The sequence below is a fragment of the Allobosea sp. P4_C6 genome (genome assembly GCF_056402015.1).
The window spans coordinates 114,533-195,542 of record NZ_JBFUIF010000017.1; the positions used below are offsets into that span (position 1 = coordinate 114,533).

Annotated in this window: 70 protein-coding genes (1 of these 70 only partly in view); 34 read left to right on the plus strand and 36 right to left on the minus strand. The window is 66.2% G+C overall.

What is annotated here, in order from left to right; all coding sequences use genetic code 11:
- Nucleotides 1-209, minus strand: the 5' portion of a protein-coding gene (locus AC1DVA_RS14365; protein ID WP_476806328.1) for a glutathione S-transferase family protein. Its footprint begins 436 nt before the window's first position; only the first 209 of its 645 coding nucleotides appear in the window; its start codon is at nt 207-209; its stop codon lies beyond the left edge, outside the window.
- Nucleotides 210-232: 23 nt separating this feature from the next.
- A complete protein-coding gene (locus AC1DVA_RS14370) occupies nt 233-1,420 on the minus strand; it encodes a diaminopropionate ammonia-lyase (RefSeq protein ID WP_476806271.1) in 1,188 nt (395 codons plus the stop codon).
- A gap of 102 nt (nt 1,421-1,522) precedes the next feature.
- On the opposite strand from AC1DVA_RS14370, the gene AC1DVA_RS14375 reads away from it, so the two are divergent.
- Together AC1DVA_RS14375 and AC1DVA_RS14380 are read left to right on the plus strand one after the other, a co-directional pair.
- Nucleotides 1,523-2,002, plus strand: coding sequence for an Lrp/AsnC family transcriptional regulator (locus AC1DVA_RS14375; RefSeq protein ID WP_476806272.1), 480 nt, complete (start codon nt 1,523-1,525; stop codon nt 2,000-2,002).
- A gap of 106 nt (nt 2,003-2,108) precedes the next feature.
- On the plus strand, nt 2,109-3,908 hold the full coding sequence (locus AC1DVA_RS14380; protein ID WP_476806273.1) for a chloride channel protein: 1,800 nt from the start codon (nt 2,109-2,111) through the stop codon (nt 3,906-3,908).
- Between the two features lie 163 nt (nt 3,909-4,071).
- Here AC1DVA_RS14380 and AC1DVA_RS14385 read toward each other — a convergent pair whose 3' ends face one another.
- On the minus strand, nt 4,072-4,800 hold the full coding sequence (locus AC1DVA_RS14385; protein ID WP_476806274.1) for a 2'-5' RNA ligase family protein: 729 nt from the start codon (nt 4,798-4,800) through the stop codon (nt 4,072-4,074).
- Between AC1DVA_RS14385 and AC1DVA_RS14390 the strand changes: the two genes are divergently transcribed.
- From AC1DVA_RS14390 to AC1DVA_RS14405, 4 genes are all read left to right on the plus strand, one after another.
- The gene (locus AC1DVA_RS14390) at nt 4,708-5,823 is read left to right on the plus strand and encodes an ABC transporter ATP-binding protein (protein ID WP_476806275.1); all 1,116 of its coding nucleotides are present in this window, start codon (nt 4,708-4,710) and stop codon (nt 5,821-5,823) included. The two genes, AC1DVA_RS14385 and AC1DVA_RS14390, sit on opposite strands and share 93 nt — an antisense overlap.
- Before the next feature lie 15 nt (nt 5,824-5,838).
- Nucleotides 5,839-6,969, plus strand: coding sequence for an ABC transporter substrate-binding protein (locus AC1DVA_RS14395; protein WP_476806276.1), 1,131 nt, complete (start codon nt 5,839-5,841; stop codon nt 6,967-6,969).
- Between the two features lie 171 nt (nt 6,970-7,140).
- Nucleotides 7,141-7,977, plus strand: a complete 837-nt coding sequence (locus tag AC1DVA_RS14400) for an ABC transporter permease (RefSeq protein WP_476806277.1) — start codon at nt 7,141-7,143, stop codon at nt 7,975-7,977.
- Nucleotides 7,977-8,789: an ABC transporter permease gene (locus AC1DVA_RS14405; RefSeq protein ID WP_476806329.1), complete on the plus strand. Its 813-nt coding sequence runs from the start codon at nt 7,977-7,979 to the stop codon at nt 8,787-8,789. The genes AC1DVA_RS14400 and AC1DVA_RS14405 overlap by 1 nt, the downstream gene beginning before the upstream one ends.
- A 325-nt stretch (nt 8,790-9,114) precedes the next feature.
- On the opposite strand, the gene AC1DVA_RS14410 is transcribed toward AC1DVA_RS14405, so the two are convergent.
- The 11 genes from AC1DVA_RS14410 to AC1DVA_RS14460 form a co-directional block, all read right to left on the minus strand.
- Nucleotides 9,115-10,389: a M20/M25/M40 family metallo-hydrolase gene (locus AC1DVA_RS14410; RefSeq protein ID WP_476806278.1), complete on the minus strand. Its 1,275-nt coding sequence runs from the start codon at nt 10,387-10,389 to the stop codon at nt 9,115-9,117.
- A gap of 48 nt (nt 10,390-10,437) precedes the next feature.
- Nucleotides 10,438-11,370, minus strand: coding sequence for an acetamidase/formamidase family protein (locus AC1DVA_RS14415; RefSeq protein WP_476806279.1), 933 nt, complete (start codon nt 11,368-11,370; stop codon nt 10,438-10,440).
- 364 nt (nt 11,371-11,734) lie between these two features.
- Entirely contained in the window at nt 11,735-13,033 is a 1,299-nt protein-coding gene (locus AC1DVA_RS14420; protein ID WP_476806280.1) for an FtsX-like permease family protein, read from the minus strand.
- A complete protein-coding gene (locus AC1DVA_RS14425; protein ID WP_476806281.1) occupies nt 13,030-13,731 on the minus strand; it encodes an ABC transporter ATP-binding protein in 702 nt (233 codons plus the stop codon). Before AC1DVA_RS14425 ends, AC1DVA_RS14420 begins: the two co-directional genes overlap by 4 nt.
- Complete coding sequence (locus tag AC1DVA_RS14430) at nt 13,709-14,170, minus strand: hypothetical protein (protein ID WP_476806282.1); 462 nt, start codon at nt 14,168-14,170, stop codon at nt 13,709-13,711. Before AC1DVA_RS14430 ends, AC1DVA_RS14425 begins: the two co-directional genes overlap by 23 nt.
- A 133-nt stretch (nt 14,171-14,303) precedes the next feature.
- On the minus strand, nt 14,304-16,046 hold the full coding sequence (locus tag AC1DVA_RS14435; RefSeq protein WP_476806283.1) for an alkaline phosphatase: 1,743 nt from the start codon (nt 16,044-16,046) through the stop codon (nt 14,304-14,306).
- A 366-nt stretch (nt 16,047-16,412) separates the two neighbouring features.
- On the minus strand, nt 16,413-17,339 hold the full coding sequence (locus AC1DVA_RS14440) for a 2-hydroxyacid dehydrogenase (RefSeq protein ID WP_476806284.1): 927 nt from the start codon (nt 17,337-17,339) through the stop codon (nt 16,413-16,415).
- Nucleotides 17,340-17,350: 11 nt separating this feature from the next.
- Complete coding sequence (locus AC1DVA_RS14445; protein WP_265051711.1) at nt 17,351-18,679, minus strand: NAD(P)/FAD-dependent oxidoreductase; 1,329 nt, start codon at nt 18,677-18,679, stop codon at nt 17,351-17,353.
- 55 nt (nt 18,680-18,734) lie between these two features.
- Nucleotides 18,735-19,622: an ABC transporter permease gene (locus AC1DVA_RS14450; RefSeq protein WP_265051712.1), complete on the minus strand. Its 888-nt coding sequence runs from the start codon at nt 19,620-19,622 to the stop codon at nt 18,735-18,737.
- 4 nt (nt 19,623-19,626) lie between these two features.
- Entirely contained in the window at nt 19,627-20,547 is a 921-nt protein-coding gene (locus AC1DVA_RS14455) for an ABC transporter permease (RefSeq protein ID WP_476806285.1), read from the minus strand.
- Nucleotides 20,548-20,569: 22 nt separating this feature from the next.
- Nucleotides 20,570-22,222, minus strand: a complete 1,653-nt coding sequence (locus AC1DVA_RS14460) for a peptide ABC transporter substrate-binding protein (protein WP_442864888.1) — start codon at nt 22,220-22,222, stop codon at nt 20,570-20,572.
- A 211-nt stretch (nt 22,223-22,433) separates the two neighbouring features.
- Between AC1DVA_RS14460 and AC1DVA_RS14465 the strand changes: the two genes are divergently transcribed.
- Nucleotides 22,434-23,078: a cupin domain-containing protein gene (locus AC1DVA_RS14465; protein ID WP_476806286.1), complete on the plus strand. Its 645-nt coding sequence runs from the start codon at nt 22,434-22,436 to the stop codon at nt 23,076-23,078.
- 15 nt (nt 23,079-23,093) lie between these two features.
- Here AC1DVA_RS14465 and AC1DVA_RS14470 read toward each other — a convergent pair whose 3' ends face one another.
- The 6 genes from AC1DVA_RS14470 to AC1DVA_RS14495 all read right to left on the minus strand — a co-directional run bounded on the left by AC1DVA_RS14470 (nt 23,094) and on the right by AC1DVA_RS14495 (nt 28,726).
- Nucleotides 23,094-24,149 (minus strand): NAD(P)H-dependent flavin oxidoreductase, encoded by a 1,056-nt coding sequence (locus AC1DVA_RS14470; protein ID WP_476806287.1) that lies wholly within the window; start codon nt 24,147-24,149, stop codon nt 23,094-23,096.
- 58 nt (nt 24,150-24,207) lie between these two features.
- On the minus strand, nt 24,208-25,404 hold the full coding sequence (locus AC1DVA_RS14475) for a YbfB/YjiJ family MFS transporter (RefSeq protein ID WP_476806288.1): 1,197 nt from the start codon (nt 25,402-25,404) through the stop codon (nt 24,208-24,210).
- A gap of 84 nt (nt 25,405-25,488) precedes the next feature.
- Nucleotides 25,489-25,740, minus strand: a complete 252-nt coding sequence (locus tag AC1DVA_RS14480; RefSeq protein ID WP_476806289.1) for a tautomerase family protein — start codon at nt 25,738-25,740, stop codon at nt 25,489-25,491.
- Between the two features lie 11 nt (nt 25,741-25,751).
- A complete protein-coding gene (locus AC1DVA_RS14485) occupies nt 25,752-26,462 on the minus strand; it encodes an SDR family NAD(P)-dependent oxidoreductase (protein ID WP_476806290.1) in 711 nt (236 codons plus the stop codon).
- A 145-nt stretch (nt 26,463-26,607) separates the two neighbouring features.
- Nucleotides 26,608-27,543 carry a LysR family transcriptional regulator gene (locus tag AC1DVA_RS14490; RefSeq protein WP_476806291.1) on the minus strand — a complete coding sequence of 312 codons (936 nt, stop codon included), beginning with the start codon at nt 27,541-27,543 and terminating at the stop codon, nt 26,608-26,610.
- Nucleotides 27,544-27,802: 259 nt separating this feature from the next.
- Entirely contained in the window at nt 27,803-28,726 is a 924-nt protein-coding gene (locus tag AC1DVA_RS14495) for a LysR substrate-binding domain-containing protein (RefSeq protein ID WP_476806292.1), read from the minus strand.
- A gap of 109 nt (nt 28,727-28,835) precedes the next feature.
- On the opposite strand from AC1DVA_RS14495, the gene psrA reads away from it, so the two are divergent.
- The 4 genes from psrA (at nt 28,836) to phnE (ending at nt 32,548) form a co-directional block, all read left to right on the plus strand.
- On the plus strand, nt 28,836-29,927 hold the full coding sequence (psrA, locus tag AC1DVA_RS14500; protein WP_265051721.1) for an iron-containing alcohol dehydrogenase PsrA: 1,092 nt from the start codon (nt 28,836-28,838) through the stop codon (nt 29,925-29,927).
- A 77-nt stretch (nt 29,928-30,004) separates the two neighbouring features.
- On the plus strand, nt 30,005-30,883 hold the full coding sequence (gene phnD / locus AC1DVA_RS14505) for a phosphonate ABC transporter substrate-binding protein (protein WP_265051722.1): 879 nt from the start codon (nt 30,005-30,007) through the stop codon (nt 30,881-30,883).
- 30 nt (nt 30,884-30,913) lie between these two features.
- Nucleotides 30,914-31,726 (plus strand): phosphonate ABC transporter ATP-binding protein, encoded by an 813-nt coding sequence (gene phnC / locus AC1DVA_RS14510; RefSeq protein ID WP_265051723.1) that lies wholly within the window; start codon nt 30,914-30,916, stop codon nt 31,724-31,726.
- A gap of 18 nt (nt 31,727-31,744) precedes the next feature.
- Nucleotides 31,745-32,548, plus strand: a complete 804-nt coding sequence (phnE, locus tag AC1DVA_RS14515) for a phosphonate ABC transporter, permease protein PhnE (RefSeq protein WP_265051724.1) — start codon at nt 31,745-31,747, stop codon at nt 32,546-32,548.
- 177 nt (nt 32,549-32,725) lie between these two features.
- Here phnE and AC1DVA_RS14520 read toward each other — a convergent pair whose 3' ends face one another.
- Nucleotides 32,726-33,604: a LysR substrate-binding domain-containing protein gene (locus AC1DVA_RS14520; protein ID WP_476806293.1), complete on the minus strand. Its 879-nt coding sequence runs from the start codon at nt 33,602-33,604 to the stop codon at nt 32,726-32,728.
- Between the two features lie 108 nt (nt 33,605-33,712).
- On the opposite strand from AC1DVA_RS14520, the gene AC1DVA_RS14525 reads away from it, so the two are divergent.
- The 7 genes from AC1DVA_RS14525 (at nt 33,713) to AC1DVA_RS14555 (ending at nt 42,451) form a co-directional block, all read left to right on the plus strand.
- On the plus strand, nt 33,713-34,858 hold the full coding sequence (locus tag AC1DVA_RS14525; RefSeq protein ID WP_476806294.1) for a 2-aminoethylphosphonate--pyruvate transaminase: 1,146 nt from the start codon (nt 33,713-33,715) through the stop codon (nt 34,856-34,858).
- Between the two features lie 11 nt (nt 34,859-34,869).
- Complete coding sequence (phnA, locus tag AC1DVA_RS14530; RefSeq protein WP_476806295.1) at nt 34,870-36,123, plus strand: phosphonoacetate hydrolase; 1,254 nt, start codon at nt 34,870-34,872, stop codon at nt 36,121-36,123.
- 1 nt (nt 36,124) lies between these two features.
- Entirely contained in the window at nt 36,125-37,576 is a 1,452-nt protein-coding gene (gene phnY, locus AC1DVA_RS14535; protein WP_476806296.1) for a phosphonoacetaldehyde dehydrogenase, read from the plus strand.
- A 109-nt stretch (nt 37,577-37,685) separates the two neighbouring features.
- Nucleotides 37,686-38,705: a putative 2-aminoethylphosphonate ABC transporter substrate-binding protein gene (locus tag AC1DVA_RS14540; RefSeq protein ID WP_265051729.1), complete on the plus strand. Its 1,020-nt coding sequence runs from the start codon at nt 37,686-37,688 to the stop codon at nt 38,703-38,705.
- Between the two features lie 131 nt (nt 38,706-38,836).
- Nucleotides 38,837-39,928: a putative 2-aminoethylphosphonate ABC transporter ATP-binding protein gene (locus AC1DVA_RS14545; protein ID WP_476806297.1), complete on the plus strand. Its 1,092-nt coding sequence runs from the start codon at nt 38,837-38,839 to the stop codon at nt 39,926-39,928.
- A complete protein-coding gene (locus AC1DVA_RS14550; RefSeq protein WP_476806298.1) occupies nt 39,925-41,640 on the plus strand; it encodes a putative 2-aminoethylphosphonate ABC transporter permease subunit in 1,716 nt (571 codons plus the stop codon). The genes AC1DVA_RS14545 and AC1DVA_RS14550 overlap by 4 nt, the downstream gene beginning before the upstream one ends.
- A gap of 73 nt (nt 41,641-41,713) precedes the next feature.
- Complete coding sequence (locus AC1DVA_RS14555; protein ID WP_476806299.1) at nt 41,714-42,451, plus strand: metallophosphoesterase family protein; 738 nt, start codon at nt 41,714-41,716, stop codon at nt 42,449-42,451.
- A gap of 16 nt (nt 42,452-42,467) precedes the next feature.
- Here AC1DVA_RS14555 and AC1DVA_RS14560 read toward each other — a convergent pair whose 3' ends face one another.
- Nucleotides 42,468-43,337 carry a LysR substrate-binding domain-containing protein gene (locus tag AC1DVA_RS14560; RefSeq protein WP_265051733.1) on the minus strand — a complete coding sequence of 290 codons (870 nt, stop codon included), beginning with the start codon at nt 43,335-43,337 and terminating at the stop codon, nt 42,468-42,470.
- A 129-nt stretch (nt 43,338-43,466) separates the two neighbouring features.
- On the opposite strand from AC1DVA_RS14560, the gene pbfA reads away from it, so the two are divergent.
- Both pbfA and AC1DVA_RS14570 read left to right on the plus strand, forming a co-directional pair.
- Nucleotides 43,467-44,828: a (R)-1-hydroxy-2-aminoethylphosphonate ammonia-lyase gene (gene pbfA / locus AC1DVA_RS14565; protein ID WP_265051734.1), complete on the plus strand. Its 1,362-nt coding sequence runs from the start codon at nt 43,467-43,469 to the stop codon at nt 44,826-44,828.
- Between the two features lie 11 nt (nt 44,829-44,839).
- The gene (locus AC1DVA_RS14570) at nt 44,840-45,850 is read left to right on the plus strand and encodes a 2-hydroxyacid dehydrogenase (protein ID WP_476806300.1); all 1,011 of its coding nucleotides are present in this window, start codon (nt 44,840-44,842) and stop codon (nt 45,848-45,850) included.
- Here the strand turns inward: AC1DVA_RS14570 and AC1DVA_RS14575 are convergent.
- The 10 genes from AC1DVA_RS14575 to AC1DVA_RS14620 all read right to left on the minus strand — a co-directional run bounded on the left by AC1DVA_RS14575 (nt 45,800) and on the right by AC1DVA_RS14620 (nt 59,139).
- Entirely contained in the window at nt 45,800-46,744 is a 945-nt protein-coding gene (locus AC1DVA_RS14575) for a bifunctional 5,10-methylenetetrahydrofolate dehydrogenase/5,10-methenyltetrahydrofolate cyclohydrolase (RefSeq protein WP_476806301.1), read from the minus strand. The genes AC1DVA_RS14570 and AC1DVA_RS14575 overlap by 51 nt on opposite strands.
- A gap of 67 nt (nt 46,745-46,811) precedes the next feature.
- On the minus strand, nt 46,812-47,684 hold the full coding sequence (purU, locus tag AC1DVA_RS14580; RefSeq protein ID WP_476806330.1) for a formyltetrahydrofolate deformylase: 873 nt from the start codon (nt 47,682-47,684) through the stop codon (nt 46,812-46,814).
- A 26-nt stretch (nt 47,685-47,710) separates the two neighbouring features.
- Nucleotides 47,711-50,146 carry a GcvT family protein gene (locus tag AC1DVA_RS14585; protein ID WP_476806302.1) on the minus strand — a complete coding sequence of 812 codons (2,436 nt, stop codon included), beginning with the start codon at nt 50,144-50,146 and terminating at the stop codon, nt 47,711-47,713.
- Nucleotides 50,147-50,219: 73 nt separating this feature from the next.
- Nucleotides 50,220-50,990, minus strand: a complete 771-nt coding sequence (locus AC1DVA_RS14590; protein WP_265051738.1) for a DeoR/GlpR family DNA-binding transcription regulator — start codon at nt 50,988-50,990, stop codon at nt 50,220-50,222.
- A 336-nt stretch (nt 50,991-51,326) separates the two neighbouring features.
- Nucleotides 51,327-52,295, minus strand: a complete 969-nt coding sequence (locus tag AC1DVA_RS14595) for a M14 family metallopeptidase (protein WP_265051739.1) — start codon at nt 52,293-52,295, stop codon at nt 51,327-51,329.
- A gap of 76 nt (nt 52,296-52,371) precedes the next feature.
- Nucleotides 52,372-53,577 (minus strand): NAD(P)/FAD-dependent oxidoreductase, encoded by a 1,206-nt coding sequence (locus AC1DVA_RS14600; RefSeq protein ID WP_265051740.1) that lies wholly within the window; start codon nt 53,575-53,577, stop codon nt 52,372-52,374.
- Between the two features lie 19 nt (nt 53,578-53,596).
- The gene (locus AC1DVA_RS14605) at nt 53,597-54,694 is read right to left on the minus strand and encodes an ABC transporter ATP-binding protein (RefSeq protein WP_265051741.1); all 1,098 of its coding nucleotides are present in this window, start codon (nt 54,692-54,694) and stop codon (nt 53,597-53,599) included.
- Complete coding sequence (locus tag AC1DVA_RS14610; protein WP_476806303.1) at nt 54,691-56,661, minus strand: dipeptide/oligopeptide/nickel ABC transporter permease/ATP-binding protein; 1,971 nt, start codon at nt 56,659-56,661, stop codon at nt 54,691-54,693. The genes AC1DVA_RS14605 and AC1DVA_RS14610 overlap by 4 nt, the downstream gene beginning before the upstream one ends.
- Complete coding sequence (locus AC1DVA_RS14615) at nt 56,658-57,584, minus strand: ABC transporter permease (protein ID WP_476806304.1); 927 nt, start codon at nt 57,582-57,584, stop codon at nt 56,658-56,660. The genes AC1DVA_RS14610 and AC1DVA_RS14615 overlap by 4 nt, the downstream gene beginning before the upstream one ends.
- 22 nt (nt 57,585-57,606) lie before the next feature.
- Nucleotides 57,607-59,139, minus strand: coding sequence for an ABC transporter substrate-binding protein (locus AC1DVA_RS14620; RefSeq protein WP_476806305.1), 1,533 nt, complete (start codon nt 59,137-59,139; stop codon nt 57,607-57,609).
- A gap of 227 nt (nt 59,140-59,366) precedes the next feature.
- On the opposite strand from AC1DVA_RS14620, the gene AC1DVA_RS14625 reads away from it, so the two are divergent.
- The 14 genes from AC1DVA_RS14625 (at nt 59,367) to AC1DVA_RS14690 (ending at nt 75,271) form a co-directional block, all read left to right on the plus strand.
- Nucleotides 59,367-60,263 carry a LysR family transcriptional regulator gene (locus tag AC1DVA_RS14625; RefSeq protein ID WP_476806306.1) on the plus strand — a complete coding sequence of 299 codons (897 nt, stop codon included), beginning with the start codon at nt 59,367-59,369 and terminating at the stop codon, nt 60,261-60,263.
- A 96-nt stretch (nt 60,264-60,359) separates the two neighbouring features.
- A complete protein-coding gene (locus tag AC1DVA_RS14630; protein WP_476806307.1) occupies nt 60,360-61,265 on the plus strand; it encodes a LysR substrate-binding domain-containing protein in 906 nt (301 codons plus the stop codon).
- A gap of 255 nt (nt 61,266-61,520) precedes the next feature.
- Complete coding sequence (locus AC1DVA_RS14635; RefSeq protein WP_476806308.1) at nt 61,521-62,438, plus strand: ABC transporter permease; 918 nt, start codon at nt 61,521-61,523, stop codon at nt 62,436-62,438.
- A 5-nt stretch (nt 62,439-62,443) separates the two neighbouring features.
- Nucleotides 62,444-63,388, plus strand: a complete 945-nt coding sequence (locus AC1DVA_RS14640; protein WP_476806309.1) for an ABC transporter permease — start codon at nt 62,444-62,446, stop codon at nt 63,386-63,388.
- On the plus strand, nt 63,388-64,470 hold the full coding sequence (locus AC1DVA_RS14645; RefSeq protein ID WP_476806310.1) for an ABC transporter ATP-binding protein: 1,083 nt from the start codon (nt 63,388-63,390) through the stop codon (nt 64,468-64,470). The genes AC1DVA_RS14640 and AC1DVA_RS14645 overlap by 1 nt, the downstream gene beginning before the upstream one ends.
- A 16-nt stretch (nt 64,471-64,486) precedes the next feature.
- Nucleotides 64,487-65,497, plus strand: coding sequence for an ABC transporter ATP-binding protein (locus AC1DVA_RS14650; RefSeq protein WP_476806311.1), 1,011 nt, complete (start codon nt 64,487-64,489; stop codon nt 65,495-65,497).
- 25 nt (nt 65,498-65,522) lie between these two features.
- Nucleotides 65,523-66,635, plus strand: a complete 1,113-nt coding sequence (locus AC1DVA_RS14655; RefSeq protein ID WP_476806312.1) for an NAD(P)/FAD-dependent oxidoreductase — start codon at nt 65,523-65,525, stop codon at nt 66,633-66,635.
- A 47-nt stretch (nt 66,636-66,682) separates the two neighbouring features.
- Entirely contained in the window at nt 66,683-68,425 is a 1,743-nt protein-coding gene (locus tag AC1DVA_RS14660) for an ABC transporter substrate-binding protein (RefSeq protein ID WP_265051752.1), read from the plus strand.
- 82 nt (nt 68,426-68,507) lie between these two features.
- On the plus strand, nt 68,508-69,596 hold the full coding sequence (locus AC1DVA_RS14665) for an NAD/NADP octopine/nopaline dehydrogenase family protein (RefSeq protein WP_476806313.1): 1,089 nt from the start codon (nt 68,508-68,510) through the stop codon (nt 69,594-69,596).
- A 35-nt stretch (nt 69,597-69,631) separates the two neighbouring features.
- Complete coding sequence (locus AC1DVA_RS14670; protein WP_476806314.1) at nt 69,632-70,735, plus strand: NAD(P)/FAD-dependent oxidoreductase; 1,104 nt, start codon at nt 69,632-69,634, stop codon at nt 70,733-70,735.
- Nucleotides 70,736-71,300: 565 nt separating this feature from the next.
- The gene (locus AC1DVA_RS14675) at nt 71,301-73,109 is read left to right on the plus strand and encodes a coiled-coil domain-containing protein (protein WP_476806315.1); all 1,809 of its coding nucleotides are present in this window, start codon (nt 71,301-71,303) and stop codon (nt 73,107-73,109) included.
- 65 nt (nt 73,110-73,174) lie between these two features.
- A complete protein-coding gene (locus tag AC1DVA_RS14680) occupies nt 73,175-74,215 on the plus strand; it encodes a TAXI family TRAP transporter solute-binding subunit (RefSeq protein WP_265051756.1) in 1,041 nt (346 codons plus the stop codon).
- On the plus strand, nt 74,212-74,739 hold the full coding sequence (locus AC1DVA_RS14685) for a hypothetical protein (protein ID WP_476806316.1): 528 nt from the start codon (nt 74,212-74,214) through the stop codon (nt 74,737-74,739). Before AC1DVA_RS14680 ends, AC1DVA_RS14685 begins: the two co-directional genes overlap by 4 nt.
- A 25-nt stretch (nt 74,740-74,764) precedes the next feature.
- Complete coding sequence (locus tag AC1DVA_RS14690; RefSeq protein WP_476806317.1) at nt 74,765-75,271, plus strand: DsrE family protein; 507 nt, start codon at nt 74,765-74,767, stop codon at nt 75,269-75,271.
- Between the two features lie 121 nt (nt 75,272-75,392).
- Here the strand turns inward: AC1DVA_RS14690 and AC1DVA_RS14695 are convergent, their stop codons facing one another.
- From AC1DVA_RS14695 to AC1DVA_RS14710, 4 genes are read right to left on the minus strand one after another with little or no spacing between them, the layout of a single operon-like run.
- A complete protein-coding gene (locus AC1DVA_RS14695) occupies nt 75,393-77,042 on the minus strand; it encodes a dipeptide ABC transporter ATP-binding protein (RefSeq protein ID WP_476806318.1) in 1,650 nt (549 codons plus the stop codon).
- Between the two features lie 26 nt (nt 77,043-77,068).
- Entirely contained in the window at nt 77,069-77,935 is an 867-nt protein-coding gene (locus tag AC1DVA_RS14700) for an ABC transporter permease (RefSeq protein WP_476806319.1), read from the minus strand.
- Nucleotides 77,932-78,882, minus strand: a complete 951-nt coding sequence (locus AC1DVA_RS14705; RefSeq protein ID WP_476806320.1) for an ABC transporter permease — start codon at nt 78,880-78,882, stop codon at nt 77,932-77,934. Before AC1DVA_RS14705 ends, AC1DVA_RS14700 begins: the two co-directional genes overlap by 4 nt.
- Entirely contained in the window at nt 78,863-80,419 is a 1,557-nt protein-coding gene (locus tag AC1DVA_RS14710) for an ABC transporter substrate-binding protein (protein ID WP_476806331.1), read from the minus strand. Before AC1DVA_RS14710 ends, AC1DVA_RS14705 begins: the two co-directional genes overlap by 20 nt.
- Nucleotides 80,420-81,010: the final 591 nt, after the last annotated feature.

Sequence of the window (81,010 nt, forward strand, 5' to 3'; positions counted from 1 at the left end):
ATCACCAAAGAATCGAAGATCGCGCCGGCTTCGGGCGTCATCAGCACCGGCACCTTGCCCAGCGGATTGACCGCGAACACCTCGGGATTGCGGTTGGTCGGGCTGGTCTCGTGATCGACGACGGCGATACGGTCAGCAAGCCCGGCCTCATGCGCGAAGACGATGGTCTTGCGCGCATAGGGCGAATGGCTCTGCGAATAGAGCGTCAGCCGTTCGGCGCCTGTCGCACCGGTCATCGCGTGACTTCGCCCGGCTTGAGGCCGACGAGTTCGGCATAGCGCTGCGGGTCGGTCGCGCCCTCCGTGTTGACGAGGAAGACGCGGGACGCGCCATCGAGCTTAAGCGCGGCGCGCGCCTGCGGGTTGCGCAAGGCCGCGAGCAGCCCGGCGAGGCCGGCACCGCCGCTCTCGCCGGCGACGATTGCCGGATCGCCGGCTGCGGGGCGGGCGAGACGGTTCATCGCCTCGACGGCGTCCGCATCCTCCGCAGTCAGGAAGGCGTCGGCGGCGCGATAGAGCACGCGCAACGCCAGCGGTGAGGGCTCGTAGCATTCGAGCATCGCCATCACCGTCGGTTCGCCATGGGCGATCTTCACCGGCCGGCCCTGTCGGGCGGCCTCGAAGATGCAGGCTGCCCGCGACGGCTCGACCACGGCGAAGAACGGCCTGTCCCCGCCGAAGGCGCTCAGCATCTGCGCGGCGAGCGCGGCGGCGATGCCGCCGACGCCGGCCTGCACGAAGACATGGGTCGGCCGCGCCGGCATCTCAGCCAGCGCCTCGCGGGCGATCGCCGTATAGCCCTGCATCACCAAGCCGGGGATACGCTCATAGCCGTCCCAGGAGGTGTCGGAGACGATGGTCCAGCCGCGTTCCGTCGCGACGCGGGCCGCCTCGACCACGGAATCGTCATAGGTGCCGGCGACGCGCACCATCTCGGCGCCGAAGCGGGCAATGGCGGCGACGCGCTCGTCGCTGACGCCGCCATGCACGAAGATCACCGCCTTCGCGCCGAGCAGCTGTGCCCCCTGCGCCACCGAGCGGCCGTGATTGCCGTCGGTCGCGCAGGCGAAGGTCATCTGCGAAGCGACGGCGCGAACGGCGGGGTCGTTCATATCCGCGTCGTTCAACGGGCGGCCGAGTTGTTCGGACGCCGCTTCCAGAGCCAGCCGGATCACCGCATAGGCGCCGCCGAGCGCCTTGAAGCTGCCGAGGCCGAGCCGCTGGCCTTCGTCCTTGATGAACAGCGCCCCGATCCCGAGCGCGGCAGCGAGGCCGGGCAGGTCATGGAGCGGTGTCGGCACATGGTTCGGGCGTTCGGCCAGATGCGCCTCGATTGCGTCCGCCCCGGCCGGACCCAGCGTCTCGACATCCTTCGGATGAAGCGCGGAACGGTAATCGGGATGGCGGTTGAGCAGGAACATGTCGGCCTCGCTGGAGCGGATCGTGAATGAATATTGCAATCCAGGCGAAAAAGGCGCTGGAATTATAGTCCTCGGACGCAAGTTTGTTTCTCGGGACGTTCAATGCCAGCGCCGGCCGCTTATGATCTCGACGCCTTCGACCGGGCGATCCTCGTCATCCTGCAGCAGGACAACACCACGCCGCAGCGCGTGATCGGCGAGCGTATCAACCTCTCTGCGCCGGCCGTGCAGCGCCGCATCCGCCGGATGGAGGCGAGCGGCGTCATCCGCGCCAATGTCGCGGTCGTCGATCCCGTGGCGCTCGGTCATCCCATCACGCTCTTCGTCGAGATCGAACTCGTGAGCGAGACGGCGGTGGACATCGACGCTGCCAAGAGCGCCTTCATCGCCGCGCCCGAGGTGCAGCAATGTTACTACGTCACCGGCGAGGTCGACTTCATGCTGGTGGTGCTGGTGCCGAGCATGGCGGCCTATGAGGCGCTGACGCGCCGGCTCTTCTTCGCCAACCCCAACATCCGCAAGTTCCGCAGCTTCGTCGCCATGGACCGGGTCAAGACGGGGCTGGCCGTGCCAATCCCGTAGCGGCTCCGCGGCGGGCGCAGGCGCGGTATCGCCATGGCGTCTTGTTCTGGCCTCTCCGATATGCGACCGCGAGCGGACGTGACGAACGAGCCTGACGGGCCTTGCCGTGATCACCGTGAAAGCCTCCGAAGCCGCAGCCGGGGCGGGCGATGCGCCGCAGGGCTGGCGCGCGCTCATCCGATCGAGCGAGATCGGCATCGTCGTGCTGGCCTCCGTCGTCGGCGTCTTCGCCGGGCTGATCGTGCTGGCGATGTCCTTCACGACGCAACTCCTGCATGAGCTGATCTTCGGGCTGGCCGCAGGGCAGCGCCTTTCGATCACCACGACGATACCGCCTTGGCGCGCAATCGTCGGCCCCGTGCTCGGCGGCTTCGCCATCGGCCTGGCGTCCTGGCTGTTCTTCCGCCGTCGCAAGCAGCCGATCGACCCGATCGAGGCCAATGCGCTGCATGGCGGGCGGATGTCGCTGCGCGACAGCGCCTTCGTCGCGCTCCAGACCATGGGCTCCAGCGGCGCCGGCGCCTCGGTCGGGCTCGAAGCCGGCTATACCCAGGCGGCGAGCGGGCTGGCCTCCCATATCGGCCGCCGCTTCCGCCTGCGCCGGGCGGATATGCGCCTGATGGTCGGCTGTGCCGCGGGCGGCGCCATCGGCGCGGCCTTCGATGCGCCGCTGACCGGCGCCTTCTACGCCTTCGAACTGATCCTCGGCAGCTATTCGATCGCGGCCTTCGTGCCGGTAATGGCCGCGACCTTCATGGCGACGGTGACGCATAGCCTGCTCGCCCCGTCGCTGCTCGCGGTCGAGGTGCCGCCGATCGGTTCGATCCTGGTGTCAGACCTGCCCCTCGTCGTCCTGCTCGGTGCCGCCTGCGGCCTCGTCGGCATCGTCGTCATGCGGGCCGCCGCCTTCGTCGAGGCAGGATTCCGGCGCTCGCGCATCCCGACCTGGCTGCGGCCGGCCTTCGGCGGGCTCGTCGTCGGGGCGCTGGCGATCTGGAACCCCTCGGTGTTCTCGGCCGGCCACGGCGCCATCAACCTCTACCTCGGCATCGATGCGAGCCTGCTGCTGCTGGCGCTCGTGCTCGTCGCCAAGGCGCTGGCCTCCTCGGTGTCGATCGGCTCCGGCTTCCGCGGCGGCCTGTTCTTCGCGTCGCTGCTGCTCGGCGTGCTGACGGGGCGTCTCTTCATCGGCGTGCTGACGCTCGGCTTTCCGAACCTCGCAGGGCACGAGACGCTGTTCGCGCTGGTCGGAATGAGCTCGCTTGCGGTCTCGATCGTCGGCGGCCCCATGACAATGACCCTGCTCGCGCTCGAGATGACCGGCGATCTCAAGCTGACGCTCGCCGTCGTCGGCGCGGCCGGCGCGGCTTCGCTGGTCACGCGCCGCCTGTTCGGCTTTTCCTTCGCGACCTGGCGCTTCCATCTGCGAGGCGAGAGTATCCGCGGCGCCCATGACGTCGGCTGGATGCGCGAGTTGACCGCCGGCAGCATGATGCGCATCGAGGTGCCGAAGATCGCCGCCGATGCCACCATCGCCGAAGCCCGGCTGAAATATCCGCCGGGCTCGACCAATTATCTCGTCGCGGTCGGCCCGGGCGACGCCTATGCCGGCATGGTGCCGCCCGGCGCCCTCTACGAGCCCGATCCGGGGCTGGACGAGGAGGCGGCGGCCGAGCCCGCTCCGCGCACGGTGCGGCACCTCCTGCGCAATCCCGACAGGATGCTGCTGGCCGACATGTCGGTGCGCGATACGCTGAAGCTCTTCGACGAAGCCGAGAGCGAAGCCCTCCCGGTCGTCGCCGACCGCGAGAAGCGCCGCCTCGTCGGCATCCTCAGCGAGGCGCATGCGATCAAGCGCTACAGCGACGAGATCAGCCGCCGCAACCGCGAGCTGACGGGCGAGTAGCGGTCTCTTACCGGGCGGCTTCCGAGCTTTCGGAAACACGCGGTCATCCCGGGCTTGACCCTGGATCGGTGCCGGAGCGCTGCCGGTGAAGGTTCAGGCACGCGTCCCGGATCAGCGCTTCGCTCCGTCCGGGATGACACGGAGTGTTGTAGCGTCGTGGAATCTACGAGCGTAGTTCCACGCTCGTAACGACCCGCCAGTCGGCAATGGCCACGTCCTGTCCCGAGGTCACGATGCCGATGCGGTCGAAGTGGATCATGCGTCCCGCGAGTCGCGCCTGTACCTCCGCGATCGCCGCTGCCTTGGCTGGCGCCTCGACCGGCCCGTAGAGCAGCGAGACATGCGGCATGAAGCTGTCGAGACCCTCGGGGTCGAGCGCGCGCTTCAGCTTCGCCAGCGGCGGCGAGACGGCAAAGCGCGCATAGAAGGAGCGGAAGAAGGCCTCGCTTCCCTCGACCAGCGCGACGGCTTCCGAGAAGGCCGGGACCGTCTCCGCTGCCGCTGCTGCCGCGCGTTCCAGCGCGGCGGGCGGCGTTTCCGTGTCCCCTTGCAGTGTCAGATGCGGCGCGAAGCGCGGGGTCCCAAAGCGCCCCGACAATTCGCCGACGAGCCCCGTCAGCATGGCCTCGTCGGACGGGGATGGCATGAGCCAGAGAGAATGTATCCGCGCTGTCATCCAAGTTTCACAAAGCTCTTGCACATAGTGCGCCCCGTACGTAATGTTTATTTCAATTGGGTCGGTCAATGGAAGAAAAATTCCATTATCCGGCAACAAAAAACGAAGTGGGGAGTAGGCGCCTTGCAGCCGGTAACGCAAGCCAGAACGGGCAGTGGCGCGGCCATCGGCGTGCGCGGTCTCAAGGTCGCCTATGGCGGCACGCGCGTGCTCCATGGCATCGATCTGGACTTCACGCCCGGCAGCTTCACGGCGCTCCTCGGCTCCTCCGGCTGCGGCAAGACCACACTGCTGCGCTCGCTCTCCGGCTTCGTCCCGGTCGAGTCCGGCTCGATCATCGTGGGCGGCAAGGATGTCGCCGGCCAGCCGCCGGAAAAGCGCGGCATGGCGATGGTCTTCCAGTCCTATGCGCTCTGGCCGCACATGACCGTGCTGCAGAACATCGGCTACGGCCTCAAGCTGCGCGGCAAGTCGAAGGCCGAGATCGCCGCGAAGGTCGGCGAGATGCTGAATTTCCTCGGGCTCGCCGGCTATGAGGACCGCAAGGTGACGGCGCTCTCCGGCGGCCAGCGCCAGCGTGTTGCCCTCGGCCGCGCGCTCGCCATCGATCCCGGCATCCTGCTGCTCGACGAGCCGCTCTCCAATCTCGACGCCAAGATCCGCATGACGATGCGCCACGAGATCCGCTCCATCCAGCAGCGTCTCGGGCTGACGGCGGTCCATGTCACCCATGACCGCGAGGAGGCCATGACCATGGCCGACCGGCTCGTCATCATGCAGGCCGGCCACATCGCCCAGGTCGGCACGCCGGAAGAGGTCTATGATCGCCCGGCCAGCGCCTTCGTCGCGAATTTCATGGGCGCTGAGAATGTGCTGCCGCTGCGTGTCGAACGTGGCGACGGCCATGCCGCCGTCGCGGCCGGCGATGCGCGCACGACGCTTGCCGGCGAAGCCGCGGCCGCGCTGCCGGCCGGCGACGCGCTCGCCTATTTCCGCGACGACGTCGCGAGCCTCGACGCGCTCGATGCGCCGGCTGCGGGAGGCGATCTCGTCGTGCCCGGCACCATCGCCGCACGCGCCTATCCCGGTGGCATCTACCGCTACAAGGTGGAAGCCGCCGGCCGCCAGATCACGGTCGACGATCTCGGCCGTCACGAACTCGGAACGAAGGTTGGGCTGCGCATTCCGCTGCAGCGCCTTCACATCTTCCCGGCGACCGAGGCCGGGATTGCCGCCTGACAGGGAGTCAGACACATGCGCATCATCACGCTTGCCTGCTCGCTCGCTGCGCTGATCGTGGCTTCGCCGCTATCCGCGCAGACCCTCAACGTCGCCTCCGCGGGCGACCAGAACATGGTCGATTACGTCAAGGACTATCTCGGGCCGATGTTCGAGAAGGCCCATCCCGGCGTGAAGGTCGTCTCGGTCGGCACCGGCCCGGGCGATTCCGGCTCGCAGAAGATCTACGAGAAGCTCGATGCCCAGAAGGGCGCGGGCGCGACCGATTTCGACGTGCTCGTCATTCACCAGAAGGCCGCCGGCCAGATGGTCAAGGAAGGGCTGCTGAACAAGTACACGGCCAATGTCGAGACGGCCAAGCTCGCCACCGGCGACGCCGCCAAGAACGCGCTCGGCACCGATGTGAGCGGCTTCGTCATCCCGATGTTCCAGTCGCAGACCGCGCTCGCCTACAATGCCGACATGGTCAAGACGCCGCCGGCGACCTTCGCCGAGCTCGCCGACTGGGCCAAGAAGAACCCGAAGCAGTTCGGCTATAACGGCATCAAGGGCGGCATGTCCGGCGTCTCCTTCGTCGCCGGCTGGGTCTATGCATTCGGCGGCGATGCCGACAAGCTGATCAAGGGTCCCTATGACGCCAACACCAAGGCGGGCTGGGACAAGGCCTTCGGCGAGCTGAAGGAGTTCAACAAGAACGCCGTCATCACCCCCGGCAACGCCGGCACGCTCGACATGCTGAACCGCGGCGAGATCGCGATCGGCCCGGTCTGGGTCGACATGTTCTATTCCTGGCAGGCCGACGGCAAGCTGCCGCCGAACATGAAGCTGAAGCTCGTCTCGCCCGGCATGCCCGGCCAGCCGATGTATTACGCGGTTCCCGAGAAGTCGGCCCAGAAGAAGCTGGCCGAGGCCTTCATCGCGCTCGCCACCAGCCCGCAGGTCCAGGCCGACGGCATCGTCAAGAAGTTCAACTGGTATCCGGGCATCGATGCCAAGAACCTCGAAGGCAAGCTCGACAAGGCCGCCTGGGACAAGCTCTTCACCGACGTCACGCCGGCCGAGCTCGCCAAGAACGGCAAGCCCTTCCCGATCGCGCCCTACTTCAACGATATCCTCGAGGGCTACGAGAAGAAGGTCGCGAACTGAGGTTCGCCTTGCGGGATGGCGCGTGGAAACACCGCGTCATCCCGGACGTAGCGAAGCGGAGATCCGGGATCCATCCTGGAACTCCGCAGCCCCCCGATGGATCCCGGATCGGCGCCGCTCGCGCGGCTTGTCCGGGATGACGGCGCAGAGCTTCAGGAGCGGTCGCGCAGAATGTCCCTTTCCCAACGCAATCTTGCCCTGCTGCTGATCGCGCCGGGGCTCGCCCTCGTCGCGGCGCTGTTCCTCTGTCCGCTCTGCTTCTCGCTGATCTCGGCCTTCACCGGCCCCCAGGGCGGCTTCTCGCTGCAGGCCTTCGCCAAGGCCTATGAGCTCTACTCCGGCGATATCGTCTTCACCGTCATCATCGTGCTCGCCTCCTGCGTGCTGACGGCGCTGGCCGCCATCGTCATCGCCGGCACGCTGACGCTGGGCGAGAACCGCATCATCGTCGGCACGTTGAAAGCGCTCTATCGCTGGCCGCTCTTCATCCCCTTCATCGTCGCGGCGCAGTGCATGCGCACCTTCCTCGCCAAGAACGGGCTGATGAACAACACCTTCGTCTCGCTTGGGCTGATGGAGCCGCTGCAGGCGGTGAGCTTCCTCGACTGGCGCGGCATCATCGCGACCTTCGTCTGGAAGCAGACGCCCTTCGTCGCCCTGCTGCTGGCCGGCGCGCTCGCTTCGCTCGACCGCGCGACGCTGGAGGCCGGCCGCAATCTCGGCGCCTCGCGCATGCGCGTCCTCATCGAGCTCGCCTTGCCGCAGGTGATGCCGCAGCTCCTCGTCGCGCTCGTCCTCTCCTTCGTGACGATGCTCTCGGTGCTCTCGGTGCCGATGATGGTGTCGGGTTCGCAGCCGACCATGCTGACCGTCGACATGGCCTTCCGCATCAACGCCTATGGCGACTACGCCACGGCGAATGCGCTCGGCGTCATCACCTATCTGATCTCGGCCGGCGCGGCGATCATCTACCTCAAGCGCGGCATGGCCAAGGAGGGCACGCCATGATGCGCCTCGCCTCGACCGCGCGGGCGACGCTCGCCGCCTTCCTGCTCATCGCCTTCGCCTTCGTCCTGATCGGCCCGCTGGCCAATCTCGCGCTCTGGTCGGTCGCCGAGCGCTGGTACACGCCCTACAAGCTGCCGGTCGTCTACGGCACGCGCTACTGGGAGCAGGTCTTCCGCCCGACCGGCGACGCCATGGCCTCGCTCGGCACCTCGGTCTGGATCGCGGTGCTGACGGTGATCGTCGCACTCGCGCTCTCGATCCCGGCTGGTTATGCGCTGGCGCGGCTGAAGCTGCCGGCGCGCGCCTTCTTCATGGTGCTCTTCCTGCTGCCGCAGGCCTTCCCCTCGGTCGCGATCTACATCAACGTCGCGCGCGTCTTCTATCAGCTCGGCATCAACGGCACGGTCTTCGCCGTCGTGCTCGTCCACGCCGCGCACGGCCTCGTCTATTCCGTCTGGATCGCGGCAGCGGCTTTCGCGGCGGTCGACCGGGACCTCGAGCTCGCGGCCCGCAATATCGGCGCCTCGCCGCTCAAGGCCTTCTTCTCGGTGACGCTGCCGCTTGCCGCGCCCGGCATCATCGCCAGCGGCATCTTCGTCTTCCTTGAATCGCTCGACGAGTTCACCGGCACCTTCTTCGTCGGCGTGCCGCAGGTCACCACCTTGCCGCTGCTGCTCTACAACGCGGCGATGGGCGGCAATTATCAGGTCGCCTCGATCACGGCGCTGATCCTGCTGGTGCCCTCGGTGCTGTTCATGCTGTTCATCGAGCGCTTCCTGCGCGCCGACGTGCTCGCCAAGGTCGGCGCCTGAGCGAAGGCGGACGCAAGTGCCGCCCTCGCATGTCGTGAAGCTCTGAGCGGCTAGGACCGGAACCACGGCGTCATTCCGGGGCGGGCCGCAGGCCCGAGCCCGGAACCCATGAACGCGACATCGCTCCAGTTCGTCATGCTCGCCCTTGTGGCGAGCATCCCCGTCTTGAACACGACGCTCGATCGGCGAAGACGTGGATGGTCGGGAAAAGCCCGACCATGACGGCAGACCCGTGTTCATGGGTTCCGGGCTCTTCGCTGACGCGAAGCCCCGGAATGACGGCGTGTTTCCGTCAAAGCCCAGCAAGCTATAGGTTCGGCGGCGTTTACTTCCCCGCCGGCCCGGTCGAGCCGAGATAATCGACCGCGCAGCCGACGTGCAGCTTCATCACCGCGATCGCCTCGTCGATGGTGACGTGCTCCTCGTCGGTGCCCATGCTGATCGGCGAGGGGCCGCAGATCAGGGCGGGGACGCCGCGCCAGCGCCAGTAGCGCGTATCGGTGCCGCCCAGGCTCGACACCGGCGGCGCGTCATGCCCGAGCAGCTCGCGGATATTGCCGCGCAGGATGTTGGCCATCTCGCCGAACGGGTCGGTCAGGCTCGCCGGATAGCTGTGGTCCTCGTTGACGACCATCTCGCAATCGGCCTCGCGGGCGAGCGCTTCGAGATCGGCGCGGATCGCGTCGCGGTCGGAGCCGATCGGAATGCGCATGTCGAGATGGGCGATGCAATGCGTCGGGATCTGCGTCGCCTTCTGGCCGCCTTGGAGGATGCCGACATTGACGGTGATGCGCCGGGCGACATCGCCCGCGCCCTTGCCGAGGTTGAGGTCGGCCGCTGCGATCGTCTCGGGCGAGGTCAGAACCGCATCGATCTCCGGCGGCAGCGTCGCGAGCTTCAGGTGATAGCGGTCGTAGATCACGGTCACGAGCCGGCTGACGTCGGCAATCGGATTGCGCGCCCTGTGGGCGTAGCCGCCATGCCCGCCGATGCTCTTGGCCGAGAGCGAGAAACGCAGCGTGCCCTTCTCGGTGAAGCGCAGATTGGCGAGGCCGCTCGGCTCGCCGTTGAGGCAGCAATCTGCCTCCATCTCTTCGCCGAATTCATCGAAGAGGAACTTGGTGCCGTAGCGCCCGCCCGACTGCTCGTCCGAGACCACGGTCAGCGACAGCGCGCCGTTGAGCTTTTCGCGGTGAGGGTAGAGCTGGCAATAGGCCAGGATCGAGGCGAGCGTGCCGGTCTTCATGTCGGACGCGCCGCGGCCCATGATCTTGCCGTCGACGATCCCGGCTTCCCAGAGCTTCTCGTTGGTGACCGGGAAGATGTCCATATGGCCGTTGAGGATGAGATGGCGGCCGGGATTGCCCGTTTCCCAGCGGCCGATGATGTTAGGCATCTCCGGCACGAAGGCCTCGGTGCGATGCGGCACGCGGGCGGCATCGAGCAGTTCGCGAACGAAGTCCGCGGCCTCGCGGGTGTCGCCGGGCGGGTTGACGCTCTTGATGCGCAGGAAGCGGCGCAGCAACTCGACGATTTCGTCGCGACGGTCGTCGATCGCCTGAAGCAGCTCGGCCTTCAGGGCGGCGGTATCCTTGGACATGACTCGATCTTCTTCGTAGCGGAGCAATAGCGGGGAGGGGGATGAGGTTCAGGCGCGGGCGAGCAGCGACATCGGGCGCGTCAACTCCGTCTTCTCCAGCCGGGCGGCGACGCAATAGGCCGGGTTGAAGACGTTGGCGATGTCGTAGCGCACGGCCTGCCCGAGCAGATGGCTCGCCTCGACCGGATCGACACCGAGATCCTCGCCGACCCAGCGCAGCATCTCCGTGGTGGCGAATTGCAAGGGCTGGTCGAGCGGGCGCCCGCTCGCGATCACCAACAGGTCGGTTTCGGTTTCGCAGCGCGGCCAGCGCAGCCCGAGCTTCTTCACGAGCTTCACCGAGAACTCGACCTCGAAGCTGGTCTCGACGCCGGTGCCGGCGATCTCGCCATCGCCCTGGCAGGCATGGCCGTCGCCGAGGAAAAACAGCGCGCCGGCCTCGAAGACCGGGAAGGCGATGGTCGCCCCTGGGCCGAACAGCCGGTAGTCCATATTGCCGCCATAGGCGCCGCTGGTCGCCGTCGAGATCGCCTGGCCGCGCTCCGGCGCCACGCCGAAGCAACCGAGCATCGACGCCAGCGGAAAGCTCCAATCCTTGATGCGCGCGGAGGGCTCCAGCAGCTTCACCGTGCCGGCAGCAGCGTCGATTGCCCATTCATGGCGCTCGCGCTTAGGCAGCTCGGCCAGGATCGACGGGTCGAGCACGGCCGGGGCCAGCGGCGAATAGGTCCAGCCGGTCTTCCGGTTCGGCGTCATGCTCTCGATGGTGACGAGCAGCGCATCGCCGGGCTCGGCCCCGGTGACGAAGAACGGGCCGGTCATCGGGTTGCCGCGCGGCGCATGCTGCACGCCGTCGCCGCCGAAGCCGGCGGCATCGAGCGTTGTGGTGACGACGCTGTCGCCGCTGGCTATCTCCAGCACCGGCGGCAGCGTGCCGATCACGTTCGAATAGCTTGTCGGAACGAAGTGATGGCGCGCCATGAAAGCCTTCCAGAGCCGGGGTCTTGCCGATGCGGAGCGAGGCGATGCAGGTCCGCTCGGGCATCGGACCGTAGGGGCTCGCCCCTCGCGTGAGAAGCGCTGGCCGGCGAGGGGGCGCTCTGCATCAGGCTCGCGCCCTGTCGATCAGCGCGATTGCGGGGCAGGTCGAGTCGCCAGCAGGATCACCTGCCGGAATTCAGGGTAAACTGGACGATCAGCACGCTCAGGATGTTCGGCAGGATGTGGCGCAGATAGACATGAGGCGGGCGCCCCAGCCGATCACGTGGTGTCAGGACCGTCACGCGCCCGCTCCATATGTGACCACAAACGAGAAGCCCGGGCCGAAACGGGGCCTCCGGGCGTCTCAGTCTCTCAGGCCTTGGATGATCGGGCTGCGGTAGGAAATCAGCGCGGGCAGCAGCGCCAGCAGACTTCCGACGAGACAGAGCAGGCCCGCCTGAGCCAGCTCGCCCGCTCCGATGGCGGGGGAGAGCGAAAGCCCGGTGCGGGCCGAGACGATGCCGGAGATCGCATGGGTCGCGATCACACCCAGCAGCAGCCCGGCGAGGCAGCCGGTGGCGATCAGGACGATCGTGCCGATCCAGGTCACTAGCAGCACATAGGATCGCGGCGCGCCGAGCGCTCTCAGCGTCGCGTAGCGCCGACGGCGCAGCCCGTTCACGGCGATCAGCAGGAGCACCACGCTCGCCAGGATCAGCACGGCGTTGGAGGCCGAGGCGACGACGAGGATGTCCCGCATGTCCCCGAGCGCCCCGTAGAGCGAGACGAGAACCTCGGCCGGGAAAAAGGCCATGGTTCCGCCCTGCCGGTAATGCGCGCGCAGCGCATAGGCGCCGGCGACGCTCTTGGGCTTCACCACGATCGCCGGCACGCCCGGCACGCGCTTGCCGTCGAAGGGCGGGCCGATCCGTGCTTCCTCGGGGCGGCGGCTGTCGCCCACGCTCGATCCCGTACGCCAGAACGGAGAATCGCTGCGCGCTTCTTCGGCATGGCCGTTGCCGAGGCCGTGGATGTCCCAGACGCTCTCGATCGGCACGAGAATGGCGCGATCCCAAGGCGAGCCGAGGCGCGGCAGCCGGCCCACGGCCGTGTAGCCATGGCCTTCATGCTTATGGCCGAGCTCTTCCTCATCGACCTGGCCGGGCTTGGGCGCATGGCCCGCGACGCCATGGGACGGCACGATCGTATCGCCCAGCCGGTAAACGACGTCGGCGCCGAGCACGGCTTCGCCCTCTGCCGCGAAGAGCCGACCCTCGCTTGGCTGGACCCGGCCCCAGCGGCCGGCGAAACCGGCCGTCGTGCCGATGACCGGATAGCCGCGGCTGACATCGCCGAAGGCGACCGGCGCGAAATTCCCGACCCGTTCATCCTGCGCGAGAGCCTTGAGGACCCGGCCATCGACCAGCGGCAGCGCCTCGAGCTGCAGATAGACCGCGGATATCAGGAGTTGCGTCTGGCTGCCCGGCGCGCCGATGAGCAGATCGAAATCGTCGGCGGCCCTGGCCGAGCTCTGCCGCAGCGCCCGCTCCTGCGCGCCGATCGCGATCCCGGTGGCAATCGCGAGAGCGACGAGCAGCACGATCGCCGGCGCCGTCCAGCGCAGCGCCCGCAGATCGGCCCGCACCATCGGCCAGGGGTTCATGCCGCATGCCCCGCGCTGAGATCGAGCCGGCGCGTCATCCGTGCGAGCAGGCGCGGTTCGTGCGAAGCGCAGATGAGGGTGGCGCCCGTTTGTTCGGCCGCCTCGACGAGCAGTTCGGAGACGCCATCGGCATGATCGGCGTCGAGGCTGGCCGTCGGCTCGTCGGCCAGGATCAGGCGCGGCTGATTGAAGAGAGCGCGCGCGATCGCGACGCGCTGCTGCTCGCCGCGTGACAGAACCGCCGCCCTGCGATGGGGATCCTTCAGTCCTACGCGGGACGCCAGTGCGAGGGCGCGGTCGCGGCCGGAGGAACTGAGCCGCCAGGAGGAGAAGCTCGCCGGCAAGGCGATATTGCCGGCGACATCGAGCTCCGGCACCAGATGGAAATCCTGGAAGACGAAGCCGAGGTTCTGCCGGCGCCAGTGGTCGCGCCGGGCCTCGGGCAGGGCGGAGATTTCGGTTTCGCCCCAGCGGATCGAACCGGCGCTCGGCCGCAGGAGGCCGGCGATCAGATGGAGTAGAGTGCTCTTGCCGCAGCCGGAGGGCCCGCTGACGCCAAGCGCTGTGCCGTGCTCCAGGACCAGCGTGGGAATGTCGAGAGCGCGGAAGACCCGCCCATCGCCGTCGCGATGGTCGAGCGCGATATCGCTGAGAACGAGCCGCCGCCCGCTCGCCTCAGGCGACGGAGAAGCCGGCATCGGCAATCCTGATCTGGCTGACGAAGCCGGTATCGGCATCGGTCGCGGAGCCGATCTCGAGCCGACCGGCCACCACCACCTTGCGGCCGGCGCTGACCATCGCCGTCTCGTTCTTCATGAACACGACGACGATGTCGACCGGCCAGTCGGCATCGGACTGGCAGAAGGGGCAGATGGCGAGCGGCTCGCGCGTCAGCACGAAGAAACGGCTTTCCGGCTTCAGCGGCGGCGCCATGTAGCCGACCATGCGCACGGGCTTGCCGCGCAGCACCGTCACCCTGTCGGAGAATTCGAAGCCGAGCACGCCGAAGGATTTGTAGAGGCTGTCGAAGGCGATCGTCTCGACATCGGCCGCGGCGGCGCGGTCGAAAAGGCTCGCCGCCGCGAGGCCGAGCACGGCTCCGCGGCGGGTGATGGTCGCCAGAGCATTTTCAAGCAAAGTGGATGCCGGTTCGCGTGAAGAAAATGCGGGGAGGCAAGAAGTTGGAGGATTTTCGCGCTTCGAAGAAACGCTGAAATCCTCCACGGGGGCCTGTCGGCGCATCGATGCCTCCGTTGCCCCGATCATCGGCTCACTTGCCGCCGAGCGCCAGCGCTTCGGTCATGACGCGGAACACGAAGGTGTTCGGCTTGTGGCCGCGGAAGCGCTCGGCGCCGGGGCCCATCGCTGTCAGGATGACGTCGTCGGCCGCATGGACGCCGTTATTGGCATCGAACGGAAGGTTGCCGACCTTGCGCGCCACCAGCGGGCCCGTGCAGTCCTTCTCGTTGGCGATGTTGGTCTTGCCGTCGGGGCCCTTCACGGCCGGAACGCGCTCGCCGCCCATGTTGGGGCGGCCGGTGTCGCAGGTGTCGGGATAGGAGCCGTAGACGACGGCGAGACGGCGCGAGGTGTCGACCTTGGTGGGGTAGCCCTCGGCGTCGACCGGGCCGTAATTCGGCGGGGTCGACTCGTTGTAGACGCCGAGCTTGTCGCGCAGCAGCTGGCCCGGACGATCGTCGTCATAGGTGCCGATGATCGACATCGGATGGGCGTGGTCGGGGACGACAATGATCAGCGTGTCGTTGCGGTCGCCGGCGAAGTCCTTCGCGACCTTGACCGCGTTGTCGAGCATGATCGTGTCGAACACCGAGCGCTCCCAGTCGAGCGAGTGGCTGTACTTGTCGATGCGGGCGGACTCGACCATCAGCAGGAAGCCCTCGGGATTGCCCTTGAGCATGTCGAGCGCGGCCCTGGTCTGCTCGACGACATCCGGCTGGTCCGGGAACTTGGAGATCGAGCCCTTCTTGGCGAGACGCAGGTCGAAGGCGCCGTCGATGTTGCCGGTGTTGTAGAGGCCGAGCAGCTTCTTCGAGCCGGCGGCGACCGCCGCGTTCATCTCGGTCTTCGTGGTGGCGAGCGTGTAGCCGGCCTCCTTGAACTTGGCGATGAAGTCCTGCTCGTCCGTGCGCTTCGAGCCGGGGGTGGCCTTGCTCAGGAAGTTCGGCGAGCCGCCACCCATAATCACGTCCGGCTTCACCGCATAGAACATCTCGACGATGTCGTTGAAGTCCGAGCGGCGGCGGGTGTGGGCGACCATCGAGGCCGGGGTCGCATCCTCGATCTCGGAGTTGGTGACGACGCCGACAGCCATGCCGGTCTTGCGCTTCACCAGCTCGGCGATGGTCTCGACCTTCGGATGGTCGAGGGTCAGCGCGTTCTTGGCGCAGTAGACGCCGAGCGCGTTCACGCAGGATTTGTGGCCGGTGGTGTAGGCATGCGCCGCATTGGCGCTGTCGGTGACGATCGAGTCCGTGCCGGAGGTCGAGATCAGCGCCATGTTGGACATGTCGTCCATGGCGAGCTCGCCGTCATATTTGCCTTCTTTCCAGCCCTTGGAGAGGATGCGGGCCGCCGTGCGGTTGGCGACCGTCATGCCGTCGCCGATGAAGAGGATGACGTTCTTGGCGCGGCGCGGCGTCGCCGTCGCGAAGACGTCCCAGTTCACGGTCGACTTGTTGCCGCCTTGGGTGGCTTCCACCACGTAGCGGCCGGCCGGGAGCGAAGCGCCGCGCAGCCACAGCGCCGAATGCTTCTGGCCTTCCTCGCTCTGGATGAAGTTCGTCGGCCGTCCGAAGGCCTCGGCGGCGGGCTTGCCGTTGATGGTGACGTTCACGTCGCCCGAGGTCGGCGCATTCGGGAACTCGACCTTGAAGTCGAACCGCGAGCCTTCGAGGATCTCGGCACGGTCGATCGGATAGATCGTCTGTGCGGTGGCGGATCCCCCCGCCACGCCTGCCGCCAGGACCGCCGCCAACCAGTGATATGCGCGCATTGTCGTTCTCCGCCGGAAAGGGCTCGTGCCGGTGGCCTTCGCCTAAGACCGGAACATGACAGTTTCATCAAACCCGTCCGGACCCGGCGCGACTTCGGGACCTTGGAACGGATCGTCAGACATGCCGAAGGGCCGCCTCTCGGCGGCGCTTCGCGAGTTGCTGTCTATGAAGAAGAGACGACCGGCTAGCGGAGAATGGCCGGCGCGGCTCGGAGATGCCTTGCAACGACGAGCAGCCGGTCCGGTCGCGTTTCCTGCCGCCGGCTCGCCAAGTGGAGCCTTCTCCCTTTCATCGACAATCGAAGGATGAAAGGGGATGCGTGAAGCGCGCCCTGAGCGGCTCGGCAGGCGGCGCCGCCGTCGCGGTCAGTATTCCCGACCGCGCGGGACGAGCCCCTCGATGGGGAGCCCTTTGCGGTGGCGCTCGATCGTCTCGAGCACAAAGGCGGCGCCGCTTTCCGGGCGCGTCATGCTGGCGATGTGAGGTGTCATCACGATGCGCGGGTGGTTCCAGAACGGATGATCCGGCGCCGGGGGCTCGCTTTCGAGCACATCGATCATCGCGCCCGAAAGCTGTCCTGTATCCAATGCGTCCAGCAGGTCGGTTTCGACGAGATGCCCGCCTCGCCCGACATTGATCAGGCCCGGCCCGCGCGGCAGCTGCGAGAACAACCGTGCATCGAGGATGCCTTGCGTGGCCTCGGTCAGCGGCAGCAGGCAGATCAGGATATCCGTCTGCGCCAGGAAGGCGGGGAGTTCTGCTGCGCCGGTAAAGCAGGTGACACCCTCGATCTGCCGCGGTGAGCGGTTCCAGCCCGACAAGGGAAAACCGAAGGAACGCAGCTTCGCCAGGCTCGCCTGGCCGAGCTGTCCCAGCCCCAGAATGCCGACACGCCGACCTGCGGGGGGACGGACCTGGATCTCTCGCCAATGCCGCTGGCGCTGCTGGTCGATGAAATCGACCATGTTGCGGTGAAGCATCAGCGTGGCCATGCAAACGAATTCGGCCATGCTTTCGGCGATGCCTGGCTCAAGCATGCGCACGACCGGCAATTCGGGCGGCAATTTGCTGAAATCGAGCTGATCGATGCCGGCACCTACCGAGAAGACCATCTTGAGGTTCGGGAAGGTCTCGGCGATCCGCTCCGGCGGCTGCCAGAGCAGGAGGTATTCGATGGCCAGCGGATCGCCGATATCCGGCCAGATCCGGAAGGGCGTCTCGGGCGCCTGTCGGGCGAAGGCCGCGGCCCATTGGTCCGCCCGCTCGGCGCTCGCCTTGTAGAGGATGGTCACGGCGGCGCTCCCTAGAACAGCCCGACCGGCGCCAGCGGCCGCCCGTCGACCAGCCGCTCGTAGCTATAGGCGGCGGGATCGACGAAGGACGGGTCACCGCGCACGACATCGGCTGCGAGCTTGCCGGCGGCCGGGCCGATGCCGAAGCCATGGCCCGAGAAGCCGGTGGCGAGGAAGAAGCCCTTCAGGCTGGCGACCGGCGAGATCACCGGCACGGTATCGGGCGTGGAATCGATCGTCCCGCCCCAGGCCTCGGCGATGCGGATGTCCTTGAGCGCGGGGTTGCCGGCGATCAGCGCGGCCAGCGCCGAATTGACCAGCTCCATGTCGGGCGCGGGGTCCTGCACGCGCACTGCCTCGAACGGGGAGGGCTGATCGAACTGCCAGTTGGCGCTGCCGAAAAGCTGCTTGAAGAAATCCGCTCCCAGCCGCAGCTTCAGCCCGGCCCGGCGTTGCTTGAAGGTCGGCCAGAACATCTTGGCGTAGCGCAGGATGTCGGGTGTCAGGTTGACCGTGCCGCGCCCGCGCAGCGCCAGCGTGAAGCCGCCGTCGAGCCGGCGGCGGACGCAATATTCGGTGGTGCCCAGCGCCCCGGCGGTGATCTCGGGCGCCGGCGTGGTGCGGCAGGCGGTGGCGTCGACCAGTCCGATCGGCAGGTCGATTCCGTGGCGCCGGCAGAACAGCGAGGACCAGGCGCCGCCCGCCAGCAGCACGGCCTGGGTGCGGATCGTGCCCTTCTCGGTCACGACTGCGCTGACGGCACCGGCCGTCGTCTCTAGGCCGCGCGCTGCGCAGCCCTGATGGATGGTGACGCCCCGCTTGCGTGCTGCCAGGGCGAGCGCCGGCACGGCCATCGAAGGCTCCGCCCGCCCGTCGCTCGGCGTATGCAGGCCGGCCACCCACTTCTGCGAATTGCCGGGCAGCCTCTCTGCGACCTCGGCCGGGCTCAGCAAGGTGGAGTGGACCTGAAGCTCGCGCGCGATCACGGCCCAGCGTTCCCAATCGGCGGCTTCCTTGGGGTCCTTGGTCAGGAAGAGCACGCCGGTGCGCCGAAAGCCGGTATCGGCCCCGGCCTCTTCCTGCAGCTCTTCCCAGAGGCGCAGAGCTTCGCGCGCAAGCGGAATCTCGGCCCGGGCGCGGCCCTGCTGGCGGCACCAGCCCCAGTTGCGGCTCGACTGCTCGCCCGCGACATGCCCTTTCTCGACCAGCGCGACCGACAAACCCTTGCGGGCGAGATGATAGGCGCTGGATACGCCGATCACGCCGCCCCCGATGACCACCACGTCGACGGCCTCCGGCAGGCGCTCGTCGCTGGGAATGCGGTTGACCGGCGGGGACATGGACGGTGCTCCTGAGGAATGGAGTGGGTAGCCGAGGCGGCGGGAAGGGGTGGCGTCAGTTGATGTCCATGCGCGGATCGAGCGCATCGCGCAGGCCGTCGCCGATGAAGTTGAAGCTGGTCACCGCGAGCGTGATCGCGATGCCGGGGAGGAGCGCAAGCCAGGGCGCGCTCGTCAGGTAGATCTGGGCGTTGTTGAGCATGTTGCCCCAGCTCGAGGCCGGCGGCTGGATGCCATAGCCGAGGAAGCTGATGTAGGATTCGAGCAGGATCGCCTTCGCGACGTTGAGCGTAGCCGCCACCACGATCGGCGCCATCGCGTTGGGCAAAAGGCTCCGGAACATGATGTAGAAATCGCTGGCTCCCACGGCGCGGGCCGCGGCTGCGAAGTCGCGCTCGCGCAGGGAGCGGATCTGCGCCTCGACGATGCGCGCGACATTCATCCAGGACGTCGCGGCGATCAGCAGCGTGGTGGCCAGAATGCCGGGTTCGGTAAGTGCGGCCAGCGCCAGCAGCAGGAAGATCGCCGGGAAGCACAGAACCGCATCGACGAAGCGCATCAGCACCGCGCCGAGCCAGCCGCCGTAGAAGCCCGCGATCACGCCGACCGCGATGCCGATCGCCATCGCCACGGCCATGGCGAGGAAGCCGATCGCCAGCGAGATGCGCCCGCCCATCATCAGCCGGGCGAGGATATCGCGGCCGAGCTCGTCCGTTCCCAGCACATGGACGCCGGAGAACGGCGGCGCGAAGCGCTGCATGATGTCGATATAGGTGTCGTCGAATGGCAGGAGATAGGGCCCGACGACGGAGCCAAGCGCCAGGATGAGGATCGTCACGGAGCCGGCCATGGCGAGCCGATGCCGGCGGAAGCGGCGCCAGGCGGTGTTTCCGGTCGAGGCGGCCACGGGTTCGAGCGAGACGGATGCGGCTTGTGCGCTCATGGCCTCACTCCATCCTGATCCGTGGATCGACCAGCGCGTAGAGCAGGTCGGCGAGCAGCGAGCCGAGCATCACCATCGCGGCCGAGAGCATCAGGATGCCCATCACGACGGGATAGTCGCGATAGGCGATGGAATCGAGGAAGAGCCGGCCCATGCCGGGCCAGGTGAATACGGTTTCCGCGACCAGCGCGCCGCCGAGCAGGGTCGGGAATTGCAGGCCGGCGACGGTGATCATCGGCAGCAGCGCGTTGCGCAGCGCGTGCCGCGACAGCACGTTCCACTCCGGCAGGCCCTTGGCCCGCGCCGTGCGGATGTAGTCCTGGCCGATCACGTCGAGCATGGAGGAGCGCATGAAGCGCGCCCAGATCGCCATCTCGACGAGAGCCAGAACCAGCGCCGGCGCGATCAGGTGATGCAGCAGGTCGAGCACGGAGTCGTCGCCGACCGTGTGGCGGTTGCCGGCCGGCAGCCAGCCGAGCGTGACCGAGAAGACGTAGATCGTGACCAGCCCGAACCAGAAGGTGGGTATCGAGAGCGCGATCATCGCGCCGACGGTCGCGAGCGTGTCGAACAGCGAATAGCGGCGGATCGCACCGAGGATGCCGATCCAGCAGCCGAGCAGGCAGGCGATCAGCGTTGCCGTCGCCATCAGCTCGAAGGTGGCCCGCAGATGCGAGCCTATGGTGACAAGCACGGCCCCGCCGTCGCGATAGGACGTGCCCCAATCTCCCTGCAGCATGCGCCAGAGCCAGTCGGCGTACTGGACCGGCCCTTGCCCGATGTCCTCGGGCGACATCTGCGACGACAGCGCGAACTGCGACAGCGGGCCGCCCGGCGCCAGATGCAGGATGGCGAAGCCGAGCATCGAGACGATGAGCAGGAGCACCAGCGCCTGCCCCAGCCGGCGAATGAGATAGGGAACCATCGCAGCGCGACCCGTCCGGCGCTCAGGCCCAGTACCACTCCCGCATGTTCCAGCAATTGGACGAGGTGTTGATGTTGGGCGCGAAGCCCTGCAGCCCGTCCTTGGTGCCTTCGGCGATCACCGACTGGAACAGCGGCAGGATGGCGAGATCGTCGCGGATCAGTTTCTGCAGCGCGCCATAGGTCGCCTTGCGCTCGGCGAGGTCGAACTGCGCCGCGCCTTGGGCCAGCAGCCGGTCGGCCTCCTTGTTCTGGTACTGGTAGGTGTTGTAGCCGCGCCCGCCCTTGGCCGGGATCGCGCTGGAGCCGAAGCGCGGCGTCACGTCGGGGTCGCTGCCCAGCATGAAGTTGACGCCGACGATGACCGACTGGAATTTCGACTGCTGCCAGAAGTCGCCCCAGATCACGGCGGCCGGCATGTTGTTGATGCGCAGCGAGGCACCGATCGCCTTCCAGTCCTGCATCAGGAGCTGCTGCGTCTGCTCGCGCACGGCGTTGCCGCTGGTGGTCGAGTTGGCGAATTCCAGCCGGACGCCGCTCTTCTCGCGGATGCCGCCGGAGCCGCGCTTCCAGCCGGCGGCATCGAGGATGGCGTTGGCCTTGGCGGGATCATAGGCATGGGCCGGCAGGTCCTTGGTGAAGGACCAGGCCTGTTGCGGCACGAAGGATTCCGTCGGCATCGGCAGCCCGTAGTTGAGCGCGTCGATCAACCCCTTCTTGTTGATGCCGAGATAAAGCGCCTCCCGCACCGCCCGGTCGGCGAGCGGGCCGAATTCGAGATTGGGCGCGATATGCTCGATCGATGCCATCGGCGAGACCGTGATCTTGCGGCCCGGCAGGGTCTTCGCCTCCTTGACGAAGTTCGGCAGCACGCCCTGGATGCCGGTGTAGTCGATCTGGCCGGTGCGGAACTGGGTGTAGAGCACGGTCAGATCGGGGACGTATTTGAAGACGATCCGCTCCAGGAACGGGCCGCGCCCGTGATAGCTCTTGTTGGCGAGGAGCTGGATGTGATCGCCCGGCACCCTCTCGCCCCAGCGGAACGGGCCGGTCCCGATCGGCGCATTGTTGAAGGGCGAGGCATTGGGGTCGGACGCCTTCTCCAGCGCGTGCCTGGGCACGATGAAGAACAGCGACAGGATCGACATATAGGGCGAATAGGCGCTCTCCATGCGCCAGTGGATCTCGTCGGGAGCCACCACCTTGATGTCGTGGACGAGGCTGTGCCCGACCCGGTTGCGGGCGCGGAAGGCGGTGTTGTTGACGAGGTCGATGCTGAACTTGACGTCCTCGGCCGTGAAGGGCGTGCCGTCATGCCATTTGGCGTCGTTGCGCAGCTTGACCTTCCAGGTCAGGCCGTCGGCGGAAAGCCCGCCATTCTCGACGGTGGGAACCTCCTTGGCGAGGTCGGCCTGGAAGCGGCCTTCAGGGTCGATGTACCAGAGCGTGCTGAAAAGCTGCCACCAGACGCCCTGATCGACCTCGATGCCGGGCATCAGCGGATGGAAGACCGTCGGCTCCTGCGACAGGCCGGCGACGACCTGGCCCTTCGGCTCGGACGGTGGTTGCGCGGCTCGCAGCGGCAAGGGCACGCTGATGCCCGCCGCCAGCCCCATGCCCATCGCCAGAGCGCCGCGGCGCGTCGGGGCCGTGACTCCAGAATATCCGTCAGACATGATGTGCCTCCTCCTGCGAACCCGGTTCCCGCACTTCGCAACGTGTTTGACACGTTTCCTGCGAACGGAATTTCAATCCCTCTAACTTTTGTTATGCTGACTTCAACATGGCTGAAAAAACCTGTCAATCTTGCCAACGCACTCCGTCGCCGTCATCTCGGGATCGAGCGGCTGTGCTAGGCGTTTCAGGAAACATGCTGAGAGGCGATCGATGAGCAGGCATGATGCTGGACCGGATTCCCTGGACAAGGTGACCAACGAGCCGATCGTCGTTCCCGAGGACGCGGAGCACCGGCTCGGCGAGACGGTCCGGCTTTTGCGCCAGCGCGCCGGCTTGTCGATTCAGGAGGTCTCGCAGCGCACGGGCCTGTCCACCGGCATGATCAGCCAGCTCGAGCGTGCGCTGGCCTCACCCTCGATCAGGAGCCTGCGGCTGCTGAGCATCGCATTGGGCGTGCCGATCTCCTATTTCTTCGAGCCGCATGCCCCCGACCCGTCGTCGCGATACGTCGTGCGCCGGAACGACCGACGCCTCCTCCGCCTCACGGCGAGCGGCGTGCTCAAGGAATCGCTGACGCCGGCCCAGGGCGGCGCGCTCGAGATCTACGAGCTGACGCTCAATCCCGGCGCGTCGTCGGGTGCCGATTTCGTCCCGCATGTCGGAGAGAAGGCGGTCTACGTTCTCGCAGGCCGTATCCGGATCTGGCTCGACCATGAACCCCATGTGCTGGATGCGGGCGACAGCGTCTGCTTCCCCAGCACGGTTCCCCACATGTTCGACAACCCCGAACAGACCGTGGCCCGCGCGATCTGGGTCACGACCTTGCATTCCGGCACGCCGTCGCGGGGCAGCTAAGATCGCAGGCGGATATCAACCGCTCTCGCCCATCAGCATCCTCGTCAAGACGGAAGCCAGCATGGGCTGCGCCAGGGGGAAGGACTGGCCGGCCCAGATCGGGCTGAAATCATCGCTGCCGGCCTTCTCGGCCGCGCTGCGCAGCGGGCCGATCGCACCGCCCGCGGTCGGAAAAGCCGGGGCGTCCTTCGACAACGGCCCGAGCTCGGACAGCAGGCGGTTGACGATGCCGCGCGCCGGCCGGCCCGTGAACAGATTCGTGACGGCTGTCGGCCGGTCGGGCGAGCCGAGCGCCCGCCGATGGACGTCGGATATGCTGGCCTCGGGCGTCACCAGATAGGCTGTGCCGACCTGCACGCCCGCCGCCCCCAGCGCGAATGCGGCCTCGACGCCGCGCCGGTCGGAAATGCCGCCCGCAGCGATCACCGGCACCGAGACGGCATCGACGATCTGGGGGACCAGCGCAAAGGTTCCGATCTGTTCGGACATCCTGTCGGTCAGGAAGCTGCCCCGATGGCCACCCGCTTCCGCGCCCATCGCGATGACGGCGCCGACCCCGCGCTCGACGAGCCAGCGCGCCTCGGCCACCGTGGTGGCGGAGGCGATCACTACGGCACCGGTGCGCTTCACCCTGTCGAGCAGATCTGCCGGCGGCAGGCCGAAATGAAAGCTGACCACCTCAGGCCGATAATCCTCCACGACGGTCGCACTCGTTGCGTCGAACGGTGTTCTCCCGCTCGGCGCTTTCGGCATGTCCGGATCGAGGCCGGCTTCGGCATAGTAGCCGGTGAGCTGCGAGAGCCAGGCGGCCTGACGCGCAGGGTCGTCGGCGGGGTTGGTGTGGCAGAAGAAGTTCAGGTTGATCGGGCGCGACGTGCCTGCCCGGACCCGGTCCAAGGCCGCCCGCAGGCCGCGCTCGTCATATTGCGCGCTCGGCAGCGAGCCCAGCCCACCCGCCTCGCTGACGGCGATGACCATCTCCGGCGTCGTCGCACCCGCCATCGGCGCCTGGATGATCGGCAGCTCGACGCCGAGAAGTGCAGTCAGCCTGGACTGATATGATGTGGTCATCGTCGTTCCTTTCGCGGTTCCGGCCAATTGTCGGGCCTGTTCGGACACATCCATGATCTCAGGCGGGGCTCGATGTCGCCCGCATCGCCGCCTCCCGAGCGGTCGTCTCAGTCAGATCAACCCGTCGAGGCTCCATCTTGGGCAGGCTCAGTGCAGCCGCAGTCAACAGGACGAGGCCGGCCAGGAGAAGCGAAGCGTCGAAGGAACCGCTCGAAAGATAGAGTGCATTCGCAACGAAGGGGCCGGCGACCTGCCCCGCGCCATAGGCGAGCGTCATCACGGCGATCATGTCGAACCGGACGAGCGCTGCGACCTTGCGGGCCGCCGGCAGCGCGATGGTGACGGTGCCAACGAAGGTTCCGCCGACGATGAGGGCGCTGGCGACATAGGCCACGGGATGATGCAGCACCGGCAGGACAACGCCGACAGCCTGCACGCCCAGGTTCGCCGCGAGGCTGACGTTGCTGCCCCAGCGCCGATGCAACGCGTGCCAGAGGAAGCAGGACGGCACGGCGCCCAAACCAAAGAGCGCCCAGATATGCGCGGGATCGACCGAACTCAACGCGTTCCGCACGAGCAGTGGCAGATAGGTTGCGGTGATGATGTAGCCGAAGCCCGCCAGGCCATAGACGATGGTCAAACGGTAGGGTCCGAGCAGGCCGCCGATCGCGGTCGCATCGGAGGTCGGCGGCCGCTCGTCCCGTTCCGCCCGGGACTGAAGCCACAAGGCGACCGATCCTAGAACAAGCGACACCCCGCCCAGCAGAAGCCAGAGCGATCGGCTCGGCAGCGCCGCGGCGTGCCCGGCTGCGATGATCTCCGCGGAGAGCAGGATGCCGATTCCGACGCCTGCGAACAGTGTTGCCACTTCATGGGAAAGGCCGCGATCGTGAAGGAGCCACTGCGCCGCCGCGACCATGGCGATTGCGCTCGACACGCCTGCCAGGCCGCGAACCAGGATAACGAGCGGGGGAGACAAGGGCAGGCCGAGCAGGCCGAGCAAGGCGGCCGTCGTCAGCACCGCCAGCGCACACATCGCCCGGCTTGAGCGGGTCGGCCACAGGCTCAGCAGCAAGGCGCCGATCAGATAGCCGGCGTAGTTGGCCGAGGCGGCATATGAGCCTGCCTCGACGCTGATCTGCTGCTCGGCGACCATCAGGGGATAGAGGCCAGTGAATGCAAAGCGCCCGAAACCCATGCCGATCGCCAGCACCAGCGCACCGGCCAGGGCGGTTGTCCGGTCATTGCGAGACATCGATACTCTCCGTGATGGTCAGCTCCGCAAGTCGCCGCCCGGCGGCTCGGCCGTTCGATGCCGAGCCGCGCGGGTAGGGGGTGTTCAAGCCCCGGCAGGGCGAATTTGGCTCGCTGCGCGCCGCTTGCGGTATTCCGGGACAGGCAAGCCGCCCCAGCCCCAGTTGGCGAGCTCGACCTCCTCGATCACGACGAAGGTCGAGTCGAGCGGCTTGTTCAGTACGTCGAGCAGAAGCTGGCTGACGCCGGCGATGAGCTGCGCCTTCTCCTCGGCCGTGACAGAGGCGCGGCCGGGGCCGGAGCCTTCCTGCGTGACCTGTATGGTGACGATCGGCATGGCCGTCTCCCTCAGTGCCCGGCGCTCTGGCCGCCATCGACATGCAGGATCTCGCCTGTGACGAAGCCGGCGCCCTCCAGGAACAGCACGGCCTCGACGACGTCCCGAATGTCGCCCATCCGCTTCACTGGATGGAGGTTGGCCAGAAATTCATACGTCTGCGGCGCGTGCATCGGCGTCTTGATCACGCCCGGCGAAACCGCGTTCACGCGGATGCCCCTGCCGGCGTATTCGATCGCCAGCGCCTTCGTCGCCGCGTTGATCCCGCCCTTGGTCAGGTTGGCGAGCACGGTCGGGACGCCGGCGATCGCATGGTCGGTGAGGCTGGTGGTGATGCTGACGATATGGCCCGAGCCCTGCTTCAGCATGATGCCCGCGGCTTGCTGCGTGATGTGAAAGAAGCCGGCGAGATTGGTCGCGATCTTGCTGTCGAAATCCGCGAGCGTGTAGTCGGTGAAGGGCTTGGCGATGAAGAGGCCGGCATTGTTGACCAGCGTGTCGACGCGCCCGAAGCGGGCCAGCGCCTCGCGGATCACGGCCTCGGCCGTCGCGGAATCGGCGATATCTCCGGGGATGGCCAGGATATCCTCGTCGCCGCTTTGCTTGATCGAGCGCGACGTTGCGACGACGCGATAGTTGCGGTCACGAAATGCCTTGACCAGCCCGGCGCCGATGCCCTGCGAAGCACCGGTGACGATGGCGACTTTCCGTTCGTTGCTCATGATGATCCTCTGCTCTCCGCCTGTGAAGGAGATGGCTGGTGCCCAGCCCATCTCGTTCGGTGAGGATCATTTTGGAGCTTTCGCGGATCGTTTGAATGGCCGATGTTCGGCAGGCATTCTTCCCTGAAGTGGAAGAATGTCCGGGTCAGTCGTCCAGCGCGACCGCTTCTGCCGTGAGCCGGGCAAAATCCGCCCGCAGTCGCGGTACCGCGAAATCCAGGAACGCCCGGACTTTGGGAACCGTCGAGCGCCCCTGCGGGAGCAACAGGTTCACGGGTCTGGCTGGTGGTTCGGTCCCCCGCAGCAGGAGCTGCAACGAGCCGTCCTGAACGCGTTCGGCGACCTGATAGGTGAGGAGACGGGTGACACCCAGCCCGCCGACGGCGGCGCCGAGAGCCGCCCGCACGCTGTTGACGATCAAGCGTGGCTTGAACTGAACGGAACGCGCTATGGATCCGCCCTTGGGCGGCGAGAAGACCCAGCTATCTCGCCCGAAATCGGTGCAGGCGATGATGCTGTGCCGGGTCAGGTCACCCGGCTCGTCGATGCGGGGATGCTGACTCAGATAGCGCGGAGCGGCCACGATCACCGGCCTCACCTCACCGCCGATGCGGATGGCCGTCATCGAGGAATCCGGCAGTTCCAGCACGCGCAAGGCGATGTCGATGCCCTCCTCGATCAGGTTCGCGCTGCGCGCGAACAGGACGAGATTGACCGATACGGCCGGGTAAGCCTCGATATAGGCGTCGATCATCGGGCGCAGGATCTCCTCGCCGCTGACCGTAGGCGCCGTGATCGTCAAGGTTCCGCGCGGCGCGGCCCGTTCGCCRGCCCCTATGGCCTCGGCCTCCTGCAGATCGACGAGGATGCGGCGGCAGGCGGCGGCGTAGCGCTCGCCGATCTCGCTGAGCTTGATGGCGCGCGTGGTGCGGTGGAGCAGCGTCGCTCCCACCTGCCRCTCCAGAAAGGCGATCGCCCGGCTCACAGCCGCCGGCGACCTGCCGAGCTGACGCCCCGCACCGGCGAGGCTTCCCTCATCCAGGGCGGCAACGAAGACCTTCATCGCCTCTATGCGATCCATGCGGTGTCAGAAGCCTCGTGAGATCAAGCCGAGTCAATTTAGGCGATCGAAGACGCGCTGGGTATGAGCTCTGCTGCAGCCATCGGCAGCAAAGGCGGTGCAACTCCGAGGCGATGAGGAAGGCACGGTCGCCAGCAGCGCGTTGAGGCCTGCGAAACGCTGCCCGAGATCCACTCCACATCGATGTGCACCGGCTCCCCCAACGACCGTTGCAAAGGACCGCGATGGCCATCGCTGGAGCGCGCGGTCGCCTGAGCGATCATGGCAGCCGATCGGCGCGTGATTCCTGTCGACTGATGCGCGCGGCGGCGTCGAACATCTCTCTCATTCCGCGGACAACGGTGAGGAAGGCGGTAATGACCCGGCTGGCTTCCCGCTGCTTCAGCACGACGACATGCGCATAGGTGTAGACTTCGGCCCCCTCGATCGGGATCAGCCGCAAGTTCTCGTCGGGCACGAACTCCGCTTCCGAGACGTAGCTGATGCCAAGCCCGCGAATGACCGCCTCCCTCACCGCCTCGCGGCTGCCGATCTCCATCACGAGTCGTGGTTTCGTGTTCGTCCTGGCAAGGGCGTTCTCGAAGGCGCGGCGGGTCGTCGAACCCAGTTCCCGGACGATCATCGGCTCACTTTCCAGCTCCGTCAGTCGGATACTGCTGCGGTCGGCAAAGCGATGATCGCGCCTGACGAAGAGCGCCACCGGATGGCGCCGATACGGAATGGTCAGCAGCCGGTCGTCCTCGTCGATATAGGCGAGGACCGCGACGTCGCATCGGTAGCTGGCGAGGTCATCCAGGACTTCGGTCGAATTGCCGATCTTTACCGCAAGCTCGATGCCCGGATAGGCCTGATTGAAGGCGGCCAGCATCTCCGTGACGTGAAACGGGCCGACGGCGCTGATCGAGAGACGGCCCGTCCGGAGTTCGCGCGTTTCCGACAGGAAGGCGAGCGCCTCGGCCTCCTCGGCGAAGAGGCGGGTGGTGATGGCGAGAAGCTGGCGGCCGGTGTCGCTGAGTTCCCGCCGTCGGCCGCGCTTGACGAAGAGCTCGACGCCGAACTCATCCTCCAGCGCGCCGACCTGCGCGGTCAGGGTCGGCTGGCTGATGTTGAACGTCTCGGCTGCTGCATTGAAGCCTCCGGCGTTCGCGACATTGTGGAAGGAGCGCAGCTGGGTATAACGCATAGCAAATTTCTATCTATAGAGATCAAAAAATCAATTTGTTATGATGGATGAGCTCTGTGAGCATCCTCGAAACGGTGTCGGCAAGGCACCTGTAGCGAGGGCGGAAGGCATGAGCTGGGCGTACTGGAATCCCGTGAAGATCCGGTTCGGGTCTGGCCTCTTCGATGAGGTCGCGAAGCTTGTCGGCACCCGGCGCTGGGCGCTCGTTACCTATGACCAGCCGATCTTCCACGAATTGTCCGCCCGCCTCGCGAAGGCTGCCGGCGCTCCGGTGGTCACGATCAGCAACATCGAGACCAACCCGGACTGCGCGGATCTGGTCGAATCCTGCCGGCAATTCGGCGCGGCTTCGCAGGTGCCCGAGGTCATCGTCGCGCTCGGCGGCGGCTCGATGATCGATGCGGCCAAGGTGCTGGCCGCCAGCGGCGGCGACTTCGAAACGGTGCGGCGCCATCTCGTCGACAAGGTGCCCCTCGACGCCGACACGATCGTCCCGATCATCGCCGTGCCGACGACGGCGGGAACCGGAAGCGAGGTCACCTCCTGGGCGACCGTTTGGGATTCGGCCAACGGCAGCAAGTACTCGCTCGCCCATCCGCGGCTCTACCCCGAGACGGCGGTGCTCGATCCGGTCCTGACTGTCGGCGCACCCCGCGGCCTGACGCTGGCGACCGGGCTCGACGCCCTGTCGCATGCGCTCGAAAGCATCTGGAACGTCAACGGCAATCCGGTTTCAGCCAACTACGCGGTCGAGGCCGCGCGCGAGATCATCGATACCCTGCCGCGCCTGCTGGAGCGGCTCGACGACGTCGAGCTCAGGGCGCGACAGATGCGTGCCAGCCTGCTGGCGGGCCTCGCCTTCTCGAACACCAAGACGGCGCTCGCCCACAACATCTCCTACGACATTACGCTGAAGAGCGGCACGATCCACGGCATCGCCTGCTCCTTCTCGCTGCCGATCGTGATGCGCTGGGCGACCGGCGTGCAGCCGCAATGCGATGCGGCGCTGCGCCGTGTCTTCGGGGCCGATCTGGAGCAGGGCGCCGAGCGGCTCGATGCTTTCCTGCAAGGTCTGGGCGTCAGGACGGACCCCGCCGCCTACGGTGTCTCGCCGGCCGAATGGGACCGTCTGGTCGACAAGGCCATGCAAGGCGAGCGCGGGCGCAACTTCATCGGGAAACTGGCCGCCAAAGCAGCCTGACATTTCGCGGATCCGGGCAATCGCGCCCTTCGTTCACCGGCAAGGTCAAAGACCACCGGCTCATCTGGGAGGATGACATGAACATATCGCGTCGGAAGATCATCACGAGCGCTCTCGCCGGAGCAGGCGCTGCGCTGGCCATGCCGAACATCGGCCGTGCCCAGACGAAACTGATCAAGGTCGGCCTGATTCCCTCCGAGGATTCGCGCGCCATGCTCGAATCCAGCCAGCAGCTTCTGGACGCGCTGGAGAAGAATCTCGGCATCAAGGTCCAGGGCTTCGTCGCCTCGGACTATAACGGCGTCATCGAGGCGATGCGCTCGAGCCATGTCGACGTCGCCTATCTCGGACCGTTCTCCTATGTGCTCGGCACGACGGTGGCGCCGATCGAGGCTTTCGCCACGGCGGAAACGGCGAAATCCGGGCGGACCTTCTACCACAGCCAGATCATCACCCGGAAAGACAGCGGCATCAAAGAGGTCAAGGACCTGAAGGGCCGCACCTTCGCCTTCGTCGATCCGTCCTCGACCTCGGGGCACCTCTTCCCCAAGGCCGGGCTGATGAAGATCGGCTTCGATCCCGAGAAGGATTTCGGGCGCGTGCTCTTCACCGGTTCGCATGATGCGAATGCGCTCGCCGTCGCGAACAAGCGGGTCGACGCCGCGACGATCGCGGACCGCATCTTCGATGCGGCCGTACAGAAGAAGCTGGTCGATCCTGCCGACATCCACGTCGTCTGGCGTTCCGATCCGATTCCGGAGTCGCCGACCTGCTGGCGCAAGAACCTGCCCGATGATCTGAAGCAGCAGATCAAGGGCGCCTTCCTGAACATCCGGGACATCACCTGGGCCGATCAGGGCAAGCTCAACCGCTTCGTCGAGACCAACGACCAAGCCTACGACATCATTCGAGACACGGCCAAGGTGCTGAAGCTCGACCTGGTCAAGATGAAGTAGTCGCCCAGCGCGACCGGCGGAGGATCTCGGATGATCAAGATCGAAGGCCTGAAGAAGTCGTATGCCGGGCGCCCCGTTCTGCAGGGTATCGACCTCACCGTGAAGGCCGGGGAATTCCTCGTCGTTCTCGGCCCGAGCGGCGCCGGCAAATCGACGCTGCTGCGCTGTATCAACGGCCTCGCGCAGCCCGATGCGGGGCGAACCGTGATCGACGGCATGGTGTTCGATGCGAAGCGCCGCGCACGGGGCTCGCGCCCCGTCGCGATGATCTTTCAGCACCATAATCTGGTGAAGCGCCTGTCCGTGCTGAAGAACGTGCTGGTCGGCCGCATGGCCGGCCTGTCGTCCATCCTCACCATGCTGCAGCTCTTCCCCAAACGGGACGTCGAGATCGCGATGGAGGCGCTGGCGCGCGTCGAGCTGCCGCATAAGGCGAATTCGCGCGGCGACCAGCTCTCGGGCGGCGAGCAACAGCGCGTCGGCATCGCCCGCGCGCTGGCGCAGCAGCCGGCGGTGATCCTCTGCGACGAGCCCGTCGCCAGCCTCGATCCGAAGACCTCCCGCGTCGTCCTCGGTTACCTCAAGGCGATCTGCAAGGAGGAGGGCATCGCGGTGATCTGCAACCTCCATCAGGTCGATTACGCCGTCGAATTCGGCGAACGCATCGTCGGCCTGAGCGGCGGCAAGGTGATCTTCGACGACACGCCGGACCAGCTGACGACGGAGATCGTGCACAAGATCTACCCCGGGCTGGAGGATCCCGGCATCAGCCGCGTGCTGAAGCCGCGGCCCGCACCGCAGCCCGCCGTCATCACCCCCATGGTCGCCGTCGCGACGGCTTGAACGAGACAGGATCCGGCCATGTCATTCGGTAGCTTGCAACTCGTCATGCGTCCGCCCCAAGGCCGTTTCGGCTGGTGGGGCGTCGCGCTCGCATCCCTCGCGATCGTCGCCTTCCTCTGGTGGGCGGCGATCGGTTCGCAGATCAACGCGACCAATCTCTGGAACGGAATCCCCTATATGTGGGACTTCCTGGTCCGGATGACGCCGCCCAATCCCGAGTTCCTCGAACGGCTCTGGAAACCGGCCCTCGAAAGCCTGCAGGTCGCCGTCTGGGGCACCCTGCTCGGGGTCGTCCTGGCGCTGCCGATCTGCTTCTTCGCAGCGCGCAACCTGACCCCGAGCCCGGCCGTCTTCCATGCGACGCGGCAATTGCTCAACTGCATGCGCGGCATCAACGAGATCATCCTGGCGCTGATCTTCGTGGCGGCTATCGGATTGGGCCCCTTCGCCGGCGTGCTCGCGCTCGCCATCCACGGTGCCGGCATGCTCGGCAAGTTCTTCGCCGAGGCGATGGAGGATATCGACGAAGGGCCGCTGGAGGCCTTCCGCTCGGCCGGAGTCGGCCCGTTCCAGACCTTCTTCTTCGGCGTGTTGCCGCAGGTCCTGCCGACCTGGCTCGGCACCATCTTCTACCGGCTGGAGACCAATGTCCGGCAGTCGACGGTGCTCGGCATGGTCGGCGCCGGCGGCATCGGCTTCGAGCTGGTATCCTCGATGAAGCTCTTCAAGTACCAGGACACCGCCACCTGCATCCTCGTCATCCTCGCGATGGTGCTGGTGGCCGACCTGGTCTCGTCTCGCGTCCGGGCGCTGATCCGCTGACCGGCGCGGCAGGGATTTCGATCTGAGCCTGCATCCGAGGGTTGGGCGCAAGCGGGCGGACTTATGCCCGTCCGCAGTGCGACGGCCAGCCGCTGCTCGGGCCTCGTGATCGGAATGAGCGGCAGCTTGCCGATCATGGCGCAAACCCGCTGCCGCCGCAGCGGGTTTGAACGTCGCCTAGACCCCATCGATGATTTGCGGGACCGTCTCGAAGAAGCTCCGGACCAGCGGGAGCCGCCGCCGCTCCGCCCGGCAGGCGACATACTCCCCGACGCTGAAATCGGCGCCCGTCAGGATCAGCCGCTTCAGATTCGGCTCGGGCCTGAACTCGGCTTCGAAGACGACGCCGATGCCGAAGCCGGCGGCGACGGCCTCCCGGACGGCTTCGCGGGACTGCACTTCGAGCAGGTTCATCGGCTTGACCCCGGCCATCGAAAGCCGGTTCTCGAAAACCTCCCGGGTGATGGATCCCCGCTCGCGCAGGACGATATCCTGGCCGGCAAAGGCCTCGATCGGGATGCTGTCGTGCCGCGCCAGCTCGTTATCCGCCGCGATGAACGCGACCAGATGATCCGATCGCAGCTTGATGCTGTAGATGCGCGGGTCGGAGTTCGGGCGGGCCGTTATGGCGACATCGGCCGCGAAATCCATGATCTGGTCGACCACTTCGGACGAGTTGCCGATGGTGAGGGAAAAGGTCAGGCCGGGGTAATTCGCGCGCATCCTGGCCAGGGCCGGCATGACATGCGTCGCGCTATCGGCCGCGATGCGCAGGTGACCGCGCTGCAGGGTTCGCGTGCCCGCCAGGAGCGCCTGCGCCTCGTCCTGCGCGGTGAACAGCCGTGCGGTAATCACGAAGAGGCTTTGGCCGAGCGGCGTCAGCCTGACGTGCCGCCCCATCCGGTCGAAAAGGCGCACGCCATACGCATCCTCGAGCGCCTTCACCTGCGCCGACAGCGTCGGCTGGCTGAGATTGCGGGCCTTTGCCGCGCCGGTGAAGCTCTCGGCTTCGGCCACGGCATGGAACGCGGCAAGGCCGGAATAACTGACGATCATTGCTATAGATCCTGTCTATAGATGACATGCAAACGATGTATTGGACCTATGTCAAGGCGGCGTTCTAGCGTGGGCCATCCGCTGAAGAAACAAGAGCGAGACCGCGCCATGGCCCAAGTCCGACGCCCCGCAACCTCCGAGACCGGCGATCCGCTGCTCCTGACGCCGGGGCCGCTGACGACCAGCAAGGCCATCAAGGAGACGATGGTTCATGACTGGGGCTCCCGCGACGCCACATTCGTCGGAATCAACAAGGCGGTCATGGACGAGCTGCCCAAGGTCATCCACGGCGAAGCGGATTTCGTCACCGTGCCGATGCAGGGTTCGGGCACCTTCGCCGTCGAGGCGATGCTGACCACTTTCGTGCCCCGTGACGGCAAGATCCTGGTCCTGATCAACGGCGCCTATGGCCAGCGCGCCAAGCGCATCCTGGAGATCGCGGGTCGCTCGGTGGTCGCTCATGAGACGGCCGAGGACACGCCGCCGGATCTGGCGGAGATCGACCGCATGCTGGTCACCGATACCGGCATCACCCATCTCTTCGCGGTTCACTGCGAGACGACGAGCGGCATCCGAAACCCGATCGAGGCCATCGCGGCGCTGGCCAAGCGCCATGGCCGCCGGCTGCTGGTCGACTCGATGAGCGCCTTCGGAGCCCTGCCGCTCGACAGCCGCGAGATATATTTCGACGCGGTCGCGGCGTCGTCGAACAAGTGCATTCAGGGCGTGCCCGGGCTCGGCTTCGTCATCGCCCGCAAGAACGCCCTCGCCGAGACCCAGGGCAACGCCACCACGCTCGTGCTCGATCTTCACGACCAGCATGCCGGTTTCGAGCGCACCGGCCAGTACCGCTTCACCCCGCCGATCCACGTCATCGTCGCCTTCCACGCGGCGCTGCAGGAGTTCTGGGCCGAGGGCGGCGTTGCCGGGCGCGGCGAGCGCTATGCCGAGAACGCCCGCATCCTGATCGAAGGCATGGAGGGGCTCGGTTTCCGCACGCTGCTGCCGGCCGCGCGGCAGGCGCCGATCATCGTCACCTTCCACATGCCGGAGGACAAGCGCTTCGTCTTCCAGCGCTTCTACGACGCGCTGAAGGACGCCGGCTACGTGATCTATCCCGGCAAGCTCACTGTGGCCGACAGCTTCCGTATCGGCTGCATCGGGGCGCTCGGCGCTCAGGACATGCGGGCCTTCGTCGCCACCGTGTCGGATGTGCTCGCCGAGATGGGCGTCGGCCTGAAGTCGGCCGCTTGAGGGAGGTGATGATGAACATGCATTCGAAGGTCGGATCGGATGTCGTCGCGAACGGCCGGGGCTATGCCCGCCCGCAGCGTCCGACAGTGGTGATCTGCATGGACGGCTCGGAGCCGGCCTATATAGAGGCTGCCAGCGCGAAGGGGCTGACGCCCAACCTCGACCGGATCATGCGGACGGGCGCGAGCACGCATGCCTATTCGGTGATCCCGAGCTTCACCAACCCGAACAACCTCTCGATCATCACCGGCCGTCCGCCGGCGGTCCACGGCATCGCCGGCAACTTCTTCTACGACCGCGAGGCGAAGGAAGAGGTGATGATGAACGATGCCCGCTTCCTGCGCGCGCCGACCATCCTCGCCGAGTTCCAGAAGTCTGGCCTCAAGGTCGCGATGGTCACCGCCAAGGACAAGTTGCGCACCTTGCTCGGCAAGGGCCTCGACTTCACGACCGGCACCGCCATCGCCTTCTCCTCGGAGAAGGCCGACAAGGCCAACAAGGCCGAGAACGGCATCGAGAGCGTGCTCGACTTCGTCGGCATGCCCGTGCCGTCGGTCTATTCGGCCGATCTTTCCGAGTTCGTCTTCGCCGCCGGCGTCAAGCTGCTGGAGAGCTTCAAGCCGGACCTGATGTACCTCTCGACCACCGACTATGTGCAGCACAAGGCGGCGCCCGGTTCGGAGATGGCCGACAGCTTCTACGCCATGTTCGACGGTTATGTCGGCAGGCTCGACGCGCTCGGCTGCACTCTGGTCATCACCGCCGACCACGGCATGAACGACAAGCACCTCGCCAATGGCGAGCCAGATGTCGTCTATCTCCAGAGCCTGATGGATGAATGGTACGGCAAGGGCACGATGCGCGTGATCCTGCCGATCACCGATCCTTACGTGGTCCATCACGGCGCGCTCGGCTCCTTCGCCACGGTCTATCTGCCTGATGGCGCCGACCAGGTGGAGGTCGCAGCCCGCATCTCCGGCCTCGACGGCATCGCGCTGGCGGTCACTGCCGCCGAGGCTTGCGAGCGCTTCGAACTGCCGGCCGACCGGATCGGCGATGTCGTGGTCGTCTCGACGCGACAGAAGGTCATCGGCACCTCGCCCGACCGGCACGATCTCTCCGGCCTGACCGAGCCGCTGCGCTCGCATGGCGGCATCACCGAGCAGCGCGTGCCGATGATCGCCAACCGGCCGATCACCGTCCCCGAAGGACGGGTCCTGCGCAATTTCGACGTCTTCGACGTCGCCCTGAACCTGGTGAACTGAGATGAACGCGACGGTGAGGCCGCCGGTGCGGCGCGAGGCGATGCGCATCGCCGGCAAGCTGGTCACGACCGACGACATGCTCGAGGTCAAGAACCCCTATGACGACAGCGTGGTCGGGCTGATCCCGGCCGCCCGTCCCGAGCATGTGCGCGAGGCCTTCGCCCAGGCGAAGGCGTTCAAGCCGAAGCTGACCCGCTACGAGCGCCAGCAGATCCTGCAGAAGACGGCCGAACTGCTGCGCGACCGCAAGGAGCTGTTCGCGAAGCTGATCACGGCGGAAGCCGGCCTGTGCTGGAAGGATTCGCTCTATGAAGCGAGCCGCGCCTATGACGTCTGGTCCTTCGCGGCACAGCTCACCATCAAGGACGATGGCGAGATGTTCTCCTGCGACATCTCGCCGAACGGCAAGGCGCGCAAGATCTTCACCACGCGCCAGCCGCTGCTCGGCGTGATCTCGGCGATCACCCCGTTCAACCATCCGCTCAACATGGTCAGCCACAAGCTGGCCCCGGCGATCGCGACCAATAACCGGCTCGTCCTGAAGCCGACGGAGCTGACGCCGCTGACCGCACTGGCGCTGGCCGACGTGCTCTACGAGGCCGGGCTGCCGCCGGAGATGCTCTCGGTCGTCACCGGCAATCCCTCGACCATGGGCGATGCCATGATCACCGATCCCGACGCTGATCTGGTGACCTTCACCGGCTCGGTCAGGGTCGGCAAGCACATCGCCGCCCATGCCGGCTACAAGCGCATCGTGCTGGAACTTGGCGGCAACGATCCGCTGATCGTCATGGAGGATGCCGACCTCGACAAGGCGGCGGAGCTCGCCGTCACCGGCGCGACCAAGAACTCGGGCCAGCGCTGCACCGCGGTGAAGCGCATCCTCGTCGTCGAGAGCGTCGCCGACGCCTTCTCCAAGCTGGTGGTCGAGAAGGCCAGGAAGCTGAAATGCGGCGACCCGATGGACCCGGAGACCGATGTCGGCTGCGTCATCAACGCCCGCTCGGCCACGCTTTTCCAGGCTCGCGTCGACGATGCGGTGAGCAAGGGTGCCGAGGTGCTCCACGGCGAGCGGGCCCAGGGTGCGCTGTTCCATCCGACGGTGGTCGACCACATCCCTTATGACTGCGAGCTTGTGCACGAGGAGACCTTCGGCCCGGTGATCCCGATCGTCCGGGTGCCCGACGACATCGCTGAAGTCATCCGGATCTCGAACTCGACCGCCTACGGCCTGTCCTCCGGCGTCTGCACCAACCGCTTCGACTACATCCAGCGCTTCATCGCCGAGCTCGAGGTCGGCACGGTCAATATCTGGGAGGTGCCGGGCTACCGGATCGAGATGTCCCCCTTCGGCGGCATCAAGGATTCCGGCCTCGGCTACAAGGAAGGCGTCGTCGAAGCCATGAAGAGCTTCACCAACGTCAAGACCTGGTCCCAGCCCTGGACCGCCTGAAGGCGAAGAACGACCGAAGCCGGCGGCTCGACCCGCCGGCTTTTCCAAATCCAGGGGAATGAAGCGCCGGAAGAGTGCCCAAACTGAACGTAACGAGGGGATGAGAACAATGAAGAGCTGGCTTGCTTCCTGTGTTATCGGCGCTTTCGCACTCGCACTTCCGGGCGCTGCGCAGGCACAAAAGACGAAGGTGACGATCTACACCGCGCTGGAGAACGACCAGCTCGGGCCGTTCAAGGCTTCCATCGAGAAGGCCGTGCCCGACGCGGAAGTGGTCTGGGTCCGCGATTCCACCGGCGTGATCACGGCCCGTTTCCTGGCCGAGAAGGACAATCCGCGTTCCGACATGGTGATGGGCCTCGCCGCGTCGAGCCTGCTGATGTTCGAGAAGGCCGGCCTGCTCGAAACCTACAAGCCTGCCGGCGCCGATGCGCTGAAGCCGGTCTTCCGGGACGGCAACGCTCCCTACACGTGGACCGGCATGGACGCCTATCTCGGCGTCGTCTGCTACAACACCGCCGAAGCCAAGGGCGTCGCGGTACCGAGCTCGTGGAAGGACCTGCTCAACCCGGCATTCAAGGGCAAGATCGTGATGCCCCATCCGGCGTCCTCCGGCACCGGCTATCTGATGGTCGCGGGCTGGCTGCAGAGCATGGGCGAGGCCGAGGGCTGGAAGTTCATGGACGGGCTGCACGAGAACATCGCGGCCTATCTGCATTCGGGTTCGGCGCCCTGCGTCCAGGCGGCGCGCGGCGAGCGCACCATCGGCCTGGCTCTCGACATGCGCGGCGCCGCCGAGAAGACCAAGGGCGCGCCGATCGAGGTCGTGATCCCGAAAGAGGGCGTAGGCTGGGAGATGGAAGCGAGCGCCATCGTCAAGGGCTCGAAGAACCTCGCCGTCGCGAAGAAGATCGCCGACTGGTCGACGACCAAGCAAGCGAACGAGCTCTACTCGAAGACCTATGCCATCGTGGCTGCGCCGGGCGTCGAGAACAAGCCGACGAACTACCCCGCCAACGCCGAAGCCGGGATGATCAAGAACGACCTGTCCTGGATGGCGGATAATCGTGAGCGTGTGCTCGCCGAATGGTCCAAGCGCTACGAATCCAAGGCCGCGCCAAAGAACTGAAGGCTGCCAAACCGCCCCGACCCGCTGAAGCGGGCGGGGCGGTACGGCTTATGCAAGCGCGGGGGTGACGGACTCAAGCCCTTGCTGGCCCTCCAGGCATAGTGCCGGGCGTTCAGAGGAAGGTCTTTACGATGACCACGAACACGAACCCTTTTCTCTCGATCCGCAAGGTCGCGAAGAGCTTCGGCGCCTTCCAGGCCCTGCGCAGCATCGATCTCGACATTCGTCGTGGCGAATTCGTCTGCTTCCTCGGCCCTTCCGGCTGCGGCAAGACGACCCTGTTGCGGGCGATTGCCGGCCTCGATCTTCAGGACAGCGGCAGCATCCATATGGGCGGGCGCGATGTGTCCCGCGCGAGCCCGGCGGAACGCGATTTCGGGATCGTCTTCCAGTCCTACGCGCTGTTTCCCAATCTGACGGTCACGGACAATGTCGGCTACGGCCTCGTCAACCGCCGCCGTCCTGCGCGTGATATCGCCCGCCGCGTCGACGAGCTTCTGGAACTGGTCGGCCTCACGGATCAGGGGAAGAAATATCCCATCCAGCTTTCGGGCGGGCAGCAGCAGCGCGTGGCCCTCGCCCGCGCGCTCGCGACCTCGCCGGAGATTCTCCTGCTCGACGAGCCGCTCTCGGCGCTCGACGCCAAGGTCAGGGTGAGGCTCCGCGACGAGATGCGTTCGCTGCAGCAGCGTCTCGGCGTGACCACGATCATGGTCACGCACGACCAGGAGGAAGCGCTCGCTATGGCCGACCGCATTGTCGTGATGAGCAACGGCGCCGTCGAGCAGGTGGGCACCCCGGAGGAAATCTACCGCCGTCCGGCGACGCCCTTCGTCGCGGACTTCGTCGGCCACATGACCTTCCTCGATGCGATCGTTACCGGCCCGGGCCGTGTGCGTGTCGATGAGCTCGATCTTCTCGTCGCCAATGCCGCGCCCTTCGCGGTGGGCACGCCGGTGCGGCTCGCCATGCGCCCCGAGGAGGTCCGCACCCGCAGCATCACCGCCGACACGCCCAACAGCTTCGAGGCGCGCATTGGCGATCTCGCCTTCCTCGGTTCCTATTGCCGGGCGCATCTGGAACCGACCGGCTCCCGCACGACCCGCATCGCGGCCGATTTCTCGACCAATGCGATGCGCGATCTCGGCATCTCGCCCGGACAGGTGCGCGCGGTCGCCTTCCCGCCGGAAGCCCTGCACGTCTTTGCGGGGAGCGGACGATGAGCGACGCCGCTCGTCCGCTCGCCATGACCGCGCCGGCCGTGAAGGTGTCGCCGCCTCGCATCAGCGAGCGTCAGGTCGCCGGGGCGCTGATCCTGGCGCTCTGTGCCGTGCTCGTCCTCATCATCGCCCTGCCGCTCTGGGCGCTGCTCTCCAAGAGCCTCGAGGATGTCGACGGCCGCTTCGTCGGGCTGGCGAACTTCGTCAGCTATGCGACGACGCCGACGCTGCTCTCCTCGCTCACCAACAGCCTGTTCGTTGCTAGCATAACCACGGCGATCGTGGTCCCCGTCGCCTTCCTCTATGCCTATGCCCTGCGCCGGAGCTGCATCCCGGGCAAGGGCCTGTTCTATGCCGCGGCGATGATCCCGGTCTTCGCGCCCTCGCTGCTGTCGGGCCTGGCGCTGATCTACATCTTCGGCAACCAGGGCATCCTCAAATCCTGGATGATGGGCGCCTCGCTCTACGGACCCGTCGGCATCATCGCCGCGGAAGCGCTCTACAGCTTTCCCCACGCCATGCTGATCCTGGTCACGGCGCTCGCACTGTCCGACGGGCGTTTGCGCGAGGCGGCCGAGGCGATGGGCACCACGCGCTGGCGGATCTTCCGCACGATCACCCTGCCGGGTGCGCGCTACGGCGTGATCAGCGCCGCGTTCGTGGTGTTCACCCTCGTCATCACCGATTTCGGCATTCCCAAGGTGATCGGCGGGCAGTTCGGCGTGCTCGCGACGGACGCCTATCGGCAGGTCGTCGGCCAGCAGAACTTCCCGATGGGCGCCGTTGTCGGCATCATCCTGCTGGTCCCGGCCGTGCTCGCCTTCTTCGCAGACCGCGTGGTCCAGCGGCGGCAGAGCGCAATGCTCTCGGCCCGGGCCGTGCCCTATGCGCCGCGCCCGGACCGGCGCCGGGACCTCACCTTGCTCGGTTTCGTCGCGGTGATGGCGCTCGCCATCGTCGGGCCCTATGCGATCGCGTTCTGGGGCTCCTTCGTCAAATACTGGCCCTACAACCTCTCGCTGACGCTGGGCAATTACGACTTCGCGGCGGTGGAGCCCGACGGCTGGGCCACCTATGGCAACTCGCTGCTGCTCGCCTCGCTGACGGCGGTGATCGGCACGGCGCTGATCTTCACCGGCGCCTATCTGATCGAGAAGGTGAAGCTGTTTCCGCAATTGCGCGCCTTCGCCCAGTTCCTGGCGATGCTGCCGATGGCGGTGCCCGGCCTCGTGCTCGGCCTGGGCTATGTCTTCTTCTTCAACGCGAACTGGAACCCGCTCGGCTTCCTCTATGGGACGCTGACGATCCTCGTGATCAACACCGTCGCGCATTTCTACACGGTCGGGCACATCACGGCGCTGACGAGCCTGAAGCAGCTCGACGGCGAGTTCGAGTCGGTCTCCGCCTCGCTGAAGGTGCCGTTCTGGTCGACCTTTCGGCGGGTGACCGCGCCGATTTGCCTGCCGGCGATCCTCGACATCGCGGTCTATGTCTTCGTCAACGCCCTGACCACGGTCTCCGCCGTGATCTTCCTCTATGGCGCGGATACCAAGCTCGCCTCGATAGCGATCGTGCATATGGACGAAGCCGGGGCGATGGCCTCCGCCGCTGGCATGGCGAGCGTCATCATGCTCACCGCCATCGCCGTCAAGCTCGCCCATGCCGGCCTCGACCGGCTTGTCTTCGGCCGCCTGCAGCGCTGGCGCGACCGCTAGCGGTGCCGGCGTGACAGGGCGGACGGCGAGATAGATCCTTCGTTGTCTCGACTGTCCAGCTGAGGATCCAGACATGCGCCTTGGCGTCATCGCCGACATTCACGGAAACCTGCTGGCGCTTGAGGCCGTCCTTGCGAAGCTGGATGATCTCGGCGTCGACCGGATCGTCAATCTCGGCGACTGCGCCTCCGGCCCGCTCTGGCCTGCCGAGACCGTGGCGCTGCTCCGGTCGCGCGGGATGAGCCATGTCCGCGGCAATCATGATCGTGCCCTCGGTGCTCCATCGCCGGAGGGGCTCGGAGCGTCCGACGGTTTCGCATGGCGCGCGCTCGACGCCGATGCGCGCAGCTGGCTTGCTGGGCTGCCGGTCGAGCTCAGGCTCGGAGAGGCATTCTGCTTCCATGCCAGCCCGGGCTGCGACGACACCTATCTGATGGAGGAGGTCCGGGACGGCCGCCTCCTGCCGGCCCCGATCGCCACCATTGAGGAACGGCTGGCAGGGCAGGCGGCGCCCCTGATGCTCTGCGCCCACAGCCATCTCGCCCGCGCCGCGCGGCTGGGCTCGGGAACCATCGTCCTCAACCCCGGCAGCGTCGGAAACCCGGCCTACCACTCGCTGGGGCCGGCCCATGTCGCCGAGAGCGGCTTGCCCCACGCCCGCTGCGCCGTGGTCACGACCGGAGCCGGCATCGCGGCGGAACTGTATCTCGTCGACTATGATTGGGAGAGGGCGGCGCGCGAAGCGGAGGCGAACGGCCGCCGGGACTGGGCCTACGCCCTGCGGACGGGCCAGGCGCTGCCTGGGGGCTGAAACCGGCGCGGCGCCGTCAGGTCCGCGTCGCACGCGCCATGTCGAAGAACGCCTTGATGGTCTTGCTGTTGCGGCGCTCGTGCAGGCAGATCAACTTCTCCTGCATCGCGAGCGGAGGGCCGTCGAGCGGGAGCCGGACCAGCGCAGGATCGTCGTCGCCGAACTCGGCAGCCGACACGAAGCCTATGCCTCCACCCGCCGCGACGATCGCCCGCACGGCCTCCCGCCCTTCCGCTTCGACGGCGCAGTGCAATGCGACTCCGCGCTCCGCCGCGCGCTGCTCAAGCAGTTGGCGTGTGCGCGAGCCCGGCTCGCGCAGCACCAGCGGCCAGGCTTCGAGCTCTTCGAGCGAAAGGCTTTTCCGGCCGGCGGCCGGATGGCTGCGGGCGGCGAAGGCGATGATCGGCGAGACGTTGAGCGGCAGCACCTCGAACGGCCTGTCATCGGCCAGCTCTCCGAGGACGCCGACCTCGGCATCGTAGCCGATCAGCGTATCGACGACGCTGCCGGTATTGCCGCGCGAGATGCTGATCTGGATGCCCGGATGGCGCTCGCGGAACGCCGTCAGCACGTCGAGCACGTGATGGACGGAGTCGGCGACGATGCGCAGCGCGCCGGACCGCAGCGAGCGCTCTTCCTGCAACATGTCGAGCGCCTCGGCTTCCGCTCCGAACAGCCGGTGCGTCAGGGCCAGCAATCGCCGGCCGGCCGCCGTGAGCACGACCTGCCGGTGACTCCTGCTGAACAAGGCGACGTCGTACTCCTCCTCCAGCCGCCTGACCTGGTCGGAGATTGCCGGCTGCGTGAGGTGCAGGGCTTGCGCCGCCTTCGAGAAGCCGCCGGCCATCGCGACATGATGGAAGGCGCGGAGCTGGACGTAGCGCATGGAAAATGTCCGGAAGCGATGTATCGTCAAAATTTATAATAGCATCTGAATTAACGATTTTTCAGATCGAAGGGAAATCGGCCATCTTCACCCTCGACCGGCCGCGAGAGCCGCGACAAGGGACACGTCATGCAGGCCGGAACCGCCACGATCATCCATACCGAAGGCGAGTCGAATACCTCTGTTGCGCGCAGCGGCTGGACGGCGGCCATCACCGATACCGGAACGCGGGACCTGCTGGCGCGGGACGCGAACGCCTTCCTGCATCAGAGCCTGTCGAGCCCCTGCCTGACCGCCATCGCGAAGGCGGAGGGCATCTGGATCGAGGATACCAATGGCCGCCGCTACATGGATTTTCACGGCAACAGCGTCCACCATATCGGCTACGGGCATCCGCGCCTGAAAGAGGCGATCAAGGCGCAGCTCGATGCGCTGAGCTTCGCGCCGCGGCGCTTCACCTGCGAGCCGGCAGTCGAGCTCGCCGAGACGCTCGGGCGGCTGGCGCCGGGCAGTCTCGGCAAGGTGCTCTTCACCACCGGCGGCTCGGACGCGATCGAGGTGGCGCTGCGGCTCGCCCGCGCCGCGACCGGCCGGTTCAAGACGCTGTCCTTCTGGGATGCGTTCCACGGCGCCGGCTTCGGAGCTTCCAGCGTCGGTGGCGAGGCGACCTTCCGCTCCGGCATCGCCGGCCCCCTCCTGCCGGGCGCCGAGCATGTCGCGCCCTGGGGCAGCCGCAACTGCGCCTATGGTCATGACAGCCTGGAGGAATCGGCCCGCGCCTGCGCCCGGATGATCTCCTATGTGCTGGCAAAGGAGGGCGATATTGCCGCGGTCGTCGCCGAGCCGATGCGCGCCACGCCGTCGCCGCCGGCACCCGGCTTCTGGAAAAGCGTGCGCGAGGCCTGCGACCGGCACGGCACGCTGCTGATCTTCGACGAAATCCCCACCGGGCTCGGCAAGACCGGGCGCTTCTTCGCCCATGAACATGACGAGGCCGAGCCCGACATGGTCGTCCTCGGCAAGGCGCTGGGCGGCGGCATCCTGCCGATTGCCGCCGTCATCGCCCGGCGCGAGCTCGATGTCGCCGGAGGCTACGCCATCGGCCACTACACCCATGAGAAGAACCCGGTCACCACCCGCGCGGCCCTGACGACGATCAACATCATCCGTGAGGAGGGGCTGACGGAGCGGGCCGCGGAACTCGGCGCATATGCAATGGCGCGGCTGCGGGCTTTCGGTGAAGGCTGCCCGGCCGTCGGCGACGTTCGCGGGCGCGGGCTGCTGTTCGGCGTGGAACTCGTCTCCGACCGTAACGACTTCACGCCGGACAATGGCCTGGCCGAGCGCGCCTATTATCGCTGCCTCGAAGCCGGCCTGAGCTTCAAGATCAGCCAGGGCAACGTGCTGACCCTGTCCCCGCCGATGGTGATTACCCGCGCCGAGCTCGACTGGGCGCTCGGCATCGTCGAGCAGGCTATCCTGGCGGGCTGAGGAGCATGGCGATGAAGGCGGTCCGCACCGACCGGGAACTCGAATGCCCTGAGATCGACGAGGGCCTGCGCGCCCGCGGCGTCGAGCTCGTGACGCTGCCCGACGGCATATCCGAGGAGGCGTTGATCGCGGCGGTTGCCGACGCCGACCTGCTGCTGATGTGCTACACGCCGGTCACGGCCAGGGTGATCGCCGCGGCGAAGCGGCTGAAGGGAATCGTCAAATACGGCGTCGGCATCGACGCGATCGATATCCCCGCCGCGATCGCGCGGGGCATCCCCGTCGTCAACGTACCCGAATATGCCGAGGAGACGGTGGCCGAGGGCGCTTTCGCCCTGATGATCGCGCTGGCGAAGCGGATGCCGGCGATCAGCCGCGCCGTGCAGGAGGATGGCTGGGTCTGGCCGTCCGGGCGTTGGCTCGGCTGCGATCTCAGCGGCAAGACGCTTGGCATCGTAGGCGCAGGCAAGATCGGCAGCAGCATGGCCCGCATGGCGGGGCTGGGCTTCCGCGCCCGGGTACTCGGCTACGACCCGCACGTCGATGCGGCGGCCATGGCCATGCGGGGCATGGCGAAGGTCGACGATCTCCACACGATGCTGAGGCAATGCGATGTCGTTTCGCTGCATTGCGTCCTCAACGACGCGACGCGCCATCTTCTCGGCCGCGAAGAACTCGCCTGCCTCAGGCCCGGAGCTATTCTCGTCAATGTCTCGCGCGGCGGGCTGATCGACGAAGCCGCTCTGGTCGAAACCGTCCTCGCCGGCCGTCTCGGCGGGGTCGGGCTCGACGTCTACGGCCAGGAGCCGCTCGCCCGGGAGGGGCATCCGCTCAGCCCGCTGTTCGGGCGCGACGACGTGATCCTGTTCCCGCACCTGACCTTCTTCACCGCCGAGGCAATGCAGCGATTGACGGAAGATACGCTCGCGCGCTGCTTCGAGATTCTCGATGGGCGCACGGTGCGGGTCCGCTCACGCGATCCGCGCCTGCTGGCTCAGGCGGGCAATATTGTCTTTGCCTGAACCGTCGGCTGGCCGTCCGGGCATCGGGCGCGCAGCCGCGCTTGCTGCGATCCGCTCTGCCGCCGAGACCGTGTTGACCAGCAGCATGGTCACCGTCATCGGGCCGACGCCGCCGGGAACGGGCGTGATGTAGGACGCCTTGGCTCTGACGGCGTCGAAGTCGACATCGCCCTGCAGCTTGCCCTGCGGGTCGCGGTTGATGCCGACATCGATCACGACGGCTCCGGTGCGGACCATCTGCGCTCCGATCAGCCCGGCGACGCCGGCCGCCACGACCAATATGTCTGCCAGGATAGTGTACTGAGCGAGATCGCGCGTCTTGGCGTGGCACACCGAGACGGTAGCGTCGCGCGCCATCATCATCAGCGCCATCGGCTTGCCGACGATGTTGCTGGCTCCGACGATCGTGACGTTGCGGCCCTCGACCGGAATCGCAGCGTGATCGAGCATGCGCATCACGCCATAGGGCGTGCAGGGCGAGAAGACCGTCCTGCCGACGACGAGGCCGCCGACATTGTAGAGATGGAAGCCGTCCACATCCTTGTCGACCGAGATCGCCCGCAGCACGGCGTGGATATCGTGATGGGGTGGCAGAGGGAGCTGGACGAGGATGCCGTGAACATCGGCGGCAGCGTTCAGGCGCTCGATCTCGGCAATGAGCTCGTCGGCCGAAATTCCCGCATCGAATGCGACGAGCGTGGATTGGATGCCGATTTCGGCGCAGGCGCGGATCTTGTTCGCCACATAGACGCGCGAGGCGGCATTGTCGCCGACGAGGATCACCACCAGATGCGGGACGACGCCGGCTCTGGCGGCGAGCGCGGAGACCCGCGCGGCGGTTTCGGCACGGATGTCGCGCGCGATCTCGCGGCCGTCGAGGATCCTGGCGCTCAAGTGAACCTCCGATGGTGGATGGCACTGCGCTGCGGTCGGCGGCGAATTTCACCGGCACGCGCGGCTCCTAGCGGAAGATGACCGTGCGTCGGCCGGCCAGCATCACCCGCCGTTCGATGTGCAGGCGTAGCGCACGCGCTAGGACCACTGCCTCGATGTCACGCCCGACGCTGACGAGATCGTCAGGCGCGAGCGAATGATCGGCGCGGGCGACGTCCTGGTCGATGATCGGGCCTTCGTCGAGATCGGGCGTCACGTAATGCGCCGTCGCCCCGATCAGCTTCACGCCGCGCTCATAAGCCTGATGGTAGGGCTTGGCGCCCTTAAAGCTCGGCAGGAACGAATGGTGGATGTTGATCGCCCGCCCGTCGAGCGCGCGGCAGAGGTCGTTGGACAGCACCTGCATGTAGCGGGCGAGCACGACCAGCGACGCCTCGGTCTGCGCGACGATCTGCAGCAGCTTTGCCTCCTGCTCCGCCTTGGTCGCCGCCGTGACGGGCAGGTGGTGGAACGGGATGCCGTAGTTCTTCGCCAATGGCTCGAAATCGCGGTGGTTCGAGACGATCGCCGGAATCGTGATGTTGAGGTTCCCCGTCGCCTGGCGGAAGAGCAGGTCGTTCAGGCAATGGCCGAAGCGCGAGACCATCAGGACGACCCGCTGCGGGCGCGTTGCGTCGATGGCGTCCCAATTCATGCGGAAGGTGCCGGCGACGCCGTCGAATTCGCGCCGGAAGGCGGCCTCGTCGAAGCGCTCGCCCGCAGCAAAGGCGACGCGCATGAAGAAGCGGCCGTCGCGCGGATCGCTGAACTGCGCGCTCTCCAGGATGTTGCAGCCGTGCCGGTAGAGCACCCCGCTGACGGCGTGCACGATGCCGGGCCGGTCCTCGCAGGACAGGGTTAGGATACGGGCTGGCTTCTGCACGACGATGTCCCGGGGCATGGCGGGCGAGAGCGGCGTGAGATCGGTCATGCCCGCGCTCCGCGTGCCGGCTTGCGATCGAGCGGCGCCGCAAGACTGGCGGTGACGGGTATTGCCGTGCCCGCGAGGTCGATCGCCCATTTGCGCGCGTTGAGCCAGGCCTGGTCGATCGGCCCATCGCTCTCGGCCCAGCCGAGCGCAACGATACCGTCGAGGGTCGCGCCGAACGCCGCCGAGGTGATCTCGCCGACCGGCTTGCCATCGGCCAGGATCGCCTCGCCGCCCCAGGCCATCTGGCCGTCCGGACGAGGGCCGACGAGTGCAATCAGCCGCTTGGTACGCGGCGCGGCGCGGGCGGCGACGAGAGCATCGCGGCCAAGGAAATCGCCCTTGTCCAGCTTCACGGCGAAGCCGAGACCGGCCTCGTAGGGATTGACGTCCGGCGTCAGCTCGCGGCCCCAGGCACGGAAGCCCTTCTCGATGCGCAGCGAGTCGACGGCATAGTATCCGACATCGACCAGGCCGAGATCGGCGCCGGCCTCGTGCAGCGCATCGTAGATGGCGGGCGCGAATTCGATGGGAACATAAAGTTCGAAGCCATCCCCCAGATAGGAGCGGCGGCAGGCCCAGCTTGTGGCATAGCCGATCGTGATCTGCCGGATCGCGTTGGCCGGGAAATCGGCGAGGTCGAAGGAGGCCGGCGAGACGCGGCGGAGTATCTCCCCGACCTTGGGGCCGGCGAGCGACAGCACGGCATAGGCCGAGGTCACATCCGTCAGCGTCACGCCCTCCGGGAGCTGGCGCCTGATCCAGTGCGCGTCGCGGGTCGCCTGGGCCGTGCCGGTCAGAAGGAGATAGGTGTCGGGCCCGATGCGGGCGGCGGTGAGATCGCTCTCGAAGGTGCCGCGCGCGTTGAGCAGGGCGGTGTAGACCGAGGTGCCCACCGGCACGGCGACATCGTTGGCCGCCAGCCGCTGCAGCGCAGCTTCGGCCTGCGGCCCCTGCAGCAGGAACTTGGCGAAGCTGCTCATGTCGACGAGCCCGGCCGCCTCGCGGCAGGCGCGATGCTCGGCCGCGACCGTATCAAACCAGTTCTGCTGCCCGAAGGAATAGCGGATCGTGCGCTCGTCCTCGTCGCGGGCAAAATAGTTCGCGCGTTCCCAGCCCATCTTGGATCCGAAGACGGCCCGCTTGGCCGCGAGGCGCTCATAGAGCGGCGAGCGCCGGAAGGGCCGGGCGGTATCGAGCTCGCGGTTCGGCCAGGGCATGGCGTAGTGGAGGCCGAGCGTCTCCTTGATCCGGTCCTTCAGCCAGGCCGGGTTGTTGTTGAAATCGGCGAAGCGGCGGATGTCGACGGGCCAGAGATCGCTTGTCGCTTCGCCCTCGACGATCCATTCGGCGAGCGCCTTCCCGGCACCGCCGGCCGAGGCGATGCCCATCGAGTTGAAGCCGGCGCCGACATAGATGCCGGCGACCTCAGGGGCCTCGCCAAGAAGGAAGTTGTTGTCGGGCGTGAAGCTCTCGGGGCCGTTGAGGAACGTCTTGATCTCCGCCGTCTCCAGCGCCGGCACCCGCTGCAGCGCGTTCTCCATCAGGATCGAGAACTGGTCCCAGTCATCCGGCAGGAGCTGGAATTCGAACGGATAGGGAATGCCGTCCATGCCCCAGGGCTTCGCATCCGGCTCGAAGCCGCCCATGACGAGGCCGCCGACCTCCTCCTTGTAGTAGGTGTAGCCGTCGGGATCGCGCATCACCGGCAGGTCCGGCGTCACGCCCTCGATCTTGCCGGTGACGATGTACATGTGCTCGGCCGAGTGCAGCGGCACCGACACGCCGCACATCTGCCCGACCGCACGCGACCATTGCCCGGCGCAGATGGCGAGGACCTCGCATTCGACCCGGCCCTGGTCGGTGAGAACCGCCTTGACCCGCCCCTTCTCGGTCTCGACGCCAAGGACGCGCACGCCCTCCCGCACGATCGCGCCGCCTTTGCGCGCGCCGCGCGCCAGCGCCTGGGTGATGTCGGCCGGGTTCGCCTTGCCGTCGCCGGGGAGCCAGACGCCGCCGACGAGATCGTCGGTGCGCATCACAGGCCATTTGTCGCCGGCCTCCTTCGGGCTGAGCTCCTCGATGTCGACACCCTGCGCGCGCGCCGCCGAGATCGTCCGGCGCAATTGCGTCATGCGCTCGGGCGTGCGGGCGACGGAGACCGAGCCGCAGCGCTTCCAGCCGGTGGCGAGTTCGGTCTCCTGCTCCAGCGAGGCGTAGAGCTCGGTCGAGTAGCGGATCAGCCGCGTCATGCTCGACTGGCTGCGCAACTGCCCGACAAGACCGGCCGCATGCCAGGTGGTGCCCGAGGACAGGCGCCCCTGCTCGAGCAGCAGCACGTCGCGCCAGCCGAGCTTGGTCAGGTGATAGGCGACCGAACAGCCGATGATGCCGCCGCCGATGATGACGACGCGAGATTGGGTGGGAATGGACATGAGGGCCTCCACGATAGAGGCACGCTAATGCATCGAGTCACATAAAACAACAAAAACCACAAAAACGGGCAAATTATCCAGCGAGCACGCGGACCCCGTTTTCGGCGAGCTTCGCGGCGATGGAATCGGGCGGAAGCCGGTCGACCAGCAACCCCGCGCAAGCCTCCTCGCCGGCGATCCGGCTGGGCAGGACAAGCCCGAACTTGCTGCTGTCGGCCATCAGGAAGCCCTGTTCGGCGGCGTTCAGCAGGGCGCTTCGGGTAGCGGCTCCGGCGCGGGTGTAGTCGGTGAGCCGCCCTTCCGCATCGACGCCGCCGACGCTGACGAAAGAGAGATCGGCCGAGAGGCGGGCGATCGCGCGCAGGGCCTCGGCGCCCGAGGTTGCATCCTCGTTGCGGTCGAACTCGCCGCCGATCAGGAAGACCCGGGCGTCCGGCAAGCGGCTGATAAGGCGCGCATTCTCGAGCGACGTCGTGTGGACGATCAGCCGCTTGTGGTCCGAGCGCGCCAGCGCGCGCGCCACCGCTTCGGTCGTGGTGCCGGAATCGAGCAGGATCGTCATGCCGTCGCCCAGCATCGAGACCGCCACACTGGCGATCCGCTCCTTGCCCTCGCGGTTCACCGACCGGCGGCTGGCGAAGGATGCTTCCGAACGCTCGTTTCGAATGGCCCCGCCATGGACGACCGACAGCAGACCGTCCGCCGACAAGACCTTGAGGTCGCGCCGGATGGTCTCTCGCGAGACGTCGAGGGCCCGGGCCAGCTCCTCGACGGTGACGGATTCCAGCCTGTCGAGATTGTCGAGGATGGCGCGATGCCGTCGCGCTGCGATGTCGCGTGTCATGGAAACGAGACCAGGGATCTTAGCCGACGGGGGAAACCCCGACTGCCTTATGTCGTTGGCGGGCCCTTGGCAATCGAACGACCATGGCGGGTGCAACACTGGTCTGGCGTGCGAAACCCGCTTCGGCTTTCAAAAGCCGCTCGCATCCGGAAGATCGGATATTCGGAAACAAGATGCTGATGTTGGAGGCCGATGCGTCGCCCGTCCATCGAACGCACCGCCGGTTGCGCTGCGTTCGAGGATCGGTTGCGCGATGAAATGCGCCCGGCCACCTGTCCTTAGGCAGGACGCCGGACGACCCAATAGTGCGTCGCAGTCATCGTGAAGGATAGTGGCTCAGCCCTGTAGGAGACTTCCGATATTCCCTACCAGCTGGCCCTTGGCAGCGAATGCGTGTTCGGTCTGACGCAAAATATAACCTGACGCCGGAGCTGCGATCTCCACTGCAACTGCCGATTGCCCCGCGGTCCGGTGCAATCGAGCGACGCATTGGCCCTTCTCGACCCGGTCCCCGAGCGCCACGCAATGCTCCACAAGGGCGGCAAACGGCGCCAGATACTGCCCTTCGGCGCCCGCAGTGAAATGCACCCCGGTAAACGCGGTCGGCTCCAGCTGCGGCTTGATCGCGCCGAAATCGGCCAGAGCGCGCAAGAGCCCTTCCTCCATGATCGCCAATTCCGCGGACTTCATCCGCCCGCCGCCACCCTCGACCTCGATCGAGGCGAGGCCGGCGAGCTTGGCAGCGCCGCAAGCCGTCTCGTCGATGCCGTCGACATGCTGGACGAAACGATAGCCCCAGGCCTCCATCAGCCGATTGAGCCGGGCATCGTCGACCACGCTTTTATCCGTCGCGAACCCGAACACCATCGGCACAACCGAGACGTCGCCACCTCCGGCATGGACATCGATCAGCAGGTCGACGGCCGGAAAGAGGCGCTTCGTCACGAACGCGCAGAGCCGTTCCGTCGGCGTGCCGTCCTCCTTGCCGGGGAAGTAGCGGTTCATGTTCTGGCCGTCGAAGGGAGAGAGGCGCTTGCCCTTCTGCGCCGCCGGGAAGTTGAGCGAGGGAATGATGATGACGCGTCCGGTGACGTCGGCCGGCTCCAGACGCTCGGCCAGCCGGCGCAGCACGATCTGGGCCTCGTATTCATCGCCATGGATGCCGCCGAGAAGCAGGACCGAAGGCCCTTCGCCATTGTTGATGCAGCAGAGGATTTCACCCTCGATCCCATCCAACGAACCCGCGACCGGGCCGAGATCGTAAACGGATTTGCCGGGGCGGGCGGCGTCGAAGTCGGTGAGCATGAAGTCCAATTCCTGTCCTGCGGGAGATGCGGACAGCGCCGCATCTCCCGGTCTGACGTTGACGATGTGGGAAAGTTCAGGCCGCGGCGCGGCCGAGTGCGGCGGCCTTGAGCAGTTCGGCCGGCTTGTGGAAGCGCAACGGCGAGAACGGCTCAAGCGCTTCCGGCTTCTCGCCCGTCTTGATCCAATCGGCGAACAGCTTGGTGAAGCCGAGCGAGATCGCGAAACCATGGCCCGACCAGCCATAGCCATAGATCAGATTCGACACCGCCTCCGCCTGCCCGATCAGCGGAATCTGATCGACGGCGACGGTCTCCACCCGCGATGCATCGACACTCAGGAAACTGGAATTGTCGATGAAGGGCAGCGTGTGAAGCGCGTCGGTGACGTTCTGCGTCATCGAGCTCAGCGAGCCCTTCCACAGCCCTTCCGGCGTGTAGCCGACATGCGCTCCGCCCGAGAGCATGATCACGCCGTCGGGAAGCTGCTTCACGGCGAGCCGGCGATGCGCGTGGGAGAGCAGATGGTTGACCGTCTTGTTCAGCGGGTTCGAAACGAAATGCATCTGCGGCATGAGGTTCCAGACCGGGCCGAGTTCATGCGGCTTCAGAACCGGCTTCAGCAGGGCCTCGGCACCGGCATTGGCGACCACGACCAGCCGCGAGCCGACGGGAATCGTCTCCCCACTCGCGAGCTTCACGGCCGTTGCGATGCCGCGCGTCTGCACGATCTCGGCGACCTTGGCGCCCGTGCGGATGACGGCACCAGCCTTGGCGGCCTCCTTGGCGAACTGGCGCGTGGCAACGGTGTGGTCGCCGACGCCGTCATGGGGGCACCAGATCGCGCCCAGGATGCCGGGCGCGAGCTCTGGCTCGCGCGCCAGCGTCTCATCGCGCGAAAGAACTTCGGATGGCGAGCCCAGGCTCGACTGGGCAGCCGCCGTCGCCTCCATGCGCCCGCGCACCTCGTGCTCGCGATGGCCGTAGGACACGTCATAGATCTTGAGACCGCCGACGCGCCGATAGCCGACTCCGCCCTCGAACTTCGCCTGATAATCCGCCCAGAGCTGCTGGGCGATGGCGCAGACCGGCAACTCGCGCAGATCGCGACCATTGGCGCGCACGCCGCGCTCGCCAGGGCCGCCCGAGGCGCCACCGGCGATCTCGCCAGCCTCGAGCAGGGTGACGCTGCGGCCGGATTTCGCGAGCTGGTAGGCCAGGCTCGTCCCGTAGATGCCGCCGCCGACGATGACGACCTCGGAGGCGCTATGATGATCGGACATCGATCCTATCCTTCGTCTTTCAGCTATCTTGGATATGAGGGCGTTGATCCGCGAAATGGCAGCTCGCGGCACTGCGGCCCCCGGGCGCAGGGTGGAGGGCAGGGGTGTCTTCTACGCAGATGCGTGGCAGGAGTCCGTCCGGAGTAGCCACGCTCGGCAGCCCCTCGGCGGCACGCTGCCTGGCGAGCGGGCAGCGCGTGTGGAAACTGCAGCCGCTCGGGATGGCGAGTGGACTCGGGATCGAGCCTTCCAGCATGGCGAGCGATTGGCCCCGACCCGACGGCGTTGCGGGCGCGGCGATTGCCATGAGGCTGCGCGTGTAGGGATGACGCGGCGCGCCGCAGACCTCCTCGACATCGCCCTGTTCGACGAAGCGGCCGAGATACATGACCCCGACCGCATCGGCCATGTGGGCAACCAGGGCGAGGTCGTGAGTGATGACGATGTAGGTCAGGGCGAGCCGCGCCTGGAGCTCTGCGAGCAGGTTGATGATCTGCGCCTGGACCGAGACGTCGAGCGCGCTCACCGGTTCGTCCAGGACGAGGATGTCAGGCTCGCAGATGATGGCGCGGGCGATGGCGACGCGCTGACGCTGACCACCAGACAATTCATGCGGATAGCGGGCGAGATGCGCCGCATTCAGCCCCACCATCGCGATGACGGCGTTGATGCGTTCGGACCGGGCGACACGTTCGCGGTGCAGGCCATGCACGGTCAACGCCTCCGCAAGCGTGTCGGACACGGTCATCCGGGGATCGAGCGACGCGCGCGGGTCCTGCAGCACCAGTTGAACCTTGCGCCGAAGCGCGCGCAGGCCCGGCTTGTCGAGGCTCGAGAGACGCGTGCCATCGACGACGACCTCACCGGCGGTCGGCCTCAGCAATCCGACGATCAACCGAGCGAGCGAACTCTTGCCGGAACCCGATTCCCCCACGATGGCGAAACAGCTTCCCCGTCGGACGCTGAAAGACACGCCGTCGACAGCGCGCACCACCGGCGCCGCGACACGGCTCAGAATCGCCTTCCGGCCACCAAAATGCCGGCTGACGCCGTCGACAACGACGACGTCGTCGACCTCGGCGGCCGGGCGGCGCGGCGGGCGGACAGCCGCGTTCATTGCAGGCCCTCCTCGGCGAAAGCGCAAGCGACGATCCGGCCCGCCAATGGACGCGGCTCCGGCTCCTGGCCCGCGCATGCGGGCCGCCCCTGTGTGCGCGGGCAGCGCGGACGGAAGGTGCAGCCATCGGGAAAGCGGCCGACCAGCGGCGGCTCGCCGGGAATGCTGCGCAGGGGTTGGCCACGGCTCTCGCCGCTGCCCGGAGCAGAGGTGCGCAGCGCCACTGTGTAAGGGTGCAGCGGCCGCTCCAGCACGGTTGCGACTTCGCCGCTCTCGACGATGCGGCCGGCGTACATCACGGCCACGTCGTCGGCGAAGCGAGCGACGAGGCCAAGATCGTGCGTGACCAGCAGCACGGCCATCCCGCGTTGCGCCTGGATCTCGCGCAGCAGGACGAGAATCTGCTGCTGGATCGTGACGTCCAGCGCACTGGTGGGCTCGTCGGCGAGCAGAACCTGCGGGTCCTGGGCAAGCGCGATCGCGATAACGATGCGTTGCTTCATGCCGCCCGAGAACTGATGCGGGTACATGTCGAGACGCCGCTCGGGATCGGCGATCTTGACGTCCTTCAACAGCGCGATGCAGCGCTGCCTGACGGTTTGCTCATCGAGACGCGTTCCCGTGCGCACCGCTTCGGCGAGCTGGTCCCCGATCGTCAGCACCGGGTTCAGCGCGCTCGCCGCGTCCTGGAAGACGACACCGATCTTGAGTCGTCGCAATTCGCGCAACGCCTTGGCGGAAAGTCCGAGCGTCGGCTCGCCACCGAGGCTGATGCTGCCTTGGGTGATCGCGATCTCCTGCGGATTGGCGAGAGTGCCGATCGCACGCAGCAAAGTCGATTTGCCTGAGCCGGATTCGCCGACCAGCGCGAGCGTCCGGCCGGATTGGATCGCCAGGTCGACGCCGCGAACGACATCGAGCAACCCGTCGCCGGTCCGGAACGCCATGCGCAGGGCCTTGACGGAAACAGCGCTCTCATCCTCTGCAGGTTTATCGTCGATAATGCTGGGTGCCGCGGCAGGTCGGCGGCGCAGGAACGCGAACAGGGGCGCCCGGCGGCCGCTCCGCCGGCTGGTCGGGTCGTAGATCACGCGCAGCGCCTCGCCGAGCAGATTGAAGGCGAGCGCCGAGACGGCGAGGAATAGTCCCGGAAAAGTCGCCAGATAAGGGTGGCTGCGAATGTAGGAACGGCTTTCGCCGAGCATCGTGCCCCATTCCGGGAAGGGCGGCTGCGTGCCGAGCCCGAGAAATCCGAGGCCCGAGGCCGAGAGCAAGGTCGACGCGAAGAGCAGCGTCGAGAGCGTCAACAGCGTGCCGGCGATGTTCGGCAGCACATGGCGCAGAATGATGCGCATCGGACTCGCACCAAGGGCCGCGGAGCCCTCGATATAGGGCTCGGCCAGGATGCTGAGCGTCACGGCGCGGGCCGTACGCGCGAAGACGGGGATCGAGACCACGCCAACCGCGATGATCACGTTCTGCGTGTTGGCGCCGAGAATCGCCACGACCGCCAGCGCGAAGACGATGTCGGGAAAGCTCAGCATGATGTCTATGACGCGCATCAGCAGCGCCTCGATCCAGCCCCGCCGCCAGGCGGCGAGGATGCCGAGCGGCACGCCGATGAGGAACGCGACGGTAACGCCGCCGACGCCGATACCGAGCGTCGCGCGCGCTCCGATCAGCACACGGCTGAAGACGTCCCGCCCGAGCTGATCCGTGCCGAACCAATGCGCGGCAGAAGGCGGCCGAAGCGTCTGCGCGAAGTTCTGGCGGAAAGCATCCTGCGGAGCCAGCATGGGCCCAAAGATCGCGAGCAGCAGGTAAAGCACGACCAATGTCAGGCCGATCGCGCCCTTGGGCTGGGCGAGGATGCGCCGCAACAACGTCCAATGCGGGCGTGGCGCGAGCGCCGCAGGGGCCGGGGGACGGTGGAGGGCGGCAGGCGCCATGTCCTGGACCACGCTCATGCCGGCCTCTCTTGCTCACGCGTGCGCGGGTCGAGCCATTGCGTCAGCAGGTCGGTGACGAGGTTGATGAGGACGAAGAAGACCGCGAACATCAGGATCGCGTACTGTATGACCGGATAGTCCGCGCGCGACACCGCATCGACGAGCAGCCGCCCGACGCCGGGGATGCCGAAGACGGTTTCGGTCACGACCGAGCCGCCGAGCATGCCGCCGAACTGCACGCCGGCGACGCTGACCGCTGCGATCAGCGAATTGCGAAGCGCGTGGGCGAGCACGACACGGGTCTCGCTCAGCCCCTTGGCGCGGGCCGTATCGAGATAGTCCTTGCCCATCGCCTCGGTCAGGCTCGCCGCGACAAGGCGACTGAACATGGCGGCGGGGCGTGTGGCGATCACGAGGATCGGCAGGACGAAATGCGCGGGCGTCGAGGCGCCGGCTGCCGGCAGCCAGCCGAGATTGACCGCGAACAGCCAGATGCAGAGCAGCCCGAGCCAGTAGATCGGCATCGAGATGCCGGCGAGCGTCAGCACGGTGATCGCCGCATCCGCCGCCCCGCCCGGGCGCATGGCGCTGACGATGCCGGCGAGCGTGCCGACGAGGACACCGATCGCCAGGCCGCCGATCGAGACGATCAGCGTGTTGGGCAAACGCTCCGCCAGCTCGACGACGACGGGCCGATGCGTGCGGAAGGAGGTCGCGGCAGCCGGATCCCAGATGCCCCGGATGAAATGCCCGTAGCGCGCGAGCAGCGGTTCGTTGAGACCGAGGAACTTGCGAATGCTCTCGATCTCTTCGTTCGACGCGGTCGGCCCGGCGAGAATCTGCGCCGGGTCGCCCGGAATGAGGTCAACGAAGAAAAAGACGAGCAGCGAGACCGCAAACAGCGTCGGCAGCGCTCCGCCCAGGCGTCTGAGAACGAACATCGTTCCGCCTCCGCTTCCGGCGCTACTTGAGGGTGACCTTGTCGAAGACCAGCGTCTCGTTGGGCTGGACGGCGAAGCCCTGCACGCGGTTCGCCACGCCGATCGCCTGGGTTTGGTACCAGAGGAAGAGGAAGGGCTGATCCTTCCACACGATCTCCTGGATCTCCCCGTAAATCTCCTTCTGTTTGGCCGGGTCGGTCGCAGCGCGGCCTTCCTTCAGAAGCCCGTCCACGCGCGGATTGGAATAGCCCGTGCGGTTGGCGCCGACGCCGGTGAAGAAGAGCCGATAGAGCGTGTAGTCCATCCCCGCCGTGGCGCGCCCGACCATGCCCATGTTGTCCGTGCGCTGCGCGGGCTCCATGCCGACGACCTTGGTCCAGGTGCCGCGATCAACGACAAGCGGCGTCGCCTTGATGCCGACATTCTCTAAGGACCCCGCCAGCGCCTGGCAGACCTGGACGTCCTTGATGTAGCGCCCGGTCGGACAGGTGAAGCTGAGCGCGAGCTGGCCCGGCTTGTAGCCGGCCTCCGCCAGCAGCTTCTTTGCGCCTTCGGGATCGAACTGGAGCAAGGGGAAGGTCTTGCGCAATTCATCCTGCGTGCCCGGGCCGACCATGCCGACCGATGGCGTGCCCAGCCCGCCCAGAACGCCCTTGGCGATGCCGTCGCGATCAATCGCGAGGTTCAGAGCCTTCCGGACCTTCGCATCGGCGAGCGGACCGCGCAGGACCATCTCCATGTTCACGGAGAACATGCTCGGCGGCGTCACGACCTTCGCGCTCTTCAGAGCGTTGATCGCGTCGATCGACTCCGGCGGCACACGCTCGACGATGTCGGCCGCGCCGGTTTCCATCAAAGCCATGCGCGAGCCGTCTTCGGGCACGACGCTGAAGTCGATCGCTTTGAGCGTCGCGGGATAGTCGCCCGCATATTTCGGGTTCGGCACGAGCCTGAAACCTTCGCCGCCGACGAAGCGCTCCACCATGTACGGACCGGAGCCGACCGGCTTGCGGCCGTACTCGGCCCCCATCTCCTTGAGCGCCTTGACGTTGACGATGCTCGCTGCCGTGTTGGCGAGCAGCATCAGGATATGGCCGTTGGGTTCGGCGAGATGAAACTCGACGGTGTCTTCCCCGACGGCCTTGATCGTGCCGAGCGAAGCGTAAAGGCCGCGATAGATCGAGCCCGTCTTCTCGTCCAGCATGCGGTTGAAGCTGGCCGCGACGGCCTCGGCATTCAGCGGATCGCCGTTGCTGAAGGTCCTGCCGGGTTTGATCTTGACGGTGAACACCTTGCCGTCGGGCGAGAAGGACGAGTCCGTGGCCAGGCTCTTCTGGACGTTGTTCTGCGGGTCGAGGCGATAGAGCCCTTCGAGCACGGCCAGATCGACCGCGTTGCCCACGGGAAGATCGTTGAAGGCGGGATCGAAGGTCGCGGGATCGGCACCCACCGCCACGCGCAAGACGCCCGCGGGTTGGGCGAAGGCTTGCACGGCGGCCAGAGACAGACCGGCAACGAGTGCCGCCACGGTGGAGGAATGACGAAGGCTGCGCATGTTGTGCTGTTCCCCAAGCTGGCAATTTCGGCGGTCGCGCGAGTGTGGGCGAACGGCTAGGCGTCCACCGCTTTCACGATGCGAAGTCAGTCTTTGGTTTCTTGGTCGCTTTCCTGCTCATCCTGTCGAGATGCGGATGGCGGCGACGAAAGCCAGCAGATCACAGCTTTTGATCTATCTCAAATTCATAAATTTACGATCTATATGAATTGAGGTTATGCTATCCCATGCACTACCGTCAGGTCGAAGTCTTCAAGGCAATCATGGATTCCGGCTCGATCACCGAGGCGGCCAACATCCTCCACATCTCCCAGCCGGCGGTCAGCAAGGCTCTCAAGCTGCTGGAGGCCGAACTCGGCCTGCGCCTCTTCGCCCGCACCACCAAGGGCATCGCGGCTACGGAGGAGGCTCGCCTGCTCTATACCGAGGTCGAGCGAACCTATTTCGGCATGCAGAACCTGTCGCGCTTCGCCGCCAGCCTTGGAGATCGCAAGCAGGGCCGTATCGTCGTCAGCACGATCCCTGCGCTCGGCATCGGCTGGCTTCCGGCGATGGTCGCCCGTTTCTCGGCAGCGCATCCGGACGTGGCGATCACGCTGCATTCGAGCAATTCGGTCGATGCCGCGCGCCTGGTCGGAAGCGGCGAGATCGATCTCGGCATCGCCCAGCTCCGAAGCGAGGAATACAACCTCTCCCGGCGCAAGCTCTTCGATCTCGAAGGCATCATCGCGCTGCCCGAGGGACATCCGCTCGCGCGCAAGCCTGATATCGAGGCCCACGACCTCGATGGCGAGACGATCGTCGCCCTCGGTCCGGACGACGAATTCCGCCGCAAACTGACCCAGGCCCTCGAAACGGCGGGCCAGCACCCGCGGACCATCATCGATGCGAGTCTCGGCCTTACGGTCTGTGCACTTGTCGCCGCCGGATGCGGAGTCGGCATCGTCGACAGCGAGGCCGCCCGAGAACGCGACAATCGCGGCCTTGTATTTCGCAGCTTCCGGCCTGCTATACGCGTCCCGATCTTCCTTTTCCGCCAGCGCGGCCGGCCCACCAGCAGGCTCGTCGAGGCCTTCAGCGCCGGACTCAAGCCTCCGCCGCCTTTCTCCAATGCTCCGGTCTAGGTCATCGCATTGCGGGACGGTCGCGAATATTCACTGCGCCGAACCGCCTAATCCTGATCACAAATACGCGGCGGACGCATTCCTGCGAGGGGACGGATGGCGATAAATCTCAGGCACGTCGAACTCTTCCGCCACATCATGCGCTTCGGCACGCTGACCCAGGCAGCCGAGATGATGTCCGTTTCGCAGCCCGCCGCCAGCAAGATGCTGTACCAACTCGAACGCGGCACCGGCATCATCCTTTTCCAGCGCACGAAAGGACGGCTCAAGCCGACGCGGGATGRCGAATTGTATTTCGCCGAGGTTCAGCGGACCTGGGAAAGCGTCGAGCGTCTCGAGCGGATGACGAAGGACATCCGCGAGCTCCAATTCGGCCGTCTCAATCTCGGCGTCATGCCGATGCTGGCCGGGACGATCGTGCCGCCCTTGCTGACGCGCTTCTGCCGGAAGCACGAAAAGACGGCGGTCAAGCTGCATTCGCGCAGCTCCGATCGCATTATCGAATGGGCCATCGCCGGGCAGATCGATCTCGGTATCACCGAGCATTCCACCCCGCATCCGAACGTGATCTGCCGCATGATCGCGCGCATTCCCAATGCCTGTGTCTTCCCCGACGGCCACCATCTGGCGACCCGGCAGAGAATCCGGCCGGAGGACCTCGACGGCGAGAGTTTCGTATCGATCGGATCGGCCGACCGCCGCGCAGCCATCGAGAAGGTGTTCGAGCAAGCAGGCATCCTGCCGCGCATGTTCATTGATGCGCCGATGGCCAACGTCGCTTGCGCCATGGTCGCCAGCGGTGCCGGGATTGCTCTCGTCGACGAGGTCAATGCGCAGCAGTTCGTCGGCCGAGGCCTCGTCGTAAGGCCTTTCGCTCCGGAGATCTTTTCGCCCGTCTGGCATGTGCGCCCCAACAGCCTGATCAGCTCCTCGCTGGCCGAGGCGCTGATGCGGGACATCGAGGACGAATTCGAGCGGCTCGGCTATCGCGTCGATCCATGAGGCGCACGGCTGCCGGGCCGGTCGAGATCATAACCTCAGGGAATGAACTGGCAAAATCATATTCTTTGACGCCCTGATTTTGCGTCCATACGCTGACCTTCATTGACATAGATCAAACAAACCGACCCGGTTCTGGGCGTGCCGAACAGCATGTCTGGAACACAGGAGCTCTATGTCCAAAATAAACTGAGGGTGTTGTTCCGGATGCGAATCGCCGTCTTTCTAGCGAGAAGGCTGATCTTTGCGATTTTGCTGATGCTCGGAGTCAGCGCGGCGATCTTCTTCCTGGTCAATGCGATCGGTAATCCGATCGAGCTGATGATGGCCGAGACGCCGGGCATGACTGGCGAGGTGATCGAGCGGATGAAGGCCTATTACGGGCTCGACCATCCCCCGCTCACCCGCTACCTGCTCTGGCTCGGGCGACTGGCGCACCTCGATTTCGGCACCAGCATCGTCTACAACCAGCCCGTCGGATCGCTGATCCTGACCTGGGGCTGGGAAACGCTCAAGATCCAGCTGCCCGCGATCCTGATCGCTCTCGCTGTCGCAATTCTCTTCGGAATCACGGCCGCGCGCCGCCAGCATTCGCGCTCGGATTTCGCGGTGATGGGCACCGCGCTGCTCGGCCAATCACTGCCGGCCTTTTTCCTCGGCATCCTGCTGATCTTCGTCTTCTCGTACACGCTCGACTGGCTGCCTAGCTACGGCGCCTATTCGACGCGAAACCCGTTGTGGGGCAGCCCGGTGTTCGATGCGCTCTGGCACATGGTGCTGCCAGTTGCGATGCTGACATTCTTCAACACCGCGACGCTGACGCTGCTGATGCGTTCCAACATGGTGGACGTGTTGAAAAGCGACTTCATCGCGGCAATGCGCGCCAGCGGCATTCCCGAACGACGCGTCATCTTCGTTCATGCGCTGCGTGCGGCCTTCATCCCGATGCTGACCTATCTCGGTCTGCTGATCGGCCTGATGCTCGGCACGGCGCCGGTAACCGAATCCGTCTTCACCTGGCCSGGGCTCGGMTAYCTCTACATCTCSGCGATCCAYCAGCTCGACTAYCCCGTSATCATGGGCGCGAGCGCGGTCATCGCCTTCATGCTGATCTGCACGACGCTGCTGACGGACGTCATCTACGTCCTCATCGATCCCCGCATCAGCCTGGAGTGAGCTGCGTGACCGACCAGACGATCACGAGTCAGCCGCCTGTCGCGAAGCGCATCGCCAAGCCGGCCAAGGGCATCTGGCGACAGGGTTGGCAGCGCTTCAGCAGAAGTCGCACCGGCATGCTGGGGCTGGTTCTCGTGATGCTTGTCATCGCAACCGCCGTCGTCGGCCCGTTCCTCGCACCCTTCGATCCGCAGGACCAGAGCCCGATGATCGATCCCGGCGCCAAGGCACCGCCCAGCTGGACGCATCTGCTCGGGACCGATCGCATGGGCTACGATGTGCTGAGCCGCCTGATCTACGGCGCCCCGACAGCTCTCGCGGTCGGCCTCGGCGCCATGTCGATCGCCTCATTGATCGGCGTGCTGGTTGGTGGATTCGCCGGCTATCGTGGGGGCACGACGGATGAAGTGCTGATGCGCTTCACCGACTTCTTCCTGGTCATCCCGGTCTTCGTGGTCATTCTTGCGGTGGTGCGGCTGCTCGGGGTCACGGTCGTCAACACGCCGCTCGAGAGCGTGCCCTATCTCAACCTGAGCGTGATCATCCTGCTGATCGGCGTCTTTTCCTGGGCGCCGATCGCACGGATGACCCGCGCGGAATTCCTGCGGCTCAAGAACCWGGAGTTCGTCGAGGCGGCGCGATGCATCGGCGCGACATCCGGTGACATCCTGTTCCGCCATATCCTGCCCAATGCCTTGCCTTCGCTTGTCGTCATCATCGCGCTTGGCATCGGCGGCGCCGTGCTGTCGGAGGCGATGATCGGCTTCCTCGGCTTCGGGGACCCGGCTGCGGTGAGCTGGGGCCAGCTTCTCTACTTCAACTACGAGGCTTTGAAGGTCGCGCCCTGGGCCTCGCTCAGCCCCGGTGCGGCGATCTTCCTCACCGTCCTCGGATTCAATCTTCTGGCTGACGGCCTGACCGACGCCTTCAACCCGCGGGCGAAAAGCTGATGACGAGCCTCGCTGCCGAAAGACAGGCTGAAGCTGCTTCGCCAGGACGGTCCGAAGCTGCAAAAACACCCGCGCCGGTGCTGGTCTCCGTCGAGAACCTGCGTATCCAGTTCCCGCCCTGGAGCGCGCCGGTACGGATCGTCGACGACGTCAGCTACCAGGTTCGTGCCGGCGAAACGATGGGCATCGTCGGCGAATCCGGCAGCGGCAAGACGCTCTCCAGCCTGGCGATTCTCAACCTGCTTCCGCCTCCGGGGCGGATCGCGGGCGGGCGCATCGTCTTCGAAGGCGAGGATCTGGCGGCCAAGTCGCAGCGAGAGATGCAGAAGCTGCGTGGGCGCCGCCTGGCCATGATCTTCCAGAACCCCGGCTATTCGCTCAACCCGCTGTTGACGGTCGGCGCCCAGCTCGCGGAGATCTTGAAGGTCCACGAAAAGCTGCCGCGTTCTGTTGCACTCCAACGGGTGGAGCAGCTGTTCCGCCTCGTCGGAATCACCGATCCGGGCCCGCGCCTGTCGCAATATCCGCACGAGATGAGCGGAGGCATGAAGCAGCGGGTCTGCATCGCACGTGCGCTGCTGTGCAATCCGGCTCTGGTGTTGGCCGACGAGCCGACGACCGCCCTCGACGTCACCATCCAGGCGCAGATCCTCGATCTGCTCGAGGAGCTGAAGCAGCGCCTGGGCATGTCGATGATCTTCGTCACGCACGACATGGGCGTAGTCGCGCGCATCGCCGATCGCATCACCGTGATGTATGCGGGGCAGGTCTGCGAGACCGGCGACAAGCACGCCGTTTTCGCCCGCCCGTCCCACCCCTATACGCAGGCCTTGCTCGCCTCGACGCCGCGGATCGACAAGCGCTACGCCATCGACGCCGCGGGGCGCCGCGAAAGGTTACCGACAGTCGGCCTCGCTGCGACTCCGGGGCAAACGCTCAGCGGCGGCTGCCGTTTCGCCGGTCGCTGCCCGGAAGCGATGCCGGAATGCTCCCGTCTCGTGCCTCAGGCCGCGGCGATCGAGTCCGGCCGCGTCGTCCACTGCCTGAAGCGCGGCAGCACGGGGGTGCCCGGCCATGGTTGAGACCTTGATAGAATCGATGGCCGAAGCGCGTCAGCGGGTCGCGCAAAAGCCGCTTCTCAGCGTCGACGGGCTGGTGAAAAGCTACCCGCTGCATCGGCGAGGGCTCTTCCGCCAGAAGGTCACCGGCGAGATTCGTGCTGTCAACGACATCAGCTTCGACCTCGGCATCGGCGAGACGCTGAGCATCGTCGGTGAGAGCGGTTGCGGCAAGACGACAGCCGCACGCTCCATCCTGCACCTGGTCGCGCCGACATCCGGGTCGATCCGTCTCGGCGACACCGATGTATGCGAGACGTTCGGCCGGGATCGCCGGCCCGACATCCTCGCGCTGCGCCGGCAGATGCAATACGTTTTCCAGGATCCCTATCTCTCGCTCAATCCGCGCTGGAGCGTCCGGCAGATTCTCTCCGAGCCGCTGCGGGTCCATAGCCTTCTGCCGCAGTCGCAATGGGAGAGCGCGGTCGACGCCCTGCTGGAGCGCGTCGGCCTTCCGGCTGAGCATGCCGACCGCTATCCGCACGAATTTTCCGGCGGCCAGCGCCAGCGCATCGGCATCGCCCGCGCACTGGCGGTCGAGCCGCGTCTATTGATCTGCGACGAACCGGTGTCCTCGCTCGATGTCTCGGTGCGTGCCCAGATCCTCAACCTTCTGGCCGAGCTGCAGGAGGAGCTGAAGCTCTCCTATCTCTACATCTCTCACGATCTGAGCTCGGTACGGTTCCTGAGCAACCGCATTGCCGTGATGTATCTCGGCAATCTGGTCGAGGTCGGAGACGTCGACGAGATCTTCGCGCGTCCGCGCCATCACTATACCGCGGCCCTCATCTCGGCGATCCCGGTGCCGGATCCGGCACGGCAGAAGCCGCGCGACGCGATCAGCGGCGAGATCCCCAGTGTCGTGAAACGCCCGCCCGGCTGCGTCTTCCATACCCGCTGCCCGGCTGCCTTGCCGGTCTGCTCCCAGCAGGTTCCGCCGCTGTCCGCGCCGGACGGCACCCACGCCTTTGCTTGCCACAATCCGCGCTGAACGCGGACCACCACAGGACCATGCCATGATGAACGTCATCGTCGTCGGAGCCGGAATCGTCGGCAGCTCGGTTGCCTATCGCATCGCGCAAGGCGGCGCGAAGGTCACGGTGCTGGAGGCTGACCGCATCGGCGGCGGTACCTCCGGCGTCAGCTTCGCCTGGACGAATTCCAACAATAAGACGCCGCGTCCCTATCACGACCTCAACGTCGCCGGCATGCGTGCCCATGCCGCGCTGAAGGAGGAATTCGGTGCGACGCCGTGGTTCCATCAGAGCGGCAGTCTCGAATGGCGCGTCGATCCGGCAGATGTCGCGGCGCAAGCCGAAAAGGTCGTGCGGCTGCGCGAATGGGGCTACGACGTCCAGATTATCGACAAGAAGCGGCTCGGCGAGCTGGAGCCCGAGATTGCGCTGGACGCTGTCCCTGATGCCGCGCAGATCGTCTTCTGCCCGGAGGAGGGCTGGGTCGACCCGGTTCTCTATGCCGGCACGATGCTGCGAGCCGCACGCCAGCGCTACGGTGCCGCCATCAGGACAGGGGTCAGGATTACCGGCCTGGAGACGCGCAACGGTCGCGTGATCGGCGCGCGCGACGATAGCGGCGCGCTCCATGAAGCGGATCTGGTCATCAACTGCACCGGGCGCTGGTCGAACGAGACGGTCAACCAGACCGTGCCGAACATTCCGCTGGCGCCGACCGTCGGCTTCCTGGTCTTTACCCCACCGGTCGGCGTCGAGCTGCGCCGGCCGTTCCATGCCCCCGATGTCGATGTTCGTCCGGACGGCGCCGGCCGCCTGATGGTGCGCAAGGACTCGCTCGACGACCGCTTCGCGGCGCTCGAAAGCCGCACGCCGGACTGCGAGGAGGCCCGGATCGCCATGGAAAGCGCCGCTGAAATCCTGCCGGGCCTGAAAGGCGTCAAGGCAGAGGCGGTGCGGACGACGGTGCGGCCCATTCCGGCGGACGGGCTCTCGACCGTCGGGCCGGCACGCGGTGTCGATGGCTATTACGTGGTCGTGACCCATAGCGGCGTCACGCTTTCGCCCTTCCTCGCCCAGGCCGTGGCGGACGAGGTGCTGCATGGGCGCCAGAGAGCCGAACTCGAACAGTTCCGCCCGGCGCGCTTCCAGGCCTGAAGACACCGGGGCTCCGGTTTCCAATCACACAAAAGAAGGGGAAAGCGATGACTGAGAAATCGACGCGACGTGATGTTCTCAAATGGACCGGGGCCGGAGCGGCGGCGCTCGCGGCCGGCGGGCTTCCGGAGCCTGCCTTGGCCAAGCCGCCCTTCTTCAAGCTCTATCTGATGATCTTCAACAACCTGCAGTCGCGCATGATCTGGACCGACCTGATCGGCAAGCAGTTTGCGCGGCTCGGCATCGACGTCAACGCCAGCTACCAGCCTCCCTCCGTCGTGATCGCCAGGCGCGCAAACGACAGCGGCAAGACCCATGTCGAAGGCGGCTTCGACATGTATTCCGAGCGAATCTACTATAGCGGTCTGTCCCCGAGCCCGGAAACGCTGTTTCACAGCAAGAACATTCCGCCCAACGGACAGAATTATTACCGCGTCGCGGACAAGCAGATCGACGAGTCGATTGAGAGATATTCTCGCGCCGTGACGGCGGAAGACCGCAAGGCGGCGATGAATGCGTTCGTGAAGCGCTGGTACGAGATCGAGCCGCTTCATATGGTCTTCTATCCGGAGGAGGTGATCATCACCAACCCCAAGCTGAAGGGCCTGGAATCGACGACCTACAACCCGGTCTTCTATCCGCGCCCCGAGGACTGGACGATCGAGGGCGCCACCGGCGACGTCACCGCCACTTTCGCCTCCTGGCAGCCGCCGAGCCAGCTCATCCCGATGTATGGCAGCGGCTACAACGAGGCCAACATCTTCGGCCCCGCCTACAACGCGCTGATGGAATACGACAGCTGGGCCAACAAGAAGCTGGTTCCGGCACTGGCGGAATCGGTCAAGGGCTCGGAAGACGGCAAGACCTGGGTGCTGAGCCTGCGCAAGGGCGTGAAGTGGCATTCCGGCGAGGAGTTCACGGCCGAAGACGTGAAGTTCACCTGGGATACCATCATCGATAAGGCCTATGCGAGCCTGTTCCAGGCGCCGCTCAGCACGGTGATGGGCTCGTCGGACGCATACAAGATCACCGGCACCCACGAGATCACGGTCACGCTGCCGCAGCCGAACGCGATGTTCCTCGACTTCCTGATGCCGGTCATCGCGATCATGCCGAAGCATGCCTACAAGGGCCTGAAGCCGGAGGAGCTGCGTGGCCATGTAATCAGCACCTGGCTGGGCACCTTCCCGGTTAAGACCTCAGACGGCAAGGTCTTCGAAGCCAAAGGCGCCGTCGGCACCGGGCCGTGGATCCCGCAGGGTTTCGATCCTTCCCGCAAGGCCTACAAATACAGCAGGAACGAGAACTACTGGAAAAAGACCGAAGGCAACGTCAAGACCTTCTATGTCGTCAACATCCAGGGCGCGGATGCCCTGCTCAGCGCCATCAAATCCGGCGCCATCGATGCTCACGACCCGATGTATGACGTCGGCGGCCTGCTCGACACGGTCGATGCGTCCTGGGGCAAGGTCAATCGCTTCGACTCGTTCAAGTGGATGCAGACCTGCCTCAACATGGACCATCCGGTCTTCGGAACCGGTGTGGAGACGCCGCTCGGCAAGCAGGATCCCAGCCGCGCTGCCGAGGCCGCCGTGTATGTCCGCAAGGCGATGAGCCACATGATCCCGCGCGAGCAGATCATCAAAAACGTGGTCTCGGGGTTCGGCAAACCGGGCACGGTGCCAATGCCCTTCACCTCCGAATACTACGATCATGATGCGCTGAAGCCGATCTCCTACGATTTCAACCTGGCCAAGCAATATATGGAAAAGGCCGGCTACAAGTATTGACGCCAGCGGCGTCCAGCAGGCAGGCCGGACATTGATGCCCGGCCTGCTCCGAAACCACCAACAACTCCCAAGGATCAGGACGATGCGTGTCGCAGTGCTCGGTGCGGGCTCGATTGCCTATGGCAATGCCGCTCTTCTCTCTTCTCTCGGCCACGAGCCGGTTCTGTGGTCGCCGTCCGGCAAGAGCGGCCAGAGCATCGCCAAGGGCGAAGCGCTGACCGCGACGGGCAGCCTGTCCGGCAGCTTCAAGGTTGCCATGGCCGCGAGCGCCGCCGAAGCTGTAGCCGGTGCCGGCGCCGTGCTTTTCGCCCTGCCGGCGAACGGCCACCGCAAGGCCATGGACGCCGCGGCTGCCCATCTCGTCTCCGGGCAGGTCGTCATCATCAGCTCCCATACGTCGTTCAGTGGCCTCTACATCGCGCGCAGGATCGCCGAGCGCGGCCTGGATGTGCCCGTCGTCGTCTGGGGAACGACCGTGACCGCCGGCCGCAGAACCGGCGATGCCAGCGTCAACGTTTCGACGATCCGCTCCAAGGTCGACATCGCCACAATCCCCGTCTCGGCTTCCGAGCGCGGCATGAAAACCTGCCAGGAGCTGTTCGGAGATCGTTTCGTCCAACGCGACGACGCGCTTGCGATCTCGCTGTCGAATCTCAATCCTCAGAACCATCTCGGCATCGCGTTGTGCAACTTCACGCGCATGGAGCATGGCGAGACCTGGGGCCAGAACGAAAACAACACCGATTCCGTCGGCCGCCTCCTCGAAGCCCTCGACGCCGAGCGCCTCGCGATTGCGGAGGCCGCAGGCTACAAGGTGCGCACCATTCGCGAGCACTATAACCTCTCCTTCCATGTCGAGCCCGGTCCCGTGGGCGARATGGCCCGTCAGCTCGCCGCGCGCGGCAATGGCGGCAACGGACCCAGCAACATCGATACGCGCTATGTCCTGGAAGATGCACCCTTCGGCCTGCACCCGACAGTCCTTCTCGGCAAGATGGCTGGCCGCCCCGCGACGCTGCATCAAGCCGGCGTCGACATCTTCTCGGCGCTCTACGGCAGGGATTTCGCGGCGGAGAACGATCTGCTCGGCGATATCGGCCTGGAAGACATGTCGCTGGGCGATCTGAAATCGCTTGTCCGCGATGGCTGGACCAGCAGGCGCGCGGCCTGAGGGCCGACCGCGGCATTCTTGAACGGATAGGGATCATGACTGAGATCATTGTAGTCGGTGCCGGCGTCCTCGGGACGTCGGTCGCCTATCGGCTCGCGCGCGCCGGCGCCAAGGTCACCGTGCTCGAAGCGACCCGCGTCGGCGGGGGCACGTCGGGCATTTCCTTCGCGTGGACGAACTCCAGCAACAAGTCGCCGCGCGCCTATCACGACCTCAACGTCGCCGGCATGAAGGCGCACGCCGCCCTGAAAGACGAATTCGGCGCGACGCCCTGGTGGCATGGCGGTGGCCGTGTCGAATGGAGAGCTGAACCGGAGCAGGCTGCCCTTAAAGCCAAGGTCGAGCGTTTGCAGAGCTGGGATTATGCGGTCGAGTGGATCGATCGCAAGCAGTTGCTCGAACTGGAGCCGGACATCGCGCCCGAGGCGATCGGCGATGCGCCGATCGCCTGGTGCCCGAATGATGGCTGGCTCGATCCCGTGGTCTATGCCCACGCGATGATGAGCGCTGCCCGGCGGCACGGCGCAACCCTGCGCACCCAGACGAGGATTTCCGGTTTGATCGTCGAGAGCGGCAAGGTTAAGGGCGTGCGCAGCGAAGGTGGCGAAAGCTTTTATGCCGATCTCGTTGTGAACTGCACCGGCCGTTGGTCGAACGACACCATCGGCTCGGACCTCCCGAACATACCGCTGGCACCGACCGTTGGCTTTCTCGTTTTCACCCCGCCCGTACCAGCGAGCATCCAACGTGTCGTCGCATCACCGGTCTGCGATTTTCGCCCGGATGGAGCCGGTCGTTTGATGCTGCACTGGGGCGCTGCCGATGCGGCCGTCACGCCCGAGATCGGGGTCAACCCCGGAATGGAACAGGCCGCGGATCTCGTCGATCGCCTCACCCGCATCCTGCCGGGCATCGCACCCGTGAAGCCGGAAGCTGCGCGCGTTACTGTGAGGCCGATTCCGAAGGACGGCCTGTCAGCCATCGGACCCGTCCCGGGCGTGGAGAACTATTACGTCATGGTGACGCATAGCGGTGCGACGCTCTCCCCCGCGCTCGGCGCCATGGCCGCAGACGAAATCATCAACGCCACAGAGCGGCCCGAACTCGAGAGCTTCCGGCCTGCCCGCTTCTTTGCCTAGACCCGACGGGTTTTCGACAAGGCTGGCGTAGAGCGCGACGGTTGCGTGCGCTCTGCGCCAAACTTCTTTCGGGGAGACGCGGCCGGTGAAGAATGCCTTGCGACTGGCGGGCTCTGAACGCCGAGATGAGGAGCGGCCTGGCATCGGATTTGAGCAGGAGGTCGCGCCCCGCCTCCACGTCACGAGCCAGCATTGCAAGATGATGTGGATTTCGCCCCCGGAGGGTGCGCCGAATTTGCCTCCTGAGGCGGCTGCGTTCCTGCGGCCGGCTTTCGGGTGATGAGCCGGAGTCCGCTCATGGCGCGAGGTTGAACGATCGGCGGATTCGGGCCGATCGTCGCAACCGTACAAATGGGGTACCTCGTCAGTTCAACGCCTGCCCCGATGCGCGACTTCTAGACTTGGCCGATCTGCGCTCAGGTTTATCGGCAGGAGGCGGATTCGAACGCTCGTCGACTGGCCGGATGTAGATGCCGTTCCCCGACTCCTGGAGCACCAGCTTGCACCCGGCCCAGCGTGTCGCCGGGCAGTCCCCGGGGCCGCCGACCGAATAGGCACCCGTTAAATGCGCAATACGATCGACAGTGCACGAAACGTTGAGAAAGCAGTCGTCGTCGAGGGCACTGCAGGCTTGGCTGGCGGTGACGTGCACTGGGCTCGCGACTGGGTCGAGGACAACAGGCGGATAGCGCGCCATCAGGCCGAGGCTTCGGCGGGTAACAGCGCCCGACAGGCGGCGGGCGCTAGCCGCGGCTTCTCAAGCAAACACTCCCGTAAGGCCGGGCAGCCGGCGGGGTGGGGTCATGGCGTCGCCTTTCTCGGCGGTGCCGCTGCAGCAATGGTCGTGGCGGTGCTTCTTGCCCCGGGAGACATCGAAAGATCCGGCTCCGCGAAGGGCAGCGCACAACGCAGTACGAGCGCTATCCAGTTGCCGAGTCGCAGCTCCGATATCGCCATCGCGTCGAGCCTGCGAGCCGGCGCCGATCATGCGGACACGCCAGCGCAGGGAAGATCCACCGAACAGGTGCCGGAGATCGCGAAGCTGCCGCAGCCGGACGCGCAACAACTCTGGAACGCAGAGCGCGTCGGAATGGAGCAGGAACTGACCGAAGCCCGACGCACCATCGACATGCTGGACGCGCGCATGCGGACCGCGGCAGCAGACAGTGAACGGTCTCTGGCGCAGGAACGCGAGAAAGCGGCGGCTCTGATGCAAGAGGCGGCTGCCGCGCGACAGGGCCTGGCTGCACTGACGGGGCAACAGCAGCAGGCGAGCGCCGAGGAGCGCGGCCGTGGAGCCGGTCTGGCGAGCGAGCTGGCGGCCGCACGGCGAGACATCGAATTGAAGACGGCACAGCTGCGCAAAGCCAATGAAGAGGCGGAGCGATTCAAGCAGGCCGAAGCCGCAAAGGGCGCGGTGGCGCTCGAACAGGAGCGACAGAAGACGGCGGCGCTCGCCGACGTCGCAACCGCGCGCAAGGACCTGAACGCGACCAGGGAGCAGCAGCGCCAATCGCTTGAAGAGGAACGGGCGCGAAGCGCCGGATTGGCGAGCCAGCTGGCAACGGCGCAGCGTGCGATCGAGACGCAGACGGCACAGCTACGCAAAGCCGGCGACGAAACGGAGCGGTTCAAGCAAGCCGAAGCCGCAAAGGGCGCATCGGCGCTTGAACAGGAGCGACAGAAGACGGCAGCTCTCGCCGAGGTCGCGGCAGCGCGCAAGGACCTGAACACGGCGCGGGAGCAGCAGCGCCAGGCGCTCGAAGAGGAACGCGCGCGAAGCGCCGGACTGACGCAACAATTGGCGACGGCGCAGCGTGCGAGCGAAGCGCAGACGGCTCAGTCTCTTAGTGCCGGTGAGGAATCCGGCAAACTCAGGCAGGCGAGCGAGAGGACGATCGCGGAACTGCGGCAAGCCCTGCAGTCGGAACGCGAACGGATCGCCGTCATGGCCGTGGAACTCGCGGCCGCTGCACCCCTCATCGCTTTGGCTGAAGCGCCCGCAGCTGTCGCGCAAGTCAACCATGCTCCCGAACCGCCAATGGCGGCGCCGGCCGTCGTGGCGGTCGCGCCTGTGCAAGCGACTTCGGATGTGCAAGGCAACCCGGAAGCGACGCGATTGATCGCGCGGGCGAGCGCGTTGCTCGGTCAGGGCGATATCGGATCTGCGCGGGCCGTGCTCGAACGTGCGGCGGAAACGGGCAGCGCTCGGGCGAGCTTCATGCTCGCCGAGACATATGACCCCGGCATCCTGTCGGCCTGGGGCACCTATGGCACGCGCGGCGAAGTGACGAGGGCGCGTGAGCTTTATGCGAAGGCGCAGGCCGGGGGGATTCAAGAGGCCAAGCAACGCGCCGACGCACTGCTTCGATAGGCGCTCCCGCAGAGCGATGGACGCCGGCTGCGGGATTATTCGCGAATTTGGAAGGGAAGACGAGGATGAACCTGCTCCCGATACGGCGCCTGCTCCTGCTGATCGCATGCGCTGCGCTCGCTCCGGTCTTCGTGCCGACCCATTCGCAGGCGCAGCCATCACAGGTCAGCGCCCAGAGCACAGCCTCACCGCGCCGGACGCGTCCGCCCGAAACGGAGCAGGAGAAGACCAATGCCTGGACGGTCGGCCTCGCCGCAGGCCTGCTGGAGGGCGCGCCGCTTCGCCTGGGCGCCGAGATGGCTCGCGTCGTCGATGACGGGCCGAATCTGCATGTCCTGCCGATCGTCACGCGCGGTGCCACGGAAAACCTGAACTCGCTGCTGTATCTGCGCGGCATCGATACGGCGATCATCAACTCCGACGCGCTGGAAGAGTACAAGATTCAGGTCCCCCAGATCCGGCGCAAGATCACTTACCTGCTCAATCTGTTTCCGTCGGAGCTGCATGTTTTCGTTCGGCCCGAGATTCAAAGCCTGCAGGATCTCGCGGGGAAGAAAGTCAATTTCAACACCCGTGGAACCGCCGCCGCCTATTCGGGGCCGCTGATCTTCAGTCGCCTCGGCATCAATGCGGAGCAGACCTTCATTCCCCATCAGGTCGCGCTCGAGCAGATGCGCAAGGGCGAGATGGCGGCTGTCGTTTTCATCACATCCAAGCCGGTGGACGCGTTCGTGCGCGGGCGCTTCGAGCCCGGCTTCAAGTTTCTCCCCGTCAAATACGACAGCAAATTCGAGGATTACTACCTGCCGGCGGTGCTCGAAGCGGGCGAATACCCCGGCCTGATCAAGCCTGGAGAACGCGTGCCGACGATTGCGGTGCCGACTGCGCTCGTCGCGTTCAACTGGCCGGCGCAGACCAACCGCCATGATCGCGTGGCCCGCTTCGTCGATATCCTGTTCAGCCGCATCGGGAAGCTGCAGGAGCCGGGTTTCGACGAGAAATGGAAGTCGATCAATCTGGCCGCGACGGTTCCGGGGCTCGACCGGTTCGCGGCAGCTCAGGAATGGCTGGATCGCCAGGGATCTGCACCGCGAGTGTCTCGATGAAAGGGATTGCGCTGGTCGCCGCCTTCGAGATTGCGAGCCGGATCGCTCTGGCGCAGGGAGCGGCCGAGCTGGCGGGCGGTGGTGACTGGATCATCAGCGAAACCACATCACCAGTGAACTATACGCCGATGGTCACGGCGACGACATCGTCCAGCGTCGGTTCCGGGTCTCCGATGCAGCTTTCCATGTACTGCCGCGGGGGCCGAACGGAGATGGTCGTGACGGGACCAGCCATCTCCGGCAGCGGCGCCGATTACGTTTTGTCCTACGGCCTCAATGACGGTCAGCTCGTGCAGGTTGCGGCGGGGCCGCCATTGTTTGGAGCCGGGGCCGCATTCAAGGGCGACGTCGCAAGGCTGCTGCTCTCCCTTCCCGACGAGGGGGGCATGGCCATCCGCCTCTCGACACCTCAAGGGGCCGCCTATGACGGGCRCTTCTCTCTCAAAGGGCTGAAGGCGGCCAGAGACAGGGTCGCCACAGCCTGCAAATGGCCGAACGCTATGTCCGGATCACGTCGCGAATAGTCCTCGAACTCAAAGGCGGAATGCAATGACAACCAGGATTCGAGCCATTTTCGGAGCTGCTCTTGCGGGCGGACTGGGCCTCCTCGTCGCTGTGTCGCCGTCGGCGGCGCAAGACAAGAAGCCCATGCCGGTTCCGACAGCCAAGCTGCAGGCGGCCGACAAGAAGCCGCATCACCTCATCCTGCAGGTGAATACGAACGAAGCGGGGATGATGAATCTCGCGCTCAACAATGCGACCAATGTCGCGCAATATTACCAGGACCTCGGGGAGAAAGTGGAGATCGAAGTCGTCACCTTCGGGCCCGGTCTCCACATGCTGCGGGATGACACGTCACCGGTGAAAGCACGGATCAAGGCGATTGCGGCGAGCACATCMGCAATCTCCTTCAAAGCCTGCGGAAATACACAGGCTGGGATGAGCAAAGCCGAGAACAAGGACATCGCACTTATTCCGGAGGCAGCAGTGGTGAAATCCGGCGTCGTGCGCGTCATGGAGTTGCAGGAGAAAGGCTGGACCTATGTCAGGCCGTGACTGACACGGGTCCGCGACTTTCTGGCGCCAGGCGTGTTTCCCCTGCCGATCGCTTGAAGCCCACAGTCCTTCGGCCGGGGGTGGGCGTCGGCAGGTTCAGTGTTTCAGGCAAAACGAGCAGCTACAGTCGAGGAACCGCTTCGAGGAGGCGGCGCGTATAGGCGTGTTTGGGGGCGCTGAACACGTCTTCGGCCGGGCCGGTCTCGACGATGACGCCGTCCTTCATCACCGCGATGCGGTCGCTCATGTGGCGGATCACGCCGAGATCATGTGAAATGAAGAGCATCGCCAGCCCGAGCCGGTGCTGAAGCGAGATCAGCAGGTCGAGCACCTGCGCCTGCGTCGTGACATCGAGCGCGGAAACGGGTTCGTCGCAGATCAGCAGATCGGGCTCGCTGGCCAGCGCCTGCGCGATCGAGACACGCTGCCGCTGGCCGCCCGACAATGTGGTCGGCCGCCGGCCGAGGATATCCGGCGGGAGATTGACCAGCCGAACCAGCTCCTGCACGCGCTCCGCTCGCTCGGCCTTGCCGAGGCCGGTGTGAAGGCGAAGTGGCTGCTCGATGATCCGCTGGACGGTATAGCGCGGGTCGAAGGAATTCAGCGGGTCCTGGACGATCGTTTGGATGTGCCGGCGCAAAGGGCGCCGCAGGCGTTCGGATGGCTGGCTCCAAGGAAGCCCGCGAAAGAGGACTTCACCCTCATCCGGCCTGCGCAGCGCGAGCGCGACCTTGCCGATCGTCGTCTTGCCGGAGCCCGATTCCCCGACGATGCCGAGGGTTTCGCCCCGGTAGACTTCAAGCGAAACACCATTCGCGGCATGGGTCACGCCGCGATCCGGGCGGGCGAAGCGGACCGCGATGTCGCGCATGGCGAGGATGGGTTCCAGACGATCGGGCTGCGCCTTGACCGGCCGGAGGCCGGGCGCAGACAGCCAGCGGCCTCGCGTCGCCGCGCCCGGCACGGCCGACAACAGGCGTTGCGTGTATTCATGACGCGGGTTCCGGAGAACCTCGGCGGCCGGCCCGGTTTCGACCAGTTCGCCGTTCTGCATGACGGCGATCCTGCCGGCGAGCTGTGCCGCCACGGCCAGATCGTGCGTGATGAGCAGGATGCCGTGCCCGGCCTTGGCGAGCCCGCCGAACACCGTCAGAATCTGCTGCTGGACAGTGACATCCAGCGCGGTTGTCGGCTCGTCCGCGATCAGCAGGCGCGGCCGGGCGGCCAATGCGGAGGCGATGAGCGCTCGCTGCCGCAGCCCACCGGAGAGCTCGTGCGGATACTGCGCGGCACGCATCGCCGGATCGGGGACGCCGACGCGAGCAAGCAGGGTTTCGACCTCCTTGCCGACCTCGCTTCGCGGGAACAGCGCGTGGGTCAGGATCGGCTCGCCGACCTCTCGCCCGACCGTGCGAAGGGGATCCAGCGAGACGAGCGCGTCCTGCAGCACGAAACCGATCTCCCGGCCGCGAATCCTGGACCACTGCCGGTCTGTGAGACCGATCAGCTCGACGGATTCGCCGCCATGGCCCGAGAGGCGCATGGCCTTGGCGCTCACCTGCGCTCCCGGTCCCACCAGGCCGACGAGCGCGCGTGCGGTCACCGACTTTCCCGAGCCGGATTCGCCGACGATGGCAAGGATTTCGCCTGAGCCGACGGCAAAGGAGATGCCCCGCACGACCTCCGTCGGTCCGTTCCTGCCGGGGAAGGCTATGCGCAGGCCCTCGACCTCGATGATGGTTGGTCGAGAAGCCGGCGCTGCCGCGGTCAAGTCTTGCCGCCCTACGAGTTGGACGTTCACGGCACGTCTCCCTGTGACAGCAGGAGCTGCAGGCGACGCCCCAGGATCGTGATCGCGATGACCGAGGCGGCGACGGCGGTTGCCGGGAGGAAGCTGACCCAGGGAGCGATGTCGAGGAAGTTGCGGCCATCGGCCAGAAGCGCCCCCCACTCGGCGGCCGGAGGCACCACGCCGAGGCCGATGAAGCTCAGGGCCGAGGCCGACAGCACGGCGTTGCCGACGCCGATGGTCGCGAGGACGACGAGCGGCCTGACGGCGTTGGGAACGACATGACGGGCGATGATCGCCTGCGTCGGTTCGCCGAGCGCCACGGCATGCTCGATATAGCCGGATTGCCAGACGCGGAGCACCTGCGAGCGCACCAGCCTCGCATAGCCCGCGATGCTGGAAAGCCCTACGGCGAGCAGGGTGTTCGTGGGGCCTCGGCCGAGCACAGCGATGATCAGCAGGGCGAGCAGGATTTCCGGAAAGGCGAGCAGGATGTCGATCAGCCGCACCAGTAGGCGCTGCAGTCCGGGCGGTGCGAGACCCGCCGCCGTCCCCAGCAGCACGCCCCCCGCGCAGCCGATGAGCGTCGCGCCGATGCCGATGCCCAGGGACTGCGAGGTGCCGTAGACCACGCGGGTGAAGACGTCGCGGCCGAGCTGGTCGGTTCCGAACCAGTGCGAGAGGCTGGGCGGCAGCAGGATCGCGTCGGTATCGACCGCATCGGGCGCCAGCGACGTGAACCAGTGCGGCGCGCCGGCGGCGGCCAGAAGAAGCAGGACGAAGGCGAGCGGGACGAGCAGCCCCGGCGCGCGCCACGGATTCCCGGCACGCCTGCCGCTGCGGGTGCGGGCGATGATATCGAGAACCTCGCTCATCGCGTCGCCCTCCGCAGGCGCGGATCGATCAGCAGATAGAGCGCATCCACGAGCAGATTGATCAGCACCGAGACGAGAGCCGACAGCATCACCAGCCCGAGCAGGAGCGGCATGTCGCGCGTCTTGATCGCCTGCAAGGTGATCTGGCCGATGCCGGACCGTCCGAACACCGTCTCGGTCAGGATCGAGCCGGCCAGAACGCCGGCGAAGAGCGTGCCGGTGAGCGTCGAGACCGCGAGCGCGGCATGCCGCAGAGCATGACGCAGGCGCAGCTGCGTTTCGCTGACACCGCGTGTTCGGACGGTCAAGGCGAAGGGTTGCAGGAGCGCTTCCTCCAGCCCGTCCCGCAAGACCTGGCTCAGCAGCGCCGCGAGCGGCAGACTCAGCGCGACGGCGGGCAGAACCAGGGCATGGATGCCCTCTCCGCCGATGATCGGGAACCAGCCGAGATAGAAGCTGAAGACCGTCAACAGCAGAAGGCCGACCCAATAGACCGGCGTGCTCAGCACGGCGAGCTCCAGTCCGGCGAGAAGAGTCCGCAGGCCCTTGCGCCGCCCGGCTGTAGCCAGTGCGTTGACGAAGGCGAGGCCGAGAGCCAGCGCCATCGCGGTTCCAGCGAGCTGAAGCGTCGGCCCGGCCGCCTCGCTGACGACGTCCACGACGGGCTGCCGGTATTGATAGCTCTGGCCGAAATCGCCGAGCAGCGCATGGCCGATATAGCGCGCATATTGCACCGCCAATGGCTGATCGAGCCCGAATTGTTGGATCAGCGCCTCGCGCTCGGCCGCGTCGACGATGTTCTCGCCTCCGGTGAGAACCGCGACGGGATCGCCGGGGATCGCCTTGACCGCCACGAAGGTGATCGTGGCCGCGCCCCAGAGCACGGCGACGACCACCCCAAGGCGCCTCAGCCCGACGGGCAAGGCCTTACGGAGCCAGCCAGGCATCGTAGAAGTTCGGCTTCGCGTTCGTTGCCCAGCTGATGCCTTGCAGCTTCTTCGAGGCGCCGAGCTGGTAGGCGGCGACATAGAGCGGCACGGCATAGGCCTGGCCGATGATCTCGGCCTGCGCCTGGCCGTAGAGGCGCCGGCGCTCGTCGCCGGTGGCGCCGATCGCCTTGGTCAGGATGTCGTCGAGGCTCTTCACGCGGGCGTTGTTGGAGCCATTCGGAGGAATATAGGCCGAATGGAAGACGGTCCGCAGGATGTCCGGCTCGGCGCGCACATAGTATAGCGAGGTGAGATCATAGTCGTTCGCCCCCGTGCGGGCCGTGTAGCCGCCGGCATCGACCGGATCGAGCTGCAGGTCGAAGCCCGCCTTCTTCACCGAGAACTGGACGGCCTGGGCCAGCGTGAGGTCCGAGGCGCCCCAGGCGGCTGCGTCATAGACGAAACGGACAGCAAGCCGTTCTCCGCCCTTCGCGCGAATGCCTTCGGCATCCCTGGCGCTCCAGCCGGCCTCGTCGAGCAGCCTTGCGGCCTTCTGCGGATCGAAGCCCCAGCCCGATGCGATCTTCGGGTCGTGGTAGAGCGTCGAAGGGCCGAGGATATTGTCGGCCGCTTTCAGGCTGCCGAAGAAGGCGGCCTTGACCGCGGATGGCGCATCGACGGCGCTCTGGAAGGCCTGGCGGACGCGGGCATCGGCGAAAGGCCCCCGGCTCGTGTTGAGGAAAAGCGCGCGGTTCACGCCGGGGTTCTCCCGCGTCACGACCTGAAGGCGATTATCCGCCTGGACCGTTCGGAAACTGGCCGGCGGCACCTCGTCGATCGCTTGTGCCTGCCCGCTGCTGAGCGCGCCTAGGCGAACGGAGGATTCGGGCAGATATCGGAACACGATGGCGTCGAGATGGGCCGGCCCCTGATGCGCCGCATAGCCGGGGCTCCAGTTGTAGTCGCCACGCTTTGTCAGCCGGCTGCCGCTGCCCTTGGTGAAGCTTTCGAGCAGGAACGGGCCTGAGCCGATGACGGTATTGGTCGTGCTTTTGGCATTGCGCAGATAGGTCGGCGACTGGATGCCGAGATAGGGCAGGCTGAGCCCCTGCAGGAGCGGCGCGAAGGACTGCTTGTAGGAAATGACGAGGGTTCCGGAATCTGGGGCCGCGATGCTGTCGACCGGCCCAAGCAACGATTTCGCGTAGCTCGACGTGGTCTTGGGGTCGAGGATGCGGTCGAAGTTGAACTTCACCGCTTCGGCATCGAGCGGAGTGCCGTCGCTGAAGGTCACGCCGCGTCGCAGATGGAAGGTGTAGACGGTGTTGTCGGCGTTCACCTCCCAGCGTTCCGCCAGCCAGGGCGCGAAGCGATTATCCTCGGCCTGGCCGACAAGGGAGTCGACGAGATTGCGCGTGATGAGCGCCGTGATGGAGTTGCCCGTGATCGAGGGGTCGATGATCGCGGTGTCGCTCGCCAGGCCCACAGTCAGCGTACCACCAGCGACCGGCTTGCCTGCGGGCTGGTTGTCGGCGGCGAATGCCGGGTTGCCCATCGCAAGCAAGGAAACGGCAACTGCCGCCGCGAGCAGGCGATGTCCACGAGCAGGAGCGGCGTTATGAGCGGATGGGCGCCACGCGCGGCGGACAATGTGGAGTTCGGCCTGGTTCATTGAGAAACCTTCAGATGAAAAGCAGCATCGGCGCAGGCCTGCGATGGCCGCGACCTTGAGCCTCTGGCGCGTTGGAAATCGGTGTTCGGTCGAAGCTGTGCCGGTGAGATCGGCGGTCTACTTCCCGCCACGGCGAGGCGTTTCGCCGGTGCGTGTCCAGTGCAGAAAAGCAGACAGGCGCAGCAGAGCGTGGACGATGAAATTGAAGGGCACAATCATGGGCTTTCCTCAAAATAAAAGGAGCCCACGGCTATGCTCGTGGTGCTTTTAGCATTGGTGACGCGGTGCAAGCTGCTCCAACAAMKCCCGCGATCGTCATGGTCGGAACCGCGACGATGTCAGTAATAATCGTGTGACACTGGCACTGCGTCAATCGAATGGCTTTTCAAATACATTCGATCGCAAGCAAAAATCCGCTTCGGCCGGGCTCCGCGACGGAATGTTCAACCTGCGCGGCTTTACCGGGAGCAATTC

Coding starts and splice junctions, on each gene's coding strand:
- AC1DVA_RS14540 (WP_265051729.1), top strand. CDS start 37,686: ATGAAGAGCTGGCTTGCTTCCTGTGTTATCGGCGCTTTCGCACTCGCA.
- AC1DVA_RS14475 (WP_476806288.1), bottom strand. CDS start 25,404: ATGTCTCGCAATGACCGGACAACCGCCCTGGCCGGTGCGCTGGTGCTG.
- AC1DVA_RS14700 (WP_476806319.1), bottom strand. CDS start 77,935: ATGAGCGAGGTTCTCGATATCATCGCCCGCACCCGCAGCGGCAGGCGT.
- AC1DVA_RS14615 (WP_476806304.1), bottom strand. CDS start 57,584: ATGTTCGTTCTCAGACGCCTGGGCGGAGCGCTGCCGACGCTGTTTGCG.
- AC1DVA_RS14590 (WP_265051738.1), bottom strand. CDS start 50,990: ATGACACGCGACATCGCAGCGCGACGGCATCGCGCCATCCTCGACAAT.
- AC1DVA_RS14585 (WP_476806302.1), bottom strand. CDS start 50,146: ATGTCCATTCCCACCCAATCTCGCGTCGTCATCATCGGCGGCGGCATC.
- AC1DVA_RS14410 (WP_476806278.1), bottom strand. CDS start 10,389: ATGTCCAAGGATACCGCCGCCCTGAAGGCCGAGCTGCTTCAGGCGATC.
- AC1DVA_RS14470 (WP_476806287.1), bottom strand. CDS start 24,149: ATGACCACATCATATCAGTCCAGGCTGACTGCACTTCTCGGCGTCGAG.
- AC1DVA_RS14370 (WP_476806271.1), bottom strand. CDS start 1,420: ATGTTCCTGCTCAACCGCCATCCCGATTACCGTTCCGCGCTTCATCCG.
- AC1DVA_RS14675 (WP_476806315.1), top strand. CDS start 71,301: ATGCGCAATACGATCGACAGTGCACGAAACGTTGAGAAAGCAGTCGTC.
- pbfA (WP_265051734.1), top strand. CDS start 43,467: ATGCAGGCCGGAACCGCCACGATCATCCATACCGAAGGCGAGTCGAAT.
- AC1DVA_RS14600 (WP_265051740.1), bottom strand. CDS start 53,577: ATGTCCGATCATCATAGCGCCTCCGAGGTCGTCATCGTCGGCGGCGGC.
- AC1DVA_RS14555 (WP_476806299.1), top strand. CDS start 41,714: ATGCGCCTTGGCGTCATCGCCGACATTCACGGAAACCTGCTGGCGCTT.
- AC1DVA_RS14435 (WP_476806283.1), bottom strand. CDS start 16,046: ATGCGCGCATATCACTGGTTGGCGGCGGTCCTGGCGGCAGGCGTGGCG.
- AC1DVA_RS14455 (WP_476806285.1), bottom strand. CDS start 20,547: ATGGTTCCCTATCTCATTCGCCGGCTGGGGCAGGCGCTGGTGCTCCTG.
- AC1DVA_RS14400 (WP_476806277.1), top strand. CDS start 7,141: ATGTCCCTTTCCCAACGCAATCTTGCCCTGCTGCTGATCGCGCCGGGG.
- phnA (WP_476806295.1), top strand. CDS start 34,870: ATGAACATGCATTCGAAGGTCGGATCGGATGTCGTCGCGAACGGCCGG.
- AC1DVA_RS14670 (WP_476806314.1), top strand. CDS start 69,632: ATGACTGAGATCATTGTAGTCGGTGCCGGCGTCCTCGGGACGTCGGTC.
- AC1DVA_RS14405 (WP_476806329.1), top strand. CDS start 7,977: ATGCGCCTCGCCTCGACCGCGCGGGCGACGCTCGCCGCCTTCCTGCTC.
- AC1DVA_RS14425 (WP_476806281.1), bottom strand. CDS start 13,731: ATGCCGGCTTCTCCGTCGCCTGAGGCGAGCGGGCGGCGGCTCGTTCTC.
- AC1DVA_RS14385 (WP_476806274.1), bottom strand. CDS start 4,800: ATGGAGCACGCGCGTGCCGCCATAGGCGACCTTGAGACCGCGCACGCC.
- AC1DVA_RS14460 (WP_442864888.1), bottom strand. CDS start 22,222: ATGTCTGACGGATATTCTGGAGTCACGGCCCCGACGCGCCGCGGCGCT.
- phnE (WP_265051724.1), top strand. CDS start 31,745: ATGTCATTCGGTAGCTTGCAACTCGTCATGCGTCCGCCCCAAGGCCGT.
- AC1DVA_RS14560 (WP_265051733.1), bottom strand. CDS start 43,337: ATGCGCTACGTCCAGCTCCGCGCCTTCCATCATGTCGCGATGGCCGGC.
- AC1DVA_RS14625 (WP_476806306.1), top strand. CDS start 59,367: ATGCACTACCGTCAGGTCGAAGTCTTCAAGGCAATCATGGATTCCGGC.
- AC1DVA_RS14445 (WP_265051711.1), bottom strand. CDS start 18,679: ATGTCCCCGCCGGTCAACCGCATTCCCAGCGACGAGCGCCTGCCGGAG.
- AC1DVA_RS14660 (WP_265051752.1), top strand. CDS start 66,683: ATGACTGAGAAATCGACGCGACGTGATGTTCTCAAATGGACCGGGGCC.
- AC1DVA_RS14680 (WP_265051756.1), top strand. CDS start 73,175: ATGAACCTGCTCCCGATACGGCGCCTGCTCCTGCTGATCGCATGCGCT.
- AC1DVA_RS14550 (WP_476806298.1), top strand. CDS start 39,925: ATGAGCGACGCCGCTCGTCCGCTCGCCATGACCGCGCCGGCCGTGAAG.
- AC1DVA_RS14415 (WP_476806279.1), bottom strand. CDS start 11,370: ATGGCGCGCCATCACTTCGTTCCGACAAGCTATTCGAACGTGATCGGC.
- AC1DVA_RS14520 (WP_476806293.1), bottom strand. CDS start 33,604: ATGATCGTCAGTTATTCCGGCCTTGCCGCGTTCCATGCCGTGGCCGAA.
- AC1DVA_RS14610 (WP_476806303.1), bottom strand. CDS start 56,661: ATGAGCGTGGTCCAGGACATGGCGCCTGCCGCCCTCCACCGTCCCCCG.
- psrA (WP_265051721.1), top strand. CDS start 28,836: ATGAGCTGGGCGTACTGGAATCCCGTGAAGATCCGGTTCGGGTCTGGC.
- AC1DVA_RS14420 (WP_476806280.1), bottom strand. CDS start 13,033: ATGAACCCCTGGCCGATGGTGCGGGCCGATCTGCGGGCGCTGCGCTGG.
- phnD (WP_265051722.1), top strand. CDS start 30,005: ATGAACATATCGCGTCGGAAGATCATCACGAGCGCTCTCGCCGGAGCA.
- AC1DVA_RS14705 (WP_476806320.1), bottom strand. CDS start 78,882: ATGCCTGGCTGGCTCCGTAAGGCCTTGCCCGTCGGGCTGAGGCGCCTT.
- purU (WP_476806330.1), bottom strand. CDS start 47,684: ATGCCCCGGGACATCGTCGTGCAGAAGCCAGCCCGTATCCTAACCCTG.
- AC1DVA_RS14570 (WP_476806300.1), top strand. CDS start 44,840: ATGAAGGCGGTCCGCACCGACCGGGAACTCGAATGCCCTGAGATCGAC.
- AC1DVA_RS14605 (WP_265051741.1), bottom strand. CDS start 54,694: ATGAACGCGGCTGTCCGCCCGCCGCGCCGCCCGGCCGCCGAGGTCGAC.
- AC1DVA_RS14375 (WP_476806272.1), top strand. CDS start 1,523: ATGCCAGCGCCGGCCGCTTATGATCTCGACGCCTTCGACCGGGCGATC.
- AC1DVA_RS14545 (WP_476806297.1), top strand. CDS start 38,837: ATGACCACGAACACGAACCCTTTTCTCTCGATCCGCAAGGTCGCGAAG.
- AC1DVA_RS14655 (WP_476806312.1), top strand. CDS start 65,523: ATGATGAACGTCATCGTCGTCGGAGCCGGAATCGTCGGCAGCTCGGTT.
- AC1DVA_RS14450 (WP_265051712.1), bottom strand. CDS start 19,622: ATGAGCGCACAAGCCGCATCCGTCTCGCTCGAACCCGTGGCCGCCTCG.
- AC1DVA_RS14620 (WP_476806305.1), bottom strand. CDS start 59,139: ATGCGCAGCCTTCGTCATTCCTCCACCGTGGCGGCACTCGTTGCCGGT.
- AC1DVA_RS14485 (WP_476806290.1), bottom strand. CDS start 26,462: ATGAGCAACGAACGGAAAGTCGCCATCGTCACCGGTGCTTCGCAGGGC.
- phnC (WP_265051723.1), top strand. CDS start 30,914: ATGATCAAGATCGAAGGCCTGAAGAAGTCGTATGCCGGGCGCCCCGTT.
- AC1DVA_RS14525 (WP_476806294.1), top strand. CDS start 33,713: ATGGCCCAAGTCCGACGCCCCGCAACCTCCGAGACCGGCGATCCGCTG.
- AC1DVA_RS14650 (WP_476806311.1), top strand. CDS start 64,487: ATGGCCGAAGCGCGTCAGCGGGTCGCGCAAAAGCCGCTTCTCAGCGTC.
- AC1DVA_RS14595 (WP_265051739.1), bottom strand. CDS start 52,295: ATGCTCACCGACTTCGACGCCGCCCGCCCCGGCAAATCCGTTTACGAT.
- AC1DVA_RS14480 (WP_476806289.1), bottom strand. CDS start 25,740: ATGCCGATCGTCACCATACAGGTCACGCAGGAAGGCTCCGGCCCCGGC.
- AC1DVA_RS14710 (WP_476806331.1), bottom strand. CDS start 80,419: ATGGGCAACCCGGCATTCGCCGCCGACAACCAGCCCGCAGGCAAGCCG.
- phnY (WP_476806296.1), top strand. CDS start 36,125: ATGAACGCGACGGTGAGGCCGCCGGTGCGGCGCGAGGCGATGCGCATC.
- AC1DVA_RS14495 (WP_476806292.1), bottom strand. CDS start 28,726: ATGCGTTATACCCAGCTGCGCTCCTTCCACAATGTCGCGAACGCCGGA.
- AC1DVA_RS14465 (WP_476806286.1), top strand. CDS start 22,434: ATGAGCAGGCATGATGCTGGACCGGATTCCCTGGACAAGGTGACCAAC.
- AC1DVA_RS14395 (WP_476806276.1), top strand. CDS start 5,839: ATGCGCATCATCACGCTTGCCTGCTCGCTCGCTGCGCTGATCGTGGCT.
- AC1DVA_RS14645 (WP_476806310.1), top strand. CDS start 63,388: ATGACGAGCCTCGCTGCCGAAAGACAGGCTGAAGCTGCTTCGCCAGGA.